Genomic DNA, 92,528 nt, shown 5'->3' on the forward strand with positions numbered 1-92,528 from the left:
CGCCAACAGACGACGATCGGCAACCTGGTCAACCAGGGCAACTCGTTGCTCGGCGAGTTCGTCGCACGCCGCGCCACCTTCCACGCGATGATGGATGCGCTCACCAACCTCGTGGAAACGTTGAGTGGCATCGTCATCGACGATCGCCCCGAATTGGAGGAACTGCTGAGCAATCTGCGTGAGCTGTCCAGCCTGCTCGCCAAGAACGACGACATGGTGCGCAGCATCCTGCAGTCCGGGCCGATCGCCTTGCGCGGCATCGCCAACATCTCCGGCACCGGCAACGCGATCGACTTCAACGCCTCCAGCGGCCTTCTGGTCGACTCCTGGATGTGCGCGATCAGCGGGCGTGCCAAGCAGTTCGGGATGATCGAGTACTACCAGGACTGCAAATGAGAACCGCCAGAAGTCGGATCATCGCGATCGTGGCCGTCGCTGCCGTCGCGGCGCTGGTACTCGCGGTCGTGGTGGCGAAGTTCGCCAAGGACCAGCTCGACACCATCACCGTCACCGCGCAATTCGACAGCGCGGCCGGCCTTTACGAAGGCAATGTGGTCGCCGTGCTCGGGATGCCGGTCGGCAAGGTCACCAAGATCACTCCGAAGGGCGGCTACGTCGAGGTCGACTTCACCGTCGACCAGGATGTGAAGGTGCCCGCCGACGTGCAGGCGGCCACCATCTCGAACTCGATCCTGACCGACCGTCAGATCGAGTTGACTCCGCCGTATCAGGACGGCCCCACCCTGCAGAACCACGACACCATCGGCTTGAACCGCACCCGCACACCGGTCGAATTCGCGCAGGTGCTCAATGTTCTCGACAAGCTCGCCGTCTCGCTGCGCGGTGACGGAAAGGGCAACGGGCCGATCGCCGACGTGGTCGACGCCAGCGCCGCCATCGTCGACGGTAATGGCCAGCAGATGAAGGATGCGCTGGGGGAGCTGTCGAATGCGTTGCGGCTCAGCTCGGATCGCGGGACGGTGACCAAGGATCAGTTGACCACGATCGTGCGCAACGTGAGTTCGCTGTCGGAGGCCGCGGCCCGCAACGACGAGATGATGCGCGAGTTCGGTTCGTCGATACGGGCATTGAGTCAGATCCTCGCCGACGAGAGGCTGGGCAGCGGGACCACCGGCAAGAAGATCAACGAGGTGCTGACCCACACCGGTGAGGTGTTGGATGCGCACCGCGAAACCATCAAGGAGTTGGTCGCCAACGGCGACGTGGTGTTGAACACCGCCGTCGACCACGAGCGCGATCTGAAGGAGTTCCTCGACGTCGCGCCGATGACGCTGGACAACCTGTACAACGTCGCCGACCAGAAGAACGGCGCGCTGCGGGTCAAGGTGGTCACCGACAAGGTGTTGTTCGATAACCAGCTGATCAAGGAGGTCTGCAACATGATGGGCCTGCGCCAGCTCGGTTGCAGCACAGGCACCGTGCAGGACTTCGGACCGGATTTCGGGCTGACCTACATGCTCGAAGGGCTCGCGGCGATGGGGCAGGAATGATGACGACCGCACGGATCCGCCGACGCCTCGCCGCCGCGCTGGCGATGACGGCCTGCTTGACTGTTTCGGGCTGTGCGACAGACGGTTTGGCTAGCCTGCCGCTGCCCGCACCCAGTGTGGGCGCCGACGGGTACCAGTTGACCGCGGTGTTCTCCAACGCGCTGAACCTGCCCGCGAACGCGAAAGTCAAGCTGGCAGGCGCCGATATCGGCCAGATGGAGTCGATGGTGGCCCGCAACTACACCGCGGTGACCACGCTGCGGATCATGGACGGGGTGCAGTTGCCACAGGGCAGCATCGCCGAATTACGTTCTGCGACACCGCTGGGCGACGTGTTCGTGGCAATCAAACCGCCCGACACGGTCGCGCCGGGCACACCGCTGCTCACCGACGGCGACACGATCGGGCTGGAGTCCACGTCGGCGGCGGCCACCGTCGAATCGGTGTTGGGGTCGGCGGCGATCCTGGTCAACGGCGGTGCGGTGCGCAACTTCACTAACATCATCAACGGGCTGGGCAAGGCGACCGGTGATCAGGGCGAAGCGTTCGGCACCCTCATCCGCAAGACCAACGACACGCTGCGCACACTCAACGGGCGGTCCGAACAGATCTCGACGGCGATGACCGAGACCTCCCGGCTGTCCAGTGAGATCGCGGCCAAGAACCAGGCGCTCAGCGACGTGATGGCACAGGCACGTCCGGCCACCGACACCCTGGCGGTCCACACCACCCAGATCGCCGACCTCGTCGAGCAACTCGGCGGCGTCTCCGGTCAGATGCGCAAGTTCCCGTCCATCGCCGGCACCGACACCAGCGGCCGCAGCGTGATCGCCGACGCCAACACCATTGCGGACGCGTGGAACGACGTCGCGCTGGCCCCGGACGCCACGCTCTATGCGCTCAACCGGCTGATGCCGCCGTTCATCAAAACCATGACGAGCAACGCGATTGCGTTGGATGCCAGCGTCGACCGGTTGGTGCTGGGATCCATCCCCGACATCGGATACGCCGGTGATCCCGGGTTACACGGCCCGAAGCGGCACAACTGGCATCAGCTCGTCGGCACGTTGAAGTACACGTTGTGGCGGCTGCAGGAGAGGGTGGTCGGGAAGGGCCCCGGCGTACCGCAGGTCCCGGTGATCCCCAGCCCGACCGAGCCCGGCGAGATCATCGTCGCCCCAGGGGCTTCCAGCGCCGCCCCGCCGCCACCCGAGTCGCCCCACGGACCGCCGCCGCCGGCTGCGCCGTTACCTGCGGAGGCGCCACGATGATCGGCACCGTCGCAGATCGGGTCGTCGACGTCGTCCGGTACGGCTACCGGCGCCGCGCCTGGCTGTCCTCGCTCGGACTGGTCATGACGTTGGTGGTCGCGACCGCGTATCTGATGTTCGGGGCGCTGCGGGTGAACCCGTTCGCGTCCAGCTACCAGTTGACCGTCGCGTTGCCCGAGTCGGCCGGGCTGTTGCCCAACCAGGACGTGACGTTGCGGGGTGTGCAGATCGGTCGGGTCGAGCGGCTCGACATCACCCCCGATGGCGTGCACGCGGTCGTGAACGTCAAGTCGACGGTGCAGATCCCGGAGTCGGCGGACGTGCGGGTGTCGGGGTTGTCGCCGGCCGGTGAGCAGTACATCGACTTCGTTCCCGAAGGAGAGTCGGGCCCGTACCTGGCCGACGGCGCCGTGATCGGTCAGGATCGGGCCACCGTTCCGGTCAGCCTGGCCGAGTTGCTGGCCAACGCCGACGGCGCGCTGGCTCAGGCCGACACCGACAAGCTCGAACTCATCCGCAAAGAGCTGAGCATGAGCGAAGCCGGACCGCAGAAACTCGCCGACATCGTCGACGGCGGCACGTTCCTGTTGTCCACCCTGGACTCGGTGCTGCCCGAGACCAGTTCCCTGTTGCGGACCAGCCAAGTGGTGTTCACGATGGTCGCCGACAAGAACGCCGGAATCGACGTCGCCTCAGACAATCTCAGCGAGAGCTTCGCCGGCATCAACAAAATGCGCGACGGTTATCGCCGACTCACCGACCAGACGCCGAAAACCCTGACACAGGTCGACAACCTGTTCGTCGACAACTCCGACACCATGGTGCAGCTGCTGGGCAACCTGACCACCACGTCGCGGCTGCTCTATCTGCGGGTGCCCGCGCTCAACGCGCTGTTCCCGGACTACCGCACCTCGGTGCTGGATGCGCTGGGCGCCGCGATGCACGACGGCGGGCTGTGGGGAACCGCGGAGATCTATCCGCGCTACACCTGCGACTACGGCACACCGAAGCTGCCGCCGTCGGCGGCGGACTACCCGGAGCCGTTCATGTACACCTACTGCCGCGACGACCATCCCGGCGTCCTGGTCCGCGGGGCGAAGAACGCGCCGCGGCCCGCCGACGACCACACCGCCGGGCCGCCGGCCGGCGCCGACCTCGGCCGGCAGACCGATCCAACCCCGAAGGGGCGCTACACGATCCCGACGCCCTACGGTGGCCCGACTCTACCCATCGAGCCGCCCCGCTGACCCGAGCCTGTCCGCTAGGAGATGATGATGTCCGTGAGTACCGACAAAACCGACAGCGACCGCGAGGCCGAAGACGTCGAGGAGCCCAAGGAATCTAACGAACCCGAGGAATCCGAGGACGCTGCCGCCGACTCCGAGGCCCAGGGCGACGACGACAGCGTTGCAGGTGGTGACGACGAACAGCGCACCGCCCGCGACTGGCGCCGCCACGTGCTGCGGGGCGCGGTGGTGGCGGCATTCGTCGTGGTGCTGGCGGCCGCCGGATACCTGGGTTGGCAGCTTTGGCAGGAGCGTCAGGTCGCGCAGGCCGGACAGGACGCGCGGCAGGCCGCGACCGACTACGCGCAGGTGTTGACCAGCATCGACTCGGCGAAGGTCGACGAGAACTTCGACGCGGTGCTCGACGGGGCCACCGGTGAGTTCAAAGACATGTACTCGCAGTCCAGCGAGCAGTTGCGCCAGCTGCTGATCGACAACAAGGCCTCGGCGCACGGCGTCGTCCTGGAATCGGCCGTGCAGTCGGCGACCAAGGACAAGGCGGTCATCCTGCTGTTCGTCGACCAGTCGGTCACCAACACCAACGTGCCCGACCCGCGCATCGACCGCAGCCGCATCAAGATGACCATGGAACACGTCGACGGGCGTTGGCGCGCAAGTAAAGTCGAACTGCCATGATGCGCCTGGCGAGTGCGGTCGCCGCCTCGCTGGTCACCGCCACGCTGGTCACCGCTCCGGCCGCGAACGCGTCGGCACCCTCGTTCTGCGGTGAGCTGGGCGGACAGTGGGACGGGCAGTTCTGTACGACATCGGTGGTGTCGGAGCGCAATGCGGTCCGAAACATCAAAATGGCGCTGCCCGGCGATCTTGTGCAGAACCCCGTGATTCGGGAGTACCTCACCAACCTGATGAACAACTGGCGCAATGCGGCCAAGAAGATGGTCCAGAACAGCTTCGGAGAGCAGCACTTCCAGATCTTTCAGCATGGCGAGGCGATGACGGTCGTCTTCCACGAGATGTACTCGGGTACGGTCGGTACCGACGCCCTGGCGCATCCGAACGCGCCCATCGTCAGCGACGCCTACCGCACCTTCACCTTCGCCGGTGGGCGGCAGTTGCAGATGGCCGATCTGTTCAAACCCGGTGTCGACCACCTCGCCGAGATCCCGCGCCTCGGTGCGCCATTCATCGTCGCTGCCCTCGATGCCGCGCCGCCGCCGCACCAGGCCGGCACCTACCCGTTCACCCCGGACCGCTGGACCCCGGACAAGGTGTACTCCGGCGCCTACAAGGCGTGGGCGCTGACGCCCGACGAACTGCTCATCTACATGCCGGACTACCCGGTGGCCCGCGACCGTCCGATCAACTTCACCCCGGGGCTCATGCAGTGGTCGATGGACGGCGGCACCGTACAGGCCCATATCCCGCTCGCGGCGTTGGCGCCGATCCTGCGGCCCGAATTCGGCGGTGTCTAGCCATGTTTCGATGGGTGGCGATGCTGGCGGTCGGGCTTCTGCTCGTCACGGCCCCGCCCAGCCATGCCGAGGCCGAGCCGACATTGCCGGTGTTCACCCCGTACCCGTCGGACTGGCAGCCCGACTACACCGTGTTCCCGTACAACCTGTGGCAGATCCGTGTCACGCCCGAACAGATCACCGCGCAACGTGAGTCGTGCCAGTGGTTCAACGCCCAGTACGACCAGCTGATGGGGCAGGTGTACGGGTTCCAGCGTTTCCTGGCTGATCAAGGTGACGACTGGTCGAAACCGGGAGTGACCGAGGCCGGTGACGTCGTCGCCGCCAACCTCGACCAATCCGCCGCCTTCCTGGACCCCCGCGCGCATACGCTGTTCATCATCAACTATCCGGACCAAAGCGAGTATTCGCCGCTGTTTCACGGGGATTCGATCTACCGGCTCTGGTACCAATTCACCCAGATCAGCGACAAGATCTCCAAGCGGCTGCCGGCCGGGCAGATCAACGCCAACATCGCGACCGGCAACGTGTACGGCACCGTGATCCGCGATTCCGGGGTGTGCGCGGGCGCCTGACCGGCATAAGAGGAAATCAACCCAGCTTGTCGGCCTCCGCGCGCGCTTGCGCGGCGAGCTTCTCGGCCAGCTCGGCCTTCCACCGGATCTCCTTCTTGACCCACGGGTTGTCCTGCGGAAACTCCTCGGTCTCGGCGACCCGGCGCACCTCGATCTTGACGCCCTTGCCCAGCGGAACCTTCGTCGCCCACCGCTTGGCCTCCTCCTTCGACGACACCTCAAGGATCCAAAACCCGTTGAACAGCTCGTTTTCGGGGTAGGGGCCGTCGGTGACCACCGGCGGATCGGAGTCGAAGTCGACGACGAAACCCTCCTCGGGTCCGGTCAGTCCCTCGCCGGCGCGCAGCACGCCGGCGTTGATCAGTTCCTCGTTGAAGCGGCCCATCGACTCGAGGATGTCGTCGAAGTCGATATCGGCCTCGGCCATCGCGGCCTCGGCAGCGGGGGTGGACCGCATGACCAGCATGTAACGCGCCATTGGGGTGTCTCCTTCGGGTCGTGCGTTCGGTTACCTAAAGACCGACACGTCCCGACGGGATTTCTCATCGCATTTTCCCCGCGGCTGCAAAGATGACCGGATGCCGACCGCTGACCTGGTCATTCGAGGGACCATCCTGACCGTCGACGAACACCGACCCACCGCCGGGGCGATCGCGGTCGCCGACGGCCGCATCGTCGCCGTCGGCGCCAACTCCGACGTCGCATCCTGGGTCGGGCCGCAAACCCGCCAGCTCGACGTCGACGGCGCCGTGATGCCGGGATTCGTTGAGGCCCACGGACATCCGTTGATGGAAGCGATGGTGCTCTCAGATGCCATGGCCGACATCCGGCCGGTGACCCTGCCCGACGCCGACGCGGTCGTCGCGTCGATCCGTGCCGAGGTCGCCTCCCGCGGCGCCGACGGCGCCTACCTCAACGGCTGGGATCCGCTTCTGCAGCACGGGCTTCCAGACCCCACGCTGGACTGGCTGAACGCCATGGCGCCCGAGCACCCGCTGGTGATCGTGCACAACTCCGGGCATAAGGCGTACTTCAACACCGCCGCCGCGGACCGGGCAGGTCTGACCCGCCACACCCCAGATCCCAAGGGCGCCAGCTACGGCCGCGACGCCGACGGCGAACTCGACGGCACCGCCGAGGAGATCGGCGCGGTGTTCTCGCTGCTGACCGATGCTATCCAGCCCAGTGACTACCCCGCGATGCTGCGCGCCGAACTGGCCCGGCTCAACCGCGCCGGTCTGACCACCTGCTCGGAGATGGCGTTCGACCCGACGCTTCGACCCCTCGTAGAGCAGATGCGCGACGAGCTCACCGTGCGGCTGCACCTCTATGAGATCTCCAACGCCGAGATGGCCACCGACGTGGCGCCCGATAACGGTGATGACCTGTTGCGCCAAACCGGAATCAAGATCTGGGTCGACGGCTCACCGTGGATCGGCAACATCGACCTGACGTTTCCGTACCTGGACACCGACGCCACCCGCACCATCGGCGTCGTACCGGGATCATGCGGCTGCGCCAACTACACCTCCGAGCAGCTGACCGAGATCGTCGGCGCCTACTTCCCGCGCGGCTGGCAGCTGGCCTGCCACGTGCACGGCGACGCCGGTGTCGACACCATCCTCGACGTCTACGAAGACGCGCTGCGCCGACATCCCCGCGCTGATCACCGGCTGCGCCTCGAACATGTCGGCGCCATCCGCCCCGAGCAACTGCAGCGCGCCCACGACCTCGGCGTCACGTGCAGCATCTTCGTCGACCACCTCCACTACTGGGGCGATGTGCTGGTCGACGGCCTGTTCGGCCCCGAGCACGGAAGTCGGTGGATGCCGTGCGGATCGGCGGTGGCCACCGGGATGCGTATTTCGCTGCACAACGATCCGCCGGTGACCCCCGAAGAGCCGCTGCGCAACATCAGCGTCGCGGTCACCCGCACCGCGCCCAGCGGCCGGGTGCTGGGCCCCGAGCAGCGGCTCACCGTCGAGCAGGCGATCCGCGCGCAGACCATCGACGCCGCCTACCAGCTGTTCGCCGACGACGCCGTCGGATCACTCGAGGTCGGCAAGTACGCCGATCTGGTGGTGCTGTCGGCCGACCCGCGTGCGGTGCCGGCCGAACAGATCACCGATCTGGAGGTTCGCGCAACTTTCCTGGCTGGCGCGCAGGTTTATGGCAGGCTCTGAACATGTCTGACCTGCCTGAGCCCCGTTTCCTCGACGAACGAACCGCCCACTGGGCCCAAACCAAGCCGGATGCCGAGGCGATGACGTACCTGGACCGGACCTGGACCTGGGCGCAATGGAACGACCGGGTGCGTCGGCTCGCCGGTGCGCTGACCGAGCGCGGCATCAAACGCGGCGACGTGGTGGCGTTCCTGGACAAGAACCACCCGGCCGGCGTGGAGTTGACGCTGGCGGCCGCCTCGCTGGGCGCGGCCAACGCGCTCATCAACTTCCGGTTGGCCACCGACGAACTCGACTACGTGCTCAACGACTCCGACGCCAAGCTGCTGGTCGTCGGGTCCGAGCTGAAACCGAGCATCGACAAGATCCGCGACCAGCTCACCAACGTCGAGCACATCATCGAGGTGACCCCGGAGGGCGGTGACGGCGACGAGTACGAGGCGATGCTGGCGTCGGCGACCCCGGTGAACCGCGGCGCCGACGTCACACCCGACGACGTGTGCATCATCATGTACTCCTCGGGCACCACCGGCAGGCCCAAAGGCGTTGAGCTCACACAGGCCAACATCATCGCCCACACCGTCAACGCGCACGAGGGCTTCGAGTTCGACGAGGGCGACAAGAGCATGGTGTCGATGCCGCTGTTCCACGTCGGCGGCTCGTCCTACGTTCAGTTCGGCCTGCACGACGGCGTGCCGAGCGTGATGACGCGCGAGGTGGACGGCGCAGCGCTGGCCGGCGCAATTCTGCAGGGCGCCAACAGAACGTTCCTGGTGCCCGCCGTGCTGGCCAAGGTGCTGGAGTCCGGCGAGGACGCGGTGAAACTGTTCGCCGCGCTCAAGACGTTCGCCTACGGCGCGTCGCCGATGCCGCTGCCGCTACTGCGGCAGGCGCTCAAGGCGTGGCCGGACACCGAGTTCATGCAGGTGTACGGGCTCACCGAGGTGTGCGGGGTGATCAGCCACCTGCTGCCCGAGGCGCACCGCGACCCCGGCAGGGAGGAGCGGCTTTCCAGCGCGGGCACGTTGGTGCCCAACGCGCAACTACGCGTCGTCGACCCGGACACGCTGGAGGACGTCCGGCCCGGCGAGCAGGGCGAATTGTGGTTCCGTACACCGCAGTTGATGAAGGGCTACCACAACAAGCCGGAGGCGACCGCCGAGGCGATCACCTCCGACGGCTGGTTCCGCACCGGTGACGTCGGACACGTCGACGAGGGCGGCTACATCTTCGTCGAAGACCGGCTCAAAGACATGATCATCTCCGGTGGGGAGAACATCTACTCCATCGAGGTCGAACGGGTGCTGGCCGAGCATTCCGCCGTCGGCGATGTCGCGGTCATCGGCATACCCGACGAGAAGTGGGGCGAGGTGGTCAAAGCCGTTGTCTCACTTGAGGGCTCGGCTACCCCCGAAGAGCTCATTGCGTGGTGTCGCGAACGGCTGGCAGCCTACAAGTGCCCCAAGAGCATCGATATCACCGACGAGCTGCCGCGCAACCCGACCGGCAAGGTCCTCAAAAAGGAACTGCGCAAACCCTACTGGGAAGGCCGCGACCGCGCGACGGTCTAAGAGCGGCTACTGGCGCACCGGGATCGCGATCTCGTTACGACGGCGAAACGACACTGTCCACGGCGGGTCGTAGAACCAGGACTGCGCCGGTCCGGTCACCTCGATACCGTTGGCGCGCAACGTCTCGGAGAGCTCCTTGGTGCGCGCAGCGACGGCCTGGGCGCTGCGGTCGCCGCTGAACCGCAGTACCGCGACGGTCCCCCCGGGCACGGTTACCAGCCGCACCTCGTCGCCGTCCGGAGTCGGCAGCGTGTCCAGCGTCCACTTCGATGGCATGTAGAACCGGATCGTGGAGTGCTCGCCGTCTCGGGCCTGGGCCACCGGCGCGGTCATCGCAATCGTCTCCTCGCGGTGGTTGCCGCCGAAGATGTAGCCGGCGAGGCGGCGGAACCCGATGTAGCGGGCGCGGTCCTCGTCGGCGGTCACCGTGGTCTCAGCGGCTATCCGCGGACCGTACTTACGGATCTCCACGTCATCGGTGAGCCGGGTGCCCACGTAGTGCGGCTCTTCGGTGCCCACCCGGATACCCACGATCGACAGCACCGATTCCGTGATCTGCACGGGGATCTCGAGCAGCCGCATCATCATTCTCCTTGGTTGCTTGAGATTTTGCCGGTTGGGTAAGGAACTAAACGTCGGCGGTGGGGCAGGATGGACGACGTGGCCGACCTCGACGACATCCTCGACCGTCTGCACGTGGTCGCGCTGCCCATGCGAGTTCGGTTCCGCGGCATCACCGTTCGCGAGGTCGCGCTGATCGACGGGCCGAGCGGGTGGGGTGAATTCGGGGCGTTTCTCGAATACCAGCCGCCCGAGGCCGCGCACTGGCTGGCATCGGCCATCGAGGCCGCCTACCAGCCGTCGCCGCCGACGCACCGTGACCGCATCCCGATCAACGCCACCGTGCCCGCCGTCGGCGCCGCGGCGGTACCGGAGGTGCTGCAGCGCTTTCCCGGGGCGGCCACGGCGAAGGTGAAGGTCGCCGAACCGGGTCAGTCGCTGGCCGACGACGTCGCACGCGTGAACGCCGTGCGCGCGCACGTGCCCACGGTGCGCGTCGACGCCAACGGCGGATGGACGGTCGAGGAGGCGCTCACCGCCGTGGCCGCGTTGACCGCCGACGGTCCGCTGGAGTACCTCGAACAGCCGTGCCCGACGGTCGCGGAGCTCGCCGAGCTGCGCCGCCGCGTCGACGTGCCGATCGCCGCCGACGAGAGCATCCGCAAGGCCGACGACCCCCTGTACGTGGTGCGCGCCGCAGCTGCCGACATCGCGGTGCTCAAGGTGGCCCCGCTGGGTGGCGTCACACGGCTGCTGGACATCGCCGCGCAGATCGACATCCCAATCGTGGTGTCGTCGGCGCTGGACTCGGCCGTGGGTATCGGGCGTGGCCTGCTGGCCGCCGCGGCGCTGCCGGACCTGCGCCACGCGTGCGGGCTGGGCACCGGCGGGTTGTTCGTCGAGGACGTCGCCGAACCTGTGTCGCTCGACGATGGAACGCTGCCGGTGGGGCCGGTCGTCCCGGATCCGGCCCGGCTCGCGGCGCTGGCTGCCCCGCCCGACCGCAGGCAGTGGTGGATCGACCGGATCCGGGCCTGCTACGGCGCCGTGTCCTAATTCGTGGGGTGCACGGCATAGACGCTACGTCTCCGGTGCACAACACTGATTCCGTGCGAACGGTGATCATCCTCGGCTATCCGGGTGTGCAGGCGTTGGACCTGGTCGGCCCGCATGAGGTGTTCACCGGCGCCGCGATGTACCTGCAGGCCGACGGCCGCGAGGGGTACCAGGTGCGCGTCGTCACCGCCGACGGCGAACCGGCGAGGACGGGAACCGGCCTGGCCTTCGTCGCCGAACCCCTGCCCGACCCAAGCCGGCCCGTCGACACCGTGATCCTGCCCGGCGGGTTCGGGGTGGACGACGCCCGCGCCGACCCCGACGTCGTCGCATGGGTGAAGGCCGCCGCGCAGCACGCGCGTCGCGTCGTCAGCGTCTGCACGGGCGCGTTCCTGGCCGCGCAGGCCGGTTTGCTCGACGGCTGTCCGGCCACCACGCACTGGGCGTTCGCGGATCGGCTGGCCCGGGAATTCCCCTCGGTGACCGTCGATCCCGAGCCGATCTTCGTGCGCAGCAGCGAGCGGGTCTGGACCGCGGCGGGGGTCACCGCCGGTATCGACCTGGCGCTGTCGCTCGTGGAGGACGATCACGGCACCGACGTCGCGCAGACGGTGGCGCGCTGGCTGGTGATGTATCTGCGCAGGCCCGGCGGGCAGACGCAGTTCGCCGCGCCGGTGTGGATGCCGCGCGCCAAACGTATGCCGATCCGCACCGTGCAGGAAGCCATCGAGTCCGAACCCGGTGGCCCGCATAGCATTCCGGAGTTGGCGCGGCGCGCCGCGATGAGCCCGCGGCACTTCACCCGGGTGTTCACCGAAGAGGTGGGGGAGGCGCCGGGCGCCTACGTCGAACGGATCCGCACCGAGGCCGCGCGCCGTCAGCTCGAGGAGACCGACGACACGCTCACCGCGATCGCCGCGCGCTGCGGCTTCGGAACCGCGGAAACGTTGCGCCGCAACTTCGTTCGTCGTCTCGGCGTCTCGCCCGATCAGTACCGCAAGACGTTTGCCTAACCGAGGAGAAACAATGCAGATCGCGATCATGGTGTACCCCGGCTACACCGCGCTGGACTTCATCGGGCCCTACGAGGTGCTGCGCAACCTGCCTGACACCGAGGTGCGGTTCGTCTGGCACGAGCCAGGGCCCATCGCAGCGGATTCGGGGGTGCTGCTCATCGGCGCCACGCACTCGTTCGACGAGACGCCCGCACCCGACCTCGTGCTGGTCCCCGGCGGCGGCGCCACATTCGAGCACGCCCGCGACGAGAAGGTGCTCGACTGGGTGCGCCGCGTCCATGAGACGTCCACCTGGACGACGTCGGTGTGCTCGGGGTCGGTGATCCTGGCCGCGGCCGGGCTGCTGGAGGGCCGCCGGGCCACGTCCCACTGGATGGCGTTGCAGACGCTGAAGGCCTTCGGCGTCGAACCGGTCGGCGACCAGCGCATCGTGCGGGAGGGCAAGATCGTGACCGCGGCCGGGGTGTCGGCGGGTATCGACCTGGCGATGTGGCTGTGTGGGCAGATCGGCGGGGAGGCCAAGGCCAAGGCCGTGCAGCTGGTCATCGAATACGACCCGCAGCCGCCGTTCGACTCCGGGCACACCTCCAAGGCGTCGGTGGCCACCAAAGCGGCCGCGACCGCGCTGCTCACCAGGGATATGGTCAAGCAGCACCAGGTGGCGCCGTCGGTCAAGCTGGTGTGGAACGCCGCGCTCAAACGGGCGATTTCGGCGCGCTAACGCCCCGCCAGGGTCCGCGAGCGCGCCGAAATCGCTGAGCGGATGGCGGCGAGAACCCGATGTGGATATTCGACGAGGTCCAACCAGGTGAACCGCAGCACCTGCCACCCGTTCAGGATCAGATAGTTCTGGCGTTTCCGGTCGTACTGGAACGCCTCCTGGTCGCTGTGGAAAGCCCAGCCGTCAACCTCGATGGCGATCTTCAGGACCGGAAACGCGACGTCGATCTTGTACGGGCCGCACGGATGGTTCGCCTTCCATCCGGTGACGCGCGCGTTGCGCAGCTGTGTGAGCAGCAGCCGCTCCGCCTCCGACCGGGCGCCGTCAGACGCCGCATGCAACAGCCGTCGTGCCCGCGGCGAGCCATACCGGCCCTTGTTGCGCAAATGCGCCCGCCACAACTGGTTCAGGGTGACATGGCGCTGCAGGGCGGAGTCCATCAGCTTCACCCCGCCGCCGCGCTGGACGGCGGCTTCGACCACCGTCAGGTCCAACGCCGTCAACCGCATGCCCTCGAGTTCGACGACGTCTGCGGGGCCGAGGTCGCGCCGCCGGACCCGGACGCCGTCACGGCTGCGTCCATGGCTGTTCCGGGGGACTGTCACTTCGACGATCTCGGGTGCGAACCTCGTCAGGTTGTGCCAGAACGCAGCGGTCAGACCGCTTGCCGCGGCGCGCAGGCCGTAACCCCATACCGCCGCGCGGATACGTGCTGCGTCGGTGAACGGCCGGTCTTCGACGAAGTACACCCCAGGCGTGCACCGGCGCCAATGGCCGGACGCCACGTGTCGCTGTACGACTTTGCGGCTCAAGCCGGCGTCGCGGGCCTGGGCGAGCGTGATCACGCCGTCATGGCGGCGCAGGTAGTCATCGATCATGGTGGTTGGACGCGCCCGACGGCCCCGCGGTTCCACTCCCGGTGATTTCGGCGCGTTAACGCCCCGCCACGGGTCATTTCCGCGCCGAAATCACCGCGAAACCGCCACCAAGTACCGTCGTCAGCGTGAATCTGGCCTACGACGACCGCGGTAGCGGTCCCGCTGTGGTGTTCATCGCCGGTCGCGGTGGCGCCGGCCGGACCTGGCATCTGCATCAGGTCCCCGAGTTCCAGCGGGCCGGTTATCGCTGCATCACCTTCGACAACCGTGGCGTGGGCGCCACCGAACAAGCCAGCGGCTTCACCATCGAGACGATGGTGGGCGACACCGCGGCGCTGATCGAGAAACTCGACGCCGCGCCGGCCCGCATCGTGGGGGTGTCGATGGGCTCGTTCATCGCCCAGGAACTCATGGTATCGCGCCCCGAACTGGTCGACCGCGCGGTGCTGATGGCCACCCGCGGCCGCGCGGACCGCACCCGCGAGTTCTTCCGCGATGCCGAGCGCGAGCTCAACGAGGCCGGCATCAATCTGCCACCCAGCTACGACGCCAAAATCCGCCTGCTGGAAAGCTTTTCACCGAAGACGCTCAACGACGACGCGAAGGTCCGCGACTGGATCGACATGTTCATGATGTGGCCGACCAAGCCCACCCCGGGACTGCGGGCCCAGATCGGCGTCGCGCCCGACGGCAATCGGCTGCTCGCTTACCGCACCATCACGACGCCCACCCTGGTCATCGGGTTCGGCGACGACGTGGTGCTGCCGCCGCATCTGGGCCGTGAGGTGGCCGACGCCATCCCCAACGGCCGTTACCTGGAGATCCCCGACGCCGGCCACCTGGGCTTCATCGAGCAGCCGCAGGCGGTCAACGAAGCGGTGCTGGAGTTCTTCGCCGATAGTCTGGAGTCGTGAACCCATCGACCGCGCAGGCCCGCGTGGTCGTCGACGAACTGATTCGCGGCGGCGTACGCGACGTCGTGTTGTGCCCCGGCTCGCGTAACGCACCGTTGGCGTTCGCCCTGCACGACGCCGACCGGGCCGGCCGCATCCGATTGCACGTGCGCATCGACGAGCGCACGGCCGGCTACCTGGCGATCGGGTTGGCCGTCGCCGAGCAGGCGCCGGTGTGTGTGGCGATGACGTCGGGCACCGCGGTGGCCAACCTGGGCCCGGCCGTGGTGGAGGCCAACTACGCGCGGGTGCCGCTGATCGTGCTGAGCGCCAACCGGCCCTACGAGCTGCTGGGTACCGGCGCCAACCAGACCTTCGAGCAGCTCGGCTACTTCGGTACCCAGGTGCGCGAATCGATCAGCCTGGGCCTCGCTGAGGAGGCGACCGACCGGATGGCCGAACTCAACGCGCAGTGGCGCTCGGCGACGTGTCGAGTTCTCGTGGCGGCCGCAGGTTCCCGCTCAGCCAACGCGGGGCCCGTGCAGTTCGACATCCCGCTGCGGGAACCGCTGGTGCCCGACGCGTTCGAGGGGCGGGCCAGTGGTGCGTACGCGCCCGACGGTCGGCCCGGCGGCAAGCCGTGGACCCACACCCCGCCCGTCACGTTCGATCAGCCGCTGGACATCGACCTCACGCCCGACACCGTCGTCATCGCCGGCCACGGCACGGGCGAGCATCCCAACCTGGCCGAGCTGCCGACCGTCGCCGAGCCGACGGCGCCGCCTGCCGCCAACCCGCTGCATCCGCTGGCGTTGCCGCTGATCCACCCGAAGCAGGTCATCATGTTGGGCCGCCCGACGCTGCACCGGCCGGTCTCCGCGTTGTTGGCCGATCCGTCGGTGCCGGTCTACGCGTTGACGACGGGTCCACGCTGGCCCGACGTATCGGGAAACTCGCAGGCCACCGGCACCCGCGCCGTCACCACCGGCGCACCGCACCCGGGCTGGCTGAAGCGTTGTAAGGAGTTCAACCGGCACGCCGTCGATGCGGTACACGGCCAGCTCGCGGCGCACCCGTTGACGACCGGGCTGCACGTGGCCGCCGCGGTGGCCGACGCGCTGCGACCGGGGGATCAGCTGGTGCTGGGCGCGTCGAACCCGGTGCGCGACGCGGCGCTGGTGGGGCTGAACACCCACGGCATCAAGGTGCGCTCCAACCGCGGCGTGGCCGGCATCGACGGCACGGTGTCCACGGCGATCGGGGCGGCGCTGGCGCACGAACGGGCCACCGCAGGCGGCCGCACTATCGCGTTGATCGGCGACCTGACCTTCGTGCACGACAGCTCCGGTCTGTTGATCGGGCCGACCGAGCCGACGCCGCGGCAGCTGACCATCGTGGTGTCCAACGACAACGGCGGCGGCATCTTCGAACTCCTCGAGCAGGGCGATCCGCGGTTCTCCGATGTGTCGTCGCGGATCTTCGGTACCCCGCACGACGTGGACGTCGGCGCGTTGTGCCGGGCCTATCACGTGGACAGTCGCCAGCTCGAGGTCGACGAGCTGGCCGATGCGCTCGACGAACTGTTCGACGGGATGCGGGTGCTGGAGGTGAAGGCGGACCGGTCCTCGTTGCGGGCGTTGCACGCGTCGATCAAGGCGGCGCTGTGAACCTCGGCCGGCTGCGACATCCGATCACGTTGCTGCACAGCGTGTTTCCGAACTTGTCGGCGGACCCGAACGGGTCGCGGACCCAGCGGGTGTTTCGCCGGATCCGCATCGGCATCGTGATCGTGGCGTGCCTGGTGACGCTGCAGTCGGTGCTGATGGTGTTGGGCGCATGGCGCAACGACCGTCAGATCGAGCGGCATATGGGGGTGGCGGAGGCCGAGGTGCTGAGCGCGGGGCCGCGGCGCTCGACGATCGAGTTCGTGACGCCGGACCGGGTTACGTATCGGCCGGAGTTGGGGGTGCTGTACCCGTCGGAGTTGGAGGCGGGGATGCGGATCTATGTCGAATACGACGTGAACGACCCGGATCTGGTGCGGGTGCAGGACCGCGACGCGTCGCTGGCGATCATCCCGGCCGGTTCGATCGCGGTGGTGGGCTGGCTGATCGCAGGCGTGGCGTTGGCGGGCTCCAGCCTGGCCCAGCGCCGCCTCACCCAGCGCGCAGGACGGGTCGATCTCGACGCAGGAGTAAAGCTCACGACTGGATGAGCTTTTCCAGCCAGTCGTCGTCGTAGATGTCGAGGCGCTCGTCGTTGACCAGGTCGTAGACCGTCGGGGTACCGGTGCTCAGCGGGTCGATCTGAACCAGGTACCCGAAGTTCGTCACCTCCATATCGGCGATGTTCACGGCCGACCCGCCGGTGCCGACCCGACTGGCGACGCTGTCGGCAAGCCCTGCTTCCCTTGCCATCTCAGCCATCTCATCGTCGCTCGGACCCGAGCCCCCGGATCCTTGATGCGCCCACAGCTCCTCGACGAACCGCTGGTACGCCGCGCCCGTGGCCTCCGGGTCCGCCGCCAGAAACAGCGCGTTGCTCACCCGCGCCGAGTACCCGTCGGCCACCGTGTCCAGAAACGTCAGCGGACGGTAGGTAACCTGCAACCGCCCGACGGCGATGTAGTAGGCGAGCTGATCGCCGAAGTCGGCCTGCAGGTCGGCGCAGTGCGTGCACTGCGGCTCGGTGAAGATCTCGATGTGCGCCCGCGCGTTGTCGAACCCGGCGACGACGCCGTAGCCGTCCGCGCTCAGCTCGACGGGCGGCTTGTCCGGGTCGGGCTGCGCGGCGCCGGCGATCTGCTTGGTGCAGCCCGCGGCGACCAGCATCACCCCGAGCGCCAGCACCGCCAGGATCCGCGATATCCGCATGTCAACCGCCTTTCCAGTGGGCACCCTACTCGACAAAACCACCAGGTCTTCGCCCGCCGTACCCCGTGCTGCAACCTTGCCGACAACCTCCGCTGACACCCTTTCGGTGTGCGCGTTGCCATCGTCGCAGAGTCCTTCCTCCCCAACGTCAACGGCGTCACGAACTCGGTGCTCCGGGTGCTCGAGCATCTGCGCCGCACCGGTCACGAATCCCTCGTCATCGCTCCGGACACCCCGCGCGGCCAACCTCCCGCCGAACGGGTGCACGACGGGATCCGCGTGCACCGGGTGCCGTCACGCATGTTCCCCGCGATCAACTCGCTGCCGCTCGGCGTGCCGCGGCCCCGGATGCTCGCTGTCCTGCGCGGATTCGACCCCGACGTCGTGCATCTGGCGTCACCGGCGCTACTCGGCTACGGCGGCCTGCAGGCCGCACGCCATCTCGGGGTGCCGACCGTCGCGGTATTCCAAACCGACATCGCCGGTTTCGCGCAGAGCTACGGCGTCGGCTTCGCCGCGCGCGCCACGTGGGCGTGGACGCGGCACCTGCACAGCCGCGCCGACCGCACCCTGGCGCCATCGACAGCAGCCGTGGAAAACCTGACAGCACACCGTATTCCGCGGGTGCACACGTGGGCGCGCGGTGTCGACATCACCGGGTTCGTACCGTCTGCGCGCGACGACGAACTGCGCCGCCGGTGGTCACCGCTCGGCAGGCCCATCGTCGGGTTCGTGGGCCGGCTGGCCCCGGAAAAGCACGTCGAGCGTCTGGCGCCGCTGGCCGTCCGCGACGATCTGCAACTCGTGATCGTCGGCGACGGCATCGACCGCGCTAAACTCCAACACACGCTGCCCACAGCGGTTTTCACCGGCGCACTGTACGGAACCGATCTCGCCACGGCCTACGCGTCGATGGACGTGTTCGTCCACCCCGGCGAACACGAGACGTTCTGCCAGGCCGTGCAGGAGGCGATGGCGTCTGGGGTGCCGGTCGTCGCGCCGAACGCCGGCGGGCCGCGCGACCTGGTGGCGCCCTACCGCACCGGGTTGCTGCTGACCGTCGACGAGTTCGCAACCAAGCTGCCCGCGGCCGTCGACCATCTGATCGCCGAACGCGCCCGCTATGCGGTGGCCGCGCGGCGCAGCGTGCTGGGCCGCACCTGGCCGGCCATCTGCGACCAACTAATCGACCACTACGACGACGTGATCGGCCGGCGCCGACTCAAAGCCGCGTAACGCTGATCCCTGTGCCTCGGGGTTACCGGTAGCGTCGACGCGGTGAGCCGCGCGACGCTGGACAAAGACCCGCACGACGTCGCATCGATGTTCGATGCGGTCGCGCGCCGCTACGACCTGACCAACACCGTGCTGTCGCTGGGCCAGGACCGGTTCTGGCGGCGGGCGACGCGCGCGGCGCTGCGGATCGGGCCCGGCGACAAGGTGCTCGACCTGGCGGCGGGCACCGCGGTGTCGACGGTGGAGTTGGCGGCCTCGGGCGCGTGGTGTGTGGCCGCCGATTTCAGCGTCGGGATGCTGGCCGCCGGTCAGCGGCGCGACGTGCCCAAGGTGGCTGGCGACGCGACCCGACTACCGTTCGCCGACGGTGTTTTCGACGCGGTGACCATCAGCTTCGGGCTGCGCAACGTGGTCGACCACGCCGCGGGGCTGCGCGAGATGGCGCGGGTGACCCGCCCCGGCGGCCGGCTGGTGGTCTGTGAGTTCGCCACGCCGACGAACCGGGCGTTCGCGACGGCCTACAAGGAGTACCTCATGCAGGCCCTGCCGCGGATCGCCCGCGCGGTGTCGTCGAATCCGGAAGCCTACGTTTACCTCGCCGAGTCGATCCGCGCGTGGCCCGACCAGCAGGGACTGGCGCGCGAGATTGCCGAGGCCGGATGGTCCTCGGTCCGATGGCGCAACCTGACCGGCGGGATCGTCGCGCTGCACGCCGCGACCAAGCCGTAGCTGGGCAAATCGACGCCGCACGGCGTGTCTGCCCGTCCCGAGGCAGAATCGCCATTAACTTATCGACATGTCGGGTGATGCGTCTCACACGCACCTGTCCCGCAGGACGTTCCTCGCCGGAACCGCGGCGGCAGCCGCGTTGGCCACGATGCCGCCGCGGGCCAGGGCGCAGTCCGGCAAGACGGTCGCGGTGTTCGGCGCGGGCATCGCCGGGTTGACCGCCGCGCACGAACTCGTCGACCGCGGCTACCAGGTCACCGTCTACGAACGCAAGGAACTCGGCGGCAAGGCCCGCTCGATACCGGTCCCGGACTCCGGCGCCACCCCGTTACCCGCCGAACACGGCTTCCGGTTCTTCCCCGGTTTCTACAAGAACGTCACCAACACGATGCGCCGAGTCCCGTTCCCCGGCAACCGAAACGGTACCTGGGACAACCTGACCCGCGCGACGTCGTATCTGCATTCCGGGATGGGCCGCACGGATCTGACTGTGCCGCTGCCGCTTCCGCTGCCGACGATCCCCAACCCGATCACCCCCGAGGTGTTCATCGAATCGGTCACCGCGGTGTTCGAGACGTTGTTCCGGCTGCCGCCGTTGGAGGCGGTGTACGCCGCGCAGAAGCTCGCGGTCTATGTCACCAGCAGCACCGAGCGCAAACTCGGGCAGTGGGAGCACATGACGTGGGAGGACTACATCGGGGCCAACCGAAAGTCCCGCGAATACAACCGCTACCTCGCCGACGGCATCATCCGCAACCTGGCCGCCTCCAAATCCAAAGACGCGAGCGCCCATTCGATCGGGCTGGTCGGCGAAGCCTCGGTCTGGTCCATCCTGATGTTCGGAAACGACATCGACGGCAAGGGTTTTGACCGCGTGCTCAACGGCCCGACGAGCTCGCAGTGGCTGGACCCGTGGATCGAGCACCTGCGCGACCAAGGGGTGCAGTTCCGCGTCGGTCAGGCGTTGGCGCGGTTCACCCCCAACGGCAGGCACATCGAATCGGCCACCGTGGTCAACCAGGGCGGCATCCCGCAACCCGTCGTCGCAGATTGGTACATCTCGGCCGTGCCGTGCGAGAAGCTCGCCACCGTCTTGACCTCCGACGTCATCGAAGCCGACCCGCAACTGGCCAACATCGCGCTGCTGCGCACCGAGTGGATGAACGGCCTGATGTTCTACCTCAAGGAACGGGTCGACGTCACCACGGGCCACGTCAACTACGTCGACACCGGCTGGGCGATCACGTCGATCAGCCAGGAACAGTTCTGGAAGAAGAGCCTCACCGAATACGGCGACGGCACCGTCAAAGACTGTATGTCGGCGATCATCTCGGACTGGACCACCCCGGGTAACTTCAACGGCAAGAGTGCGCGCGACTGCACGCCCGAGGAGGTCGCCCGCGAGGCGTGGCAACAGATCAAGGCCCACCTCAACGACACCGGCAAGGTCGTCGACGACGACATGCTGCATTCGTGGTTCCTCGACCCGGCGATCATCGACACGGGCACACCGGATGTGCGCAACGACGAACCGCTGTTCATCCAGGACCCCGGTTCGTGGCATCGTCGACCGAACGCGGTGACGGGGATCGACAACCTGTTTCTGGCGGGCGACTGGGTCAAGACCGACCAGAACGTCACCACGATGGAAGGCGCCAACGAGGGCGGGCGCTACGCGGCCAACGGCGTGCTGCAGGCGTCGGGTTACTCCGGACAGTTGGTCAAAATCGTCGAGTTGTTCCAGGCGCCCTGGTGGGGTCCGTTCAAGGAACTCGACCGCGGCCGCTACCGCTCGGGTCTCCCGCATGTGCTCGACATCTTCGACACCCGCTGGCCGTCCAGATAGCCCAGGTGGAGGCTAGCCGAAGTTCTGAATGTTGTTGGGCGCCAATATGACTTCGCCCGTGGCCTGCTGCGGCGGGATGCGTGGTTGGTCACCGAGCCGTTCGCACACACCGACGTAGGTCACGTTCTGACACGGACCCGAGGGCGCCGCGGCGGCGACGCCTGCTGAACCCACGGCCGCCGCGATGGCGAACGCGCCGAGTGCCGCCCGAATCCTCAGACCCCGCATCGTGGTTCCTCCCTCGATGCATTGACAAACGCCGCCGCACCCAAGAGTAATCCCGGAGCCAGCCCGTGAACAGTTCTGCTAGCTGGGCTTACAGTTAGCTCGGCTCGACAACGCCTGCGTCCCAAGCGTGTTGAGACTGCGCGCCGACGTCGCGGTCGTGGGTCTGCTGAAAGTTGCGTCCGCCGCGTGCGAAGGTGGCGACGACGGCGGCGGGCACCGCGGATTCGGGCAGCGGCCGCGACAGCCACCGGCATGGGCGCACATGCACAAGATCGACTGCCGCCCCGTCGCCGTCGTAGAAGTACGGCCCGTCGATGCGGCCCAGCCAGTACAGGCCGTCGGCGTCGCGCGTCCATACGAACGCGCCGTCCGCGACGTCGGCGAACCGGTCGACGCGGCGCTGCAGCCGCTCATCCGCACCGGCCTCACCGAAGCCCACGAGGCCCAACGCCAACGCGCGCTCGACCGCTGCCGCCGCGTCGAAATCGTCGTTGCGCGAACGCATCGGCGCGCGGTAGACGGCCGGTGTACCCATCAGGAAAACGGGGGTCGTTCGTCGATGCGTCGCGACACCTTTCCTGCCGCCCGCCAGACCCGGGCGATCCAGTCCTCATCCTCATCGGTGACGAAGTTGCCCATCACCCGCACCGCGACCGTCATCAAGAAGTCCGATCTCATCGCCACCGGACCCGCCAGCGGCAGGAACCGCGGAATCGTCAGCAACAGAGCCAGCCGTCGCGCCACCGAGAACCCGCGCGCGTAGTGCTCGGAAAGCACCGCCGGCCACGCCGCGGTCAGATCACCGGAGCCCAGCAGCGACGCCGCGAGCCGGCCGGTCTGCAGCCCGTAGTCGATGCCCTCACCGTTGAGCGGGTTGACGCACGCGGCCGCATCGCCGATCAGCATCCAGTTCGGCCCGGCCACCCCGGACACCGCGCCGCCCATCGGCAACAGCGCCGACAGCCCGGCCCGCGGTTCGCCGGTGAAGCCCCACTCGTCGCGGCGCAGCCCGGCATAGTAGGACATCAGCGGTCGCAGCGCGGCGTCGGCGGGGCGTTTGGCCGTCGCGAGCGCCCCGACGCCGATGTTCACCTCGCCGTTGCCCAGCGGGAAGATCCAGCCGTATCCGGGCAGCACCGCACCCTCGGGTGAGCGCAGTTCCAGGTGCGACGTGATCCACGGCTCGCTGGCCCGCGGCGTGCCGATGTAGCCGCGGATCGCCACGCCGTACACGGTTTCCTTGTGCCACTGCCTGCCGAGCACCCGGCCCAACGTCGAGCGTGCGCCGTCGGCGACGATCAGCTCGCGACAGCCGATCGACGCCCCGGAGTCCAGCCGCACCTCCGATACCCGTCCAGCCGAATCATGAGTGACACCAACGGCTTTCACGCCCAACATCATCTTGGCCCCCTCGTCGACGGCCACCATGCGGATACGGTCGTCGAGCTCGGTGCGCGGGACCGCGCTGGAGGTCGCCGGGAACGACGGCCCCGGCCACTCGATTTCGACGTCGGCGCCAAAGCCCGCCATCCGCAGCCCGCGGTGGCGCACCCGGCCGTCTAGCCACGAACCCAGTCCCAGCCGGCCCATCTCCTGTACGGCGCGCGGGGTCAGGCCGTCGCCGCAGGACTTGTCGCGCGGGAACTGGGCGGAGTCGATCACCACCACGTCACGTCCGGCGCGGCACGCCCATGCGGCAGCCGCCGATCCGGCGGGTCCGGCACCCACCACCACCACGTCGGCTCGCGAATCCATGGTTCCCAGTATGTTGGCTGTGTGAGAACCCCAGCGAGCGTGGTGGCGGGAGTGGACTTCGGCGACCCCGCGTTCGCGCGGGACGTACGCGACGGCGTGGCCCGCGTCGAGGACTTGATGGCCGCTGAGCTGGGCAAAGCCGACGAGCTGATGTCCGAGGCCGTCCAACACCTGTTCCGGGCCGGCGGTAAACGGTTCCGTCCGCTGTTCACGGTGCTGTCGGCGCGGCTGGGTCCGGACCCCGACGCATGGCAGGTGACGGTCGCCGGCGCCGTCATCGAGCTCGTGCACCTGGCGACGCTGTATCACGACGACGTGATGGACGACGCGCAGATCCGCCGCGGCGCGCCGAGTGCGAACGCCCGCTGGAGCAACAACATCGCGATCCTGGCCGGCGACTACCTGTTCGCGACGGCCTCGCGTCTGGTCAGCCGGCTGGGCCCGGAGGCGGTACGCGTCATCGCCGACACCTTCGCCCAGCTGGTCACCGGCCAGATGCGCGAAACCCGCGGCGCCGCCGACCACGTCGACTCCGTCGACCACTACCTCAAGGTGGTCTACGAGAAGACCGCCTGCCTGATCGCGGCCTCCGGCCGGTTCGGGGCGACGTTCTCCGGCGCCGACGACGAGCAGATCGAGCGGCTTTCCCGCCTGGGCGGAATCGTCGGCACCGCGTTCCAGATTTCCGACGACATCATCGACATCGACAGCGACCCCGACGAATCCGGCAAATTGCCCGGCACCGATCTGCGCGAAGGGGTGCACACCCTTCCGGTGCTCTACGCGCTGCGTGAAACCGGCCCCGACGTCGAGCGGCTGCGCGAGCTGCTTTCCCGGCCGGTCGACAACGACGACGACCTGGCCGAGGCGTTGCGGTTGCTGCGCAGGTCACCGGGTATGGCGCGGGCCAAAGAGACCGTCGCGCAGTATGCCGAGAAGGCCGAAGACGAGCTCAACCGGCTGCCCGATGGTCCCGGCCGCGAAGCGCTCGCGACGCTGGTGCACTACACCGTGCATCGGCACGGCTAGGACGTCTGGAACCGGGGGCGTCGGCTCAGCGTTATGTCAACGAAGACCCAGTTCCACTAGAGCCCCAAGCAGGAGGAATCCGCGATGACGTGGAACCCGCACGCCAACAGGGTCAAGACGTTCCTGTTGTTGGCGCTGTTCTCCGGGCTGATCGTCGGCGTCGGCGCGATGTTCGGCCGCAACATCATGTTTCTGGCCGTGCTGTTCGCCGTCGGGATGAACGTCTACGTCTACTTCAACAGCGACAAGCTCGCGCTGCGGGCCATGCACGCCCAGCCGGTCAGCGAGATGCAGGCACCGATGATGTACCGCATCGTGCGCGAGCTCGCGACCGCGGCGCGTCAGCCGATGCCGCGGCTGTACATCAGCGATACCGCGGCCCCGAACGCCTTCGCGACGGGCCGCAACCCGCGCAACGCGGCGGTGTGCTGTACGACGGGCATTCTGGCCGTCCTCAACGAACGTGAGCTTCGTGCGGTGCTCGGCCATGAGCTGTCCCACGTCTACAACCGCGACATCCTGATCTCGTGTGTGGCCGGGGCGATGGCGTCGGTGATCACCGCGCTGGCCAACCTCGCCTTCTTCGCGACCATGTTCGGCGGTAACCGTGGCGGAGGCGCCAATCCCTTTGCGATCCTGCTGGTTTCGCTGCTGGGCCCGATCGCGGCGACGGTGATCCGGCTGGCGGTATCGCGGTCGCGGGAGTATCAGGCCGACCAGTCCGGTGCCGAGCTGACGGGTGATCCGCTGGCGTTGGCCAGCGCGCTGCGCAAGATCAGCGCGGGGGTGGAGCAGGCGCCGTTGCCGCCCGACCCGAAGCTCGCCGATCAGGCGCACCTGATGATCGCCAACCCGTTCCGCGCCGGGGAGAAGATCGGCAAGCTGTTCTCCACGCACCCGCCGATGGAGGACCGGATCCGCCGGCTCGAGGAGATGGCCGGTCCCGGTCACCACAGAGGCCCCGGCCTCTACTGAGGCGTCAGGCGCAACTCGACCATCGGCAACGCGGTGTTCTCGGTTTCGATCGGGTCGCCAAGGGTTTGCTCGAGGACGGGTTTCATCGTGTCCCAGGCACGGCGGTGACGGCTGATGTAGCGGCCGAGCGCGGCGTCTGCCTCGCTGGTGCTCAGCACCCGCGCCGTCGCGGGGACGGATCTGCGGGTGCCGGACGACACGCGAACGTTCGGGTTCGCCTCGATGTTGCGGTACCACTGCGCGCGGGTGCCGAAGCCGGAGGCGACGACGTACGTGTCGGGGTCGGGATGGTCGAGCACCTCGAGCACCACGTAGCGCCGAAGCCCTGAACGACGGCCGATGTGCTCGAGCTGCAGGATGCGCGAGCCGAGCAGAAACCCCAGCCGAGCCTTGTACACCCAGATCGGGGCACGCATCAAGGCCCGCGACCGCAATACCGCGTCACCTGCTTTGACCAACTTGGACATCGGCAAAGTCTAGTGACTTGGGCGCGCTCCCGGACGCTGGCGGGATGTGAGCGCGCCGAAATCGCGTAACGGCAGGTGGCCATGAGCCGATGTTTCCGGTATGCGAGCCGCCCCCTCACGCCTTACTGTGTGGACTGTGCTGAATAGAGTTCTGGTCGGTGCCCTCGGCGCAGGCGCGGCGCTGGCCGCTGCCTCGGGCGTCGCTGCGGCACAGCCGCCGTCGCCGCCGCCGGCTCCGCCTGCACCCGACGTCAACGCCTACGCACCGGTGAAGCTTTCCGATTACGCGGTGATGGACGGCAGCTGGTATGCGTTTCGCACCCCCGACGGGCTGACCTGTGTGCTGCAGCGCAGCGGCGGATACGGCTGCAGCGGCGCGATTCCGGCCGCACCAAACGGAGCGAACTTCGTCAGCGGCGGGCCGGGAACGCCCGGGTTCGCCACCGCCGACGCCTCGGTGTTTGGCTTCGTCGGCGAGGTCAAACCCCTTCCGGCCGGTTCGCGGATCAGCTTCCAGACGGTCAGCTGCGGCAGCGATGGTTCGGTGACGACGTGCGCCGACAGCCGCAACCAGTCCGGGTTCGTGCTCAGCCCCGCGGGCAGCTACATCATCAACGACGGCCGCAACCCGCTGCTGGAACGGCCCGAGGGCACCAACCCGTACTTCAACTAGCGCCTTTATTGCGCCGAGCGCACGGTTGTGTACGTAAACGTCGAGTAGACCCGTCACAAACCGTACGCTCGGTGGACTAGAAGCCGGAGCCGTGCACCTCATGGCCGGGCTTCTCGACCATCAGCCCGCGGTAGGCCTGCTCGACACTTGAGCCGTGGTTGACCACCCCGTCGACCTCACGCGCGATCGGCATCGACAGCCCGTAGTCGTTACAGAACTCCATGACGACGCTGGCGGCCTTCACACCCTCGGCGACCTGGTTCATCGACGCGATGATCTCCTCGAGCGGCTTGCCCGCGCCGAGCTGCTCGCCGACGTGGCGGTTACGGCTGCGCTGCGATGTGCACGTGACGATGAGGTCGCCCATTCCCGCCAGACCCGCGAACGTGTCGCGGTGCCCACCCATCGCCTCGCCGAGCTTCGACATCTCGCGCACCGCGCGCGACATCACCATCGCGCGTGTATTCTCGCCGATCCCAAGCGAATAGCCCATGCCGACCGCGATCGCGTACACGTTCTTCAACGCGCCGGCCATCTCCACGCCGACGACATCGTCGGTGGTGTAGGTGCGAAACCGCTTGGTACGAAACAGTTGTGCCAAATTCGCCGCGAGCTGCTGGTCGGGCATCGCGAGCACCGCAGCGGCGGCGTACCCCTCGGCCACTTCGCGGGCGATGTTCGGCCCGGCCAGGATTCCGGCCGGATGCCCGGGCAGCACGTCGGCGACGATCTGGCTCATCCGGTAGTTGGTGCCCTGCTCGAGCCCCTTGACCAACGACACCACCGGCACCCACGGTCGCAGCTCCTTGGCCAACTCGGTCAGCACTGCGCGGAAGCCGTGTGAGGGCACGCCCATCACGATGACGTCGGCGCAGGTGGCCGCCTCGGAGAAGTCCGTCGTGGCCTTCAGCGACTCCGGCAACTCCACCTCGTTGCCGAGATATTTGGTGTTGCGGTGGTTGTCGTTGATGTCCTTGGCGGTCTCCTCGGAGCGCACCCATTGCAGCGTGGGGCCGCGCCGCGCGCAGATGGACGCCACGGTGGTGCCCCAGGAGCCCCCACCGAGAACGACGACCTTGGGTACACGTTTCTCAGGTGCCATGCCGATCAGGTTAGATCCGGTGATCAGCAGCCAGGGTCGGTTTGCCAAGGTCGTCGTTGTCGACTTGTCACATCTTTATGACACAGTCTGATGCTAAGATGCTGCTGTGCGAACGACCATCCGCATCGACGACGATCTCTACCGAAAGGTGAAGGAGAAAGCCGCACGATCGGGGCGTACGGTCGCTGCGGTTCTGGAGGACGCGGTGCGACGCGGTCTCGAGCCGCCGCAGCGCCGGGGCGCACGCGGTTACAAGATAAGGCCGACCGGGCGGGGCGGGCTGCGAGCCGGTGTGGACCTCTCGTCGAACGCCGCAACCGCTGAAACGCTGGACGAAGGTGCCGCACTAGATGATCTGCGTTGACGTCAATGTATTGCTTTATGCCCACCGCGCAGATCTGCCCGAACACCCGGACTACCGGCCACTTTTTGAGCGGTTAGCGAACGGTGAGGAACCGGTCGGCGTACCCGATATTGTGCTCAGCGGCTTCGTGAGGGTTATTACCAATCGCAAAGTCTTCACCGAACCGACCCGCCCGGAGGTGGCGTGGGAGGCTGTCGATGGGTTACTCGACGCACCCGCGGTGATGCAGCTTCGAGCAGGCGAACGACATTGGACGTTATTTCGCCAACTTGCCGATGAGATCGACGCCCGCGGCAACGACATCGCGGACGCCTACCTCGGTGCTTACGCCCTGGAACACAATGCGACGTGGGTGAGTGCGGACCGCGGCTTCGCTCGGTTCAACCGATTGCGGTGGCGTCACCCGCTGGAGCTCTACCGGTAGTTGACGAACTGCAGCGCGACCTCGAGATCGGCCTTCTTGAGCATGGCGATGACGGCCTGCAGATCGTCGCGCTTCTTCGACGACACCCGCACCTCGTCGCCCTGGATCTGGGCCTTGACGCCCTTGGGGCCGTCGTCGCGGATGAGCTTGGTGATCTTCTTGGCGTTGTCGCTGTCGATGCCCTGCTTGATGGTGCCGCTGACCTTGTAGGTCTTACCCGAGGCCTGCGGCTCACCGACGTCGAAGGACTTCATCGAGATGTCGCGGCGCACCAGCTTCTCCTTGAAGACGTCGATGGCGGCCTTGACCCGTTCCTCGGTCGAGCTGGTGATCGTGATGGTCTCTTCGCCCTGCCAGGCGATGGAGGTGTCGGTACCGCGGAAGTCGAAGCGGGTGGCCAGCTCCTTGGCGGCCTGGTTCAGGGCGTTGTCGACTTCCTGGCGGTCGACCTTGCTGACGACGTCGAACGATGAATCCGCCACTGGGTCTGTCCTCCTCTACGGTGGGGTGCGTTTTCGTCTTGAGCCCATCCTCGTTGTACCCTGCTAGTCGCACCACGCCGGGTCACCCGGTGGTGCAGCACCCAGGCAGGTTGCCCGAGCGGCCAATGGGAGCGGACTGTAAATCCGTCGGCGAAAGCCTACAGAGGTTCGAATCCTCTACCTGCCACTCTGCATGTTCCCAGGTCAGGTCCGCCTTTCGCGCGGGCCTGATTGCGTTGGTGAGGCACAGCCGAAAGCGTTCCTAGCAGATGAGAGTCGACTATCGTAGGGGAATTCCTGATTCCTGGACGGTCTCTTTCAGCTAATTTCGAGTTGAGTGCGGCGCAGGCGGGGCTAAGCCGCACTTTCTGATCATTCGGGAATGCGGGCTTCGGCCTGCTCCGGGGGACTGCGAAAGGGCGCGCATGGCGCACAAGTGGTGGATTGCGGCGATCGTATTAGGCGTAGCGCTGGCAGGATGTTCAAGCCAATCGGCTCCGCCGGCGGAGACCGTAACCGTCACGACGGAGCAACCGGTTGTCGCCGCACCGACGCAGGCGATCACCACGTCGAGCGCGATTGCGCCTGCGACTTCCGGCGCACCAGCTAACTCCGTGAGCCAATCGTGGACCATGCCGAACCTGATCGGTAGCAATCTCCAGGACGCCCAGGACGCGATTCAAGCGCTCACCAATAACGAGGTTTTCTTCTCGGGGTCTACCGACCTGACAGGTCAGGGGCGTAACCAGATCATGGATGCGAACTGGCAGGTGTGCACATCGACGCCTCCGCCGGGCGCCACCATCACGAACGACACCATGATCGACTTCGGTGTGGTCCGCATCGATACCGAGAACTGCCCGTGAAGCGCATGTCCGGGCGATTCAGAAAGTCCACGCGAAGGCCGTGAGTCTATGGAATCGAGGCCGCGCCGGACACCTCGCCCGCGAACTCGGCGGCAGATGCGGTGATGGCACGAGTCCAGGCCTACCGGGAGATCAAGAGTCAGATCCAACGAGCGCGTGATTGCGACCGCTAGTTGAGCGCTGAACTCGTTGGGGCGCTGCGAGGCCCGTCCGGGCCCTAAGGCAGGGCCCGCAGCACCATGCGGCGCGCGCGCGATCCCTTCAAAGCGGCGAGCGTCTCTTCCGAAGGTGCAGCCACGAGCAGCGCCACGAAATCGTCGAGCAAAGAGCTGACGTGCAATGCGTACGACGGAACCGGCAGTCCGAACGCACGGTATCGATGGCGGTCGGCGCAAGCGTGCACACACATCGCGGAGACTCTGTGGATCCGCTCCTCGCGGATGGGCCGCGGAATGTGCCTGGTGACATCGCTGACCCTCTTGACGTACTCCCGATGCGAGCGCTGATGCTCCGCGGGCAGGTTCGCGAGCGGACTGATCGACGAGTCGTAGCGCAGCAGCTGCTCCAAGAACGAGACGTAGAAGCAGTTCTCGTCCTCTGCCATCTCGATGAGCGGCAGCTGATGCGCCTCGATGATCGCGCGTAGGTCATCGGCGGGAGCCCGGGCAGCCAGCAGCCGGCGTCGCTGAGTCAACTCCTCGAGGCGGTGCAACAGAATCGCTTGTATCAGGCTGCCTTTCGACCCGAAGTGGTATTGGACCGCCGACTTGTTGGCCATGCCCGCATCGGTGCCGATCTGGCGCAGCGGAACACCGTCGAGGCCGCGCTGCGCGAACAACCGCTCGGCGGTGAGCACCAGCTGCTGCTTCGCCGACGGCTCCACCGGCACAGACACGGACCTGGACATGATGCCCAGAATCTCACACTGGACGAATTAAGTCTATGGACTTAGAGTTCAGTCGACCGACTCCTAGGGGTGTTCATGGCCGACTCGGCATATCAGGACGTGATGATCGCTGATCCTGTCTTCGGGCCCGTCTGGGAACGACCGGGCCTCAGCAGACGAGATCGCCGGTTCGTCACCCTCACCTGTGTATGCGCCCTCGAGAGCGTTGACCACATGAACCAGCACATGTACGCCGCACTTGCCAGCGGTGACATCACCTACGACGAGATCCTCGAGTTCGTACTACAATTCGCCGTCTACTGCGGCTGGCCTCGGGCGTCCGAAGCCGAAGGAGCGGCTCGCAGCCAGTGGGCACGGTTGGCCGCCGAGCGCGGCGAGGAGGTCCCCCCGCGGCGCGATCTCCCGGTGGATTCTTTAGGGCCGACCGATCACCACGTTCGCCTCGACGAGGGCGAGAAGTGCTTCGTCGACGTCAACCTGCTTCCCGCGCCACCGCGCGACTCGCCGTACTTCCAGGCGGGCATCCTCGCGTTCGTCTTCGGCCACCTCTGGCAACGACCCGACCTCGGCCGTCGTGAGCGCCGCCTGATCACCGTCGCCGCCGTCGGGGTCTCGGGCGCGCTCGGGCCGATCTACTCACATGTCGGCGCGGCACTGGGGTCGGGTGACATCACCCGTGCGGAGATGAACGAAGTCATCCTGCAGTTCTCCGCCTACAGCGGGTTTCCCAAGGGCCGTCTCCTGCAGACGGCCGCCGACGACTCGTGGCGGCGGATCACGGCCGCCGCGAAAGGAGACTGATGTCGAAGCCACTCGAAGGCAAGGTCGCCTTCATCACCGGTGCCGCCCGGGGACAGGGCCGAGCTCACGCGGTGCGGCTGGCGCGCGACGGCGCCGACATCGTCGGCGTCGACATTTGCGAGAACATCGAGACGATGACATATCCGAACGCCACGCTTGACGACCTCGAGGAAACCGAACGGCTCGTCGAGAAAGAAGGCCGCCGCATGGTGGCGCGCAAAGGCGATGTCCGCAACCTCCACGATATGCAGGCCGCGGTCGACGCTGGCGTCGGGCAATTCGGCCGCATCGACATCATCATCGCCAACGCCGGAATCGTCCGCCTCGCAGGTGAATCCGACGACTTCATGCAGGACTGGCAGAACGTCATCGATACCAACCTCACCGGCGTCTACCACACCATCCGGGCGGCTCTGCCCGTCATGCGCGACGGCAAGCGCGGCGGGTCGATCGTCATCACCAGCTCCACCGCGGGCCTGAAGGGCACCGCCTCACTTAACGCCAGCGGCAACGCCTACGCGGCTGCGAAGCGAGGCGTGGTGGCGCTGATGCAGAACCTCGCCAACTACCTTGCCCCGGAATGGATCCGCGTCAACACCATCCACCCCACCGGGGTCCTCAGCGGCATGACGCAGAACGACGCGATGAACGCGTTGATGGCGCAAGCGGCGGAAGGCGGCCAGAACGCGATCTCCGGCATGGAGAACGCACTTCCGTTGCCCATCCTCCAGCCCGAGGACGTCGCCAACGCCGTGGCCTTCCTCGTCTCCAAAGAGGCCAAGTTCATCACCGGCATTCAATGGCCGCTCGACGCCGGCTTCACGATCCGGTGAACCTGCAGGACGCCACCGCCGTTATCACCGGCGGAGCCAGCGGCATCGGCCGCGCGACCGCACACTCCCTGGCCACGCGAGGAGTGCGGGTCGTGGTCGCGGATGTTCACGCGGACAACGCCAATGACGCCTCGGCGCAACTACGAGAGAACGGTTACGCGGCCGAGGCGTTCGTATGCGACGTCGGAACCGATCACGCCTTTGCCGACCTCCGCGATTTCACTCTGGACCGGTTCGGCTCGGTCGATATCGTGATGAACAACGTCGGCGTACTGACCAGCGGTCGACCCGACCACATGCCGGTCGGTGAGTGGGAGCGGATTATCAATATCAACTTGATGTCCGTCGTGCGCAGCAACGCCGTCTTTCTTCCGCTTCTCATCGCGCAGGGCCATGGCCACATCGTGAACACCGCATCGTTCGCCGGTCTCTACACGTACTCGTACGACCGGATGCCCTACGCGGCGATGAAGGCCGCGATCGTCCAGATCTCAGAAGGACTCCGGCTTTATCTGCAGCCGCAGGGGATCGGTGTCACCGTGCTCTGCCCCGGCCCGGTGGCGACCAACATCCTCGCGACAATGCCCGCCGCCTTCGGTCCCAAGGTCCAAACCGGCTATCCCGGCGAACAATTTGAGATCCTTCGACCAGATGAGGTCGGCGAGCAGGTCGCCGAAGCCATCCTCAACGACACCTTCATGCTGTTCACCGACGATCAGGTTCGCGACGTCCTGGTCGAGCGCGCCTCGGACTGGAACTCCTTCATCGCCAAGCAGACGGAGAAGCTGGCTCGACGCTGAGGCGACCGCCCCGGCCGCATTCAACGTCGCGTGATGGCGCGGCTATCACCTCGGCCGCGGCGACGGGCGTCAGGGCGAGTTCGTCCGAAGGCGGTATTGCCTGCGCGACCATCGCTGCCACCGTCTGCACCAGGTTCATTCGAGCATTGCCAACTGGTAGCCCGGCATAGCGCAACCAGTGGGGTTCGTGGTCGCGGCAGGCCCCTTGTCATCTTGGGACGACTGACATCCGGCGCTCGCGAGCGCAGCCCTGCTCCCGTCCTCGCCGGTTTTGGGACTGATTGGGCGGGTACCCCGATGGCCGAAATCGACCTCACAGATCGGAGAAACCATGACGACCTCACCGGAACCCAACGCACGCCTGGAAACGACTGCCGAGGGTAGGCGGTCCCTGCTGGCGTCGTTCAACGACTATCTGTCGGCTCAGCAGCTGGTGGATCGGATGTCCGACGGTGGGTTTCCAGTCGAGCACGTACAGATCGTGGGCGAAGGCGTGAGCACGGTCGAAAGCGTCACCGGGCGCATGACGAAGGGCCGGGCGGCGCTGGCCGGCGCTGGTAGCGGTGCCTGGTTCGGTCTGCTGATCGGCCTACTGTTCGCCATCTTCGCCGTGGGGCCCCTGTGGATTTGGGTGGTGCTGATTGCGACGGTCATCGGCGCGTTCTGGGGCGCCGTGTTCGGCTTCGTCGCGCACTGGTCCACTCGCGGTCAGCGTGACTTCTCCAGCGTGCAGTCCTTGCAAGCCCAGCGCTACGACGTCTACGTCACCGAGCAGTACGCCGCCGATGCGGCCCGGTACGTGCGATCAGTCTGAAAACGGTTCGTCGGCGCTACGCTGAGCCGAAAATTGCACACCGGGCCGTTGCGCGACCGAATCAACAACCCTGTGTGCAAAATCGACGCAAGCGACGCTCACACAGGGGTGAACCGCACCGCCGCGAGGCGTTCACGCTGCACCACGTCGGCGAAATCCGCGACCGACGGTATGCCGCCGTCGCGGAACTTCAGACCCATCATCGACGGTGCGAGTCGGGGTCCCCAGTACTTCGCGCAGCGGTGGGACAACTCGGCGACTTGCGCGGTATCGGTCAGCAGTTCACCGCGCATCTTCGTCGTCCGCCCGTCGACCACCACGTCGCAGGTCGCCCCGCCGCGGAAGTTGTTCTTCCAGCCCGCCGATGTCAACGCGTACAGGCCACCGTCAATCTTGTGTGCGCTCACCGGGATTGAGTACTGCCTGCCGGTTTTGCGGCCGACGACGTCGACCATCATCATCCGGCTGCGCAGCGGTCCGGCCAGCGGCGTGCGCAGCAACTTGTCGAGTATCGGATTCACGATCCGCAGCATCTTCTCCGGCGGATGCGCCGCGGTGACGGCGGGGGTCTGTTCAGCCATGGCTGTCACGCTATGACGTGTTGGCCATCGAGATCGGGTTCCGGCAAAAGCGACCGCGCCGACCCGGCGTCTTGACCAGCGGTCCGACGAGGTCCAATGTTGCCTACAGGCCGCCGAGTACGCAGAGGACAGCCATGAGCATCGACGACGATCCGGTCAGCACGCTCGACGACCTGCGCAGCGATCTGGCGGGCCGGCACAAGTGGACACCCAGCAGCGGCGCCTCGGTGGACCCGGCGGTCGTCGACGCCGACATGGCGGCCATCGAGCGCGACGGCTACATCATCTGGGAGAACCTGCTCGACGCCGACGAGTGCCGCCAGATCAAATCGACGGTCGCGCCCTGGCTCTCACACACCGGGCGCAACTCGTTCGAGGGCCATCGCACCCAGCGCATCTACAGCCTCTTGAGTAGAACCCGCGTCTGCGACCGGCTCGTCGACCATCCGCGGGTGCTCGCGGTGCTCGACCGGTTGCTGATGAACAACTACCTGCTGTCGGCGCTGCAGGCCATCAACATCCAACCCGGCGAGACCGCGCAGCTGGCCCATCACGACGACGGGTTCTATCCGATACCGCGGCCCCGCGATCCCCTTGCGGCCACGACTATTTGGGCGATCGACGACTTCACCGCCGACAACGGCGCCACCGTGCTCTATCCGGGCAGCCACCGCTGGGGAAGACGCCGGCCCACGCCAGAGGATTTTGCGCACCCCGTCGTCATGCCCGCCGGATCCTGCGTATTCTTCGTCGGCACATTCTGGCACGGCGGAGGCGCCAACAGCAGCGCCGCCGCGCGGCTGGCCGTCACCGCCCAGTACTGCCAGCCCTGGTTGCGGCCGATGGAGGCCTTCACGTTCTCGATATCACGGGACACCGCGCGCGAGGTCTCCGCGGACATCCGCCGCATGATCGGCTACAGCGTGCATCCACCGTTCGTCGGCGCGGTCGACGGTCTGCATCCGCTGCGGCTGTTGGAGCAGCAGGATGGTCAGGCGGCGCGCTGATCCGTTCGCACACCCACCGAACCCGGGGAGGGGCCGGCGAGCACGTTGAACTTGATCGCGAAGATTTGCGCATCACCGCTGGAACCGTACGAGTACGGGAGCCGACGGCGGATCTCGCAGCCCGCGTTCTCGATGATGACGTGGACCTCGTCGGCGTCGTGCCCGGGCGGTGCAGTGGTGGTGGCTGTGGCGGTGAGCCCGGCGAGGGGAAACCTCTGGGCCTCCGGACCGGACCCGACGAGCAGGTGTGTGCGGGTCAGTCGTAGATCGTCAAAGGACAACAGGACACCGTCGGCGTGATCGCGCTGGCGTTGTCGTCGCTCCACCACGTATGCCAACGCCATCATGACCGCCATGGGTACGACTAGCACGCCGATCCACGCGGGACTCAATGTCGGGTCCATCGCTTCCCCCCTTCAAGCGGATCTCTCGATCCAGTTGAATTCAATACAGCGTGACCCCCATCACAGCACGATTTGGTAACAGAATGACCGGAATGGAAATATTCAAACTTATTTTTTCGGCTCCCGCGGGTTGCCTACACGTGGTCAGACGCACGACACGTACCCGAGGGTATGGACCGACCGCGCACCGCTTGTATGTAAGCGGCGCTGACCCTCAGTTTCTCGGCGTCAGCCGGATCGCCGCGAAACGCTCCCGCGCCACCGCATCGGCGAACTCCTCGAGCGTCGGGATGCGGCTGTGGTCGCGGAACTTCATGCCCAGCGACATCTGTGCGCGTTTGGCACCGTAGGCCTGCGCGCAGCGCCGGCAGATGTCGGCGACGTCGGCAGGTTCGGTGATCAGCTCACCGTGTACCCGGACGATCGACCCGGCGTGCTGCACCGTGGCGTTGGCGCCGCCGCGGAAGTTGTTCTTCCACGGCGCGCTGGTCAGCGCATAGTAAACGCTGTCAATTTGATGCGCGCTCAACGGAAACGAGAACCTGCGCCTGCTTTTGCGTCCGGTGACCGTCAGCACGATCATCTGCTGGCGCATCGAACCGATCAGGGGCGTGTGCATCAGCAGCCGCATCGTCGGGTTGGCCACCCGCAGCAGACGCTCCGGGGGATTGGACAGCGTGACCGCGGGTACATCGTCAGCCATGCGCTCACGGTACGGCCTCACCGCCACCGCGTCGCGCCGATCGTCAAAGGTCACCGAGGTCGTCGGGCACGTCGACGGCGTGCTCGCGCAGCGCCTCCAACGGCACCACCTCCAGCGTGCGTTCGTGGGTGCACGCCAACACCACCGGCGCCGCCGCGCCGTCCCGATACGCCCGCAACCAGTTCACCGCGGTGACGCACCACCGGTCACCCGGCTTGAGCCCCGGAAACCGGAACTCCGGCCGAGGCGTCGACAGGTCGTTGCCGATGGCGCGCTGGTGATCGAGAAACGGGCCGGTCACCACCGCGCAGATGGTGTGCCTGCCGATGTCTTCCGGACCGGTCGAACAGCACCCGTCGCGGTAGAAGCCAGTCATCGGCTCGGTGCCGCACGGCTCGAGCGGACCACCAATCACATTGCGCTCAGTCACCTAATCTCGCCTCCGCAGCATCCGGGTTCTAATCTAAACGTTGGCATGGAGGAGCACCTGGTATGGCTTCGCTGATGACCGGCGACGGGCTTCCCGGTGTTGTGATCACCGCGGTGGCCACAACGACCGCGCTGGCGCCCGACGCCGAACAGACGTGGCAGCAACTGCTGCAGGGCGACAGTGGAATCCGCGCGCTCGACAAGTGGTTCGTCGGCGAATACGAATCACCGGTCCGCATCGGCGGACAGCTTCGCGAGGACTTCGACGATCAACTCAACCGCGTCGAGAAACGCCGGATGGCGTTCATGCAGAAGATGTCCACCCTGCTCGGACGCCGGCTGTGGGAGGTCGCCGGTTCCCCAGAAGTCGACACCAGGCGGTTGATGGTCTCGGTCGGGTTGGCGCTCGGCTCGACCGAGGAGATCCCGGCCCAGTACGACTCGTGGAAACAGAAAGGGCTGCGGGCGGTTTCGCCGCTGGCCGTGCAGATGTACATGCCCAACTCGGCGGCCGCGGCGCTCGGACTGGACCATCAGGCCAAGGCGGGGATCATGTCGCCGGTGATGGCCGACGCCTCCGGCGCAGCGGCCATCGGCCAGGCCTGGCGCCACATCGTGTTCGACGACGCCGATGTGGCGATCTGCGGCGGCGTGGAAACCGAGATCGAGGCGGTGCCGGTCGCGGCGTTCATTCAGCAGGGCGCGATGTCCACCAACAACGCCGACCCGGCGGGCGCCTGCCGCCCGTTCGCCAAGAACCGCGACGGCTTGGTGCTCGGCGAAGGCGGGGCGCTACTGCTCGTCGAGCGAGAGGAGCACGCCAAAGCGCGTGGCGCGCGCATCCTGGCGCGGCTGATGGGCGCGGCGATGACGTCGGACGGCTACGACGCCCTCGAGCCCGAACCCTCGGGGGAGCGCGCAGGCGATGCGATCAGCCGCGCCATCGAGGTGGCGGGGCTGACGCCCACCGACGTCGACCACATCAACGCCCACGCCTGCGGAACCCGCGTCGGCGACCTCGCCGAGGCGCGAGCCATCGGTCGCGCACTCGGCGCGCACAAACCCGCCGTGTACGCGTCGAAGGCGGCGCTGGGTCACTCACTGGGCGCCTCCGGAGCGGTCGAAGCCGCGCTGACCGTGCAGACGCTGCGCGACGGCGTGGTACCGCCGACCCTCAACTACACCGAACCCGACCCCGAGATCGACCTCGACGTCGTCGCAGGCGGTCCGCGCCGCGGCGACTACCGGTACGCGATCAGCACCTCGTTCGGGTTCGGCGGCTACAACGTCGCGCTGGTGTTCGGCGCGCCCTAATAGAGCGATTTGTGTGCGTTCACGCGCGCTCAGCGCGCGTAAACGCACACAAATCGCTTACTTGACGAGGGTGAACTGCCCGACCTCACAGATGCCGCGCTCGAAGAAGTCCGCGCAGCCGGTCAGGTAGTGCATGTAGCGCTGGTAGATCTCCTCCGACGTCACCGCGACGGCCTCGTCGTGGTGCGCCTCCAGGGCGTCGGCCCAGGTGCGCAGGGTCCGCACATAGTGCGGGTTCAGCTTGTCGAGTTCCTGCAGCGTGAAGCCGGCGTCCCGGGAGAAGTCGATGACATCCTCGTCGCACGGCACGGCACCCCCGGGGAAGATCTCCTTGGCGATGAACCGCATGAACTTCAAGTCGCTCATGACTATCGGGATGCCCATCTCCGGCCACCGCTTGAGCGGGTGTCCCATGATGGTCTGCAGCAGCAGCCGGCCGTCGCTGGGCATGACGCGGTAGCACGTTTCGAAAAACGCCTTGTACTTCGACTTGGGCCACGCCTCGAACGCCTCGATGCTGACGATGCGGTCGACGCGGCCGTCGAACTCCTCCCAGCCCCGCAGATGCACCTTCCGCGAGCGCTCGGTGTCGAGTCCCGCCAACATCTCGCTGGCGAACGCGCGCTGGTTCTTGCTCAGCGTCAAACCGACGACGTTGACGTCGTACTTCTCGACCGCCCGCTTCATCACCGAGCCCCAACCGCACCCGACGTCGAGCAGCGTCATACCCGGTTGCAGATCGAGCTTTCCGAGAGCCAGGTCGATCTTGGCCAGCTGCGCCTCTTCGAGCGTCATGTCGTCACGCTGGAAGTAGGCGCTGCTGTAGGTGCGCGACGGGTCTTGGAACAACCCGAAGAACTCGTTGGATAGGTCGTAATGGGCCTGAACATCTTCGTAGGCTGGCCGCATATCCGTCGAGATCTTCGTCGAGCCCGACCTGCTCTCCGACATCCGCGTTCGGCTCCTTCAGCTATGGGGTGCGCAATTGACGCACTTTGTATATCTCACTTTTCGTAAATCGGCTAAACGCCTGCCTTCTCACACGTGAACTGGCAGACGTCGGTGTAACCGTCGCGGAACAGGTCAGCGCAGCCGGTCAGATACTTGTAGAACCGCTCGTAGATCTCCTCGGACGTGATGGAAATCGCCTCGTCCTTGTGGGCTTCGAGGTTGGCCGCCCAGGTGTCCAGCGTCTTGACGTAGTGGGGCTGCAGGTGCTGCTCGCGCGTGACCGTATAGCCGGCCTTGACGGCGTGATCCCGGACCATCGAGGCCAGCGGCAGCCGCCCGCCGGGATAGATCTCGTCCATGATGAACTTGATGAAGCGCACATTGGACATGGTCAGCGGCAGACCCTTGGCTTTGATCTCTTCGTCTTCCGGAATGATGATCGTGTGTAGCAGCATCGCGCCGTCATCGGGCAGCCAGTTGAACGTCTTCTTGAAGTAGTCGTCGTACTTGTTGAACCCGAAGTGCTCGAAGGCCCCGATCGACACGATCCGGTCGACGCGGCCCTCGAACTCCTCCCACGGCTGCAGCCGCACCTCCATGTTTCGCTTGCTCTTCGAGTTGGCGAACCAGTGGTTCTCGATGTGCTCTTTTTGGTTCTCCGACAGGGTCAGTCCGATCACGTTGACGTCGTAGCGGTCGACCGCCCGCATGATGGTGGAACCCCAGCCGCAGCCGATGTCCAGCAACGTCATACCCGGCTGCAGTCCCAACTTGCCGAGGGCCAGGTCGACCTTGGCCATCTGGGCCTCTTCGAGCGTCATGTCGTCGCGTTCGAAGTAAGCGCAGCTGTACGTCTGGGTCGGGTCCTGCCACAGCTTGAAGAAATCGTTGGAGATGTCGTAGTGGAACTGGACTTCCTTCTTGTCTGAGCCGCGGGTCTGAGCCGCCGACTTCGACAGCCACTTGGACTCTGGCTGGCCGGTCCCTGCGCTTGATTGATCTGTCATCGTCACCCTTTACCGAATGTGGCGGTTCGTCTTGCTCGTTCGCGCAGCTGTTCTCGACACGATGAGTCGACAGTACCCGCTGTGGGGGTGGTGTTGGAACGGCCCCGCCGACGCGTCGACCTGCTAAATTCGGTGATTTTTCGTCATCCAGCGCATCACCTGCCACCCGGCGAACACCGGCAGCCAAATCGTCAGGACGCGGTAGAGCAGCACGGCGGGCACCGCGGTCGCGGCAGGCATTCCGAACGCCGCCAAACCACCGATCAGCGCGGCCTCGACGGCGCCGACGCCACCGGGGGTGGGGGCCGCCGACGCGAGCGTTCCGCCCACCATCGTCACCACGGTGACCGTGATGAACGACGTGTCCCCGCCGAACGCCGCCACCGCCGCCCACAGGGCGAATGCGTTACCCAGCGTCGTCGCCGCACAGCCCGCGACGATGATCGCAAGACGCCTGGGCTCGCGGGCCAGTTCGGTGAGGTGGCCGACCATCTCCTGCAGCCGCGGGCGCACCGCGGTGGCCAGCCATCGCCGCAGCTTGGGCACCAGCAAGAACGTGCCGACCAGGCCCAGCGCCACCCCGGCGACCAGATACAGCACCGCGATGTCGGGGACGAAGCGACCCAGATCCGCCGACGCTCCGGCCGCGGTGCTGAACAGGATCAGCAGCCCGATGTGGGTGATCACCTGCACCGACTGTTGCAGCGCGACGGCGGTGGTGGCCCTCATCGGGCTGACGCCGCCCTTCTGCAGGTAGCGCGCGGACAGCGCCAGGCCGCCGACGCCGGCCGGGGTGGTGGTCGCAGCGAACTTGTTGGCGACCTGCATGACGGTCAGCCCGCGCAGCGTGACCAGGCCGTCGGCGCAGGCCCAAAGTGCCGCCGCCGCACCGATATACGTCAGCCCCGATGCCGCCAGCCCGACCAGCGCCCACCACCAGTTGGCGGTGCGCAGTTCGGTGACGAAGGTCGGCACCGAGCTGATGAACGGATAGGCGACGTACACCAGCGCGATCAGCAGCACCAGCTGAATGATCTGGCTGCGGGTGAACCGGGTGACCGTCTCGGCGCGGATCTCGTCGACGCGGGTTTGCCGCTTGACCTCGTCGCGCGCTTCCGAGATGACCGCGCCGGCGTCCTCGATCGGTTGCCGGATATGTTGGGGCACTGCGGCTTTCGTGAGCCGCCGGGATGCGTTGAGCACCGCGTCCTTGCCGAACGAGTCGATCGCGGCGCGCACGGCCGACGGTGCGTCGTACAGGTCGGATGTGGTGACCAGCAGCTGGGCGACGTCGGAGCGCAACTGGGCGTCGGTGGCGCCGTACTCGGCCCGCTCGAACCCGCCGAACAGCACCTCGTCGTCGGCGACGGTGATCTTGCTGGCGCGCAGGTCGCCGTGGGAGATCTGGCAGTCGTGCAGCGACCGCAACGACTCCCACACGCGGCCGACGGGGATGGTGTCTTCGTCGATCGGGGTGCCGCGGGCGGGGGTGTGGGCGTAGAGCGTCCAGCCGCGGTCGAGGGCGGCGACGCTGATCGTCGAGGTGTTGGCGAGGCCGAGTTGTCCGATCGCGATGGCCATCAACGCGCGGTGTTCCACTTGGCGGCGCATGGAGGCATGCAGCGGGGCGGTTTCGCGGTCGCGTAATCGCAGCTTGAGCCACAGCTGGCGGAGCACACCGCCGCCGCGCTGGTGCGGCCCGTACAGCTCCATCACCGCTGATGACTTCTGGTCCACACACGTCGCGAGCATCACCAACGGCCCGGCGCCCGCGGGCCGCACCACGGTCAGCCCCGTGACCACGCAGCCGCGTCGTGCCATCGCGCGCACGGCGCCATCCAGGGGCACCTCCAGGCCGGGGGTTCCGACGACGAGCACCACCAGCGCGCCGACGAACCAGCCGACGGCCAGCCCGAACAGCGATCGTGCGGGCACGATCGCGCTGATCAACAGGTGGATCGGCACGAACGCCAACAGCAGCGCCCACCACCAGCGCCGCCAACGCGCAGGCAACCACGGTCCCGAGACGGTCAGCACCGCGACCAGCATCGCGATCCAGCGCGGATCGTCGACGAACTGCGAGGTCACCGAATCGAGGCGCTCGGACAGGTCGAAGTGCCAGCGCGGCGCGGCCAGGCCGTCACCGGTCACCGACAGCGCCAGCCCCGCGATGGCCGCAGCGGCCGCGTACGCGCCGAGCAGCTTCCACTGCCGCGACACGATCAGGCCGACCAGGATCAGAAACGGCAGCGCCACCAGCGCGATGCCGTAGGCGATGTACACCAGGTTGGCCTGGGTGGGGGTGAGCACCCCGACGATCCCGGAGATCGACTGCTCCAGCGCCACCCACTCGTAGCGGGTGACCAGCGAGCTGAAGATGACGATCGCCAAAAACAGCCCCGACAGGATGACCCGCAGAATGTCGTTGGTCCGCCGGGTCAGCGGCTGCAGGAGGCTGCCGGAAACGGCGATCTCCCGCCCGTCAACGCGCATGTCTCCACGATCTTTCGTCCTTGGGTCGCGGGGGTGGCGACTCGCCGACAACTTATCGGTACGGCGTTGGTTGTCGGCGTTGCCGCGCTAGATGGCGTAGTGGGGCAGCTCGAAATCGTCGCCGACGCTACCGGCCAACACCCTCGCCAGCGGCGGGAAGGCAAAGCTGCGAATGGCGATGTTGCGAAACCACAGGCCGAGTCGGGTCTTGGTGGCGAAGAACCCGATCAGTCGTTTGGCGCCGGCCTGCTTGTCGTCGATGAACGGCCGCAGCCGCTCCTCATAGGCGGGGAAGGCGCGGTAGTGGTCGCCGCCGGCGCGCTGCAGTTCTCCGGCGAGCACGTAGGCCTCGGTGATCGCCAGCCCGGTGCCTTCGCCGCCGAGCAGCGAGATGCAGCCCGCCGCATCGCCGATCAGCATCACCCGGCCCTGCGACCACCGATCCATCCGAATCTGGCTGACCACGTCGAAATAGATGTCGTCGACGCCGTCCACTGCGGCGAGGATCTGCGGGCATTCCCAGCCGGCCTCGTCGAACTGGTTGTGTAACTGCTGTTTCGGGGACAGTCCGGCGTGGTCGTGCTCGTCGCGCCACACGAACAGGAACAGGGTGCGGTCCCCGCGCAGCGCGAAGCGGCCGACCTGCTTACCGGGGGAGTTGTAGGTGAGGTAGACCAGTTCGTCGCGTGGACGGTAGTCGTCGACCACGCACGCGGCGACCTTGCATCCCAGGTAGTGCTCGTAGTCCTGTTCGGAACCGAAGACCAGGCGTCGCACGTTGGAGTGCAGTCCGTCGGCGCCGATGACGAGGTCGAACTCCTGCGGCTCGGCGTGCTCGAAGGTGAGCCGCACCCCGTCGGGATGCTCGTCGAGCGTGGCGATGCTGTCGCCGAAGAGGGCGTCGACCTTGCCGTCGATGGTGTCGTAGATGGCCGCGGCGAGGTCGCCCCGCGGCAGGCTGATCATGTCGTCGCCGACGATCGTGGCCAAGGTGTCGACTTGCAGCTCGGACTTGGTCTTGCCGTCGGCGCCGACGCTGCGCACCGACTGCACTGCATAACCGGCGTCGCGGATGGCCGGCTCGATGCCCATGCGGCGTGCGACCCGGTAGCCGACGCCCCAGAAGTCGATCATGTAGCCGCCGGTGCGAAACGCCGGTGCCTGCTCGATGAGCGTCGGCGTGTGGCCCGCACGCTGCAGCCAATGTGCGATGGCCGCGCCGGCTACGCCCGCGCCGCTGATGGCGATATTCATGTTCACGCGCGGACCAGCGTAGTGGGATTGGCCGGCCCGGTGCGGGTACTCCGCTTCGGTGACTGCATTCGCGCGCGCATTGCTGGCCGTCGCATCGAGCGTGATGTTGGTGGCCGCATGTGGATACAACACCGAATCCCGCGGTCAGCCCAGCGGCGCGGAACCCCGCGATGTCGCCACCAACCTCGACGTGCCGTGGGGCATCGCGTTCCTACCCGACGGCAGTGCGTTGATCGCCGAACGCAACAGCGGCGCCATCCAACACCTGTCGCTGTCCGGAACGGTGAACCAGGTCGGTGCGGTCGATGGTGTCGCGGCGCGCGGCGAGGGCGGGCTGCTGGGACTGGTCACCGTCGGCCAAACCGTCTACGCCTACATCACCACCGCACAGGACAACCGGGTGGTGCGGATGAGCTTCGACGGCGCCGCGCTCTCCGAGCAGGCACCGATCTTCACCGGCATCCCGGCGGGCACGATCCACAACGGCGGTCGCATCGCGCTGGGCCCGGACGGCAAGCTCTACGTGGCCACCGGTGAGCGCGGTGATCCCGGTCTGGCGCAGGACCCGTCGTCGTTGGGCGGCAAGATCCTGCGGATCAACCTCGACGGGTCGATCCCGCCGGACAACCCGGATCCGGCATCGCCGGTGTGGTCGTTGGGCCACCGCAACATTCAGGGGCTGGCCTGGGATGCGGCCGGCCGGATGTGGGCAACCGAGTTCGGCGCCAACCGCATCGACGAGCTCAACCTGATCGAGCCGGGCGGCAACTACGGCTGGCCGATGGCCGAGGGCCGCGCCGGCACCGAAGGTCTGGTCGACCCGGTGGTGCAGTGGGGTGTCGATGAGGCATCGCCGTCCGGGCTGGCGTTCTTCGGCGGCGCGCTGTGGGTCGCGGCGTTGCGCGGTGAGCGGCTGTTCCGGATACCGGTCGGCGCCGACGGCGGACTTGGTGAGCCGGAGTCGCTGTTCGTGGGCCGGTTCGGGCGGCTGCGGACGGTGGTCGCCGCACCCGATGGCGCGTTGTGGTTCACCACCAGCAACCGCGACGGGCGGGGGACCCCGCGCGACGGCGACGACCGGATCCTGCTGTATCAGCCGTGATTGAACGAACCCGTTCCATGTCGCGACGGGAACTCGTAGCCTATTAGGCATGAGTGGAACAAGCCGGGCAGGGTTGCCGCCGGGACCGCCGATTCCCTCGTTCATCCAGCTCATGGCCATGGCGCGGTGCTGGGGACCGTTCGTGGCCGCGTGCCGGCGCCGCTACGGCGACGTCTTCACGCTGCGCAACTCGATGATGGGCCCGATGGTGTACCTGTCCGACCCGGACGACATCAAGACGGTATTCGCCGGTGATCCGCGGATTTTCCGTGCCGGGGAAGCGAATTCGATGTTGCGCGGGCTGCTCGGGGACAGTTCGGTGCTGGTGGTCGACGGCGACGCGCACCGCGAGCGTCGTCGGCTGATGATGGCGCCGTTCCATCGCGACGCGGTCGCGCGTCAGGCGGCGACCATGGCTGAGATCGCCGCGGAGAACATCGCGGGCTGGCCGGTGGGCCGGCCGTTCGCGGTGGCGCCGAAGATGGCCGAGATCACGCTGGAGGTCATTTTGCGCACGGTGATCGGCGCCAGCGACCCGGCCCGGCTGGCGGCGCTGCGCGCGGTGATACCGCGGCTGCTCGACGTCGGCCCGTGGCAGTCGATCGCGCTGGCCAAGCCGCATCTGCTGCAGCGCCGGCCGTGGCGGCGGTTGCGCGAACACATCGCCGAAGCCGACCGGCTGCTGTACGAGGAGATTGCCGAACGGCGCGCCGACCCAGAGTTGGCGTCGCGCACCGACGCGCTGGCGATGCTGGTGCAGGCCGGTGCTGAGGACGGTACGGCGATGAGCGACAAGCAATTACGCGATCAGCTGATCACGCTGCTGGCCGCCGGCCACGACACCACCGCGACCGGGTTGTCGTGGGCGCTGGAACGGTTGACGCGCCATCCCGAGGTGCTGGCCAAGGCGGTGGCCGCGGCGGACTCCGGCGACGACGAGTACCTGGACGCGGTGGCCAAGGAGACGCTGCGGGTGCGCCCGGTGGTGCCCGACGTCGGTCGCATCATCAAGGAACCGGTCGAGATCGCCGGCTATCGGTTGCCGGCCGGGGTGATGGTGGTGCCGAGCATCACGCTGGTGCACTCGAGCGCGTCGGTCTATCCGCGGCCCGAGGACTTCGATCCGGAGCGGATGGTGGGTGCGACGCTGAGCCCGACGACCTGGCTGCCGTTCGGCGGCGGCAATCGGCGTTGTCTCGGTGCGACTTTTGCGCTGACCGAGATGTGCGTGGTGCTGCGCGAGGTCTTGCGTCGTGTCGAGTTGGCCACCACGGCGGAGGCCGATGAGAAGGTGCGGCTGCGGCACGTCATCTTCGCGCCGAAACGCGGCGCCCGGATCACGGTGCGATCCCGCCGCGCGCGCGACCCGCTTTCCAGTGACGGCGCCGAGGAGCGGTCTGCCGCCGTCTCCAGAGGTGCGGTCTCAAGGGGCACTGTGACCTAACTGCCAAGCTATGCGCGACAAATTCGCTCAAGTTGCGTGGCGCAGTAGTAGGTGAGCGAAGAATTCGCGCATAGCTTGGCACTTCACTAGGTGTCCCCCGGAGCGCCATCCACGCAGATCGTCGTGCCGCGGGCACGTATCAGACCGTATGGACGCTGGGCGAGCCGCGGGTTTCCAACGTCACGCTCACGCTGCCGACCGCGGACGCGGTCCTGGTGAAGGCGGCCTGATCGCATCCGCGAATGGCACGCGCGGCCACATTGCTGGCAAACGTGTTGTAGTTTCGATCGACACAGCGACGCGGGGCACGCTGCGAGGAGTGAGGGTGGACGCGACACCATTCGGGCACTATCAACTGCAGCAGTTGATCGGCCGGGGCGGAATGGGTGAGGTCTATCGCGCCTACGACACCCGTACCGACCGCGTCGTCGCGCTCAAGCTGCTGCCGGTCGCGATGGCCGCCGACGAGACGTTTCAGCAACGGTTCCGGCGCGAATCTCAAGCTGCCGCCGGCCTCAACGATCCGCACGTGGTGCCGATCCACGGCTTCGGTGAGATCGACGGCCGCCTCTACCTGGACATGCGCCTGATCGAGGGCCGCAACCTCGGCACCATGCTCGCCGACGGGCCCAACCCGCTGGCGCCGGCTCTGGCGGTCAGCATCGTCGAACAGCTCGCGTCGGCGCTGGACGCCGCGCACGCAACGGGCCTGATCCACCGCGACGTCAAACCGTCGAACATCTTGCTCACCGACCGAGACTTCGTGTACCTCATCGACTTCGGGCTCGCCCGCTCGGCCGGCGAACAAGGGTTGACGACGGCGGGCAGCACCCTGGGCACGATGGCCTACATGGCCCCCGAGCGTTTCGAGGGCAAACCCGTCGACCCGACCGCCGACATCTACGCGCTTGCTTGTGTGCTCTACGAGTGCCTGACCGGGGTGCGGCCGTACCCCGCCGAAACGCTCGAACAGCAGATCGCCGCGCATGTGAGCAAGGAGGTGCCGCGCCCGTCGGCCACCGATCCCGGGCTCGCCGCGTTCGACGACGTCATCGCCAAGGGCATGGCCAAGAAGCCCGGTAAGCGGTTCCAGAGCGCGGGCGCGCTGGCCGATGCCGCGCGCCGGGCGCTCAACGCGCCGGTGCGGATGGCAGGCAGCGGCCGCCACGCCGCACGGCGCACCCCAGGCATGTCCAGGCGGGTGCTCGCGGTGGCCGGTGCCGTGGTGCTGGTGGCCGCGCTGGGCACCTTCGGCGTCTGGCAGTGGCGCGGCGGCAACGGGGGCGAGGCGACGCCGGCCTCCATGGCCGAGGGCTCGTCGACGGCGACGCCCGAGGCCGTCCCGGGTGCGGTGCAGTCGATCGCGGCGACGGTGCCCGAGGACATCCGGTCGACGGGCCGGCTGATCGTCGGCGTCAACGTGCCTTACTCACCAAACGAATTCAAGGACGCCGACGGGCAGATCGTCGGCTTCGACGTCGACCTGATGAACGCAATCGCCCGCACGCTTGGCCTGGTGCCGGAGTACCGCGAGACCGCGTTCGAGGCGATCTTCCCGTCGGTGCGGGCCGGCGATTTCAACGTGGGGATGTCGTCGTTCACCGACACCAGGGAACGCCAGCAGTCGGTGGACTTCGTCAACTACTTCGAGGCAGGCACGCTGTGGGCGCAGCAGGCCGGCTCCTCGGTGGATCCCGATAACGCGTGCGGCCTGCGCGTCGGCGTGTCGTACGCGTCGCTGCAGGAGACCGCGGAGATCCCGGCCAAGAGCGCGGCGTGTGAGGCCGCGGGCATGGCCGGGATCGAGAAGGCCGTCTACGTCAGCCAGGACGACCTCAACACGGCGCTGATCAACGGTGAGGTCGATGCGATGTCGGCCGATTCGCCGGTGACCGGGTTCGCCATCAAGACCTCTGGCGGCGCGCTGGAGGCAGCAGGGCAGGTGTTCGACTCCGCGCTCTACGGCTGGCCGGTGGCCAAGGGATCGCCGCTGGCCGAGTCGCTGCGGCTGGCGCTGGAACACCTGATCGAGACCGGTGAGTACCGCACCATCGCCACGATGTGGGGGGTGGAGAAGGGCATGATCGACCAGCCGTCGATCAACGGCGCGACGAAGTAACGTTTCACGCTCCCGGCCGCCGGGAATTCGTCGGCTTTCACCGCCGACACCGCTGGGAGCGCTGATGAGCGAACCGACCAACCGAGCTGTGCGAATCGCGATCGGCGCGGCCGCCGTCGTGGCGGCCGCCTCCTTGGCCGCGTGCGGTAGCGAAGAGCAACCACAGGACACCACCACGACGACGACCACCACCACCGCGACCACCACGGCGTCGCCGACGCCGACGCAGCCCCCGGCGCCGACGACCCAGAAGCAGGCGCCGGTCACCACGTCGCCCGTCGCACCCACCGGGCCGCCCGCCGCGCCGCCTGCCGGTGCGCCGCCGGTCGAGGAGCCCGACGAGGGCCCGAGCCGGGTAACCCGCGCACCAGATGTCAGCGCGTCGCCGCCGGTCACCGCGCCCAATCCGAACGCCACCGAGGAAGAGTCCGGCTGAGCTTCCGTTCAGCGAGAGTGCCAAACCACCTGTGCGGCATACAGTTTGGTAGTGTCGGGCGCTCATCACGTTAGGTCCGAGCGCGCGGCGGGAACCCTGTCGACGCTGCCAATTGACCTGCACAGTCGCTGCCGCACGCGGTTGAACGGAAAGGATTTGATGTGAGTTCCCCGAACGGCGACTCTCGTCTGGGCACCCGGTTCGGGTCCTACGAGCTGCAGTCTCTGATCGGGGTCGGGGGCATGGGCGAGGTGTATCGGGCATACGACACCGCCCGGGACCGCATGGTGGCGATCAAGCTGCTGCGACCGGATTTGGCGTCGGATCCGACGTTTCAGGAGCGGTTCCGCCGCGAATCCCGCGTCGCGGCCCGGCTGCAGGAGCCCCACGTCATCCCGGTGCACGACTTCGGCGCGATCGACGGGGTGCTCTACATCGACATGCGGCTGGTGGAGGGCGCCAGCCTCAAGGAGGTACTGCGTAACGCCGGCGCGCTGCCGCCGACGCGGGCGGTGTCGATCATCACCCAGGTGGCCTCCGCGCTGGACGCCGCGCACGCCAGCGGGCTGGTGCACCGCGATATCAAGCCGGAAAACATCCTGCTCACCCCCGAGGATTTCGCATACCTCGTCGACTTTGGCATCGCGCACGGCAGCGGCGAGGCGAACGTGACGATGACGGGGCTGCTGATCGGCTCCAGCGCCTATATGGCGCCCGAACGGTTCAACGGGGAACGCGGCGGCCCGGCGTCGGATGTGTACTCGCTGACGTGTCTGCTGTATGAGGCCCTGACCGGCCGCGCACCGTTCGAGGCGGCCGATCTGCGCCAGGTCATCACCGCGCACCTGTTCAACCCGCCCCCGCGACCGAGCATCATGCGCAGGGGGATCAGCCGGGCCTTCGACGACGTCATCGCCCGCGGTATGGCCAAGAAACCCACCGACCGCTACGCCTCGGCCGGGGAGCTGGCCAAGGCGGCCGCCGCGGCGCTCGATCAACCGCCCGCCGCGGCGCCGACGCCGGCGCCCGCGCCCGTGCCGCCTGCGCCGCCATCGACTCGGCAGTTCCCGGCGGGCTATCCGCACCCGGCGGCGACGGGCCAGCCGCCGTACGTGCCGCCGCGGCCGGCGCGTCGATCACGGTTCAGCCGGGCCCAGATGGCGCTGCTGATCGGCACCGTCGTGATGTTCACCGCGGCAGTGGTGTTGGCCGCGGTGCTGGTGTTCACCGACGGGGGCGGCAGCCAACCGCAGACCAGGCTCGCAGTCCCGCCGCCGGCGGGCCCGGAGCCCACCTCACCGACCACAACCGCCACCACCACGACACCCACCACCACGTCACCGACGACGACGCCGTCGCCGAGCGGGGCGCCGATCGCCGGGGTGTCGGGCACCGATTCGCTCGGCTTCGTGGGCCATTCGGCGCGCTGTGACAGCGGGGACGAACCGGCGGCGGCGATCCGCACGGCGAATTCGCTTGCGATCGTGTGCGAAACGTCGCCGGGAGACTTCTACTACCGCGGCGAACGGCTGAGCGACGGCGCCAGCCTGCAACTCGGCAACGCCGTGCCATCCGGGACCGGGTTTGTCGCGGTCAACCCGGCCGACGGGGCCCGCTACGAGGTGCGCCCCGACATGTTGACCATCTCCAGTAACCGCGGCGTGGACTCCAGAGAACCGGCATTGGAGTTCGGTTCGAGTTAGTGCCCGTGTAGGCTGGGGGTAGACCGGCTCCGGTCAGCAGCGCTTCGACACCCGCTTCGGGAGACGATCTGCCTGCGATTTCGATTGCCCTTCGCTCGACGGTCCGTTGGCCGAAGCGCACCATACTTGAGGACTTGTTTTATGAAGTCGTCCGAACTTTTTTCACATCTCGATGAATCCGAGCCCATCGCGAACACCAGCGGAAATGACGAACCGGTGACGAACCCGGTGTTCTCCGATCGGCCGCAGCGGAATCCGTCTGTAACGACGTCGTCATGAACGGCTTGACGGGTACACCGCGACTTGCCCGGCCCGTCAGGCTCGTACTCGCGCCCACGTTGGGCGCGGACATCGACGGTGCGTGGTGGCCGCATACCGGCTCGACGGCCCGTGAATTACCGCAACTGATCAGCGTGCTGCATCGACCGCTCGGTGAGATCGTCGACATCTGCGTCAACTGGTCGGCCACCGAGGGGGCGCTGGACCTGAATTCAATCCTGACCAGTGCGCGGCCCAAGGCCCCCGCCGAACATCGGCGCCACCGACTGATGCGGATCGTGGGCCGTACGGCCGAAGCCAAGATCCTCATCGTGCCGCATATGACGACGCCGGTATTGGGCAACCTGGTGATGCGGTGCGCATCGGGCAGGCCGCTCGTCGGGTCTGAACGCGAGAGCCAGTGGTGTGACGCGGCCGAAAGCGTACTTCGCGACGCAAACGCCGAAAGCGCGTTGTGGATCAGCCGGATGGCCAGCGCCGCTATGTAAAGCATTGGCGCCCAACGCATTCCTTGCGGCGATTTATCGTCGATAGGTCAATGGCGGCGGTTGCTGCTATCCTGACCACGGATGTTCTCTGACATCCGTTCAGAATGAGAGAAGTTGGAAAGTATGACACAGGGAACCGTGAAATGGTTCAACGAAGACAAGGGCTTCGGCTTCATCGCTCCTGATGGAGCCTCGGATGACGTGTTCGTCCACTACAGCGAAATTCGCGGTGATGGCTACCGGACACTGACCGAAAACCAGCGCGTCCAGTTCGACATCGAACAGGGCAACAAGGGTCCGCAGGCAGTTGGAGTGACGGCCGTCTAGCGAGTACATCGTCCGTTGTGGGCTGGCGGTTTTCCGCCAGCCCACAATGCATTTCGGGACCTCTTGTGGTGTCCCCGGCGTACACTTGGGGTATCGGCGGTACGTCGTCGCACGATGATCTGATCCGTGTGCATCGCCGATTCGAAGTAACGGCCGCTTTCGGCGGCTGAGACGGGATCGTCCTATGACCGCTCAAGTTGGCTACGCCGTATCGAGCACCCGCACCACCGGACCGCAGAACACGCCGCGGCTGAGGTTGAAGCCCAAAGCGCCCGCAACGGGCTACGTCGATGGCGCCTGGTGGCCGCACAGCGATGACCTCGCGCGTGAACTGCCCGACCTGCTGGTCGCGCTATCGGTGCGGTTGGGGCCCATTTCCCGGGTGATCTACAACCTCGACGACTGGCTGGATGTGCCCGCCCGCATGCGACTGGCAGATCGACAGGTTCGCCTCGACGGGTACCGCTTGCAACCGAACCACACCATCGAGGTGCTGGGGCTCACCGGAGACAGAATCGCCTTGCTCGTCGTTCCACCGCTTTTCGACCCGGACCAGGCGCACGAGACGTTGATGACCGCGGCCGCGCCCGACGACACATCGTCGACCGACGCGCTGCTGGAGATCAGCGAGCAGGACCGCGAAATTCGCGACCAAACGGCAGTCAATGAGCGGCGTTGGCTGTCAGGAGCGGGCGCGAAATAGCCGGGCCGTCAACGCTTCTTGTGAAAGACCGCCTCGGTGGATGACTCGTCACGGGCGGCCGCCTTGGCGTGCTTGGCGGCACGCTTCTCTTTCAGGGTCTTTCCGGACTTCTTGCTCATGGATTGTCGAGGGGACTTGTCAGACATCGCCGGCCCTTCATCGTGGGGCCCGAGTGGTCCCGCCTGTACCTGACACTACGCCACCGCGGTGTAGCGTCAACAGATCAACGCTGACCAGATGAAGTTTAGGAAGCGCCGCTTTTGGGGAAAACCGTCACGGACACACCCGGCCTCGTCCGGACGGACCAATAGGACATCGATTGGCAATTACCGACATTGCCGCGTATGCGCATCTGAGTAGGGCGGACATCGAGGCCCTCGGTGAGGAACTCGACGCGATCCGCCGCGACATCGAAGAGTCGCTCGACGCGCGCGACGCGACCTATATCCGACGCACTATCGGCTTCCAGAGATCGCTTGAGGTGTTGGCACGCGTGATCATCGGCGCCAGCCGGTCACGTGCGGGCTGGCTGCTGGGCACAGCGGGCCTGGCCTACGCCAAGAGCGTCGAGAACATGGAAATCGGCCATAACGTCGGCCATGGCCAATGGGACTGGATGAACGACCCGGAGATCCACTCGAACACCTGGGAGTGGGACATGGTCGCGCTCTCCTCGCAGTGGCGGTACTCGCACAACTACCGCCATCACGTGTTCAGCAACATCGTCGGCGTCGACGACGACCTTGGCTTCGGCGTCATTCGGATCACCCGCGACCAGCCATGGCAACCCCAGCACCTGGTGCAGCCACTTCGGAACCTTTTGCTGGCAGCGGTTTTCGAGTGGGGTATCGCGCTTCACGGTGTGCATTCCGAGCGTGACCGACGTGCTCCGGACACCCAGAAGATTTCCGAGGCCCGGATGGAGCTCGTCACCAAGATCGTCCGCCAGGCCGTCAAAGACTACGTGGTGGTGCCGGCGTTGAGCCGATCCCGTTGGCGCAGGACGCTGGGCGCCAACGCATCGGCGAACCTGCTGCGCAATCTGTGGGCCTACCTGGTGATCTTCTGCGGGCACTTTCCCGACGGCGCGGAGAAGTTCACCGCCGACGTACTGAAGGACGAGACCCGCGGCGATTGGTATCTGCGGCAGATGCTTGGTGCGGCGAATTTCAACGCCGGCCGACTGCTGGCATTTTCCAGCGGACACCTGTGCTACCAGATCGAACATCATCTGTTTCCCGATCTGCCGAGCAACCGGCTGCCCGAGGTATCGGTGCGGGTGCGGGCGCTGTGTAAGAAGTACGGCCTGCCGTACACCACTGGATCGCTTGCGCGCCAATATTTTCTGACGTTGCGCACGATCCACAAGCTCGCGTTGCCCGACCGGTTCCTTCGCGCCACGAGCGACGATGCCCCCGAGACGGCCTCGGAGCGCAAGTTCCTTAGGGTAGAACGGTTTTCATCAGCATGACGTTGTATGCCGACCACAGCGAGAGGTTGTAGTACAGCTCCTTTCCGGTCGACCACGGATGCAGGAACGGCGCATAGATGCCGCCGGGGAAGTCCCACGACCGCACGAGCAACCGTTCGGGGCTCCACGGCCCCTGCGGTGCGGGTGCGGTTCTAGCGACGATGTCGTTGGCGCCGTTGCCGTACAGCACCAGGTACTGGTTGAGGTACGTGTTGTACTGCGCCGACATCTCGCTCACCGGAGCGGGGATCACCGGCGTGGCGGCGGCCGGATCGCCGGGCACCCAGGCGTTGGCGGCCGAACTCCAGTACTCGTACTTGCGAAGGTCGGGCACATAGGCGGGAAGAACGCGAGAGACGAACGCGGGTCCGCCGCGCCCGGACGGTGTGCCGAACGAGTAGATGTACGGGTCGCCGGGTCCGGGCTTGAGGAATGCGCCCTGTTGGAAGTTTTGGTTGCCCGGCGCGTATTTGACGTCCGGGACGGCGCTTTCGGCGGCGGGCCGCACGCTGTCGGGGTAGATGCCCCAGTGCTCGCCGTTGTCGGGGGACACCGCGATCGCTGAGTAGTTGGTGGTCCAGCGGCCGTCGCCGTCCCAGCTCTTGATCGACATGAAGTTCAGGTACTGCTTACCGCCCACCGCGATGCCCGCGGTCGGGATCATCCCCTTCTCCTCGGGCGCCCACTTGACGCCGGGCAGGATCGCCTTGGAGATGTTGGGCCGCAGCATCGGCGAACCCGAATAGTTGCTGGCCAGAACGCCGTTGGGCACCGCGACGGTGTTGGACAGGGTGCCGTCCTGGCTGCGGAACAGCACGTTGTAACGCCACTGCTGGCCACGCACGCTGCAGTAGCCGTAGGTGTCGCCGAACGCCATCAGCACCTGGCGGTTGGCGGGATCGCCGTTGTCCCACATGATCCCCAGATCGGTGCCGGTGATCGCGAAACGTTCGATGGTTTTGTTGGGGCTGTCGGGCCCGGTGACCCACCCGACGAGCGAGGTACCCGGCGGCGATGGTGGCGGCGGTGGGGCCGGGGCAGGAGCCACGGTGTTGGCGTCCGGAACGGCCGGCGACGGTTGGACGGCGGCCTGCTGCTGCAGCGGTGCCGAGATCTGCCCCAGGCTCGGCAGCGGCGCGTCCTCGTTGGCGCCGTCGGGACGTTGGCCGACCGGTCGACGGTTCAGCCCAGGCAGCAGTGGGGTTTCTTCGGCGTTGTTGGCGGCGGGAGGTTGAGCGGCCGCGGCCGCACCGGTGCAGGGTTCGGCGGCGGCCGGCGCGGCGACCCCGAGTGTGGCGATCAGCCCGATCACGGCCGCCGCCGCCACCGAGAGCGTTGGGATACGTCGACGCGGCGACATGTCACACCTTCCGGGCGGACGTCGCAGTGACGTCGGTTCAACATTTGGGGCTGATGTGACGATAGTGACCGATGATCTTGTTGTGCCCGCTGAGTTGCAATGGATACGCGTCCGTGACCGTGTCGCAATACGGTCACCGGCTCAATTCTCGCGAGGCGTACACCAGGGTCGCGATTTCGGCCGGATCGCAGCCCCGGTGTACGTCTCGCGAGAGTTACATGGGTCAGCGCACGACGATCGTGTGCTCCACGCGCGGCACCAACTCACCGATGACTGGCGCGCCCGGAATCTCCCCGACGATCAACAGCCCGCCGGAGGTTTGCGCATCGGCGAGCAGCAGTGCCTCGTCCTCGTCGATTGCGTCCAGATCGACGTGCGGGCGGACCCAGTCGAGGTTGCGCTTGGTGCCGCCGCTGACATACCCGGCCGCCAACGCCTCGCGCGCACCGTCGATGTATGGCACCGCGTCCGCGTCGAGCACCGCCGTCACACCGCTGGCCCGCGCCAACTTGTGCAGATGACCCAGCAGCCCGAAACCTGTGACGTCCGTGGCGCATTCGACGCCGGCCGCAAGAGCCGCTTGAGCCGCACGGTCGTTCAGCGTCGTCATCACCTCGATGGCCTCGGCGAAGCGCTCACCGGTGTTCTTGTGCCGGCTGTTGAGCACTCCGACGCCCAGCGGTTTGGTCAACGACAGCGGTAGCCCCGGCTTGGCGGAGTCGTTGCGCAGCAACTGGTTCGGGTCGGCGATTCCGGTGACCGCCAGGCCGTACTTCGGTTCGGGGTCGTCGACGCTGTGCCCACCCGCCAAATGACAGCCAGCGAGACCGCAGACGTCCATGCCGCCGCGCAGCGCCTCGGCCGCCAGCTCGAACGGCAGCACATCGCGCGGCCAGCCCAGCAGGTTGACCGCGACGACGGGTCGCCCGCCCATCGCGTAAACATCCGAGAGTGCGTTGGCCGCGGCGATGCGGCCCCAGTCGTAGGCGTCGTCGACGACGGGCGTGAAGAAGTCCGTCGTCGCGATCAGCGCCGTATCGCCGTCAATGCGCACGGCCGCGGCATCGTCGCCGTCGTCCAGACCGACCAGGAGTTCGCCGACCGGGTCGCGCGGCGCGGCCAACGTCAACCCGCGCACCACGTCCTCCAACTCGCCGGGCGGGATCTTGCACGCGCAACCGCCGCCGTGGGCGTACTGGGTCAGTCGATAGGCCATGGCTCCATGCTGCCCTGGCATGATCGGACCCGGGCAGGGAGGCGTATCTGGTCTGGTGACCGGCACGGTCTTCAAAATCGTTGAGCGGCAGATTCTGTCGCTGGCGGGTTCGATTCCCGTCCGCCTCCGCCACCCGTAACGCCAGGTCAGACCCACACCAGCTGGCCGTCGTCGCGCAGCTGCGCGCCCTCGGATGCCGGGTGCTCACGCAGCCGGCCGTCGTGCATGAGGTGGCAGACCGGCACGTCGAACTTCACCACCGCCACGTCGGCGACGATGCGCCGATGACACCGCCACCACACCGCCTCGCTGCACATCATCGCCGTGCGCTGCTGCTGCGCCTGCTCGAGAAGCTCTGCCAGCGCCTCGCCGAACTCCTCGGTGCGGGTGTAGGCGGCGTAGGCGGCGAACTGCTTGACCCGCCACCAGGTGTCCTCGGGTTCGGTGTCGGCGGGCAGCCGTCGGCGCCCACCCAGGCGGGCATCCCAGCGGTAGTCCAGCCCGGCGTCGGCCGCCCACACGGTGATCGCGCCGGTCTCCACGTCGGGATTGTGCCGACTGTTGGGGTAGCGGCGGATGTCGACCAGCGCCTCGACCTCGGCGTCCGTCAACAACTGCGACAGCGCAGCCTTGTCCAGCTTTCCGTGGCCCACCGAGATCAGCACTTCTTCTGTGTACCCGAGGAGCGGCTTGTCATGATGGCCCCATGTCCCGGCGATTTCGGCGCGCTAATGCCCCCTCAGAGTCCCTGAGCGCGCCGAAATCGCACGACGAGGACCCGCGCCGGCAGGTGCCGCGCACCGACGCGCTGCTCGCGGACCCGCGCCTGGTCGACGCCTCGCGGACGCTGGGCCGCACGCTGGTCAAGTCCGTCATCGCCGACGCCCAGCAACGCGCGCGGGCGGGCACGATCGCGCCCGAACACGTCGCCGACTACGCCGTCGCCGCGCTGCCCACCAGTGCCGCGAGCCTGCGCCCGGTGATCAACGCGACCGGCGTCGTCGTGCACACCAACCTCGGGCGCGCGCCGCTGTCGCAGGCCGCGGTCGAGGCGATGGTCACCGCTGCGGGCGCCACCGACGTCGAGTTCGACCTCGAGTCGGGACGGCGTGCGCGACGCGGGCGGGGTGCGTTGGCGGCGCTGGCCGCGGCCGTCCCGACCGCAGGCGGGGTGCACGTGGTCAACAACAACGCCGCCGCACTGCTGTTGGCTGCGATGACGCTGTCGCCCGGCAAGGAGATCGTGGTCAGCCGCGGCGAGCTGATCGAGATCGGCGACGGCTTCCGGCTGCCGGAGCTGATGGAGTCCACCGGTGCGCGGTTCCGCGAGGTCGGCACCACCAACCGCACCCACCTGCGCGACTACACCGACGCCATCGGCGCCGACACCGGTTTCGTGCTCAAGGTGCACCCGTCGAACTATCTCGTCAGCGGATTCACTTCGGCGGTAAGCGTTTCCGAGCTCACGGGCCTTGGCGTGCCGCTGGTCGTCGACATCGGCTCGGGGTTGCTGAATCCGCATCCGCTGCTGCCCGACGAGCCCGATGCGACGTCGGTTCTGCGCGACGGCGCCGACGTCGTCACCGCCAGCGGCGACAAGCTGCTCGGCGGGCCGCAGGCCGGGGTGCTGTTCGGCGCCGCGGAGCTGATCGAGCGGCTGCGACGGCACCCGGCGGCGCGGGCGCTGCGGGTCGACAAGCTCACGTTGGCGGCGCTGGAGGCGACGCTGAAGGGCCCGCCGTCGCCGGTGGCGGAGGCGCTCGACGTGGACGTGGTCTCGTTGCGGGAACGCGCGGCGCGGTTGGCCGCGCAGTTACCCGACGCCTGGGCGGTGGACTGTGTCGCCGCGGTGGGCGGTGGAGGCGCACCAGGTGTCGAATTGCCTAGTGCGGCAGTGAGTCTGCCCGAGTCATGTGCGGCGCCGCTGCGGATGGGTAGCCCGGCAGTGGTCGGCAGGCTGGAGAACGGCCGCTGCCTGCTGGATCTGCGCACGGTGCGGCCAGACGACGACGACGTGCTGGTGCGTGCGGTGCGGGCATGTATGTCGTAGCCACGGCGGGCCATGTCGATCATGGGAAGTCGACGCTGGTGCAGCGGCTCACCGGGATGTGGCCGGACCGGTTGGCCGAAGAGAAGCGCCGCGGGTTGACGATCGAGCTTGGCTACGCGTGGACGGAGATCGAGGGTCGGCAGTTCGCGTTCGTCGACGTGCCGGGCCATGAGCGGTTCGTGGCCAACATGCTCGCCGGCGTCGGCGGGATAGCCCCGGAAAACCCGGTGATGTTCGTCGTCGCGGCCACCGAAGGATGGATGCCGCAGTCCGAGGAGCATCTCGCCGCATTGCGGGCGTTGGGTGTGCGGCACATCATGGTGGTGATCAGCAAGGCTGACCTGGTCGATCCTGCTGCGGCGATAGCTGCTGTGCAGCAACGGCTTCCGGATGCGTCCGTCGTGCTGGGCACGGATCTGGATGCGGTGCGGGCGGAGCTGGTGGCGCTCGCCGCGCGGCTGCCGGCCCCCGACGTCGACGCGGATGTGCGGCTGTGGGTGGACCGGTCGTTCACGATTCGCGGGGCCGGGACCGTCGTCACCGGGACGCTGGCGGCGGGGACGGTGCGGGTCGGCGACGAGCTCGAGCACGCCGGTCGGCGCTATACCGTGCGGGGATTAGAGTCGCTCACCCGCGCCCAAACGTCCCTTTCGGCGGTGGCGCGCGTCGCGGTGAACTTACGCGGGCTGGACCACCGCGAGGTCGGCCGCGGCGACACCCTGCGTACACCGGGGGCGTGGCTGGACACCGCCGAAGTGGACGTTTCGGTGCGGGCAACGGGAGAGTTGCACCGAAACCTGTTGCTGCACATCGGTTCGGCAGCCGTACCGGTCCAGCTGCGACCGCTGGGCACGGCAGCGGCGCGGTTGCGGCTGGCGCGACCGTTGCCGTTGCGTATCGGCGACGTCGGGCTGCTGCGCGACCCCGGTCAGCATCTGATCGCGGCGGGCATCGAGGTGCTCGATGTGCGGCCGCCGGCGCTGCGTCGGCGGGGCGCCGCACGAGCGCGGGCCGAGGAGTTGGCGTCCGGACGCGCGAAGCCGCCGGTGTGTGCGCGGTTAGATGACTTGCACGCCATGGGGTTTGTCGTAGATGGTCTGCGGGTCGGCGAGTGGGTAATCGATCCAGACTGGTGGGCGCAGCAACGCCGGCAAGTGTCGGTGGCCGTCGAACGGTGGTCGACCGAGCACGACATCGCCGCGGGCATGCCGTTGGAGACGCTGCGGCAGGACCTCGAGTTATCCGCCGCCGAACTGGTGGCCGCGCTGCTCGACGGTACCGGCTTGCTCGTGGCCGACGGGGTGGTGCGGCGACCGGACGCGACGCTGCCGCCGCGGGTGGACGAGGCGGTGCGAACGGTCGAAAAATGGTTGGCGGCAAAGCCGTTCCGGGCGCCGGAGGCCGATCAGCTCAGCGAGCTCGGGCTCGGCGCGCGGGAACTGGCCGCTGCCATCCGTGCCGAACGCCTGACCCGCATCGCCGACGGTGTCGTGCTCGGCGCCGACGCGTTCGACCGGGCCGCCGAGATTTTGCAGACCCTGCCGCAGCCGTTCACCGTCGCCGAAACCAAGCGGGCGTTGAACACCACCCGCCGCGTCGCGGTGCCGCTGCTGGAGCAGCTCGACAAGCGGGGCCGTACCCGTCGCGCCGAAGACGGCACCCGCACGGTGATCTAGCCGTCCTTCGCCGCTCCGCTGGCCGCGAGCGCTCACCCTCGTACGGTTTTGCCCCCGAAATCTGTACCAGAGTGAGCGCTCGCGGGCCTGAGCGCCCGCCGGTCGAACGTTTGGCGCCGTTCCGCGCGGGTACGCGTCCGAGGTACGGAAGGAGCAGCCCATGGCCGACGTCAAAACCGGCAACATCGTCGACGACATCATCACCGACCACCGCGAGTTCGAGAGCGTCTTCACCGAAATCGAGTCCGCCGGCGATCCGCGCACCCAACCCGAACTGGTGGAGCACGTGATCGCGGGCATCGTGCGCCACGCCGTCGCCGAGGAGCAGTTCGTCTACCCGGCGGCCCGAGAGAAGGTGCCCGACGGCGACAAGCTCGTCGAGCACGAGATCGAGGAGCACTCGGAGGCCGAAGAGGTGATGAAGGACATCGAGAAGGCCGGCACCGACGACCCCAAGTACGACGACCTGGTCCGCAAGCTGATCGCCGATATCCGCCATCACATCGAAGATGAAGAAGAAGATCTGCTGCCCCAGCTTCGCGACGCCTGCACCGGCGAAGAGCTCGGCGAGCTCAGCGAAAAGTTCCACCAGGCCAAGAACCTCGCCCCCACCAGGCCGCATCCGCTGGCACCGGACCGCCCGCCGGCCAACAAGATCCTCGGGCCGGGTGCCGGGCTGGTCGACCGGCTGCGCGACGCGCTGACGGGCCGCAATAGCTGAGCAATACGCGGGACGCTCCCGCCCGTGGTTTGATCGAGGGACCGCCGGGTAGGGAGAGCTTCATGGAGATCAAGAAACTGTTCCAGTCGTGGCCGGTGTATCGGCAGCTCACGGGGCAGGATCCGACGGGTCGCGGCCGGGCCGCCCAGTCCAAGCTCAGCGCGGAGCTGACCCCACGCACCGTCGACGCCGACCGTGTCGCGCGCTCGGTTTGCCCGTTCTGCGCGGTCGGCTGCGCGCAGAACGTCTACGTCAAGGACGACAAGGTCATCCAGATCGAGGGCAACCCGGACAGCCCGATCTCCCGAGGCCGCCTGTGCCCCAAGGGATCTGCCAGCAAGCAGCTGGTCACCGGCCCGCAGCGGCTGACCAAGGTGCGCTACCGCCCGCCGTACGCCACCGAATGGCAGGAACTCGACCTCGACACCGCCATGGACATGGTTGCCGACCGGGTGCTCGACGCCCGCGACAAGGGTTGGCAGCAGTTCGACGCCGACCGCAACACGTTGCGCCGCACCCTGGGCATCGCCAGCCTGGGCGGCGCCACGCTGGACAACGAAGAGAACTATCTGATCAAGAAGCTCTTCACCGCCTTAGGCGCTTTGCAGATCGAGAACCAGGCCCGTATTTGACACAGCGCCACGGTTCCCGGTCTGGGAGCCTCCTTCGGTCGCGGCGGAGCGACGGACTATCAGCAGGACCTCGCCAACTCTGACTTCATCGTCATCATGGGCTCGAACATGGCCGAAGCCCATCCGGTCGGGTTCCAGTGGGTGGTGGAGGCCAAGGCCCGCGGCGCACGCGTCGTGCACATCGACCCGCGGTTCACCCGCACCAGCGCGCTGGCCGACCAGTACGTCCCGTTGCGCGCGGGCAGCGACATCGCGTTCCTCGGCGGGGTGATCAATTACATCCTGTCCAACGAGCTGGACTTCCGCGAGTACGTCGCCGCCTACACCAACGCGTCGTTCCTGGTCGACGAACGCTACCGGGACGCCGAGGATCTCGACGGCCTGTTCAGCGGCTACGACACCGACACCGCCTCCTACGATCCCTCGACCTGGCAGTACCAGACCACGGGCTCAGAACAAGGCGGCAAGGAAGACAAGGAAGAGGCGGCACCGGAGCGGCACGGCTCGGGCGGTGCGCCGCTGGAAGGCACCCAGCAGATTCCGTCGGACCCGACGCTGCAGGACCCGCGCTGCGTCTACCAGATCCTCAAACGCCACTACGCCCGCTACACCCCCGAAATGGTGGAGCGGGTCTGCGGGGTGCCCGCCGAGCAGTTCCTCGAGGTTGCCAGGGCCTGGGCGGAAAACTCTGGGCGAGAACGGACTTCGGCGCTGGTGTACAGCGTCGGCTGGACGCAGCACTCGGTGGGCGCGCAGTACATCCGCGCGGGTTCGATCATCCAGCTGCTACTCGGCAACATCGGCAGGCCCGGTGGCGGCGTGCTGGCGTTACGCGGGCACGCCAGCATCCAGGGTTCCACCGACGTACCGACACTGTTCAACTTGCTGCCCGGTTATCTCGCGATGCCCGAGGCTGGCCATGAGTCGCTGTCCGACTACCTCGACGACGTCATGGGCACCTACCAGAAAGGGTTCTGGCGCAACGCCGATACCTACATGGTGTCGCTGCTCAAGGAGTACTGGGGCGACGCCGCCACCGCGGACAACGACTACTGCTTCGACTACCTGCCCCGCATCAACGGCGACCACGGCACCTACCGCACCGTAATGGATATGGTCGACGGCAAGGTTTTCGGCTACTTCCTGCTGGGCCAAAACCCTGCGGTGGGCTCGGCGCACGGCCGGCTGCAGCGCCTCGGCATGGCGAACCTGGACTGGCTGGTGGTGCGCGACCTCGTGGAGATCGAAAGCGCGACGTTCTGGAAGGACGGCCCGGAGATCGAGACGGGCGAGATCAACCCGCAGACCTGCCGCACCGAGGTGTTCCTGTTCCCGGCGGCCGCGCATGTGGAGAAGTCGGGCACGTTTACCCAGACGCAGCGGATGCTGCAGTGGCGTGAGCAGGCCGTCGAACCGCCGGGCGATGCCCGCTCGGAGCTGTGGTTCTTCTACCACTTGGGTCGCCGGTTGCGCGAAAAGCTCGCCGGCTCAACCGATGAGCGCGACCGGCCGCTGCTGGAGCTGTCGTGGGATTACGCGATGGACGGCGACGAGCCCTCCGCGGAGGACGTGCTGCACCGCATCAACGGGGTGGACCTGACCACCGGCCGCGCGGTGAACGGCTACACCGAACTCAAGGCCGACGGCAGCACCCTCTGCGGCTGCTGGATCTACAGCGGCGTGTACGCCGAGGACATCAACCAGGCCGCGCGCCGCAACCCGCACACCGACCACGGCCCGCCCGGCGAGTGGGGCTGGACCTGGCCGATGAACCGGCGGGTGCTCTACAACCGGGCCTCGGCCGATCCGCAGGGCCGGCCCTGGAGCGAACGCAAGAAGCTCGTCTGGTGGGACCCCGAGAAAGGGGACGCTGGCGAGTGGACCGGTTATGACGTACCGGATTTCGAGAAGACGAAACCCCCGGACTACCGGCCGGATCCGGACGCCATCGGGGTGGCGGCATTGCGCGGTGACGACGCGTTCGTCATGCAGGCCGACGGTAAGGGTTGGCTGTTCGCTCCCAGCGGCGTGCTCGACGGTCCGCTGCCGACGCACTACGAACCGCACGAATCACCGGTGCGCAACGCGCTGTACCGGCAGCAGGGCAACCCGGCGCGCAAGGTGTACGGCCGCGCCGACAACCCGTCGAACCCCTCACCGCCCGAACCCCACGGCGAGGTGTTCCCGTACGTGTTCACCGCCGCGCGGCTGACCGAGCACCACACCGCGGGCGGTATGAGCCGGCAGCTGCCGTATCTCAGCGAGCTGCAGCCGGCGTTGTTCGTGGAGGTGTCGCCGCAATTGGCTGAGCTGCGCGGACTTTCGCATATGGACTGGGCGCACGTCATCACCAGCCGCACCGCGGTGGACGCCCGCGTACTCGTCACCGAGCGGATGCGACCGCTGCGCATCGAAGACCGGGTGGTGCACCAGATCTGGATGCCGTATCACTGGGGACACGTCGGGCTGATCGACGGCGACGTGGTCAACGATCTGCTCGGCGTGGTCGCCGACCCGAACGTGTTCATCCAGGAGAGCAAGGTCGCGACGTGCGACATCCAGCCGGGCCGGCGGCCGCGCGGTGTCGAATTGCTGGGGTACATCGCGGAATACCGGCGTCGGGCCGGTGTCACGGCCGAGACCGGCACCGAGGTGGACACCACGAAACCCGCCGACGAACACACCGAGGAGGCGCCATGACCGCCTACGACGAGCAACCGCGGGTCGGCTTCTTCACCGACACGTCGGTCTGCATCGGCTGCAAAGCGTGCGAGGTGGCGTGCAAGGAATGGAACGCGGTGCCCGACGACGGCTACGACCTGCTGGGCACGTCGTTCGACAACACCGGTGAGCTGGGGGCGAACTCGTGGCGGCATGTCGCGTTCATCGAGCAGCCGCCAGTTGACCCCCCAGTCGACCTGGGAATGCCGGGATTTGAGCGGCCCGGTGATACGTCAGGTGCCGAGACCCGCACCGACTTCCGCTGGCTGATGAGCAGCGACGTGTGCAAGCACTGCACGCACGCCGGCTGCCTGGACGTCTGCCCGACCGGCGCGCTGTTCCGCACCGAGTTCGACACCGTCGTTGTGCAGCAAGACATCTGCAATGGCTGCGGGTATTGCGTTTCGGGCTGCCCGTACGGGGTGATCGAACGCCGAGAAGGCGACGGGCGCGCCTGGAAGTGCACGTTGTGCTACGACCGGCTGCACGACGGGCTCGAACCGGCGTGCGCGAAGGCCTGTCCGACCGACTCGATCCAGTTCGGTGTGCTCGACGAGCTGCGGGAGCGAGCTGCGTTGCGGGTGGCCGAGTTACACGAACGCGGCGTCACCGAGGCGCGGCTGTACGGAGAGAACCCCGACGACGGTGTCGGCGGCAACGGCGCGTTCTTCCTGCTGCTCGACGAGCCGGAGGTGTACGGGTTGCCGCCGGATCCGGTGGTGCCCACGCGCGACGCCCCGGCGATGTGGCGCTACGCGGGCATCGCCGCCTCGGCGCTGGTGGGCATCGCGGTGTCGGCGTTCGCGGGGTGGCGGCGATGAAGGAACAACTGGCGGTGCCGCGCGCGGAGTTTCGCTCCTACTACGGCAAGCAGATCCTCAAGACTCCCGTATGGGACTGGCGGATCGCGGCTTACCTGTTCGCCGGCGGCCTCTCGGGCGGTTCGGCGATGCTGGCCGCGGGCGCGGATTTGACGGATCTGCCTGGGCTGCGCAAGGTTTCGCGGATCGGCGCGCTGGTGAGCGTGCTGGCGAGCCTCTACTTTCTCATCGCGGATCTGGGCCGTCCGGAGCGGTTCCATCACATGCTGCGGGTGGCCAAACCGAGTTCGCCGATGAGCATGGGCACCTGGATCCTGTCGGCGTACGGGCCGGGCGCCGGGGCGGCCGCGGTGGCCGAGGTGATGCCTCAGCGGCTGCGCCGCACGCGGCTCGGCCGATTGGTGGCGCGGTTGGCGCGCCCGGCGGGGCTGGGCGCGGCGGCGACGGCGCCGGCGGTGGCGTCCTATACGTCAGTGCTGTTGTCGCAGACGGCGGTTCCGGCGTGGAAGGAGGCGCACCCGCAGCTGCCGTTCGTGTTCGTCGGCTCGGCGGCGGCCAGCGGCGGCGGGCTGGGGATGCTGCTGGCGCCGGGCGACGAGACCGGCCCGGCGCGGCGGATGGCCGTCGTCGGCGCGGCGCTGGAAGTGACCGCGGCTCGGGTGATGGACCAGCGGATGGGCGTGGCCGCCGAGGCGTACGCATCGGGCAAGCCGCACCGGCTGCGCCAAGTGTCGGAGGCACTGACGGTCGGCGGCGCGGTCGGCGCGCTGATCGGCGGCCGGCGCGCGGTGACGGCCGCGTCGGGAGCGGCGCTGCTGCTGGGCAGCGCGCTGCAGCGGTTCGCCGTGTTCGAGGCGGGTGTGGAGTCCACCCGCGACCCGAAATACGTTGTGGTGCCCCAGCGGGAGCGGGTCGACGCGGGCCAGCGCGCCCACGCGTAACAGCCGACCGGGGTGACGGTGCGCGAAACGCGTTTACCCGCCGGGCTGACCCTCTTCGGGTTCAGTCGGCGTGGTCGTCACGGTGGTAGTGGTCGTCGTCTCCGTGGTCGGTGACGTCGTCGTGGCCGGGCTCTCGGTCGTGGTCGGGCTGGTGGTCTCGGCCGGCGGCGTCTCGGTGCCCGGCGAGGTCGTGCCCGCAGGCGGCGGCACCGCCGGGGACGTCTCGGTCACCGTCGTGGTGTCCGTGGTCGGCGGGGCCTCGGTGGCCGGTGCCAGCACACCGCACGCGACGCGGCTGCCGGCGTCGCCGGTGGACAGCGTCTCGGCGTCCGGGCCGGGCACCCCGTTGACGGTGTAGCGCGGCGGGATGTTGGCGAAGTTGTCGGGCTGCTCGTGCAGCATCAGCGCAGACCCTTGCGCGGTACGCAGGTCCTCGAGAGTGAACTCGTCGGTCGTGGCGACCAGGCGTGCCGATCCGTCCGAGCGCACCTCCACCGGGGTCAGATCGCCCGCGGCCGGGTGGTCGGTGGACTGGCCGCGCATGTGCAGGTGCCCGCCGGCGGAGAGGAAGTCGCCGGGTTCCCCACCGCCCGGTGCGACGGAGTTGGGCTCGCATCTGCCGAATTCGTGGATGTGAAAGCCGTGGAATCCGGGCGTCAGGACGCCGCCCTCGGTGGTCTCGAAGGTAATCGTGGCGAAGTCGTCGGTGAACTCGATCGTCGCGTTGGCGACCGTGGTGCCGTCGGCGGTTTTCAGATCGGTGCTGATCGTCTCGGTGTCCGGCGCGGGGCTGGTGGTGGGCGAGGTGGTTTCCTGGTCGGCGCCCTGGGTGTCGCAAGCACTCAACATGGCGATCGCGAGGGGTGCGGCGAGGGCGGCGGCAGCTGCGGTTTTCGACTTGGACATGGGAGGCACGTACCCGAAACAAGATCTTTCAATCGTCGCGGATAAAACTGTGCTGGCAAGCTGCAGAGATGACCGAGTCGTCGCGGCTGGTGCTGCTCGTTTCGCTGGTGGCCACCACCGGGTTGGCGATCGTACTGGGGATCACCGATCCGGCCGAACCGTTGTTCTATCCGACCCGGTTCCTCATCTGGAACCTGGTGCTGGCGTGGATTCCGATGTGCTTCGCGGCCGGGTTCGCCGCGGTGCGACGGCGGGTCTGGCTGATCCCGCTGGGACTGGTGTGGCTGGCGTTCCTGCCCAACGCCCCCTATCTGGTGACCGACCTGGTGCACCTGGGCGAAGGCGTCGAATTGTGGCGGCACGTCCTGCAATACGGGGTGGCGGCGTGGACCGGCATCATCCTCGGGACGGTGTCGCTGTATCTGGTGCATCGACGGATCGAACGCGAGTTCGGCCTGCTGGTCGGCTGGACGGCGGCGATCGTCTCGGTGGGGTTGTGCGCGATCGGCGTCGTGATCGGACGCTTTCAGCGGTGGAACTCGTGGAACCTGCTGACACACCCGGAGGCGGTGGCGGCGTCGACGCTGGACTGGGTGCGCTCACCGTTCGCGTACGTGCAGTCGACGGGGGTGGCGGTCGCGGTGGCGGCGTTCTTCGGGCTGGCGTATCTGACGGTGTGGTCGCTGGCCGCGTCGGGACGGGTCAGCGGCGCTCGAAGTGCTGGTAATCCTTGGGCGTCCGCCAGTGGCCACCCCAACGCCAGCCGCGATCGGTGAAGGCGAGCACAGCGGGATCGCCGTCGTGCAGAAGACCCGGGTCGATGCGGCTGCGGTCCAGGTAGACCTCGGCGTTGTCGGGCTGGAAGTCACCCGCGGCGTCGATGTACGGGTTGATCAGCGGGTTGAGGTCGATGGCGCGGCCGTAGGCATGCCACGACCAGCTGCCGCTGCCCGGGATGTCGCGGCAGTTGAACGCCGACGTGTTGTTGTCGCGCATGGACAGCTCGTCGTCGGCGCCCGGATAGCGCTCCACGGTCTGCATCTTCTCGATGGGATAGCGCAGCCGGTACAGCTCCTCGAAGATCTCGACGACCTCGGCCACCAGATCCTCGTGCACGATCAGCTCGCCGCGGCGGGTCTGGTCGTCGAAACCGATGTGGTCGATCTCGACCCGGCGAAGCCGCTCCGGTGCAAGCGGACAACCCGGGCGCCAACTCGGCCCGAGCTCGGCGGCCGTCACCGGGTGAACGGCCGGGGGCGGCGGGCTCGGCGGCGGTGGCGGGCTAGCTGGTGGGGCGGCCGGGACGACGGTCGACGACGGCGGCGGAGCCGGGGGCGCAGGCGCGGGATCGGCGCTGCAGTGCGGTAGTACGCCGGCTGCGATGGTGGCCATCACCAGGGTCGCCAGGCGTCGTCGGGTGGGTACTCGCATCGGTTAGTCGGGTCGGCGAACGCGGCACGATACGCCGTTGACCACCTGCGTGCTGCTGGGCACGTCGAGCAGGTCGGCGGGGTTGAGCAGGTTGGAGTTGACGCCTGGATGCGCGTTGGCGACCTGAAGCCGGGTGCCGTCGAGGCCGTGTCCCCAGCCGTGCGGCAGCGACACCACGCCGGGCATCATCTCGTCGGACACCTCGGCGGGTACCGTCAGCGCACCCTCGCTGGTGGACACCTCGACGAGGTCGCCGGTCCGGATGCCGGCGGGTTCGGCGTCGACGGGGTGGATGAGCAGGGTGCAACGGTCCCTGCCGCGCATCAGGGCGGGCACGTTGTGCATCCACGAATTGTTCGACCGCAGGTGTCGACGGCTGGTGAGCAGCAACCCGCCGGCGGGCCGCTGCAACCGCGCCCGCAACCGTGGCACGTCGTCGACGAGGCGTTGATGCACCAATTCGACTGTGCCCGAAGGCGTGCACACCGTCTCGTCGAGCCGGCCGCCGTCCAACTCGTCGAGCCGCAGCCCGTTGGGATGGCGGCGCACCTCGGCCAGCGTCAACCCACCCGGACGCCGCCCGAGGTCGTCGCCCCACGGGCCGAGCCGAATTCCCAAGTCCACCAGGCGCTCTGGTCCGCGTGCGGAGAGCGCGGCTGTCGCCTCCTGCGGATCACGTCCGGTCAGCGGCGTGCCCGCCGTGGCGCAGGCGGTGGCGACCAGCCCGGCCACGTAGAGGTCGTCCATCGCGGCGACGTCCACCTCGGGCGTCGGGGTGCCGACCATCGCACCCGCGAGCCGCAGCAGAATCTCCCACTCCGACGGGCGATTCGGGTCCGGGGCGAACACCGGATCTGACCATTTCAGGCACGACGACGTCGCGTAGATCCAGTACAGGTCGTCGGCGTGCGGCCGTTCCAGCGGCGAGAGCCCGGGCAGGATGACGTGTGCGTGCCGGGTGGTCTCGTTGAGCCAGCTGTCCACCGCGATCATCGCGTCCAGGTCGGCCAGCGCCGTGTCCAGCCGTCGCGCGCCGGGCGCCGACACCACCGGGTTGCCCGCCACCGTGATCAAGCCGCGCAGCTGTCCGTCACCGGGTGTGTCGATCTCCTCGGCCAGACAGCTGACCGGGAACTGGTTGAACACCTCGGGCGCACCGCGGACCCGGCTGTGGAACCGGCCGAACCGCCAGCCGGGCCCGTCCTGGTCGGGCGGCTTCATGAACATCGGCGACCACACCGCCGGCTTGGCGAACACCGCGCCGCCCGCGCGGTCCAGCGAGCCGAGCGCGGTGTTGAGCACGAACACCAACCAGGTCGCCAGCGTGCCGAATTCCTGTGTACAGGCGCCGATTCGGCTGTACAGCACCGGTGTCTCGGCGTGGGCGAGGTCGCGGGCGAGTCCGCGGATGGTGGTTGCGTCGACGCCGCAGGCTTCGGCGACGGTCTCCGGCGCGAAGTCGGCGGCCATCGCGATGACGTCGTCGAGGCCGGTGACGCGGCCCTCGAGGTGGGCGGGTCGGCGCACCCAGCCCTGCTCGGCCAGGGTGTACAGGATCGCGAACAGCAGCAGTGCGTCGGTGCCCGGTCGGATCGGCACCCACTGCGACGCGCGTTGCGCGGTCAGCGTGCGGCGCGGATCGACGACGGTGACGGTGCCCCCGCGGCTGCGGATCGCCGCGAGCCGACCCATGAGATCGGGTGCCGAGAGCATGGAGCCTTGGGAGGCAGCCGGATTCGCGCCGAGGATCATCAGGTGATCGGTGCGGTCGACGTCGGGTATCGGCGCGTTCCACATCCCGCCGAACAGCAGCGCGCTGACGAGGTTCAGCGGCCACTGGTCGACGGTGCCCGGCGAGTAGTACGCGGGCATGCCGACGGCCTGGGCCATGCCGATCAGTGCGCCGATGTGGGTGGACAGCCCGAGGTTGTGGGCGACGGGGTTGCCGACGTAGACGGTGACGGCGGAGGCGCCGTGGCGGTCGAGCACCGGTCGCAGCACCCGTTCGACTTCGGCGTACGCGTCGTCCCACGCGACCGGGGTGTGGCCGGTGCGCGTACGGACCATGGGCTGGCGCAGCCGGTCGGGGTCGGTGTGCAGCTGCGCCAGCGCGGTGCCCTTCGGGCAGATATGACCCCGCGACCAGACGTCGTCGCGGTTACCGCGGATGTCGGTGACCACGCCGCCGTCGACGCGGATCTGCAGGCCGCACATCGCCTCGCACAGCGGGCAGGTCACCGCGAATGGGCTGGACACCTGTCCAGGATAGGAAACCAGCGCTGGAAACGACGGGTATTCACTAAGCTCCCGGTGGCAGCGAAAACGTCGCGGATCGGGGATCACATGGTGGACAACCGCAAATACGCCCGGGAGAGCGAACAGGCTCGCGCGCAGGAGATCGAAGAGGACGCGGGTCGGCTCCGGGAGTTCGACACGTTCGCGAAGTTTTCCGACAAGGACCTCAAGCGGCTGGTGTCAGCGGCGCATCGCACGTCGACGTCGGGGCCGTGGCCGCTGATTCAGGAGCAGACGCCCTCGGATGCGTGCTACATCCTGCTCAGCGGGGAGGCCGGGGTGTACGTCGGACATGACCGCATCGCGGTGGTGGGGCCCGGTGAGGTCATCGGGGAGTCGGTGCTGCGCGGATCGCTGCGCAACGCGACGGTGACGACGATGGGTCGCGCCGCCGTGCTGCACATCGCCCGCGACGATCTGCGGCGCCTGCTCGATGAGATGCCGGCGCTGCGCGAAACCATGGATCAAACTGTGGCGCGGCATGTCCCGGGGGCTTCGCCCGACGGTTCGGGCTAACCGATTCTGCGCACCCGAGGTTTGACACGACTGTCAGCCTGGGTACATCGGGTCGATGGAACGGCTCACGGCGTTCGACGCCAGTTTGCTTTACGCCGAATCGACTTCGGTTCCGCTGCATGTGTGTTCGATCGCGGAGTTGGACCCCTCGACGATCCCCGGTGGCTACAGCTTCGACGGCATCCGCGACCGTCTGGCGTCGCGGATGAGCGCGCTGCCGGAGTTGCGAGCAAAGCTTGCGAACAGTCAGCTGAACCTCGACCATCCGGTGTGGGTGGAGGACACGGACCTCGATGTGTCACACCATCTGCACCGGGTCGCGCTGCCCGCGCCGGGTGGGCGCCGCGAACTGTCCGAAGTCTGCGGGCGCATCGCCTCGACTCCGCTGGACCGCAGCAAGCCGCTGTGGGAGATGTGGGTGATCGAGGGCATCGCCGGCACGGATCCGCAGGACGGCGGGCCGATCGCGTTGATGATCAAGGTGCATCACGCCGCGGTCGATGGCGTCTCGGCGGGCAACCTGCTCAACCAGCTGTGCGACCTGCAACCCGACGCGCCGCCGCCCGATCCGGTGGACGGACCCGGTGGGGCCGGGCGGTTGGAGATCGTTGCCGGAGGGTTGATGCGGTTCCTCACACGTCCGCTGGAGCTGATGCGTGCGGTGCCTGCCACGGTGTCGACCGTTGTCAACACGGTCAGCCGGGCGGTGAGCGGGCGGGCGATGGCGGCGCCGTTCAGCGCACCGGCGACGGTGTTCAACGCCGAAATCACCGCGGACCGCACGCTCGCGCTGGCGCAGTTGGATCTGGACGACGTCAAACGGGTGAAGGACCGGTTCGGCGTCAAGGTCAACGACGTGGTGATGGCGCTGTGCGCGGGGGCGCTACGGGGATACTTCGAAGACCGCGGAGAGCTTCCGGACAAGCCCTTGGTGGCGGTGGTGCCGTCGTCGGTGCGCGAGGAGTCGGACCGGCCGGGGCGCAACCAGCTGTCGGGGATGTTCTGCAGTTTGCAGACCCATATCGCAGATCCGGTCGAGCGGTTGCGGGTAATCGCCGAATCCAGTTCGCGGGCAAAAGAACACAGCTCAGCACTGGCTCCGACGCTATTGGCGGATGTGACCCAGGCGCTGCCGCCGGCGATGTTCGGTTTGGCGTTCGAGGTGTTGTCGCGCACGCCGTTGAAGCGCGCACCGATTCACAATGTGGTGATCTCGAACGTGGCTGGCCCGCCAACCAAGCTGTATGCGATGGGCGCGGAGATGAGATCGCTGTATCCGCTGGGGCCGGTCTTTCACGGCTCCGGTCTGAACATCACCGTGATGTCGTTGAACGACAAGCTGAACGTCGGCATCATCTCGTGTCGCAAACTGGTCGATGACCTGTGGAACCTGGCGGATGGGTTCGAGACGGAGCTGACTGCACTGTTGAAGTCCTGAAATCGGCGCTACGACTTCGACGTAAGCGGCCCGCTCACTTCGCGAAGCTCAAAAGCTAAGCGCTCCGCTCAATTTCAGAGGGCTGATCGCGAAGGTAGGTGAGTGCGAGCCGGTAGACGGATGTGCAGCTCGCATCGGGCTGGGCGCCGATCAGCCGTGCGAGTGACGCCATCGGGCGGTACTCGAAGAGGGCCAGTATTCGAGATTCAAGGTTAGTCAGCATGGCGGTCTCTCATCTGCCGGTTCAAGCTTAGTAGACGCTCGATTTCCCTGTGTGTCAATAGCTTTAGATGGCAGGTGCGGAGCATCGCGTTGATCTGTGGCGGCTGGCAAATCTGTGCTCAGAGCACGGTGGCGGGTGGGAGACAATGACGTGTGCTGCCGACCCGCTCGACGTTGACAGCTCGAATCCAGAAACGCTGTGGGCGGCGTCGGTGCCGCCGGCGACGTGGAACGGGCCGCGGTTTCGGGCGTAAACGCCGCCTGCCGTCCACGCGCGTGGACGGAAACTGCACAGAATGCCGGAGGAAGAAACGGTTAGCCGCGCTGATGTTGTGGCCGAACAGTTCTGGAATGACACCGGCGCGGTAGCGACTGCGATAGGTGTCGGCGCCGCATTGCTCGAAAGCGCGCGCAGCGAGTTGTCGGCCAAGGCCAATGAGTTCCACGCCGGACCGCGGAAGGTAACTGACTCGTGGGTGGTGCAAATTGATTCAACGTATGTCTCTGAGAAAAGAGATGGCGCTATTGCAGACGTCGGTATTGCGGGAGCATGACCCATGCATGCAATGCTGATTGCTGTGGGGGCTGAGGCGGCGGACGCGGTTATGTAGGCGGGCAAGGGATTCAATAAGGTCGGTTCGGCGACCGCTCGCAACGGCGTCGCGGCCCGCCGATCAGCTGCCCGATCCCGGGACGATGGTCGGTGTGCTTGGCCGGGAGGCGATCCGCTCGGCTGATCAACAGCAAAGTGTGCGTGGGATTAAACCTATTCGCATGGCCAAACAGGTTGAACATCAACGCGGTTGAGGAATTTGACAAAGGCGGCGAGTTTGTCGGCAGGACGCGGCATCGCTTAGGCCGGTTCGCCGCCGAAGGTTACTGCCGAGTCAGTTGACGAGCGCGCCAAAGTCACGCTGTTGCCTCTTGTTCACCCGGCGATTGCCGGCTGGCTACCTGTACGCGCCAAACTCACTCGACCCATTGGACAACTGAAGAGGGTGTAGCGCGTGAGGACGAACTCGGCTCGGGCGGTGGCCGCGGCGACGATGGCAGCGTTGATGGTGGCTGGATGCTCGGCCGACCGGCAGCAGGAAAACACCACCGAGAACCGCCCCGACGGCGATTTCAACCTGCCGGCATCGCAGCGTTACCACCGGCTGACCACCTACCCGGTGTACCTCAACGGGCCCGCCGAGGATCCGGTCGACGCAGAGACGGTCGCCGAGATCTCCACCGTCACACCCGACGGCAACACCGTCATCTACACCGACGCCGCCGCCAAGCGCATCGGTTTCCTCGACATCCGCGACCCGGCGAAACCCGCTGGCCTGGGGACGCTTTCACTGGCAGAGCTGGGCAACGCCGACGACCAGCCCACCTCGGTGGCCGCCGTCGGCGACGTCGTGCTGGTCGTCGTCGACACCACCGGCGGCGACTTCACCAACCCGTCGGGCCGCGTCGACATCGTCCGCGTCGACGACCGCACTCGCGTGCACAGCATCGGCCTGGGCGGACAACCGGATTCGATCGCGATCAGCCCGGACGGCTCGTTCGCCGCGGTCGCGATCGAGAACCAACGCGACGAGGAGGCCACCCCGCCCGTTGGCGAAGAAGGCGACTTACCGCAGCCGCCACCGGGATTCGTCCAACTCATCGACCTCGCCGGTGCGCCGACGACATGGACTCCACGCCGCGTCGACTTCGGCGTCGACGCCGCCCGCGCCGCCGGGCTCCACACACCCGAAGACCTCGAACCCGAGTACGTCGCCATCAACTCCCGGGGTCAGGTCGCGGTGACGCTGCAGGAGAACAACGGCATCGCGATCATCGACGGACGTACCGGTGAAGTCAGCCAGATCCACAGCGCTGGAAGTACTTCCGTCGACGGCATCGACACCGCCGAGGATGGATCGATCGACCAGACCGGCTCCATCCCCGACACTGCCCGCGAGCCCGACGCCATCGGCTGGATCGGCGACGATCAACTCGCCACCGCCAACGAGGGCGACTGGACGGGCGGCACCCGCGGCTGGACGATCTTCGACGCCAACACCGGCGAGGTGGTCTGGGACGCCGGCAACACGTTCGAACAGCTAGCGGTACGCACCGGCCTGCACATCGAAAGCCGCGCCGAATCGAAGGGACCTGAACCCGAAGGGCTCGCCATCACCGAGATCGGCGGTAAGCCCACCGTGCTGATCGCCTCGGAGCGCAGCAATTTCGTCGCCGCCTACGACGTCAGCGACGTCACCGCGCCGGTCTTTCGCCAAATCATGCCGACCACGCCAGGACCCGAAGGTGTCCTGCCCATTCCGGCGCGCAACCTTCTGGTCATCTCGTCGGAGGCCGACGACGCCGAAGCCCGGGTGCGCTCCTCGGTCACCGTCTACGGCTACGGCGACCAGTACGCGGCGGCCGGCGGCACGCCCGCGTTCCCGTCCATCGTGTCCGGTGACGTCGACGGCGCCCCGATTGGCTGGGGCGCGCTGAGCGCCCTGGCCGCCGACCCGGCCGACGAGAACCGCCTCTACACCTCACCCGACATCGCGGTCGGACCGTCGCGGATCCTCGGCATCGACCTGACCAAGACCCCGGCGTTGATCGACACCGCGCTGCCGGTCACCGAGAACGGACAGCCCGTCACGCTGGACATCGAGGGCGTCTCCGCCCGGCCAGACGGCGGGTTCGTGCTCGCCGTGGAGGGCGAAGACGGCCCGGGCAACCAGCTGGTCTACGTCGGCGCCGACGGCAGCATCGAACGGCGCGTCGGGTTGCCCGCCGATATCGCCGCGGCGCTGGGCGGGCAGGGCCTGGAAGGGGTGGATGTCGACGGCGACGGCGTCTGGGTGGTGCTGCAGCGCGAGCTCGAGGGCGATCCAGCGGGCGTCGCGCGGATCGGTCGCCACACCTCGGACGGCGACACGTGGGAGTGGTACGGCTACCCGCTGGAAAACACTTCGGCGGAGGGCGACTGGATCGGGTTGTCCGAGATCGGCGTGCACGACGGCGCCCTTTTGGTCTTGGAACGTGACAAGCTCAAGGGGCCCGATGCCCGGGTGAAGGCCATCTACCGTGTCGCGGTGCCCGACGGCCCCGGAGTGACGTCGGCAGGCGAAGCGCCGCCGGTGCTGTCGAAGACGTTGGCGCGCAACCTGCTACCGGATCTTCAGGCGACCAACGGCTTCGTGCAAGAGAAGGTCGAAGGTTTCGCGACCGCCGGCAATGGCAACCTGTACGTCGTCACCGACAACGACGGACTCGACGACGCGAACGGCGAAACCCAGTTCCTCGATCTCGGTCCGGCGGGTGAGGCATTGCGGTCGTAGCGGCCAAAGCGGCGGAGGTCACATGCGCCGCTAACCATGAGGCTGACCACGGGTGGCTGCGGGGCGTCGGCGCCGCGGCGGCCCGGTGAGCTGGTGTTTTGTGCTCAAATCGGTGAATCGGCGTGCCCACGAAGGGTTCACGGCGATTTGCGCTCACCGGAGCGGTCGATAGGCTGCGGCCCCGATGGGAAGGCATTCGGTAGCCAAACGGCGTCAGTCAGCGCGTTTGGCAGTAGTCGCAGGGGTGGTCTCTGCTGGCACGTTGTTTGTCGTCGGTGCAGACGGCCCTCCGCGCACCGTCGACGCGGCTGTGACGGCGCCGCAGCCGAGCCCGGCGCCGCCGATGCAGCTGATGGCCGCCGAGCCGCCGCCTCCGCCTGCCCCGGCTCCGTTACCGCCGGGGGTGGCACCGGAGACCGGGCTGCAGGTCGACACGATCCTGACCGCGCGTGCGGTGAGCGCGACCTTTCCGGAGATCCTCGACATCGGCGGAGTCCGATCGGATCCGTTGAAGTGGCATCCGCACGGGTTGGCGATCGACGTGATGATCCCGAACGCGCGCTCGGCGGAGGGAGTAGCGCTGGGGGACAGGGTCACGGCGTACGTGCTGGAGAACGCCGAGCGGTTCGGTCTGGTGCACGCGATCTGGCGACAGACCATCTACAAGCCCGACGGTTCGAAAAGGACGATGGCGAACCGGGGTTCGGACACCGCCAACCATTACGACCATGTGCACATCGCCACCGAGGGCGGCGGATTCCCGCCGGAGGGCCAGACCTACCTACGCTGACACCCTCTCTGCGATTTCGGTGCGCTAACAAGCGAACAGCGCAGGTTAGCGCACCGAAATCACACCTACGACGGCGGTTCGCGGCGTTGGATCCGCAGCGCGGTGGTGAACTGCTCGGTCTCCGGCGCCAACACGGTCGTCGACGAATCTTCTGGCCGCCGAACGATTCTCGGCGGCGGCGCCGGATGCACCACCGTCGACGGCTCAGGCTCAGGCTCAGGCTCCGGCAGACGCGGTTCGCGGCGACGCATCAGGTAGCCCGCCAGCGGCCCGGTGAACAGCATCACGACCAACACGACCAGACACAGCATGCAGATCACCACGTCGAACGTGCTGGTGATCTGTTGGGCCAGGTTGTTGCCGTAGATGGCGCCGGACGACGGTTCTGCGTAGCGCGGGGCCAGCGCGACGCCAATCGCCACGTTGGCGACCGTGAACACGAACAGCAAGGCGCTGAATGCTGCGAGGACGGCCGTCGAGGACGACCCCCGGCCGAGCTGGCGGTGCAGCCACCACGCGATGATGCCGGCGAACAGGTTGAACGCCGTCATCGCCACGCTGTCGTACATGGCGCGAGGCAGATCCAGCGACACCGCGATCACGAAGTCGACCACCCGGCACACCGCCGCGGCGAACGCCCAGAACGCGATCAGCGTCAAGCACTTCTGCGCGGCGGAGCGAAACGCCCCCAGTGTCGGCGGCTTGATCAGGAAGACGGTGTACAGCGTCGTCGGCGCGACGATCGCCGCGGCGGCCGCCCAGAACAGGTAACCCTCGTAGCCGACCGCCGCCGTCGACGTGTTCTGCGCGATGCCGTGGAAGGCGTCGACGTCGCGGCCGACCGGCAGCACCCACACCAGCAATGCGGCGAGCCCAGCCGACGCGCCCAGCGCCGTGGTGGCCATCCGCGCGGCCGCCGACTTCAGGATGAGCCAGCGCGACCCGATGATCACCGCGGTCAGCGCCACCGCGCCGTAGAGCAGCGTCGTGACGATAACCGCGATGTCCTCGCCGTCGAACTCGGCGTTGGCGACGAACAGGTAGCGCAGCCGCCAGTACACGTTCCACCCCATCGACAGCGTCGCCAGCGTGATCGACACCGCACCGAGCACCCGCGCGACCGCATACCAGCGCCGAAACCCGTTGTCCTCCAGGGTGATACTGGTCACCGGCCGCTGCATGGCCAGCAGCGCACCCCCGAGACCGAGCACCAAACCGGGGCCGATGCCCGGCGGCACGATGCCGGTTCCGCCGTCGCGCACGGTCTCCACCAGGTGGTAGCCGACGAACCCGGCCGCCACTACGAGGTAGGGCAGGCAGACGAACAGCCGCACCCGGCTGAGCAGGCGCACGTCGAGCTGCGGGTTGGTGAGGCGCAGCGGGCCGATGTGCGCGTCGAGCGCGGCGGTGACCGCCAGGGCCGTCACGACGATGACCAGCACCCACACACTGCTCCGGCTGCCGGGCACGGCGAACCCGAAGTCGAGGTTCCACGGCAGCAGCACCGCGAGGACCAGCAGGGCGACCGCGATCCCGTCGCGCACCCTGTTGGTGCGTACGGGCACGTAGCCGACGTGCGATGACGGGCCGGACGCGTCGTAACGCGGGTCGCTCACGTGCCGATTCCTCCTTTAGGGACGGGTTGCGCTTCAGCGTGCTCACTTTTGCGTTACCGCACAAGCGAGACGCGAAGGGTAACTTTGGACCGTCGTGGCAGACATGAGAATGGCGAGGGTGAACTGGTGGACGTAGTCCTCGGGGTGGCGGTGACCGATCGGGTCGCGCGGCTGGCGATGGTCGGCGCCGCGGATGCGCAGGTCTATGACCAGTACGCGCTGGATCTGCCCGATGACGCGATGACCGACCTCGCCGACACGATCGTGGGCACATACCGGGCGGTGGCCGACTCGGGCAACCGGGTGGCCGCGACGCGGATCTGTCTGCCCGACGCCGAGGCGGCCGAGACGCTGCGCCAGACGGTGTCGGATGCCGGGGTGGCGAATGTCGAGGTGGTGCCTGAGGCCGATGCGCTGGCCGGCAGTGCCGGCGCGGACGACGAGTTCGCGACCGCGCGGGGTGCGGCGCTGACGCCGGCCGCTGTTGACGCGACGCAGATGGCGCCGGTGGCCGACGACGCGACGCAGCTGGGTCCGGCGGCCGGTGAGGCGACGCAGATGGCGCCGACGGCGGATCCTGCCGTGGTCGGGCCGCAGCTGGCCTATTCGCAGGAGGAGCCGGGCGAGTACGAGCTGCCGTTCGATTCGCTGGAGGAGTTCGTTCCGGAACTGGAAGACGAAGAGGCCTACACCTCGATGATCCCGGCTCCGCCGCCGCGGACGCTGCTGATGGGCAGTGCGCTGGGGTTCGTGGTGGTCAGCTTCGCGACGCTGGCGGCGTCGGTGGCGATCGCGGTGCGGCCGGTCGCGGATGTGTCGGCGCAGCCGCCGCCCCCGCCGCAGGCGCAGGCGGACACGGTGCCGGGACGGTATCTGCCGCAGGTGCCGCATGAGCCGGATCCGGTGGCGTTGCCGGTCGCGGTGGTGTCGCCGGCGCCCCAGGCCCCGCGGGGGACGGATGTGCGGGTGAATCGGGGGCCGAACCGGGTGGTGCCGCAGGTTCCGGCGCCGCAGGTTCCGGTGCCGGCGCCCGCTCCGCCGCCGGTGCCGAATGCGCCGGTGGTTCCGGTGGTGCCGGTCATTCCGCCGCCGTTCAATCCGTTCCCGACGCTGCCGACGTGGACGACGACTGTGACGACGTCGGTGACTCCGACTACCACCGCCACTCCGACGACCACCGCGACGCCGACGACCACCGCGACGCCGACGACGACGGAGACCGTGCCGACGACGACCGAGACCGCGCCGACGACGACGCAGGTGCCGACGACGACCGAGGCGCCCACCGTGGAGCCGACGATCCCGGACTCGCCCGTCACGCCGACGCCGGAGCCGCCGACGACGCAGGTGGTGCCGGCCTACACGCCGCCGCCTACCGTTGCGCCGGCACCGGCACCCGCACCTGCTCCTGCGCCCGCTCCGGCGCCGACGGTTCCGCAGATGCCGTCGAGCGGAAGCGGCAGCAGCAGCGGCGGTTCCGTTCAGGCGCCGGCGACCACGGTGCTGGAGTCTCCGTAGCGCTCGGACCTCGAGACCGACGCAATGGTCGATTCGCCGGCCCGAAACCAACCAAAGCGTCGGTCTGGATGCACCACGCTCAGACCCCGGCCGGCACCTTCGCGGCCGCCCGCATCTCCTGCCGCAGCGAGGTGAACTCCGAGATGGTCCGCGTGGCCACCGTCGCGACCGGTCGCGCGTTGCGGCCGGTGGGTTCGGTCTTGGACACCATCACCACGCTGTCGATGTAGGGCTGGATCGTGGTGGCGTTCTGCACCGTCGCCACGATCACCAACTGGAACCCGAACTTGCGGAACGCCGACAGCGCCTGCTGCGCGAACTGCGGGTCCGACTTCGAGAACGCCTCATCGAGCATCAACTGCGCGAACACCGGTGTGTTGTCGGCACTTTCGGGGTTGGCCAGGTTGAAACTCAACGCCCCAGCAAGGCAGAACGCCATCAGCTTCTCCTGCTCGCCACCGGAGTTGTCGCCGGCGTTGCTGTGCGTGCGGATCAGCTCGTCACCCGCCCATTCGGCGCAGTCGAACGTGAACCGGTTGCGCACGTCCAGCGCGTCGCGTGTCCACGCCTTGTCCTCCGGCGCGGTGGACGCCAGCCGGTTGCGCAGCCGCAGGATGTCGGCGTACTGATCCAGGATCGCCTGCTTGTCGCCCAACCCGACCTCGGCGATGCGCCGCGAGATCGACCGCACGATCTCGGTGAGCTCGGCGACCGCGGGCAGCTGTCGCGGGGTCGCGCGCAGCGTCAACTGGGTGCCGCGGTTGAACTCGACGGCGCCCAAACCGGTGTTGACGCGGTCGATCTGCTCGCTGATGCGCCGCGTCTCCTGCTCGGCGACCCGGTGCAGCGTCAGGATGGCATCCGGGGCCTGCTCGGTGACCAGCCGCATCATCCGCTCGTAGGCCTCGGGCAGCTCACGCTCGTCGATGTGGCGGCACAGCGCGACGTAGTCGTGCACCCGCTCGTCGAAATCTTCGCTGTCGTTGGGGATCGCGTCGGGAAACGACGTGTCGAATGTGTTGAGGATGCGGGCCAGTTCGTCGTAGGAGCGACGCCGGCTTTCCCGCAGCTGTTCGCGTTCGCGCTTGATCGTGGCAAACAGCGCGTCGCGGTGCGGTTCGGGGTCGAGCAGCTCGAGGCTCACCGGCAGCTGCGCGGCATAGCGGTGCAGCAGCTCGGTCAGCGGCTCGGACACGAACGCCGGCGACAGCCGCTCGGCCAGCTCCATCAACCGGGTACGACGCTCGTCGAGGCCATCGCGCCGGGTCTGAATCGCACCGCGGCGGGTCATCAATTTCTGGATCTGTGACCAGCATTCGTCGGCGCGCGCGTTGAGCGCTTCGATGTCGGGGTTGTCGGCCATCAGCAGCTCGTACTGTTCACGCAGCCGCTCGGCATGGCTGTCGGCGGTCTCGACGTCGATCTGGCTCCACTGCGGGTACTGCTCGCAGATCGCCTTGCACGCCGCGGCCCGGTCGCGCCACCGCTGGCGCTGCGCGGCGATGTCATCGGCGGTCCGGCGGGCCTTCTGATAGCCCTCCTCCAACGCGGCGAGTTCCAGTGTGAGCGCGTTGATCTTGGCGGTGACATCACCCTGGTACAGGTATTCGGATTGCTTGACCGGGCGCCGGTCGTCCTTGACGGCCAGCCGGTCGGAGTCCTTGTATAGGCCGGTGTCGGTGACCGCGCGGCGAAACCGGGCGAACACATCGGGGCTGTCGACGCAGACGTGGTCACCGGCGTGCGTGATGACGTCGACGGCCTCGGCGGCGCACGGATGCGCAGGGTCGACCGGGAACAGCTTGCCCGCCAACGTCTTCGGGTCTGCCTCGACGGGGTCGGCGCCGAGGAACTTCGCCCGCACGTGATGCAGCTGCAGTCGCCCACGTATGTCGGTCTGGTTGACGAACCGCAGCACCTTGTCCCAGTGCTGGTCGGGCACCAGCAGCCGTAGCCCCGCACCGCGCAGCACCTTCTCGACGGCGGTGCGCCAGCGGGTCTGGTCCGGCTTGAGGTCGAGAAGCTCAGCGATGTAGGGAAGTTCGGCGGGGTCGACGCCGACTTCGGCGCTGATGTGATCGCGCATGGCGAGCGCGAATTCGGGCAGCGCGGAGCCGACGTGCTCGACGCGCTTGAGTTCCTTGGCGGCCTCGTCGCGGGCGATACGGGCGGCCTTCTGGGCGTACTCGGCGTCGGTGGAGGCCTCGCGGTGCCGTTCCACCTTGGCGAGCAGTTCGGTGGCTTGGGCGAGCAGCTCTTCGCGCAGGTTCCAGAACTCCTCGGCGGTGTCGGGGATCTCGATGTCCTGGGCGGTCAGCAGGTCCTCGTAGGCGGCGCGGCGGCGGGTCACCTGCTCGGACTCGGTCTCGGCGGCGGTCACCTGCGACTGCAGCGGCGCGATGTTGGCGCTCGACCCGCTGATCTGCGCGTTGAGCGAATCCGCTTCGGCCTTGGCAAGATTGAGGCTGCGGGTGACGTCTTCGTACTCGTTCTCCAGCTGGTCGATGGTGCCGTCGAGGGTTTCGATCTGGCCGGGGCACTGGGCCAGCCGGACGTGGTCGGTGTACGCGCGCACCATGGGCCCGTCGACGAGATCGATGATGCCGAGGTCAGACGATTCCGACGTGTAGCGCTGCTGAATGGCCTCGATGTCGCCGAGGATCTTGCGTTTCTTCTGCGCGACGGCCAGCAGTTCGCGGGCCTCGACCAGCGGGTCGATCTGCTTGAGCGCCTCGGGCAGCCGTGCGAGGCTGTCGGGCTCGTCGAGCATGAACTCGCGGACGAAGCGTTCCAGCCCGCCAACGCTTTTCAGCGACTTCGCCTTGCCGAGCAGCTGTTGGGCGGCGTCGGAGGCGCGGATGCCGATGGTGGCGTACAGCTGCGCCAGGTACTGCGACTCGACCTTGGTGGTGAAGCGCCAGTCGTCTTTGAAGACGCCGGTGTCGAAGCGACCGGCGGCCCAGCGGTTGCAGACGTCCTCGATGTCCAGATCGCCGTCACCGATGACGAAGCGGCTCGACGAGTCGTTGCGCGACTCGCCGGTGAGCCATTTGAGTACCAGGCCGGTGACGGTGCGCCCGCCGTCGCTCTTATATGTGACGGCGACCGCCGACCAGGCGGTGCCCTCGCCGCGCAGGTACATGACGCGGCTGGTGCCGCCGTCGCTGCGCTGACCCCAGGCGCCGCGCACGTACTTGTCGACGGTGCGGCGCCCGGCGCTGGATCCGGCGGCGGTGTTGTCGCCGGAGGCGTTGAAGTTGCGCCGGTTGAACGGTAGGAAGCCGAGCGAGATCGCGTCCAGCAGTGAGGATTTGCCGCTGCCGGAGGCGCCGGCGATGAGGGCGCCGCCGCTGCTGAACGGGATGGAGTGGTAGCCGTCGAACACGCCCCAGTTGATGACCTGCAGCCTGGACAGGTGGAACTGTTCAGTCAAGGTCGGTGTCCTCTGCTGGGGTGCCGCCGTTGAGGAGTTGCTCGAACTGCTGTTGTAGTTCGGTGATGACGGAGGCGGTCATGATGGCGGTGATGACGGGGGAGATGGTGTAGCTGTCCTCGTCGTCGCGGTTCCTGCGCAGGATCTCCAGGCCGGTGAGCCGGGCGATGGCGCCGTCGATGCGGGCGGCGAAGGTGACGGCGTCGCGGTCGGTGTCGTTGAGGACGCCGGAGAACAGGCCGTGGATCTCCTCGCGGCTGATGAGCACGCTCTGGCCGCCGGCGGCGCGCATCATCTGGGCGAGATGCAGCGCGAGGATGGAATCGTAGGTGCCGAGCGGTTCGCGGCGCAAAACCTTGACGCCCCTGGCGGATTCGTAGCGGGCCTGTTCGACGTAGGCGATGTCGATGCCGTCGACGATGCGCAGCAGCAGGTCGAGTTCGGAGAGCCGCACGGCCAGTTCCTTGCGGTATTCCAGCACCCAGCTGTAGACGTCGGCGTCGGCCTCGGCGCTCAGGTAGCGGCGGGTGAGCAGGTGCTGCAGGGCCCAGCAGGCGCGGTCGGGCAGCTCGGAGACATCGCCGTCGAAGCGCGGGCGGCGCGCGACGGGCGGACGGGCGTTCTGGTCGACCTGGGGGAGGGAGGAGAAGTCGATGTCGGCTTCAGTGGTCACGTAGATCCTCGCTCTGTAATTGGTCGGACGCCCCAAGATAGGTCACGGCCCCGACATGTTCAGTGCGCGACGGCCTCGTGTCGGGGGCGGATTTCGGCGCATCGCCGCTGGGCCGGGGCTGTTGTGAAGCATGAGACAGATGATGTTCGCCCAGGAGCCAGACCCGGCGCCCATGTCGTGTCAGGCTGGGTCCATGACTGCGACGCCACCCCCGGGCCGTGCGGATCTCGTGTTGTCCGGCGGCGGGGTGAAGGGCATCGGGTTGGTGGGGGCGGTCGGCGCGCTCGAGGACGCGGGTTATGAGATCCAGCGGGTGTCGGGCACCTCCGCGGGGTCGCTGGTGGGGGCGGTGGTGGCCGCGGCGGCGCAGCGCGACGCGCTGACCAGCGAGCAGTTGCGTGACCTCGCGCTGAACGTGCCGTACCACAAGTTCGGGGACAGCGGGCCGATCGAGCGGATCCCGGTGCTGGGCACGGCATGGGGGTTGCTGCGCGAAACCGGTATCTACCGGGGCGATTTCGCGCACGACTGGATACGCGGCGAGTTGAATAACCTGGGCGTGCGCACCTTCGGGGATCTGGCCGTCGACAACGATCACTTGCTGCCGGAGCGACGGTACCGGCTGGTGGTCACGGTGACCGATTTGACGACCGGCCAACTCGTGCGGCTGCCGTGGGACTACCGCCGGGTCTACGGCCTGGACCCCGACGAGCAGCCGGTCGCCGACGCGGTGCGGGCCTCGATGGCCATCCCGTTCCTGTACCGCCCGGTGACATTGAAAACCGCTGCCGGACAACCCTGTACGCTGGTCGATGGCGGTGTGCTGTCGAACTTCCCGATCGATTCCTTCGACCGTCCCGACGGCAAGGAGCCGCGCTGGCCGACGTTCGGTGTGACGGTGGTGCCCTACCTGCCGGCGCCGAGGGCCGGAGAGCTGATTCCGGTGCTGGGCCGGTTGCCGTTGGGTGGGCCGTCGTTGCTGGAGAGCTTGATTACCACCATGCTGGTCGGGCACGATCAGACGCACCTTAGTCAGCCGTGGGTCAAGGTGCGCACCATCCGGGTGGACTCGACCGATGTCGGTGTGCTCGATTTCGGCATCAGCCGTGCGGATGCCGAAACACTGTACGAGAAGGGGTATTCGGCGACTGCCGAGTTCTTGTCCACTTGGGATTGGCCGGCGTATCTCGAGCGGTTCCGCGCGGCGCACCGGGTCAGCTAGGGGTGTTGGCCTCGTGCCACGCCTGCCAGATGTCGGGGCGGAGGCGGCCGCGGTCGGGTACCGCGAGCCCGGCGGTGCGGGCCCAGGCGCGGACCTCGGTGGTGCTGGGACCGGGCGCTGCGGAGGCCTGATCGACGTCGACGGTGGTCGGCGAGATACGTTGTAGGGCAGCCTGTTCGGTGGTGGTCCAGGCGTGGGCGGCGGCGAGGAACCGGTAGGTCCATTCCTCGGCGAGCTGGCGGGTCTCGCAGAACACGATCGGGACGTTGGGCCAGCGGATCTGCAGCTCGGCCAGCCCGTCGCTGACGACGGCGGGGCGGACCCAGTCGAGTTTGAACACCTGTGAGTAGCGGTCTTCCACGACGACGGCCGCGCGCGGCAGCGCGGCCAGATCGGCGACCTGATAGCGCAGCTTGCCGTTGGTCAGGCTGGAGACCAGATCGGCCAGCGATTTGCGTTCCACGCTGGCGACCAGCTGCCCGTCGACCACCAGACCGTAGTCGCCGCACGGCAGCGCTCGCTGCACGGTGCTGACCTGCTGGGTGCCGAACCGGTAGGCGTAGCGCTCGTGGGTGTCGATCACGATCTGCAGCTCGTCGATACCCTGGGCGCGTGCGGTCGGGGTGCGCACATTTGGACGCGCCTGCTTGCGGGTGCGCGGCGCCTGCCAGAAGACGGCGTCGCGGCCGCGGGCGGTGGTGAACACCAGCTGCGAGCGGTTCTCCCGGGGCCGCTGCACGATCACGTCGATGGCCGCACCGCGGCGCTGGCACGAGCGCAGCTCGAGGCGTTCGACGATCTCCGCGTCGGCGGGCCACTCGTCCAGGCCGACCGGGTGGCAGTACAGCGCCTTGACCCGCGGCCAGGTCCCCGACGTGCGAAACAGCAGGTCACCGCCCGGCTGCGGCAGCCGCAGCAGATACGGCAGCCGCGAATTCTCATCCGGGTTGCGCGCGATTACCAACTCCGCCACACCCCGAGTCTGCCTGGAGTGCGCGAGATCCGGCGCAATAACCCCGGCGCGGGCGCGTCCTACGTCGCTGCTCCGGCGAGCGTGGAGATCGGCTCGGTGAATGTCAAACGGGGGACAGCGATTTCGCGGTCACGGCCGTCGAGGGACTGGAAGCGCACGACGGTGGATTCGGTGTCGTGCTCGGACGCGGGGGTTTGGGGCTGGCTGAGCGCCCAGGACCACAGCACGATGACGTGGCCGAGGTAGGCGGTGTCGAGCATCGCGACGGCGTCGGGCAGTTCGACTGGCCCGTTACGCAGCGCGTCGTTGAGCATGGCCGACATGGCGGGGGCATCGACCTGGGTGGTGAGGGCGGCGAAGCTGGTGAGGTCGACGTCGCCGTCGGCGGGTTTGGCAGGCTTGGGGTGGGACAGGTCGCCGATCTTGAAGCTCAGTGCGCCAACGGAAGTGACGGCGTGGCGGGCCAGCGGGACATCGATGTCGAGGCGCGAGTCGGTGAAGCTGGACTTGAGCAGCGCGCGGGCAGCGCCGAGGGCGTCGTTGAGTTGGCGGGCGATGCCGCGGCTCTGTTCCATGGTGCCGAAGGCGGTGAAGCGTTTGACGCGTTGGGCGCAGCGCTGCTGGATGCGTTCGACTTCGTCGATCTGGTGGCCGACGAGTTCGAAGAAGCTGGCCATGACCTTGCGCAGGGCGGGGTCGAGGTCGGGCAGGGCTGCCGCGACGGCGGCGACGTCGGCTTCGAACTCGGCGCGCTGGTCGGGGTCGTTGATCATGCGCAGGAAGGCGCGGTGGGAGTCGCGGCCCTGCGAGTCCCAGGCGGCCTGGTAATCGGAGTACATCTGGCGTTGACGGTCGCGGTAGGCGGTGTTGGAGTCGATGGGCTCGTCGAGGGCGGCGGTGGCCTGCTCGATCATGGTGCCGTACTGGCCGATGTCGGTGATGAGGCGTTCCATCTGCAGGGCGATGGCGCGGGCTTCGTCGTAGCAGTCGGTGACGTCGGGTTGGGGGCGTTGGCCGGTGTCGAGTTGGTCGAGTTCGTCGTGCAGGGCGGCGATTTCGGCTTCGATGTGTTTGCGGATGCGGGCTGGGTCGTTGTCGACCTTGACGGCGACGTGCTTGAGGCGGGCGGCGATGCCGGTGATGGAGCCGCCGGTGGCGATGGTGTCCTGGCGGCGCATGCCTCTGATGAAGTCCAGGGCTCGGCGGGCGTCCTGGGTGAGGTAGCAGGCGTTGTGGTCGTGGCGTTCGTCGACGACGCGGTGCAGCCAGCCTTGGGCGGCCCAGGACTTGATGAGCGCGAGGCCGGGCTGCGGGTCGCCGAGGTCTTGAAGGTCGCGTTCCAGGCGCACGACAAGTTCGGCCTCGGGCAGCGCGCCGTCATTGAGGTGGCGTTCCATGAGGGTGGCGTACAGGCTGAGGTTGGTGGTGGCGAGTAGCCGGATGGCCCGGGAGCCCTGCAGGTTGCGGTTGAGCTCGAGTAGGTCAACGGCGGAGAGTGCTCCGTTGTCGTCGTGCACCTGCGTCCCTTTGTTCGGTTGCGTGTTGGAGGATTCAACATAGGCGACGTCAGCGACATCTCCGGTTCGGGACGAGGTCGTGTCGGCGAGGTGGCGACGGCGGGGAGCCGAACGCGCTGACCTGTGCTCGATGCTGGGTTCAGCTAAGGTCGTCGAGTACCTTGGTTCGGGCGTTGTAACTGGGATGAAGGTGATGCCCGGCGCGCCGTGGCAGCCCATGCCGCCAAGGTAGAGGGCGTCGATGCCGAGGGAAGGTCGCGAAAGCCTTTCGGCGCGGGACAGTTCGGTCCCACCAGTTCCGGTGCAGCAGGCCGCGGTCGAAGTCGCCAGCAGGAGCGCCGAATGTGGTGTTCACGTGGTACGGCGCGAACTGATGTGCCGGGTCTGGATTTCTTTGAAGTTGGGGGTGCATAGTGATCGACCACGCGTTGTACAGTTTGCGGCTTGATCTGCAAACCATGGCCACCGCTCAGATAACCAGGACAGCGACTTCACGGTCTGGGTATCGCGGAAGCCCAATCGGGCCAGTAGACCAATCGACAACGCTACGACGGCCTTTGAAGGTACAACTATAGCGACGGAAGCTGGCGACGCAGATTGCACTTGAGGGCGTAATTGACCATTAACAACGACGGCGACGTGCGTCAATCGCTGATTGGCGCCACTGGCCATCACGCGCGTGTCGTGCTGTGCACAGTCACCGACAAAGAGTTTCCGGTTGCGTACAACGTGTTGGAGCAGCTAGGGCCGATGGCGGAGGTTAACGCAACAGGGGCCCACACCTTTGCCTCATGCCTGTCGATGCGAGAGCTGCCTTTCGTGCTGGTGCAGTTTCCATTCCGAGCGAATCTCTTCGCGGCGAAGGATGTGGAGCGGTGGGTTAACCGCTTTCGCCCGCAGCACTTTCTCGTGACCGGAACTACTGGGGGCGTTCACCGTCCAGTGAACGACAACGCTGACGTGTACGAATTTGAAGGTCCGGCGTGGGGCGACATCCTGGTTTCGGAATATGTGCATTATTCGCCGTTCATGAAGGTCGCGAGCACTGAATACTTGCCCCGAGGTATGCCCATGGACCAACCTTCGATTGAACTCGTCAGACATGCGCGCGCCGTAATCCAGGACGGTTCGTGGATTGACCTTTCTCGCACATTCCGCAGCGAGAATGACGCCGATCCAGTGGCCAAGTTTGTGGAGATCGTCTCAGGCGAGGCGATTCAAGACGACCCGCTAGAGCCTATGCAGCAATTCCTCATGAAGCACTTTGATCGGGCGGGCGCGATCGAGATGGAATCCGCTGGCGTAGCGCAATCACTCTATGCAGCTAGGGAATCGGTGCATTACAGCCCTGGCTTCATCACCATTCGCGGCGTCAGCGACATTGTTTACGCTCGTGGAAGAAAGCGCGAGTTGACTCAATCGGACCTACCGCCGGTAACCGCGGAGAAGACGTCGGAGCGCGGGCGTTGGTCAGCACCGGCCGCAGCGACGGCGGCGGCGTTCGCTGTCGCCCTAACGGCTCGGCTCGTGAAAGGCGATCAGGACCCCCAGCCTGGGCATAGAAAAATTGCTGGTTATCCGATGCCTCAACTACCCGGATTGTCAGACCCGACCGATAGCCTCGGCTCATGACCGAGATGAACGGTGTCCCAGTGTTCGGGTATCCGCTGCTAATTGCCAGAAATTTTGACGATGTCCTCAAGCGACATGGCGCGCCCTACCCTCTCGTCGAACTCAGGTCCTTGATGCAGCGGACGGGTCGGATGCTTCTGCAGGCGCGCGGTGGAGCGGGTAAAACGAAAACAGCTGAGCGTCTCGCCGCCCTTGAGCCAGAGTCTTCGGGAGTAGCTTTCGTGGCGGCCCGCAGCTTGCCAGCTGGTCTAGAAGGTGCTACTGCGGCGTTCAATATTGAGCTGCTCGTCTCCTTGAGCGCTGATCCGCGACGGGCGAGCCTACTCCGCGACCATGGTGAGGGCTTGGTGGTTATTGATGGCATAAACGAAATCTTAAAGGACCGGGCTGCCGACATTCTGATGGCGATTCCTAGGTTGGCGGCTCACTATCCATTTATACGAATCCTGGTCACCGACAGGCTAACCCGTCGTGACATCGACCAAACCGAGTGGGTTCTAGCGACACTGGGTCCGGTGCCAGCGCAAGAAGCTCTTGACCGACTCGGGAAAGAAACAGGCGAGCTACCAGATCACTTGACGATTCCGTACTACCTCGACCAATCAATCCGCGAGGCGGGCACGAGATCTCAGGGTGAGACATCGCAGGTCGAGATCTTGCGGCGCGGCATCACGGTACATGGCGGTGTTCCCAATTCCGCTTTGGAGTCACTTGCTCGGGCGGTTTACACAAGCTACGAAGCTTATGGGGAGAGGGCGATTGGCTCAGAGGATATCCTGAGCGCAGTAGGGATTGAGGTCTTCAGGAAGATGCTCGATTCAGGACTGTTAGTGGGTGGAAACGATAGAGCCCAATTCGACCATCACCTTCATCAGGATTTCCTCGCCGCTCTCCATCTGGGCGCTGACAAAAGTCTTTGGAATTCCAATGGATTCGACACGCTTACTCTCAGGGCATCCTCATTCGATGCGCTGGCGCTAGCGGCCGCCTTGATCGAACGGCAAGCCGTGGATGACTTCGTCCATCGTGTGTTCGATTGGAACTACTACGGAGCCGCCTATCTTCTGGAAGAAGACCAAGCAGGCGATAAAAGGATTTGGGATGCAATGCGTATCGCGATCCTCGCCATGCTCGCCGAAAAGCGGTTCGATAGGATGGCCGTTACAGCTCACCGCGTAGAGGACGCGCTACGTCTACAGGAGACAGCGCTTGCTCCCCTGTTACTCGCTGCTACCGACCGCGCTGCCGTCGTGGACATAATCGACGCAGCGCTGCCTGAAAACTGGGCCGCAACTTGGCCGCGGTGGTTCCAAGATTGGTACGAGATGTTCAAACGGCCGTCTGGGAGCAGTGCGACAGCTGATGACATCAATGACCTAACGTCCGCAATCGGCACGGTTGGATGGGCCAATAGCAACATGCTTAAGCGACTCAACATATCCCACGACCTACGTCGACGGGTCGGCGAGTATGCGACCGGCCATCCGGACCCCACCGTGAGGTGGCGTGCCGTGCACGCGCTTGGTGCATGGCCGACGGATAGCACCCTCGAGTTGTTGCTTGGCAGAGTCCAGGATTCGGCGGAGCAGTTATGGGTCCGATACGGCGCTCTTCGAAGCCTGCTTGAGGTCGCTGCCGAGGGCTCGGTGGAAGTTCGCGGACGTGTCTTCGATGCCCTTGGCGATGCAGAAGTTGCAACGGTCATAGCTAGAGAGCCGAATCTACGCAGGGAGGCAATTCGAGCGCTTGAGGTTTCCGCGATGCCTGAAGATTGGCACGCTCTGGCTGGTGACTTTATGGAGCACCTGTGGGCGGAGTCGGACGATCCGCTGGACCGCGAGGCGGTGCTGCTTCTCGCCCAAAGATTGCGGACTTCGAGGGCTGTGGGCGCGTGAGCCTTTCGGTACTCGAGAGACACCTTCCGGATATGGCTTACCATGCCTGGACCGTGCGGGAGCACGCCCGAGTTATGGGCAAAACCAAGGTTGGCTGCGCAGTCCTGTCCGCCGAGGGAAACATCGTGACCGGCTGCAATGTCGAACATCGCTATCGATCACACGATATCCACGCCGAAGTGAATGCTCTGAGTAGTCTCATCGCCCGAGGAGATAGCGGGGCTTCAGCGGTACTGGTCGTTGCCGAAAGAGCAAAATTCACTCCGTGCGGAGGCTGCATGGACTGGATCTTCGAAATCGGAGGCGGCGCATGCTGGGTCGGTTTTCAACCGGCACATGATGCCGAGCCGATCTGGTATCAAGCGGCAGATTTGATGCCTCACTATCCGACCTGATGTCGACGTGCCAGCTCGATGCGGACACGGCCAAACGGTTTCGAAGGTGACAATGTTCGGTAGCAGCACATGTGCGGGCCGTAGCACCCACAAAGCCTGCCGCTTCGGCACGACGACAACGAGAATCGAGCCCCTCGCTCACACCCAAGGTCGTGTCCCGGTGTGCCTCAGCGCGGTGTTAGCTGCTGTCTTTGGGATACGCAAATTCCACGTCACAC

At 67.1% G+C, this 92,528-nt stretch carries 86 protein-coding genes and 2 tRNA genes (1 of these 88 running past the window's edge); 58 read left to right on the top strand and 30 right to left on the bottom strand.

Annotated elements, in window-relative coordinates; all coding sequences use genetic code 11:
* The 7 genes in view from ABQE44_RS14230 to ABQE44_RS14260 are tightly spaced (at most 21 nt apart) and all read left to right on the top strand, a layout consistent with a single transcriptional unit that may run on beyond the window.
* Positions 1 to 396 carry the 3' portion of an MCE family protein gene (locus ABQE44_RS14230; protein ID WP_448430392.1) on the top strand. Its footprint begins 642 nt before the window's first position, so only the last 396 of its 1,038 coding nucleotides appear in the window; its start codon lies off the left edge, out of view; the stop codon is at positions 394 to 396.
* Positions 393 to 1,511: an MCE family protein gene (locus ABQE44_RS14235; RefSeq protein ID WP_448430394.1), complete on the top strand. Its 1,119-nt coding sequence runs from the start codon at positions 393 to 395 to the stop codon at positions 1,509 to 1,511. The genes ABQE44_RS14230 and ABQE44_RS14235 overlap by 4 nt, the downstream gene beginning before the upstream one ends.
* Positions 1,511 to 2,782, top strand: a complete 1,272-nt coding sequence (locus ABQE44_RS14240; protein ID WP_448430396.1) for an MlaD family protein — start codon at positions 1,511 to 1,513, stop codon at positions 2,780 to 2,782. Before ABQE44_RS14235 ends, ABQE44_RS14240 begins: the two co-directional genes overlap by 1 nt.
* A complete protein-coding gene (locus tag ABQE44_RS14245; protein ID WP_448430398.1) occupies positions 2,779 to 4,029 on the top strand; it encodes an MlaD family protein in 1,251 nt (416 codons plus the stop codon). The genes ABQE44_RS14240 and ABQE44_RS14245 overlap by 4 nt, the downstream gene beginning before the upstream one ends.
* A 21-nt stretch (positions 4,030 to 4,050) precedes the next feature.
* Positions 4,051 to 4,704 carry an Rv1363c family protein gene (locus ABQE44_RS14250; protein WP_448430400.1) on the top strand — a complete coding sequence of 218 codons (654 nt, stop codon included), beginning with the start codon at positions 4,051 to 4,053 and terminating at the stop codon, positions 4,702 to 4,704.
* A complete protein-coding gene (locus ABQE44_RS14255) occupies positions 4,704 to 5,501 on the top strand; it encodes a mannan-binding protein (RefSeq protein ID WP_448430535.1) in 798 nt (265 codons plus the stop codon). Before ABQE44_RS14250 ends, ABQE44_RS14255 begins: the two co-directional genes overlap by 1 nt.
* Positions 5,502 to 5,503: 2 nt before the next feature.
* Positions 5,504 to 6,076 carry a hypothetical protein gene (locus tag ABQE44_RS14260; protein WP_448430402.1) on the top strand — a complete coding sequence of 191 codons (573 nt, stop codon included), beginning with the start codon at positions 5,504 to 5,506 and terminating at the stop codon, positions 6,074 to 6,076.
* 16 nt (positions 6,077 to 6,092) lie between these two features.
* Here the strand turns inward: ABQE44_RS14260 and ABQE44_RS14265 are convergent, their stop codons facing one another.
* The gene (locus tag ABQE44_RS14265) at positions 6,093 to 6,554 is read right to left on the bottom strand and encodes a YciI family protein (RefSeq protein ID WP_448430404.1); all 462 of its coding nucleotides are present in this window, start codon (positions 6,552 to 6,554) and stop codon (positions 6,093 to 6,095) included.
* A 100-nt stretch (positions 6,555 to 6,654) separates the two neighbouring features.
* Between ABQE44_RS14265 and ABQE44_RS14270 the strand changes: the two genes are divergently transcribed.
* Both ABQE44_RS14270 and ABQE44_RS14275 read left to right on the top strand, forming a co-directional pair.
* Positions 6,655 to 8,259 carry an amidohydrolase gene (locus ABQE44_RS14270; protein WP_448430406.1) on the top strand — a complete coding sequence of 535 codons (1,605 nt, stop codon included), beginning with the start codon at positions 6,655 to 6,657 and terminating at the stop codon, positions 8,257 to 8,259.
* Positions 8,260 to 8,261: 2 nt separating this feature from the next.
* Positions 8,262 to 9,830 (top strand): long-chain-fatty-acid--CoA ligase, encoded by a 1,569-nt coding sequence (locus tag ABQE44_RS14275; RefSeq protein ID WP_448430408.1) that lies wholly within the window; start codon positions 8,262 to 8,264, stop codon positions 9,828 to 9,830.
* A 6-nt stretch (positions 9,831 to 9,836) separates the two neighbouring features.
* On the opposite strand, the gene ABQE44_RS14280 is transcribed toward ABQE44_RS14275, so the two are convergent.
* On the bottom strand, positions 9,837 to 10,412 hold the full coding sequence (locus ABQE44_RS14280) for an SOUL family heme-binding protein (protein WP_448392666.1): 576 nt from the start codon (positions 10,410 to 10,412) through the stop codon (positions 9,837 to 9,839).
* 69 nt (positions 10,413 to 10,481) lie between these two features.
* Between ABQE44_RS14280 and ABQE44_RS14285 the strand changes: the two genes are divergently transcribed.
* The 3 genes from ABQE44_RS14285 to ABQE44_RS14295 all read left to right on the top strand — a co-directional run bounded on the left by ABQE44_RS14285 (position 10,482) and on the right by ABQE44_RS14295 (position 13,184).
* Positions 10,482 to 11,447 carry an o-succinylbenzoate synthase gene (locus ABQE44_RS14285; protein WP_448430410.1) on the top strand — a complete coding sequence of 322 codons (966 nt, stop codon included), beginning with the start codon at positions 10,482 to 10,484 and terminating at the stop codon, positions 11,445 to 11,447.
* Between the two features lie 62 nt (positions 11,448 to 11,509).
* Positions 11,510 to 12,460: a GlxA family transcriptional regulator gene (locus ABQE44_RS14290; protein WP_448392665.1), complete on the top strand. Its 951-nt coding sequence runs from the start codon at positions 11,510 to 11,512 to the stop codon at positions 12,458 to 12,460.
* Between the two features lie 13 nt (positions 12,461 to 12,473).
* Positions 12,474 to 13,184, top strand: coding sequence for a DJ-1/PfpI family protein (locus tag ABQE44_RS14295; RefSeq protein ID WP_448392214.1), 711 nt, complete (start codon positions 12,474 to 12,476; stop codon positions 13,182 to 13,184).
* Here ABQE44_RS14295 and ABQE44_RS14300 read toward each other — a convergent pair.
* Positions 13,181 to 14,062, bottom strand: coding sequence for a DUF559 domain-containing protein (locus ABQE44_RS14300; RefSeq protein ID WP_448430412.1), 882 nt, complete (start codon positions 14,060 to 14,062; stop codon positions 13,181 to 13,183). The genes ABQE44_RS14295 and ABQE44_RS14300 overlap by 4 nt on opposite strands.
* Positions 14,063 to 14,187: 125 nt before the next feature.
* Here ABQE44_RS14300 and ABQE44_RS14305 point away from each other — a divergent pair, with 125 nt between their 5' ends.
* From ABQE44_RS14305 to ABQE44_RS14315, 3 genes are read left to right on the top strand one after another with little or no spacing between them, the layout of a single operon-like run.
* Complete coding sequence (locus ABQE44_RS14305) at positions 14,188 to 14,976, top strand: alpha/beta fold hydrolase (protein ID WP_448430414.1); 789 nt, start codon at positions 14,188 to 14,190, stop codon at positions 14,974 to 14,976.
* Positions 14,973 to 16,622, top strand: a complete 1,650-nt coding sequence (gene menD, locus ABQE44_RS14310) for a 2-succinyl-5-enolpyruvyl-6-hydroxy-3-cyclohexene-1-carboxylic-acid synthase (protein ID WP_448430416.1) — start codon at positions 14,973 to 14,975, stop codon at positions 16,620 to 16,622. Before ABQE44_RS14305 ends, menD begins: the two co-directional genes overlap by 4 nt.
* A gap of 29 nt (positions 16,623 to 16,651) precedes the next feature.
* Positions 16,652 to 17,170 carry a DUF3592 domain-containing protein gene (locus ABQE44_RS14315; protein ID WP_448430537.1) on the top strand — a complete coding sequence of 173 codons (519 nt, stop codon included), beginning with the start codon at positions 16,652 to 16,654 and terminating at the stop codon, positions 17,168 to 17,170.
* Here ABQE44_RS14315 and ABQE44_RS14320 read toward each other — a convergent pair.
* Positions 17,157 to 17,828: a DsbA family protein gene (locus tag ABQE44_RS14320; RefSeq protein ID WP_448430418.1), complete on the bottom strand. Its 672-nt coding sequence runs from the start codon at positions 17,826 to 17,828 to the stop codon at positions 17,157 to 17,159. The two genes, ABQE44_RS14315 and ABQE44_RS14320, sit on opposite strands and share 14 nt — an antisense overlap.
* Before the next feature lie 108 nt (positions 17,829 to 17,936).
* Here ABQE44_RS14320 and ABQE44_RS14325 point away from each other — a divergent pair, with 108 nt between their 5' ends.
* From ABQE44_RS14325 to ABQE44_RS14335, 3 genes are all read left to right on the top strand, one after another.
* Positions 17,937 to 19,064 (top strand): glycosyltransferase family 4 protein, encoded by a 1,128-nt coding sequence (locus ABQE44_RS14325; protein ID WP_448430419.1) that lies wholly within the window; start codon positions 17,937 to 17,939, stop codon positions 19,062 to 19,064.
* A gap of 42 nt (positions 19,065 to 19,106) precedes the next feature.
* On the top strand, positions 19,107 to 19,793 hold the full coding sequence (locus ABQE44_RS14330; RefSeq protein WP_448430421.1) for a demethylmenaquinone methyltransferase: 687 nt from the start codon (positions 19,107 to 19,109) through the stop codon (positions 19,791 to 19,793).
* 67 nt (positions 19,794 to 19,860) lie between these two features.
* On the top strand, positions 19,861 to 21,639 hold the full coding sequence (locus ABQE44_RS14335) for a hydroxysqualene dehydroxylase (RefSeq protein WP_448430423.1): 1,779 nt from the start codon (positions 19,861 to 19,863) through the stop codon (positions 21,637 to 21,639).
* Positions 21,640 to 21,651: 12 nt separating this feature from the next.
* On the opposite strand, the gene ABQE44_RS14340 is transcribed toward ABQE44_RS14335, so the two are convergent.
* The 3 genes from ABQE44_RS14340 to menJ all read right to left on the bottom strand — a co-directional run bounded on the left by ABQE44_RS14340 (position 21,652) and on the right by menJ (position 23,631).
* Positions 21,652 to 21,867 carry a hypothetical protein gene (locus tag ABQE44_RS14340; RefSeq protein WP_448392206.1) on the bottom strand — a complete coding sequence of 72 codons (216 nt, stop codon included), beginning with the start codon at positions 21,865 to 21,867 and terminating at the stop codon, positions 21,652 to 21,654.
* Positions 21,868 to 21,961: 94 nt separating this feature from the next.
* Positions 21,962 to 22,402 (bottom strand): GAF domain-containing protein, encoded by a 441-nt coding sequence (locus tag ABQE44_RS14345; RefSeq protein WP_448392205.1) that lies wholly within the window; start codon positions 22,400 to 22,402, stop codon positions 21,962 to 21,964.
* Entirely contained in the window at positions 22,402 to 23,631 is a 1,230-nt protein-coding gene (menJ, locus tag ABQE44_RS14350) for a menaquinone reductase MenJ (protein ID WP_448430539.1), read from the bottom strand. Before menJ ends, ABQE44_RS14345 begins: the two co-directional genes overlap by 1 nt.
* A 12-nt stretch (positions 23,632 to 23,643) precedes the next feature.
* Here menJ and grcC1 point away from each other — a divergent pair, with 12 nt between their 5' ends.
* Both grcC1 and htpX read left to right on the top strand, forming a co-directional pair.
* Positions 23,644 to 24,651 (top strand): nonaprenyl/(2E,6E)-farnesyl/geranylgeranyl diphosphat synthase, encoded by a 1,008-nt coding sequence (gene grcC1, locus ABQE44_RS14355; RefSeq protein WP_448392204.1) that lies wholly within the window; start codon positions 23,644 to 23,646, stop codon positions 24,649 to 24,651.
* Between the two features lie 84 nt (positions 24,652 to 24,735).
* Positions 24,736 to 25,626 (top strand): zinc metalloprotease HtpX, encoded by an 891-nt coding sequence (gene htpX / locus ABQE44_RS14360; protein ID WP_448392203.1) that lies wholly within the window; start codon positions 24,736 to 24,738, stop codon positions 25,624 to 25,626.
* Here htpX and ABQE44_RS14365 read toward each other — a convergent pair.
* A complete protein-coding gene (locus ABQE44_RS14365; RefSeq protein ID WP_448430425.1) occupies positions 25,620 to 26,093 on the bottom strand; it encodes a nitroreductase family deazaflavin-dependent oxidoreductase in 474 nt (157 codons plus the stop codon). The genes htpX and ABQE44_RS14365 overlap by 7 nt on opposite strands.
* A gap of 100 nt (positions 26,094 to 26,193) precedes the next feature.
* Between ABQE44_RS14365 and ABQE44_RS14370 the strand changes: the two genes are divergently transcribed.
* Positions 26,194 to 26,766 carry a hypothetical protein gene (locus ABQE44_RS14370; RefSeq protein ID WP_448430427.1) on the top strand — a complete coding sequence of 191 codons (573 nt, stop codon included), beginning with the start codon at positions 26,194 to 26,196 and terminating at the stop codon, positions 26,764 to 26,766.
* A gap of 76 nt (positions 26,767 to 26,842) precedes the next feature.
* On the opposite strand, the gene ABQE44_RS14375 is transcribed toward ABQE44_RS14370, so the two are convergent.
* Positions 26,843 to 27,868, bottom strand: a complete 1,026-nt coding sequence (locus tag ABQE44_RS14375; RefSeq protein WP_448430429.1) for an NAD(P)H-dependent glycerol-3-phosphate dehydrogenase — start codon at positions 27,866 to 27,868, stop codon at positions 26,843 to 26,845.
* Between the two features lie 106 nt (positions 27,869 to 27,974).
* Between ABQE44_RS14375 and ABQE44_RS14380 the strand changes: the two genes are divergently transcribed.
* A complete protein-coding gene (locus tag ABQE44_RS14380) occupies positions 27,975 to 28,232 on the top strand; it encodes a ribbon-helix-helix domain-containing protein (protein WP_448430431.1) in 258 nt (85 codons plus the stop codon).
* Positions 28,219 to 28,656: a type II toxin-antitoxin system VapC family toxin gene (locus tag ABQE44_RS14385; RefSeq protein ID WP_448430433.1), complete on the top strand. Its 438-nt coding sequence runs from the start codon at positions 28,219 to 28,221 to the stop codon at positions 28,654 to 28,656. The genes ABQE44_RS14380 and ABQE44_RS14385 overlap by 14 nt, the downstream gene beginning before the upstream one ends.
* Here ABQE44_RS14385 and ABQE44_RS14390 read toward each other — a convergent pair.
* Entirely contained in the window at positions 28,647 to 29,138 is a 492-nt protein-coding gene (locus ABQE44_RS14390) for a YajQ family cyclic di-GMP-binding protein (RefSeq protein WP_448430435.1), read from the bottom strand. The genes ABQE44_RS14385 and ABQE44_RS14390 overlap by 10 nt on opposite strands.
* A 104-nt stretch (positions 29,139 to 29,242) precedes the next feature.
* Between ABQE44_RS14390 and ABQE44_RS14395 the strand changes: the two genes are divergently transcribed.
* A tRNA-Tyr gene (locus tag ABQE44_RS14395) sits at positions 29,243 to 29,325 on the top strand.
* A 238-nt stretch (positions 29,326 to 29,563) separates the two neighbouring features.
* Positions 29,564 to 30,004 carry a PASTA domain-containing protein gene (locus ABQE44_RS14400; protein WP_448430437.1) on the top strand — a complete coding sequence of 147 codons (441 nt, stop codon included), beginning with the start codon at positions 29,564 to 29,566 and terminating at the stop codon, positions 30,002 to 30,004.
* A gap of 217 nt (positions 30,005 to 30,221) precedes the next feature.
* On the opposite strand, the gene ABQE44_RS14405 is transcribed toward ABQE44_RS14400, so the two are convergent.
* Positions 30,222 to 30,911 carry a TetR/AcrR family transcriptional regulator gene (locus tag ABQE44_RS14405; RefSeq protein ID WP_448430439.1) on the bottom strand — a complete coding sequence of 230 codons (690 nt, stop codon included), beginning with the start codon at positions 30,909 to 30,911 and terminating at the stop codon, positions 30,222 to 30,224.
* Positions 30,912 to 31,013: 102 nt separating this feature from the next.
* On the opposite strand from ABQE44_RS14405, the gene ABQE44_RS14410 reads away from it, so the two are divergent.
* From ABQE44_RS14410 to ABQE44_RS14425, 4 genes are all read left to right on the top strand, one after another.
* The gene (locus tag ABQE44_RS14410) at positions 31,014 to 31,712 is read left to right on the top strand and encodes a carboxymuconolactone decarboxylase family protein (protein WP_448430541.1); all 699 of its coding nucleotides are present in this window, start codon (positions 31,014 to 31,016) and stop codon (positions 31,710 to 31,712) included.
* Positions 31,712 to 32,545, top strand: coding sequence for a mycofactocin-coupled SDR family oxidoreductase (locus tag ABQE44_RS14415; protein ID WP_448430543.1), 834 nt, complete (start codon positions 31,712 to 31,714; stop codon positions 32,543 to 32,545). Before ABQE44_RS14410 ends, ABQE44_RS14415 begins: the two co-directional genes overlap by 1 nt.
* On the top strand, positions 32,542 to 33,345 hold the full coding sequence (locus tag ABQE44_RS14420; RefSeq protein ID WP_448430441.1) for an SDR family oxidoreductase: 804 nt from the start codon (positions 32,542 to 32,544) through the stop codon (positions 33,343 to 33,345). Before ABQE44_RS14415 ends, ABQE44_RS14420 begins: the two co-directional genes overlap by 4 nt.
* 331 nt (positions 33,346 to 33,676) lie before the next feature.
* Positions 33,677 to 34,159 (top strand): YflT domain-containing protein, encoded by a 483-nt coding sequence (locus ABQE44_RS14425; RefSeq protein WP_448392190.1) that lies wholly within the window; start codon positions 33,677 to 33,679, stop codon positions 34,157 to 34,159.
* Between the two features lie 98 nt (positions 34,160 to 34,257).
* On the opposite strand, the gene ABQE44_RS14430 is transcribed toward ABQE44_RS14425, so the two are convergent.
* Positions 34,258 to 34,740 (bottom strand): hypothetical protein, encoded by a 483-nt coding sequence (locus ABQE44_RS14430; RefSeq protein WP_448392189.1) that lies wholly within the window; start codon positions 34,738 to 34,740, stop codon positions 34,258 to 34,260.
* Between the two features lie 134 nt (positions 34,741 to 34,874).
* Between ABQE44_RS14430 and ABQE44_RS14435 the strand changes: the two genes are divergently transcribed.
* Complete coding sequence (locus ABQE44_RS14435) at positions 34,875 to 35,747, top strand: phytanoyl-CoA dioxygenase family protein (RefSeq protein WP_448430443.1); 873 nt, start codon at positions 34,875 to 34,877, stop codon at positions 35,745 to 35,747.
* On the opposite strand, the gene ABQE44_RS14440 is transcribed toward ABQE44_RS14435, so the two are convergent.
* The 3 genes from ABQE44_RS14440 to ABQE44_RS14450 all read right to left on the bottom strand — a co-directional run bounded on the left by ABQE44_RS14440 (position 35,732) and on the right by ABQE44_RS14450 (position 37,284).
* The gene (locus ABQE44_RS14440; RefSeq protein ID WP_448430445.1) at positions 35,732 to 36,151 is read right to left on the bottom strand and encodes a hypothetical protein; all 420 of its coding nucleotides are present in this window, start codon (positions 36,149 to 36,151) and stop codon (positions 35,732 to 35,734) included. The genes ABQE44_RS14435 and ABQE44_RS14440 overlap by 16 nt on opposite strands.
* A gap of 214 nt (positions 36,152 to 36,365) precedes the next feature.
* Positions 36,366 to 36,854 carry a hypothetical protein gene (locus tag ABQE44_RS14445; RefSeq protein WP_448430447.1) on the bottom strand — a complete coding sequence of 163 codons (489 nt, stop codon included), beginning with the start codon at positions 36,852 to 36,854 and terminating at the stop codon, positions 36,366 to 36,368.
* Positions 36,855 to 36,897: 43 nt separating this feature from the next.
* The gene (locus ABQE44_RS14450) at positions 36,898 to 37,284 is read right to left on the bottom strand and encodes a DUF2237 family protein (RefSeq protein WP_448392185.1); all 387 of its coding nucleotides are present in this window, start codon (positions 37,282 to 37,284) and stop codon (positions 36,898 to 36,900) included.
* Positions 37,285 to 37,346: 62 nt separating this feature from the next.
* On the opposite strand from ABQE44_RS14450, the gene ABQE44_RS14455 reads away from it, so the two are divergent.
* The gene (locus tag ABQE44_RS14455; RefSeq protein WP_448430449.1) at positions 37,347 to 38,597 is read left to right on the top strand and encodes a KasA/KasB family beta-ketoacyl-ACP synthase; all 1,251 of its coding nucleotides are present in this window, start codon (positions 37,347 to 37,349) and stop codon (positions 38,595 to 38,597) included.
* A gap of 57 nt (positions 38,598 to 38,654) precedes the next feature.
* Here ABQE44_RS14455 and ABQE44_RS14460 read toward each other — a convergent pair whose 3' ends face one another.
* The 4 genes from ABQE44_RS14460 to ABQE44_RS14475 all read right to left on the bottom strand — a co-directional run bounded on the left by ABQE44_RS14460 (position 38,655) and on the right by ABQE44_RS14475 (position 44,302).
* Positions 38,655 to 39,548, bottom strand: coding sequence for a cyclopropane mycolic acid synthase family methyltransferase (locus ABQE44_RS14460; protein WP_448430451.1), 894 nt, complete (start codon positions 39,546 to 39,548; stop codon positions 38,655 to 38,657).
* 71 nt (positions 39,549 to 39,619) lie between these two features.
* Entirely contained in the window at positions 39,620 to 40,555 is a 936-nt protein-coding gene (locus tag ABQE44_RS14465; protein ID WP_448392182.1) for a cyclopropane mycolic acid synthase family methyltransferase, read from the bottom strand.
* 123 nt (positions 40,556 to 40,678) lie between these two features.
* On the bottom strand, positions 40,679 to 43,048 hold the full coding sequence (locus ABQE44_RS14470) for a flippase-like domain-containing protein (RefSeq protein WP_448430453.1): 2,370 nt from the start codon (positions 43,046 to 43,048) through the stop codon (positions 40,679 to 40,681).
* A gap of 87 nt (positions 43,049 to 43,135) precedes the next feature.
* Positions 43,136 to 44,302 (bottom strand): FAD-binding domain, encoded by a 1,167-nt coding sequence (locus ABQE44_RS14475; protein ID WP_448430545.1) that lies wholly within the window; start codon positions 44,300 to 44,302, stop codon positions 43,136 to 43,138.
* A gap of 103 nt (positions 44,303 to 44,405) precedes the next feature.
* Between ABQE44_RS14475 and ABQE44_RS14480 the strand changes: the two genes are divergently transcribed.
* The 9 genes from ABQE44_RS14480 to ABQE44_RS14520 all read left to right on the top strand — a co-directional run bounded on the left by ABQE44_RS14480 (position 44,406) and on the right by ABQE44_RS14520 (position 54,374).
* Positions 44,406 to 45,404, top strand: coding sequence for a PQQ-dependent sugar dehydrogenase (locus ABQE44_RS14480; protein ID WP_448430547.1), 999 nt, complete (start codon positions 44,406 to 44,408; stop codon positions 45,402 to 45,404).
* A gap of 49 nt (positions 45,405 to 45,453) precedes the next feature.
* Positions 45,454 to 46,848, top strand: a complete 1,395-nt coding sequence (locus ABQE44_RS14485) for a cytochrome P450 (RefSeq protein ID WP_448430455.1) — start codon at positions 45,454 to 45,456, stop codon at positions 46,846 to 46,848.
* 325 nt (positions 46,849 to 47,173) lie between these two features.
* On the top strand, positions 47,174 to 48,967 hold the full coding sequence (gene stpK7 / locus ABQE44_RS14490; RefSeq protein WP_448430457.1) for a serine/threonine protein kinase StpK7: 1,794 nt from the start codon (positions 47,174 to 47,176) through the stop codon (positions 48,965 to 48,967).
* Positions 48,968 to 49,031: 64 nt separating this feature from the next.
* Positions 49,032 to 49,403 (top strand): hypothetical protein, encoded by a 372-nt coding sequence (locus ABQE44_RS14495; protein ID WP_448430459.1) that lies wholly within the window; start codon positions 49,032 to 49,034, stop codon positions 49,401 to 49,403.
* Positions 49,404 to 49,564: 161 nt separating this feature from the next.
* Complete coding sequence (locus ABQE44_RS14500) at positions 49,565 to 51,106, top strand: serine/threonine-protein kinase (RefSeq protein WP_448430461.1); 1,542 nt, start codon at positions 49,565 to 49,567, stop codon at positions 51,104 to 51,106.
* Between the two features lie 275 nt (positions 51,107 to 51,381).
* The gene (locus ABQE44_RS14505) at positions 51,382 to 51,873 is read left to right on the top strand and encodes a DUF5994 family protein (RefSeq protein ID WP_448430463.1); all 492 of its coding nucleotides are present in this window, start codon (positions 51,382 to 51,384) and stop codon (positions 51,871 to 51,873) included.
* A 123-nt stretch (positions 51,874 to 51,996) separates the two neighbouring features.
* The gene (locus ABQE44_RS14510; RefSeq protein WP_448430465.1) at positions 51,997 to 52,200 is read left to right on the top strand and encodes a cold-shock protein; all 204 of its coding nucleotides are present in this window, start codon (positions 51,997 to 51,999) and stop codon (positions 52,198 to 52,200) included.
* A 184-nt stretch (positions 52,201 to 52,384) separates the two neighbouring features.
* On the top strand, positions 52,385 to 52,903 hold the full coding sequence (locus ABQE44_RS14515) for a DUF5994 family protein (protein ID WP_448430467.1): 519 nt from the start codon (positions 52,385 to 52,387) through the stop codon (positions 52,901 to 52,903).
* Positions 52,904 to 53,222: 319 nt separating this feature from the next.
* Complete coding sequence (locus ABQE44_RS14520) at positions 53,223 to 54,374, top strand: fatty acid desaturase family protein (RefSeq protein ID WP_448430469.1); 1,152 nt, start codon at positions 53,223 to 53,225, stop codon at positions 54,372 to 54,374.
* Here the strand turns inward: ABQE44_RS14520 and ABQE44_RS14525 are convergent.
* A complete protein-coding gene (locus ABQE44_RS14525) occupies positions 54,346 to 55,734 on the bottom strand; it encodes a glycoside hydrolase family 183 protein (protein ID WP_448430471.1) in 1,389 nt (462 codons plus the stop codon). The genes ABQE44_RS14520 and ABQE44_RS14525 overlap by 29 nt on opposite strands.
* A 223-nt stretch (positions 55,735 to 55,957) precedes the next feature.
* Positions 55,958 to 56,950, bottom strand: coding sequence for a selenide, water dikinase SelD (gene selD / locus ABQE44_RS14530; protein ID WP_448430473.1), 993 nt, complete (start codon positions 56,948 to 56,950; stop codon positions 55,958 to 55,960).
* A gap of 37 nt (positions 56,951 to 56,987) precedes the next feature.
* Between selD and ABQE44_RS14535 the strand changes: the two genes are divergently transcribed.
* Positions 56,988 to 57,082, top strand: a tRNA-Sec gene (locus tag ABQE44_RS14535).
* 14 nt (positions 57,083 to 57,096) lie between these two features.
* On the opposite strand, the gene ABQE44_RS14540 is transcribed toward ABQE44_RS14535, so the two are convergent.
* Positions 57,097 to 57,615 carry a DUF488 domain-containing protein gene (locus tag ABQE44_RS14540; RefSeq protein ID WP_448430475.1) on the bottom strand — a complete coding sequence of 173 codons (519 nt, stop codon included), beginning with the start codon at positions 57,613 to 57,615 and terminating at the stop codon, positions 57,097 to 57,099.
* 41 nt (positions 57,616 to 57,656) lie between these two features.
* On the opposite strand from ABQE44_RS14540, the gene selA reads away from it, so the two are divergent.
* The 6 genes from selA to nrfD all read left to right on the top strand — a co-directional run bounded on the left by selA (position 57,657) and on the right by nrfD (position 66,512).
* The gene (selA, locus tag ABQE44_RS14545) at positions 57,657 to 59,000 is read left to right on the top strand and encodes an L-seryl-tRNA(Sec) selenium transferase (RefSeq protein ID WP_448430477.1); all 1,344 of its coding nucleotides are present in this window, start codon (positions 57,657 to 57,659) and stop codon (positions 58,998 to 59,000) included.
* The gene (gene selB / locus ABQE44_RS14550) at positions 58,988 to 60,676 is read left to right on the top strand and encodes a selenocysteine-specific translation elongation factor (RefSeq protein ID WP_448430479.1); all 1,689 of its coding nucleotides are present in this window, start codon (positions 58,988 to 58,990) and stop codon (positions 60,674 to 60,676) included. Before selA ends, selB begins: the two co-directional genes overlap by 13 nt.
* Positions 60,677 to 60,836: 160 nt before the next feature.
* Complete coding sequence (locus ABQE44_RS14555; RefSeq protein ID WP_448392167.1) at positions 60,837 to 61,397, top strand: hemerythrin domain-containing protein; 561 nt, start codon at positions 60,837 to 60,839, stop codon at positions 61,395 to 61,397.
* A 62-nt stretch (positions 61,398 to 61,459) separates the two neighbouring features.
* On the top strand, positions 61,460 to 64,729 hold the full coding sequence (gene fdh, locus ABQE44_RS14560) for a formate dehydrogenase (RefSeq protein ID WP_448430481.1): 3,270 nt from the start codon (positions 61,460 to 61,462) through the stop codon (positions 64,727 to 64,729).
* The gene (locus tag ABQE44_RS14565; protein WP_448430483.1) at positions 64,726 to 65,571 is read left to right on the top strand and encodes a 4Fe-4S dicluster domain-containing protein; all 846 of its coding nucleotides are present in this window, start codon (positions 64,726 to 64,728) and stop codon (positions 65,569 to 65,571) included. The genes fdh and ABQE44_RS14565 overlap by 4 nt, the downstream gene beginning before the upstream one ends.
* Positions 65,568 to 66,512, top strand: a complete 945-nt coding sequence (gene nrfD / locus ABQE44_RS14570; protein ID WP_448430485.1) for an NrfD/PsrC family molybdoenzyme membrane anchor subunit — start codon at positions 65,568 to 65,570, stop codon at positions 66,510 to 66,512. The genes ABQE44_RS14565 and nrfD overlap by 4 nt, the downstream gene beginning before the upstream one ends.
* Before the next feature lie 33 nt (positions 66,513 to 66,545).
* Here the strand turns inward: nrfD and sodC are convergent, their stop codons facing one another.
* Entirely contained in the window at positions 66,546 to 67,418 is an 873-nt protein-coding gene (gene sodC / locus ABQE44_RS14575) for a superoxide dismutase[Cu-Zn] (protein ID WP_448430487.1), read from the bottom strand.
* Between the two features lie 68 nt (positions 67,419 to 67,486).
* Here sodC and ABQE44_RS14580 point away from each other — a divergent pair, with 68 nt between their 5' ends.
* Entirely contained in the window at positions 67,487 to 68,194 is a 708-nt protein-coding gene (locus ABQE44_RS14580; RefSeq protein ID WP_448430489.1) for a DUF1361 domain-containing protein, read from the top strand.
* Here ABQE44_RS14580 and ABQE44_RS14585 read toward each other — a convergent pair.
* Complete coding sequence (locus ABQE44_RS14585) at positions 68,121 to 68,849, bottom strand: M15 family metallopeptidase (protein WP_448430491.1); 729 nt, start codon at positions 68,847 to 68,849, stop codon at positions 68,121 to 68,123. The genes ABQE44_RS14580 and ABQE44_RS14585 overlap by 74 nt on opposite strands.
* Before the next feature lie 3 nt (positions 68,850 to 68,852).
* Positions 68,853 to 71,105: a molybdopterin-dependent oxidoreductase gene (locus ABQE44_RS14590; RefSeq protein WP_448430493.1), complete on the bottom strand. Its 2,253-nt coding sequence runs from the start codon at positions 71,103 to 71,105 to the stop codon at positions 68,853 to 68,855.
* Positions 71,106 to 71,195: 90 nt separating this feature from the next.
* Between ABQE44_RS14590 and ABQE44_RS14595 the strand changes: the two genes are divergently transcribed.
* From ABQE44_RS14595 to ABQE44_RS14615, 5 genes are all read left to right on the top strand, one after another.
* Positions 71,196 to 71,660, top strand: a complete 465-nt coding sequence (locus ABQE44_RS14595) for a Crp/Fnr family transcriptional regulator (protein WP_448392659.1) — start codon at positions 71,196 to 71,198, stop codon at positions 71,658 to 71,660.
* Between the two features lie 55 nt (positions 71,661 to 71,715).
* A complete protein-coding gene (locus ABQE44_RS14600) occupies positions 71,716 to 73,098 on the top strand; it encodes a WS/DGAT/MGAT family O-acyltransferase (RefSeq protein WP_448430495.1) in 1,383 nt (460 codons plus the stop codon).
* Between the two features lie 518 nt (positions 73,099 to 73,616).
* Complete coding sequence (locus ABQE44_RS14605; RefSeq protein WP_448430497.1) at positions 73,617 to 73,874, top strand: hypothetical protein; 258 nt, start codon at positions 73,617 to 73,619, stop codon at positions 73,872 to 73,874.
* 492 nt (positions 73,875 to 74,366) lie between these two features.
* Positions 74,367 to 76,646 (top strand): esterase-like activity of phytase family protein, encoded by a 2,280-nt coding sequence (locus ABQE44_RS14610; protein ID WP_448430549.1) that lies wholly within the window; start codon positions 74,367 to 74,369, stop codon positions 76,644 to 76,646.
* Positions 76,647 to 76,872: 226 nt separating this feature from the next.
* The gene (locus tag ABQE44_RS14615) at positions 76,873 to 77,436 is read left to right on the top strand and encodes a VldE C-terminal domain-containing protein (protein WP_448430499.1); all 564 of its coding nucleotides are present in this window, start codon (positions 76,873 to 76,875) and stop codon (positions 77,434 to 77,436) included.
* A gap of 65 nt (positions 77,437 to 77,501) precedes the next feature.
* On the opposite strand, the gene ABQE44_RS14620 is transcribed toward ABQE44_RS14615, so the two are convergent.
* A complete protein-coding gene (locus tag ABQE44_RS14620) occupies positions 77,502 to 79,052 on the bottom strand; it encodes a DUF7937 domain-containing protein (RefSeq protein WP_448430501.1) in 1,551 nt (516 codons plus the stop codon).
* Between the two features lie 126 nt (positions 79,053 to 79,178).
* Between ABQE44_RS14620 and ABQE44_RS14625 the strand changes: the two genes are divergently transcribed.
* On the top strand, positions 79,179 to 80,570 hold the full coding sequence (locus tag ABQE44_RS14625) for a DUF7159 family protein (protein ID WP_448430503.1): 1,392 nt from the start codon (positions 79,179 to 79,181) through the stop codon (positions 80,568 to 80,570).
* Between the two features lie 79 nt (positions 80,571 to 80,649).
* Here ABQE44_RS14625 and ABQE44_RS14630 read toward each other — a convergent pair whose 3' ends face one another.
* Together ABQE44_RS14630 and ABQE44_RS14635 are read right to left on the bottom strand one after the other, a co-directional pair.
* Positions 80,650 to 84,003 (bottom strand): ATP-binding protein, encoded by a 3,354-nt coding sequence (locus ABQE44_RS14630; RefSeq protein WP_448430505.1) that lies wholly within the window; start codon positions 84,001 to 84,003, stop codon positions 80,650 to 80,652.
* Positions 83,996 to 84,676 (bottom strand): DUF4194 domain-containing protein, encoded by a 681-nt coding sequence (locus ABQE44_RS14635; RefSeq protein ID WP_448430507.1) that lies wholly within the window; start codon positions 84,674 to 84,676, stop codon positions 83,996 to 83,998. Before ABQE44_RS14635 ends, ABQE44_RS14630 begins: the two co-directional genes overlap by 8 nt.
* 193 nt (positions 84,677 to 84,869) lie before the next feature.
* Here ABQE44_RS14635 and ABQE44_RS14640 point away from each other — a divergent pair, with 193 nt between their 5' ends.
* Positions 84,870 to 85,898 carry a patatin-like phospholipase family protein gene (locus tag ABQE44_RS14640; RefSeq protein ID WP_448430509.1) on the top strand — a complete coding sequence of 343 codons (1,029 nt, stop codon included), beginning with the start codon at positions 84,870 to 84,872 and terminating at the stop codon, positions 85,896 to 85,898.
* Here ABQE44_RS14640 and ABQE44_RS14645 read toward each other — a convergent pair.
* Positions 85,891 to 86,871, bottom strand: coding sequence for an ERCC4 domain-containing protein (locus ABQE44_RS14645; RefSeq protein ID WP_448430511.1), 981 nt, complete (start codon positions 86,869 to 86,871; stop codon positions 85,891 to 85,893). The two genes, ABQE44_RS14640 and ABQE44_RS14645, sit on opposite strands and share 8 nt — an antisense overlap.
* A 59-nt stretch (positions 86,872 to 86,930) precedes the next feature.
* A complete protein-coding gene (locus ABQE44_RS14650) occupies positions 86,931 to 88,388 on the bottom strand; it encodes a DUF3375 domain-containing protein (protein WP_448430513.1) in 1,458 nt (485 codons plus the stop codon).
* A 615-nt stretch (positions 88,389 to 89,003) separates the two neighbouring features.
* On the opposite strand from ABQE44_RS14650, the gene ABQE44_RS14655 reads away from it, so the two are divergent.
* The 3 genes from ABQE44_RS14655 to ABQE44_RS14665 are packed head-to-tail and all read left to right on the top strand — an operon-like array spanning position 89,004 to position 92,310.
* Positions 89,004 to 90,020 carry a hypothetical protein gene (locus ABQE44_RS14655; RefSeq protein ID WP_448430515.1) on the top strand — a complete coding sequence of 339 codons (1,017 nt, stop codon included), beginning with the start codon at positions 89,004 to 89,006 and terminating at the stop codon, positions 90,018 to 90,020.
* Complete coding sequence (locus ABQE44_RS14660) at positions 90,017 to 91,915, top strand: HEAT repeat domain-containing protein (protein ID WP_448430517.1); 1,899 nt, start codon at positions 90,017 to 90,019, stop codon at positions 91,913 to 91,915. Before ABQE44_RS14655 ends, ABQE44_RS14660 begins: the two co-directional genes overlap by 4 nt.
* A gap of 32 nt (positions 91,916 to 91,947) precedes the next feature.
* A complete protein-coding gene (locus ABQE44_RS14665) occupies positions 91,948 to 92,310 on the top strand; it encodes a cytidine deaminase family protein (RefSeq protein WP_448430519.1) in 363 nt (120 codons plus the stop codon).
* Positions 92,311 to 92,528 lie beyond the last annotated feature (218 nt).

The sequence above is a fragment of the Mycolicibacterium sp. XJ2546 genome (genome assembly GCF_053483195.1).

What these genes read in the sequence shown, in the direction of transcription:
- ABQE44_RS14235 (WP_448430394.1), top strand. Translation starts at nt 393, where the DNA reads ATGAGAACCGCCAGAAGTCGGATCATCGCGATCGTGGCCGTCGCTGCC.
- ABQE44_RS14240 (WP_448430396.1), top strand. Translation starts at nt 1,511, where the DNA reads ATGACGACCGCACGGATCCGCCGACGCCTCGCCGCCGCGCTGGCGATG.
- ABQE44_RS14245 (WP_448430398.1), top strand. Translation starts at nt 2,779, where the DNA reads ATGATCGGCACCGTCGCAGATCGGGTCGTCGACGTCGTCCGGTACGGC.
- ABQE44_RS14250 (WP_448430400.1), top strand. Translation starts at nt 4,051, where the DNA reads ATGATGATGTCCGTGAGTACCGACAAAACCGACAGCGACCGCGAGGCC.
- ABQE44_RS14255 (WP_448430535.1), top strand. Translation starts at nt 4,704, where the DNA reads ATGCGCCTGGCGAGTGCGGTCGCCGCCTCGCTGGTCACCGCCACGCTG.
- ABQE44_RS14260 (WP_448430402.1), top strand. Translation starts at nt 5,504, where the DNA reads ATGTTTCGATGGGTGGCGATGCTGGCGGTCGGGCTTCTGCTCGTCACG.
- ABQE44_RS14265 (WP_448430404.1), bottom strand. Translation starts at nt 6,554, where the DNA reads ATGGCGCGTTACATGCTGGTCATGCGGTCCACCCCCGCTGCCGAGGCC.
- ABQE44_RS14270 (WP_448430406.1), top strand. Translation starts at nt 6,655, where the DNA reads ATGCCGACCGCTGACCTGGTCATTCGAGGGACCATCCTGACCGTCGAC.
- ABQE44_RS14275 (WP_448430408.1), top strand. Translation starts at nt 8,262, where the DNA reads ATGTCTGACCTGCCTGAGCCCCGTTTCCTCGACGAACGAACCGCCCAC.
- ABQE44_RS14280 (WP_448392666.1), bottom strand. Translation starts at nt 10,412, where the DNA reads ATGCGGCTGCTCGAGATCCCCGTGCAGATCACGGAATCGGTGCTGTCG.
- ABQE44_RS14285 (WP_448430410.1), top strand. Translation starts at nt 10,482, where the DNA reads ATGGACGACGTGGCCGACCTCGACGACATCCTCGACCGTCTGCACGTG.
- ABQE44_RS14295 (WP_448392214.1), top strand. Translation starts at nt 12,474, where the DNA reads ATGCAGATCGCGATCATGGTGTACCCCGGCTACACCGCGCTGGACTTC.
- ABQE44_RS14300 (WP_448430412.1), bottom strand. Translation starts at nt 14,062, where the DNA reads ATGATCGATGACTACCTGCGCCGCCATGACGGCGTGATCACGCTCGCC.
- ABQE44_RS14320 (WP_448430418.1), bottom strand. Translation starts at nt 17,828, where the DNA reads ATGCGGATATCGCGGATCCTGGCGGTGCTGGCGCTCGGGGTGATGCTG.
- ABQE44_RS14335 (WP_448430423.1), top strand. Translation starts at nt 19,861, where the DNA reads ATGTCGGGTGATGCGTCTCACACGCACCTGTCCCGCAGGACGTTCCTC.
- ABQE44_RS14340 (WP_448392206.1), bottom strand. Translation starts at nt 21,867, where the DNA reads ATGCGGGGTCTGAGGATTCGGGCGGCACTCGGCGCGTTCGCCATCGCG.
- ABQE44_RS14345 (WP_448392205.1), bottom strand. Translation starts at nt 22,402, where the DNA reads ATGGGTACACCGGCCGTCTACCGCGCGCCGATGCGTTCGCGCAACGAC.
- htpX (WP_448392203.1), top strand. Translation starts at nt 24,736, where the DNA reads ATGACGTGGAACCCGCACGCCAACAGGGTCAAGACGTTCCTGTTGTTG.
- ABQE44_RS14365 (WP_448430425.1), bottom strand. Translation starts at nt 26,093, where the DNA reads ATGTCCAAGTTGGTCAAAGCAGGTGACGCGGTATTGCGGTCGCGGGCC.
- ABQE44_RS14370 (WP_448430427.1), top strand. Translation starts at nt 26,194, where the DNA reads ATGCGAGCCGCCCCCTCACGCCTTACTGTGTGGACTGTGCTGAATAGA.
- ABQE44_RS14375 (WP_448430429.1), bottom strand. Translation starts at nt 27,868, where the DNA reads ATGGCACCTGAGAAACGTGTACCCAAGGTCGTCGTTCTCGGTGGGGGC.
- ABQE44_RS14385 (WP_448430433.1), top strand. Translation starts at nt 28,219, where the DNA reads ATGATCTGCGTTGACGTCAATGTATTGCTTTATGCCCACCGCGCAGAT.
- ABQE44_RS14400 (WP_448430437.1), top strand. Translation starts at nt 29,564, where the DNA reads ATGGCGCACAAGTGGTGGATTGCGGCGATCGTATTAGGCGTAGCGCTG.
- ABQE44_RS14405 (WP_448430439.1), bottom strand. Translation starts at nt 30,911, where the DNA reads ATGTCCAGGTCCGTGTCTGTGCCGGTGGAGCCGTCGGCGAAGCAGCAG.
- ABQE44_RS14410 (WP_448430541.1), top strand. Translation starts at nt 31,014, where the DNA reads ATGATCGCTGATCCTGTCTTCGGGCCCGTCTGGGAACGACCGGGCCTC.
- ABQE44_RS14415 (WP_448430543.1), top strand. Translation starts at nt 31,712, where the DNA reads ATGTCGAAGCCACTCGAAGGCAAGGTCGCCTTCATCACCGGTGCCGCC.
- ABQE44_RS14425 (WP_448392190.1), top strand. Translation starts at nt 33,677, where the DNA reads ATGACGACCTCACCGGAACCCAACGCACGCCTGGAAACGACTGCCGAG.
- ABQE44_RS14430 (WP_448392189.1), bottom strand. Translation starts at nt 34,740, where the DNA reads ATGGCTGAACAGACCCCCGCCGTCACCGCGGCGCATCCGCCGGAGAAG.
- ABQE44_RS14435 (WP_448430443.1), top strand. Translation starts at nt 34,875, where the DNA reads ATGAGCATCGACGACGATCCGGTCAGCACGCTCGACGACCTGCGCAGC.
- ABQE44_RS14440 (WP_448430445.1), bottom strand. Translation starts at nt 36,151, where the DNA reads ATGGACCCGACATTGAGTCCCGCGTGGATCGGCGTGCTAGTCGTACCC.
- ABQE44_RS14445 (WP_448430447.1), bottom strand. Translation starts at nt 36,854, where the DNA reads ATGGCTGACGATGTACCCGCGGTCACGCTGTCCAATCCCCCGGAGCGT.
- ABQE44_RS14455 (WP_448430449.1), top strand. Translation starts at nt 37,347, where the DNA reads ATGGCTTCGCTGATGACCGGCGACGGGCTTCCCGGTGTTGTGATCACC.
- ABQE44_RS14460 (WP_448430451.1), bottom strand. Translation starts at nt 39,548, where the DNA reads ATGTCGGAGAGCAGGTCGGGCTCGACGAAGATCTCGACGGATATGCGG.
- ABQE44_RS14465 (WP_448392182.1), bottom strand. Translation starts at nt 40,555, where the DNA reads ATGACAGATCAATCAAGCGCAGGGACCGGCCAGCCAGAGTCCAAGTGG.
- ABQE44_RS14470 (WP_448430453.1), bottom strand. Translation starts at nt 43,048, where the DNA reads ATGCGCGTTGACGGGCGGGAGATCGCCGTTTCCGGCAGCCTCCTGCAG.
- ABQE44_RS14475 (WP_448430545.1), bottom strand. Translation starts at nt 44,302, where the DNA reads ATGAATATCGCCATCAGCGGCGCGGGCGTAGCCGGCGCGGCCATCGCA.
- ABQE44_RS14480 (WP_448430547.1), top strand. Translation starts at nt 44,406, where the DNA reads ATGTTGGTGGCCGCATGTGGATACAACACCGAATCCCGCGGTCAGCCC.
- ABQE44_RS14485 (WP_448430455.1), top strand. Translation starts at nt 45,454, where the DNA reads ATGAGTGGAACAAGCCGGGCAGGGTTGCCGCCGGGACCGCCGATTCCC.
- ABQE44_RS14495 (WP_448430459.1), top strand. Translation starts at nt 49,032, where the DNA reads ATGAGCGAACCGACCAACCGAGCTGTGCGAATCGCGATCGGCGCGGCC.
- ABQE44_RS14505 (WP_448430463.1), top strand. Translation starts at nt 51,382, where the DNA reads ATGAACGGCTTGACGGGTACACCGCGACTTGCCCGGCCCGTCAGGCTC.
- ABQE44_RS14510 (WP_448430465.1), top strand. Translation starts at nt 51,997, where the DNA reads ATGACACAGGGAACCGTGAAATGGTTCAACGAAGACAAGGGCTTCGGC.
- ABQE44_RS14515 (WP_448430467.1), top strand. Translation starts at nt 52,385, where the DNA reads ATGACCGCTCAAGTTGGCTACGCCGTATCGAGCACCCGCACCACCGGA.
- ABQE44_RS14525 (WP_448430471.1), bottom strand. Translation starts at nt 55,734, where the DNA reads ATGTCGCCGCGTCGACGTATCCCAACGCTCTCGGTGGCGGCGGCGGCC.
- selD (WP_448430473.1), bottom strand. Translation starts at nt 56,950, where the DNA reads ATGGCCTATCGACTGACCCAGTACGCCCACGGCGGCGGTTGCGCGTGC.
- selA (WP_448430477.1), top strand. Translation starts at nt 57,657, where the DNA reads ATGTCCCGGCGATTTCGGCGCGCTAATGCCCCCTCAGAGTCCCTGAGC.
- selB (WP_448430479.1), top strand. Translation starts at nt 58,988, where the DNA reads ATGTATGTCGTAGCCACGGCGGGCCATGTCGATCATGGGAAGTCGACG.
- ABQE44_RS14555 (WP_448392167.1), top strand. Translation starts at nt 60,837, where the DNA reads ATGGCCGACGTCAAAACCGGCAACATCGTCGACGACATCATCACCGAC.
- ABQE44_RS14565 (WP_448430483.1), top strand. Translation starts at nt 64,726, where the DNA reads ATGACCGCCTACGACGAGCAACCGCGGGTCGGCTTCTTCACCGACACG.
- nrfD (WP_448430485.1), top strand. Translation starts at nt 65,568, where the DNA reads ATGAAGGAACAACTGGCGGTGCCGCGCGCGGAGTTTCGCTCCTACTAC.
- sodC (WP_448430487.1), bottom strand. Translation starts at nt 67,418, where the DNA reads ATGTCCAAGTCGAAAACCGCAGCTGCCGCCGCCCTCGCCGCACCCCTC.
- ABQE44_RS14580 (WP_448430489.1), top strand. Translation starts at nt 67,487, where the DNA reads ATGACCGAGTCGTCGCGGCTGGTGCTGCTCGTTTCGCTGGTGGCCACC.
- ABQE44_RS14585 (WP_448430491.1), bottom strand. Translation starts at nt 68,849, where the DNA reads ATGCGAGTACCCACCCGACGACGCCTGGCGACCCTGGTGATGGCCACC.
- ABQE44_RS14600 (WP_448430495.1), top strand. Translation starts at nt 71,716, where the DNA reads ATGGAACGGCTCACGGCGTTCGACGCCAGTTTGCTTTACGCCGAATCG.
- ABQE44_RS14605 (WP_448430497.1), top strand. Translation starts at nt 73,617, where the DNA reads ATGCCGGAGGAAGAAACGGTTAGCCGCGCTGATGTTGTGGCCGAACAG.
- ABQE44_RS14610 (WP_448430549.1), top strand. Translation starts at nt 74,367, where the DNA reads ATGGCAGCGTTGATGGTGGCTGGATGCTCGGCCGACCGGCAGCAGGAA.
- ABQE44_RS14640 (WP_448430509.1), top strand. Translation starts at nt 84,870, where the DNA reads ATGACTGCGACGCCACCCCCGGGCCGTGCGGATCTCGTGTTGTCCGGC.
- ABQE44_RS14660 (WP_448430517.1), top strand. Translation starts at nt 90,017, where the DNA reads ATGACCGAGATGAACGGTGTCCCAGTGTTCGGGTATCCGCTGCTAATT.
- ABQE44_RS14665 (WP_448430519.1), top strand. Translation starts at nt 91,948, where the DNA reads ATGGCTTACCATGCCTGGACCGTGCGGGAGCACGCCCGAGTTATGGGC.